The 112,388-nt window shown below is 70.7% G+C and carries 109 protein-coding genes, 1 tRNA gene, 1 pseudogene and 1 riboswitch (2 of these 112 running past the window's edge); of the genes and pseudogenes, 41 read left to right on the top strand and 70 right to left on the bottom strand.

What is annotated here, in order from left to right; translation table 11 throughout:
• From ACWPQI_RS08820 to prmC, 13 genes are all read right to left on the bottom strand, one after another.
• Positions 1-130, bottom strand: partial view of a DUF2550 domain-containing protein gene (locus tag ACWPQI_RS08820; protein ID WP_237211576.1) — the start only. It extends 293 nt beyond the left edge of the window; only the first 130 of its 423 coding nucleotides appear in the window; the start codon lies at positions 128-130; the stop codon falls past the left edge of the window.
• Between the two features lie 46 nt (positions 131-176).
• Positions 177-542 carry a F0F1 ATP synthase subunit epsilon gene (locus ACWPQI_RS08815; protein ID WP_026138061.1) on the bottom strand — a complete coding sequence of 122 codons (366 nt, stop codon included), beginning with the start codon at positions 540-542 and terminating at the stop codon, positions 177-179.
• Between the two features lie 6 nt (positions 543-548).
• On the bottom strand, positions 549-2,000 hold the full coding sequence (atpD, locus tag ACWPQI_RS08810; protein ID WP_237211577.1) for a F0F1 ATP synthase subunit beta: 1,452 nt from the start codon (positions 1,998-2,000) through the stop codon (positions 549-551).
• A 4-nt stretch (positions 2,001-2,004) separates the two neighbouring features.
• Entirely contained in the window at positions 2,005-2,988 is a 984-nt protein-coding gene (locus tag ACWPQI_RS08805) for a F0F1 ATP synthase subunit gamma (RefSeq protein ID WP_010595884.1), read from the bottom strand.
• Positions 2,989-3,036: 48 nt separating this feature from the next.
• Complete coding sequence (atpA, locus tag ACWPQI_RS08800) at positions 3,037-4,680, bottom strand: F0F1 ATP synthase subunit alpha (protein ID WP_017682014.1); 1,644 nt, start codon at positions 4,678-4,680, stop codon at positions 3,037-3,039.
• Positions 4,681-4,744: 64 nt separating this feature from the next.
• Positions 4,745-5,584, bottom strand: coding sequence for a F0F1 ATP synthase subunit delta (locus tag ACWPQI_RS08795; protein WP_010595882.1), 840 nt, complete (start codon positions 5,582-5,584; stop codon positions 4,745-4,747).
• A 5-nt stretch (positions 5,585-5,589) separates the two neighbouring features.
• Positions 5,590-6,150: a F0F1 ATP synthase subunit B gene (locus tag ACWPQI_RS08790; RefSeq protein ID WP_006944352.1), complete on the bottom strand. Its 561-nt coding sequence runs from the start codon at positions 6,148-6,150 to the stop codon at positions 5,590-5,592.
• Between the two features lie 10 nt (positions 6,151-6,160).
• Positions 6,161-6,412, bottom strand: a complete 252-nt coding sequence (locus ACWPQI_RS08785) for an ATP synthase F0 subunit C (protein ID WP_003935756.1) — start codon at positions 6,410-6,412, stop codon at positions 6,161-6,163.
• An 89-nt stretch (positions 6,413-6,501) separates the two neighbouring features.
• Positions 6,502-7,350, bottom strand: coding sequence for a F0F1 ATP synthase subunit A (atpB, locus tag ACWPQI_RS08780; protein ID WP_172603547.1), 849 nt, complete (start codon positions 7,348-7,350; stop codon positions 6,502-6,504).
• Between the two features lie 259 nt (positions 7,351-7,609).
• Positions 7,610-8,026: a Cg1360 family ATP-synthase-associated protein gene (locus tag ACWPQI_RS08775; protein WP_010595881.1), complete on the bottom strand. Its 417-nt coding sequence runs from the start codon at positions 8,024-8,026 to the stop codon at positions 7,610-7,612.
• A gap of 62 nt (positions 8,027-8,088) precedes the next feature.
• Positions 8,089-9,294 (bottom strand): MraY family glycosyltransferase, encoded by a 1,206-nt coding sequence (locus ACWPQI_RS08770; protein WP_040275913.1) that lies wholly within the window; start codon positions 9,292-9,294, stop codon positions 8,089-8,091.
• An 18-nt stretch (positions 9,295-9,312) separates the two neighbouring features.
• Positions 9,313-9,975, bottom strand: a complete 663-nt coding sequence (locus ACWPQI_RS08765; RefSeq protein ID WP_010595879.1) for an L-threonylcarbamoyladenylate synthase — start codon at positions 9,973-9,975, stop codon at positions 9,313-9,315.
• Positions 9,976-10,011: 36 nt separating this feature from the next.
• On the bottom strand, positions 10,012-10,932 hold the full coding sequence (gene prmC, locus ACWPQI_RS08760; protein ID WP_026138059.1) for a peptide chain release factor N(5)-glutamine methyltransferase: 921 nt from the start codon (positions 10,930-10,932) through the stop codon (positions 10,012-10,014).
• Between the two features lie 125 nt (positions 10,933-11,057).
• Here prmC and ACWPQI_RS08755 point away from each other — a divergent pair, with 125 nt between their 5' ends.
• The gene (locus ACWPQI_RS08755; protein ID WP_010595877.1) at positions 11,058-11,528 is read left to right on the top strand and encodes a hypothetical protein; all 471 of its coding nucleotides are present in this window, start codon (positions 11,058-11,060) and stop codon (positions 11,526-11,528) included.
• Positions 11,529-11,551: 23 nt separating this feature from the next.
• On the opposite strand, the gene prfA is transcribed toward ACWPQI_RS08755, so the two are convergent.
• The 8 genes from prfA to argS all read right to left on the bottom strand — a co-directional run bounded on the left by prfA (position 11,552) and on the right by argS (position 21,938).
• A complete protein-coding gene (gene prfA / locus ACWPQI_RS08750) occupies positions 11,552-12,631 on the bottom strand; it encodes a peptide chain release factor 1 (RefSeq protein ID WP_010595876.1) in 1,080 nt (359 codons plus the stop codon).
• A 110-nt stretch (positions 12,632-12,741) separates the two neighbouring features.
• On the bottom strand, positions 12,742-12,975 hold the full coding sequence (gene rpmE, locus ACWPQI_RS08745; protein WP_010595875.1) for a 50S ribosomal protein L31: 234 nt from the start codon (positions 12,973-12,975) through the stop codon (positions 12,742-12,744).
• Positions 12,976-13,115: 140 nt separating this feature from the next.
• On the bottom strand, positions 13,116-15,134 hold the full coding sequence (rho, locus tag ACWPQI_RS08740) for a transcription termination factor Rho (RefSeq protein WP_072786324.1): 2,019 nt from the start codon (positions 15,132-15,134) through the stop codon (positions 13,116-13,118).
• A gap of 355 nt (positions 15,135-15,489) precedes the next feature.
• Complete coding sequence (thrB, locus tag ACWPQI_RS08735) at positions 15,490-16,419, bottom strand: homoserine kinase (protein WP_010595873.1); 930 nt, start codon at positions 16,417-16,419, stop codon at positions 15,490-15,492.
• 35 nt (positions 16,420-16,454) lie between these two features.
• Positions 16,455-17,549: a threonine synthase gene (gene thrC, locus ACWPQI_RS08730; protein WP_010595872.1), complete on the bottom strand. Its 1,095-nt coding sequence runs from the start codon at positions 17,547-17,549 to the stop codon at positions 16,455-16,457.
• On the bottom strand, positions 17,546-18,856 hold the full coding sequence (locus tag ACWPQI_RS08725) for a homoserine dehydrogenase (RefSeq protein ID WP_474738846.1): 1,311 nt from the start codon (positions 18,854-18,856) through the stop codon (positions 17,546-17,548). The genes thrC and ACWPQI_RS08725 overlap by 4 nt, the downstream gene beginning before the upstream one ends.
• 11 nt (positions 18,857-18,867) lie before the next feature.
• Positions 18,868-20,289: a diaminopimelate decarboxylase gene (gene lysA / locus ACWPQI_RS08720; protein WP_040275908.1), complete on the bottom strand. Its 1,422-nt coding sequence runs from the start codon at positions 20,287-20,289 to the stop codon at positions 18,868-18,870.
• Positions 20,286-21,938: an arginine--tRNA ligase gene (argS, locus tag ACWPQI_RS08715; RefSeq protein WP_010595869.1), complete on the bottom strand. Its 1,653-nt coding sequence runs from the start codon at positions 21,936-21,938 to the stop codon at positions 20,286-20,288. Before argS ends, lysA begins: the two co-directional genes overlap by 4 nt.
• A 180-nt stretch (positions 21,939-22,118) precedes the next feature.
• Between argS and ACWPQI_RS08710 the strand changes: the two genes are divergently transcribed.
• Both ACWPQI_RS08710 and ACWPQI_RS08705 read left to right on the top strand, forming a co-directional pair.
• On the top strand, positions 22,119-22,952 hold the full coding sequence (locus tag ACWPQI_RS08710) for a DUF3105 domain-containing protein (protein WP_048772881.1): 834 nt from the start codon (positions 22,119-22,121) through the stop codon (positions 22,950-22,952).
• Position 22,953: 1 nt separating this feature from the next.
• The gene (locus ACWPQI_RS08705; RefSeq protein WP_010595867.1) at positions 22,954-23,658 is read left to right on the top strand and encodes a DUF305 domain-containing protein; all 705 of its coding nucleotides are present in this window, start codon (positions 22,954-22,956) and stop codon (positions 23,656-23,658) included.
• Between the two features lie 53 nt (positions 23,659-23,711).
• Here the strand turns inward: ACWPQI_RS08705 and ACWPQI_RS08700 are convergent, their stop codons facing one another.
• Complete coding sequence (locus ACWPQI_RS08700) at positions 23,712-26,102, bottom strand: phosphoketolase family protein (RefSeq protein ID WP_017682007.1); 2,391 nt, start codon at positions 26,100-26,102, stop codon at positions 23,712-23,714.
• Positions 26,103-26,343: 241 nt separating this feature from the next.
• On the opposite strand from ACWPQI_RS08700, the gene ACWPQI_RS08695 reads away from it, so the two are divergent.
• A tRNA-Arg gene (locus ACWPQI_RS08695) sits at positions 26,344-26,419 on the top strand.
• Between the two features lie 149 nt (positions 26,420-26,568).
• Here ACWPQI_RS08695 and ACWPQI_RS08690 read toward each other — a convergent pair.
• The 7 genes from ACWPQI_RS08690 to ACWPQI_RS08660 all read right to left on the bottom strand — a co-directional run bounded on the left by ACWPQI_RS08690 (position 26,569) and on the right by ACWPQI_RS08660 (position 34,286).
• Positions 26,569-27,738: an MFS transporter gene (locus ACWPQI_RS08690; RefSeq protein WP_017681714.1), complete on the bottom strand. Its 1,170-nt coding sequence runs from the start codon at positions 27,736-27,738 to the stop codon at positions 26,569-26,571.
• Positions 27,739-27,886: 148 nt separating this feature from the next.
• Complete coding sequence (locus tag ACWPQI_RS08685; RefSeq protein ID WP_010595864.1) at positions 27,887-28,267, bottom strand: limonene-1,2-epoxide hydrolase family protein; 381 nt, start codon at positions 28,265-28,267, stop codon at positions 27,887-27,889.
• A 13-nt stretch (positions 28,268-28,280) separates the two neighbouring features.
• Positions 28,281-29,276 carry an MBL fold metallo-hydrolase gene (locus ACWPQI_RS08680; protein WP_010595863.1) on the bottom strand — a complete coding sequence of 332 codons (996 nt, stop codon included), beginning with the start codon at positions 29,274-29,276 and terminating at the stop codon, positions 28,281-28,283.
• A 51-nt stretch (positions 29,277-29,327) separates the two neighbouring features.
• Entirely contained in the window at positions 29,328-30,443 is a 1,116-nt protein-coding gene (locus ACWPQI_RS08675; protein ID WP_010595862.1) for a 3'(2'),5'-bisphosphate nucleotidase CysQ, read from the bottom strand.
• Complete coding sequence (gene cysC, locus ACWPQI_RS08670) at positions 30,440-32,275, bottom strand: adenylyl-sulfate kinase (protein ID WP_119699630.1); 1,836 nt, start codon at positions 32,273-32,275, stop codon at positions 30,440-30,442. Before cysC ends, ACWPQI_RS08675 begins: the two co-directional genes overlap by 4 nt.
• Complete coding sequence (gene cysD / locus ACWPQI_RS08665; protein WP_017681716.1) at positions 32,275-33,192, bottom strand: sulfate adenylyltransferase subunit CysD; 918 nt, start codon at positions 33,190-33,192, stop codon at positions 32,275-32,277. Before cysD ends, cysC begins: the two co-directional genes overlap by 1 nt.
• 179 nt (positions 33,193-33,371) lie before the next feature.
• The gene (locus ACWPQI_RS08660) at positions 33,372-34,286 is read right to left on the bottom strand and encodes an IclR family transcriptional regulator (RefSeq protein WP_474738762.1); all 915 of its coding nucleotides are present in this window, start codon (positions 34,284-34,286) and stop codon (positions 33,372-33,374) included.
• Positions 34,287-34,369: 83 nt separating this feature from the next.
• On the opposite strand from ACWPQI_RS08660, the gene ACWPQI_RS08655 reads away from it, so the two are divergent.
• From ACWPQI_RS08655 to ACWPQI_RS08645, 3 genes are read left to right on the top strand one after another with little or no spacing between them, the layout of a single operon-like run.
• Positions 34,370-35,536, top strand: coding sequence for a hypothetical protein (locus tag ACWPQI_RS08655; protein ID WP_268965472.1), 1,167 nt, complete (start codon positions 34,370-34,372; stop codon positions 35,534-35,536).
• Positions 35,533-36,333 (top strand): SDR family oxidoreductase, encoded by an 801-nt coding sequence (locus tag ACWPQI_RS08650; protein ID WP_040275889.1) that lies wholly within the window; start codon positions 35,533-35,535, stop codon positions 36,331-36,333. The genes ACWPQI_RS08655 and ACWPQI_RS08650 overlap by 4 nt, the downstream gene beginning before the upstream one ends.
• Before the next feature lie 59 nt (positions 36,334-36,392).
• A complete protein-coding gene (locus ACWPQI_RS08645) occupies positions 36,393-37,541 on the top strand; it encodes a sulfotransferase family protein (RefSeq protein WP_010595856.1) in 1,149 nt (382 codons plus the stop codon).
• Here ACWPQI_RS08645 and ACWPQI_RS08640 read toward each other — a convergent pair.
• A complete protein-coding gene (locus ACWPQI_RS08640) occupies positions 37,526-38,071 on the bottom strand; it encodes an arsenate reductase/protein-tyrosine-phosphatase family protein (RefSeq protein ID WP_010595855.1) in 546 nt (181 codons plus the stop codon). The two genes, ACWPQI_RS08645 and ACWPQI_RS08640, sit on opposite strands and share 16 nt — an antisense overlap.
• Positions 38,072-38,248: 177 nt before the next feature.
• On the opposite strand from ACWPQI_RS08640, the gene ACWPQI_RS08635 reads away from it, so the two are divergent.
• Complete coding sequence (locus ACWPQI_RS08635) at positions 38,249-38,776, top strand: MarR family winged helix-turn-helix transcriptional regulator (protein ID WP_010595854.1); 528 nt, start codon at positions 38,249-38,251, stop codon at positions 38,774-38,776.
• A gap of 56 nt (positions 38,777-38,832) precedes the next feature.
• Here ACWPQI_RS08635 and ACWPQI_RS08630 read toward each other — a convergent pair whose 3' ends face one another.
• The 7 genes from ACWPQI_RS08630 to ACWPQI_RS08600 form a co-directional block, all read right to left on the bottom strand.
• Positions 38,833-39,609 carry an enoyl-CoA hydratase gene (locus ACWPQI_RS08630; protein ID WP_474738761.1) on the bottom strand — a complete coding sequence of 259 codons (777 nt, stop codon included), beginning with the start codon at positions 39,607-39,609 and terminating at the stop codon, positions 38,833-38,835.
• Positions 39,606-40,514, bottom strand: coding sequence for a 3-hydroxyisobutyrate dehydrogenase (gene mmsB, locus ACWPQI_RS08625; RefSeq protein WP_010595852.1), 909 nt, complete (start codon positions 40,512-40,514; stop codon positions 39,606-39,608). Before mmsB ends, ACWPQI_RS08630 begins: the two co-directional genes overlap by 4 nt.
• A 1-nt stretch (position 40,515) precedes the next feature.
• Positions 40,516-41,577, bottom strand: coding sequence for an enoyl-CoA hydratase/isomerase family protein (locus ACWPQI_RS08620; protein ID WP_010595851.1), 1,062 nt, complete (start codon positions 41,575-41,577; stop codon positions 40,516-40,518).
• A complete protein-coding gene (locus ACWPQI_RS08615; protein WP_010595850.1) occupies positions 41,574-42,728 on the bottom strand; it encodes an isobutyryl-CoA dehydrogenase in 1,155 nt (384 codons plus the stop codon). Before ACWPQI_RS08615 ends, ACWPQI_RS08620 begins: the two co-directional genes overlap by 4 nt.
• A 13-nt stretch (positions 42,729-42,741) precedes the next feature.
• Positions 42,742-44,247 (bottom strand): CoA-acylating methylmalonate-semialdehyde dehydrogenase, encoded by a 1,506-nt coding sequence (locus tag ACWPQI_RS08610; RefSeq protein WP_010595849.1) that lies wholly within the window; start codon positions 44,245-44,247, stop codon positions 42,742-42,744.
• Positions 44,248-44,436: 189 nt separating this feature from the next.
• The gene (locus tag ACWPQI_RS08605) at positions 44,437-45,195 is read right to left on the bottom strand and encodes an SWIM zinc finger family protein (protein ID WP_010595848.1); all 759 of its coding nucleotides are present in this window, start codon (positions 45,193-45,195) and stop codon (positions 44,437-44,439) included.
• Positions 45,192-47,999 carry a DEAD/DEAH box helicase gene (locus ACWPQI_RS08600; RefSeq protein WP_026137995.1) on the bottom strand — a complete coding sequence of 936 codons (2,808 nt, stop codon included), beginning with the start codon at positions 47,997-47,999 and terminating at the stop codon, positions 45,192-45,194. Before ACWPQI_RS08600 ends, ACWPQI_RS08605 begins: the two co-directional genes overlap by 4 nt.
• 146 nt (positions 48,000-48,145) lie before the next feature.
• Between ACWPQI_RS08600 and ACWPQI_RS08595 the strand changes: the two genes are divergently transcribed.
• Genes ACWPQI_RS08595 through ACWPQI_RS08585 form a run of 3 tightly spaced genes read left to right on the top strand, consistent with a single transcriptional unit; the run spans position 48,146 to position 50,093 of the window.
• Positions 48,146-48,472, top strand: a complete 327-nt coding sequence (locus ACWPQI_RS08595; RefSeq protein WP_010595846.1) for a hypothetical protein — start codon at positions 48,146-48,148, stop codon at positions 48,470-48,472.
• 48 nt (positions 48,473-48,520) lie between these two features.
• Positions 48,521-49,222: an HNH endonuclease family protein gene (locus ACWPQI_RS08590; protein ID WP_026137996.1), complete on the top strand. Its 702-nt coding sequence runs from the start codon at positions 48,521-48,523 to the stop codon at positions 49,220-49,222.
• Between the two features lie 46 nt (positions 49,223-49,268).
• Complete coding sequence (locus ACWPQI_RS08585) at positions 49,269-50,093, top strand: shikimate 5-dehydrogenase (protein WP_017681726.1); 825 nt, start codon at positions 49,269-49,271, stop codon at positions 50,091-50,093.
• Between the two features lie 10 nt (positions 50,094-50,103).
• On the opposite strand, the gene ACWPQI_RS08580 is transcribed toward ACWPQI_RS08585, so the two are convergent.
• Entirely contained in the window at positions 50,104-50,940 is an 837-nt protein-coding gene (locus tag ACWPQI_RS08580) for a sulfurtransferase (protein WP_407040783.1), read from the bottom strand.
• An 80-nt stretch (positions 50,941-51,020) separates the two neighbouring features.
• On the opposite strand from ACWPQI_RS08580, the pseudogene ACWPQI_RS08575 reads away from it, so the two are divergent.
• From ACWPQI_RS08575 to ACWPQI_RS08565, 3 genes and pseudogenes are all read left to right on the top strand, one after another.
• Positions 51,021-52,207 (top strand): annotated as a pseudogene (locus ACWPQI_RS08575) (benzoate/H(+) symporter BenE family transporter).
• A complete protein-coding gene (locus tag ACWPQI_RS08570; RefSeq protein ID WP_010595841.1) occupies positions 52,204-52,680 on the top strand; it encodes an acyl-CoA thioesterase in 477 nt (158 codons plus the stop codon). Before ACWPQI_RS08575 ends, ACWPQI_RS08570 begins: the two are co-directional and overlap by 4 nt.
• Positions 52,681-52,773: 93 nt before the next feature.
• Positions 52,774-53,946, top strand: coding sequence for a thiolase family protein (locus ACWPQI_RS08565; protein ID WP_040275877.1), 1,173 nt, complete (start codon positions 52,774-52,776; stop codon positions 53,944-53,946).
• A gap of 88 nt (positions 53,947-54,034) precedes the next feature.
• On the opposite strand, the gene ACWPQI_RS08560 is transcribed toward ACWPQI_RS08565, so the two are convergent.
• Complete coding sequence (locus ACWPQI_RS08560; RefSeq protein ID WP_010595839.1) at positions 54,035-54,505, bottom strand: Lrp/AsnC family transcriptional regulator; 471 nt, start codon at positions 54,503-54,505, stop codon at positions 54,035-54,037.
• A 166-nt stretch (positions 54,506-54,671) separates the two neighbouring features.
• Here ACWPQI_RS08560 and pdhA point away from each other — a divergent pair, with 166 nt between their 5' ends.
• From pdhA to ACWPQI_RS08540, 4 genes are all read left to right on the top strand, one after another.
• A complete protein-coding gene (gene pdhA / locus ACWPQI_RS08555) occupies positions 54,672-55,775 on the top strand; it encodes a pyruvate dehydrogenase (acetyl-transferring) E1 component subunit alpha (protein ID WP_010595838.1) in 1,104 nt (367 codons plus the stop codon).
• Positions 55,772-56,755 (top strand): alpha-ketoacid dehydrogenase subunit beta, encoded by a 984-nt coding sequence (locus tag ACWPQI_RS08550; protein WP_010595837.1) that lies wholly within the window; start codon positions 55,772-55,774, stop codon positions 56,753-56,755. The genes pdhA and ACWPQI_RS08550 overlap by 4 nt, the downstream gene beginning before the upstream one ends.
• Positions 56,756-56,765: 10 nt before the next feature.
• Positions 56,766-58,034 (top strand): dihydrolipoamide acetyltransferase family protein, encoded by a 1,269-nt coding sequence (locus tag ACWPQI_RS08545; RefSeq protein WP_010595836.1) that lies wholly within the window; start codon positions 56,766-56,768, stop codon positions 58,032-58,034.
• 96 nt (positions 58,035-58,130) lie between these two features.
• A complete protein-coding gene (locus ACWPQI_RS08540; protein WP_230831840.1) occupies positions 58,131-59,237 on the top strand; it encodes an MFS transporter in 1,107 nt (368 codons plus the stop codon).
• Here the strand turns inward: ACWPQI_RS08540 and ACWPQI_RS08535 are convergent.
• From ACWPQI_RS08535 to ACWPQI_RS08520, 4 genes are all read right to left on the bottom strand, one after another.
• The gene (locus ACWPQI_RS08535) at positions 59,234-59,857 is read right to left on the bottom strand and encodes an NADPH-dependent FMN reductase (protein ID WP_140188501.1); all 624 of its coding nucleotides are present in this window, start codon (positions 59,855-59,857) and stop codon (positions 59,234-59,236) included. The two genes, ACWPQI_RS08540 and ACWPQI_RS08535, sit on opposite strands and share 4 nt — an antisense overlap.
• A gap of 123 nt (positions 59,858-59,980) precedes the next feature.
• Positions 59,981-61,411, bottom strand: a complete 1,431-nt coding sequence (locus ACWPQI_RS08530) for an NAD(P)(+) transhydrogenase (Re/Si-specific) subunit beta (protein WP_474738760.1) — start codon at positions 61,409-61,411, stop codon at positions 59,981-59,983.
• The gene (locus ACWPQI_RS08525; protein WP_474738759.1) at positions 61,408-61,752 is read right to left on the bottom strand and encodes an NAD(P) transhydrogenase subunit alpha part 2; all 345 of its coding nucleotides are present in this window, start codon (positions 61,750-61,752) and stop codon (positions 61,408-61,410) included. The genes ACWPQI_RS08530 and ACWPQI_RS08525 overlap by 4 nt, the downstream gene beginning before the upstream one ends.
• The gene (locus ACWPQI_RS08520) at positions 61,753-62,865 is read right to left on the bottom strand and encodes a Re/Si-specific NAD(P)(+) transhydrogenase subunit alpha (RefSeq protein ID WP_010595830.1); all 1,113 of its coding nucleotides are present in this window, start codon (positions 62,863-62,865) and stop codon (positions 61,753-61,755) included.
• Between the two features lie 259 nt (positions 62,866-63,124).
• Between ACWPQI_RS08520 and ACWPQI_RS08515 the strand changes: the two genes are divergently transcribed.
• The 5 genes from ACWPQI_RS08515 (at position 63,125) to ACWPQI_RS08495 (ending at position 66,381) form a co-directional block, all read left to right on the top strand.
• A complete protein-coding gene (locus ACWPQI_RS08515; RefSeq protein WP_017680382.1) occupies positions 63,125-63,490 on the top strand; it encodes a DUF488 domain-containing protein in 366 nt (121 codons plus the stop codon).
• Between the two features lie 171 nt (positions 63,491-63,661).
• A complete protein-coding gene (locus ACWPQI_RS08510) occupies positions 63,662-64,432 on the top strand; it encodes an SIR2 family NAD-dependent protein deacylase (RefSeq protein WP_029540155.1) in 771 nt (256 codons plus the stop codon).
• 4 nt (positions 64,433-64,436) lie between these two features.
• Entirely contained in the window at positions 64,437-64,877 is a 441-nt protein-coding gene (locus ACWPQI_RS08505; RefSeq protein ID WP_017680384.1) for an HIT family protein, read from the top strand.
• Positions 64,874-65,746, top strand: coding sequence for a maleylpyruvate isomerase family mycothiol-dependent enzyme (locus ACWPQI_RS08500; RefSeq protein ID WP_010595825.1), 873 nt, complete (start codon positions 64,874-64,876; stop codon positions 65,744-65,746). Before ACWPQI_RS08505 ends, ACWPQI_RS08500 begins: the two co-directional genes overlap by 4 nt.
• Before the next feature lie 11 nt (positions 65,747-65,757).
• Complete coding sequence (locus ACWPQI_RS08495; RefSeq protein WP_040275862.1) at positions 65,758-66,381, top strand: Type 1 glutamine amidotransferase-like domain-containing protein; 624 nt, start codon at positions 65,758-65,760, stop codon at positions 66,379-66,381.
• Between the two features lie 22 nt (positions 66,382-66,403).
• Here the strand turns inward: ACWPQI_RS08495 and ACWPQI_RS08490 are convergent, their stop codons facing one another.
• Positions 66,404-66,721, bottom strand: coding sequence for a hypothetical protein (locus ACWPQI_RS08490; RefSeq protein WP_010595823.1), 318 nt, complete (start codon positions 66,719-66,721; stop codon positions 66,404-66,406).
• 128 nt (positions 66,722-66,849) lie between these two features.
• Between ACWPQI_RS08490 and ACWPQI_RS08485 the strand changes: the two genes are divergently transcribed.
• The 3 genes from ACWPQI_RS08485 to mreB all read left to right on the top strand — a co-directional run bounded on the left by ACWPQI_RS08485 (position 66,850) and on the right by mreB (position 68,974).
• On the top strand, positions 66,850-67,371 hold the full coding sequence (locus ACWPQI_RS08485) for a hypothetical protein (protein WP_119699625.1): 522 nt from the start codon (positions 66,850-66,852) through the stop codon (positions 67,369-67,371).
• Positions 67,372-67,533: 162 nt separating this feature from the next.
• Positions 67,534-67,812: a GNAT family N-acetyltransferase gene (locus ACWPQI_RS08480; protein ID WP_010595821.1), complete on the top strand. Its 279-nt coding sequence runs from the start codon at positions 67,534-67,536 to the stop codon at positions 67,810-67,812.
• Positions 67,813-67,984: 172 nt separating this feature from the next.
• Entirely contained in the window at positions 67,985-68,974 is a 990-nt protein-coding gene (mreB, locus tag ACWPQI_RS08475) for a rod shape-determining protein (RefSeq protein WP_017680388.1), read from the top strand.
• Here mreB and ACWPQI_RS08470 read toward each other — a convergent pair whose 3' ends face one another.
• A complete protein-coding gene (locus tag ACWPQI_RS08470; RefSeq protein ID WP_301915123.1) occupies positions 68,975-71,809 on the bottom strand; it encodes an FtsW/RodA/SpoVE family cell cycle protein in 2,835 nt (944 codons plus the stop codon). It lies immediately after the preceding gene.
• 18 nt (positions 71,810-71,827) lie between these two features.
• Entirely contained in the window at positions 71,828-72,958 is a 1,131-nt protein-coding gene (locus ACWPQI_RS08465; RefSeq protein ID WP_010595817.1) for a hypothetical protein, read from the bottom strand.
• 456 nt (positions 72,959-73,414) lie between these two features.
• Here ACWPQI_RS08465 and ACWPQI_RS08460 point away from each other — a divergent pair, with 456 nt between their 5' ends.
• Positions 73,415-74,065 (top strand): hypothetical protein, encoded by a 651-nt coding sequence (locus tag ACWPQI_RS08460; RefSeq protein ID WP_040275857.1) that lies wholly within the window; start codon positions 73,415-73,417, stop codon positions 74,063-74,065.
• A gap of 239 nt (positions 74,066-74,304) precedes the next feature.
• Here the strand turns inward: ACWPQI_RS08460 and ACWPQI_RS08455 are convergent, their stop codons facing one another.
• The 5 genes from ACWPQI_RS08455 to ACWPQI_RS08435 form a co-directional block, all read right to left on the bottom strand.
• The gene (locus ACWPQI_RS08455) at positions 74,305-74,583 is read right to left on the bottom strand and encodes an MGMT family protein (RefSeq protein WP_230831839.1); all 279 of its coding nucleotides are present in this window, start codon (positions 74,581-74,583) and stop codon (positions 74,305-74,307) included.
• Between the two features lie 21 nt (positions 74,584-74,604).
• Entirely contained in the window at positions 74,605-74,814 is a 210-nt protein-coding gene (locus tag ACWPQI_RS08450) for a hypervirulence associated TUDOR domain-containing protein (RefSeq protein WP_301915119.1), read from the bottom strand.
• Between the two features lie 123 nt (positions 74,815-74,937).
• Positions 74,938-75,609, bottom strand: a complete 672-nt coding sequence (locus ACWPQI_RS08445; protein ID WP_010595813.1) for a sterol desaturase family protein — start codon at positions 75,607-75,609, stop codon at positions 74,938-74,940.
• Positions 75,606-76,340 (bottom strand): FadR/GntR family transcriptional regulator, encoded by a 735-nt coding sequence (locus tag ACWPQI_RS08440; protein WP_064066354.1) that lies wholly within the window; start codon positions 76,338-76,340, stop codon positions 75,606-75,608. The genes ACWPQI_RS08445 and ACWPQI_RS08440 overlap by 4 nt, the downstream gene beginning before the upstream one ends.
• 136 nt (positions 76,341-76,476) lie before the next feature.
• The gene (locus ACWPQI_RS08435; RefSeq protein ID WP_474738758.1) at positions 76,477-78,018 is read right to left on the bottom strand and encodes a carboxylesterase/lipase family protein; all 1,542 of its coding nucleotides are present in this window, start codon (positions 78,016-78,018) and stop codon (positions 76,477-76,479) included.
• A 112-nt stretch (positions 78,019-78,130) separates the two neighbouring features.
• Positions 78,131-78,229, top strand: a riboswitch (TPP riboswitch).
• Between ACWPQI_RS08435 and ACWPQI_RS08430 the strand changes: the two genes are divergently transcribed.
• The 4 genes from ACWPQI_RS08430 (at position 78,222) to ACWPQI_RS08415 (ending at position 81,526) form a co-directional block, all read left to right on the top strand.
• Positions 78,222-78,941: a TenA family protein gene (locus tag ACWPQI_RS08430; RefSeq protein ID WP_474738757.1), complete on the top strand. Its 720-nt coding sequence runs from the start codon at positions 78,222-78,224 to the stop codon at positions 78,939-78,941. (Overlaps the previous riboswitch by 8 nt.)
• Entirely contained in the window at positions 78,938-79,966 is a 1,029-nt protein-coding gene (locus tag ACWPQI_RS08425) for an ABC transporter substrate-binding protein (protein WP_010595809.1), read from the top strand. The genes ACWPQI_RS08430 and ACWPQI_RS08425 overlap by 4 nt, the downstream gene beginning before the upstream one ends.
• Complete coding sequence (locus ACWPQI_RS08420; protein ID WP_026137675.1) at positions 79,947-80,741, top strand: ABC transporter permease; 795 nt, start codon at positions 79,947-79,949, stop codon at positions 80,739-80,741. Before ACWPQI_RS08425 ends, ACWPQI_RS08420 begins: the two co-directional genes overlap by 20 nt.
• Complete coding sequence (locus ACWPQI_RS08415) at positions 80,738-81,526, top strand: ABC transporter ATP-binding protein (protein ID WP_010595807.1); 789 nt, start codon at positions 80,738-80,740, stop codon at positions 81,524-81,526. The genes ACWPQI_RS08420 and ACWPQI_RS08415 overlap by 4 nt, the downstream gene beginning before the upstream one ends.
• A gap of 6 nt (positions 81,527-81,532) precedes the next feature.
• On the opposite strand, the gene ACWPQI_RS08410 is transcribed toward ACWPQI_RS08415, so the two are convergent.
• Entirely contained in the window at positions 81,533-82,906 is a 1,374-nt protein-coding gene (locus ACWPQI_RS08410; RefSeq protein WP_017680394.1) for a WS/DGAT/MGAT family O-acyltransferase, read from the bottom strand.
• Positions 82,907-83,196: 290 nt separating this feature from the next.
• Between ACWPQI_RS08410 and ACWPQI_RS08405 the strand changes: the two genes are divergently transcribed.
• Together ACWPQI_RS08405 and ACWPQI_RS08400 are read left to right on the top strand one after the other, a co-directional pair.
• Complete coding sequence (locus tag ACWPQI_RS08405) at positions 83,197-84,192, top strand: alpha/beta hydrolase (protein ID WP_010595805.1); 996 nt, start codon at positions 83,197-83,199, stop codon at positions 84,190-84,192.
• Between the two features lie 151 nt (positions 84,193-84,343).
• Positions 84,344-85,726, top strand: coding sequence for a T3SS (YopN, CesT) and YbjN peptide-binding chaperone 1 (locus ACWPQI_RS08400; protein ID WP_474738756.1), 1,383 nt, complete (start codon positions 84,344-84,346; stop codon positions 85,724-85,726).
• A gap of 271 nt (positions 85,727-85,997) precedes the next feature.
• On the opposite strand, the gene ACWPQI_RS08395 is transcribed toward ACWPQI_RS08400, so the two are convergent.
• From ACWPQI_RS08395 to ACWPQI_RS08355, 9 genes are all read right to left on the bottom strand, one after another.
• Entirely contained in the window at positions 85,998-86,288 is a 291-nt protein-coding gene (locus ACWPQI_RS08395; protein WP_474738755.1) for a WhiB family transcriptional regulator, read from the bottom strand.
• 91 nt (positions 86,289-86,379) lie between these two features.
• Positions 86,380-87,222 carry a mycofactocin-coupled SDR family oxidoreductase gene (locus tag ACWPQI_RS08390; RefSeq protein WP_474738754.1) on the bottom strand — a complete coding sequence of 281 codons (843 nt, stop codon included), beginning with the start codon at positions 87,220-87,222 and terminating at the stop codon, positions 86,380-86,382.
• 20 nt (positions 87,223-87,242) lie between these two features.
• The gene (locus ACWPQI_RS08385) at positions 87,243-87,575 is read right to left on the bottom strand and encodes a putative quinol monooxygenase (protein ID WP_474738753.1); all 333 of its coding nucleotides are present in this window, start codon (positions 87,573-87,575) and stop codon (positions 87,243-87,245) included.
• A gap of 128 nt (positions 87,576-87,703) precedes the next feature.
• On the bottom strand, positions 87,704-88,216 hold the full coding sequence (locus ACWPQI_RS08380; protein ID WP_474738752.1) for an Lrp/AsnC family transcriptional regulator: 513 nt from the start codon (positions 88,214-88,216) through the stop codon (positions 87,704-87,706).
• Positions 88,217-88,289: 73 nt separating this feature from the next.
• On the bottom strand, positions 88,290-89,339 hold the full coding sequence (locus tag ACWPQI_RS08375; RefSeq protein WP_474738751.1) for an NAD(P)-dependent alcohol dehydrogenase: 1,050 nt from the start codon (positions 89,337-89,339) through the stop codon (positions 88,290-88,292).
• A 6-nt stretch (positions 89,340-89,345) separates the two neighbouring features.
• Positions 89,346-90,875 (bottom strand): APC family permease, encoded by a 1,530-nt coding sequence (locus ACWPQI_RS08370; protein ID WP_474738750.1) that lies wholly within the window; start codon positions 90,873-90,875, stop codon positions 89,346-89,348.
• Between the two features lie 33 nt (positions 90,876-90,908).
• Complete coding sequence (locus tag ACWPQI_RS08365) at positions 90,909-92,093, bottom strand: NAD(P)/FAD-dependent oxidoreductase (protein WP_474738749.1); 1,185 nt, start codon at positions 92,091-92,093, stop codon at positions 90,909-90,911.
• Positions 92,093-92,293: a ferredoxin gene (locus tag ACWPQI_RS08360; RefSeq protein ID WP_474738748.1), complete on the bottom strand. Its 201-nt coding sequence runs from the start codon at positions 92,291-92,293 to the stop codon at positions 92,093-92,095. The genes ACWPQI_RS08365 and ACWPQI_RS08360 overlap by 1 nt, the downstream gene beginning before the upstream one ends.
• 30 nt (positions 92,294-92,323) lie before the next feature.
• Positions 92,324-93,424: an aromatic ring-hydroxylating oxygenase subunit alpha gene (locus ACWPQI_RS08355; RefSeq protein ID WP_474738845.1), complete on the bottom strand. Its 1,101-nt coding sequence runs from the start codon at positions 93,422-93,424 to the stop codon at positions 92,324-92,326.
• Between the two features lie 294 nt (positions 93,425-93,718).
• On the opposite strand from ACWPQI_RS08355, the gene ACWPQI_RS08350 reads away from it, so the two are divergent.
• Together ACWPQI_RS08350 and ACWPQI_RS08345 are read left to right on the top strand one after the other, a co-directional pair.
• A complete protein-coding gene (locus ACWPQI_RS08350) occupies positions 93,719-94,093 on the top strand; it encodes a DMT family transporter (RefSeq protein ID WP_474738747.1) in 375 nt (124 codons plus the stop codon).
• Positions 94,090-94,416, top strand: coding sequence for a DMT family transporter (locus ACWPQI_RS08345; protein ID WP_474738746.1), 327 nt, complete (start codon positions 94,090-94,092; stop codon positions 94,414-94,416). Before ACWPQI_RS08350 ends, ACWPQI_RS08345 begins: the two co-directional genes overlap by 4 nt.
• A gap of 516 nt (positions 94,417-94,932) precedes the next feature.
• Here the strand turns inward: ACWPQI_RS08345 and ACWPQI_RS08340 are convergent.
• On the bottom strand, positions 94,933-96,597 hold the full coding sequence (locus ACWPQI_RS08340; RefSeq protein ID WP_010595803.1) for a protein kinase domain-containing protein: 1,665 nt from the start codon (positions 96,595-96,597) through the stop codon (positions 94,933-94,935).
• Between the two features lie 147 nt (positions 96,598-96,744).
• Between ACWPQI_RS08340 and ACWPQI_RS08335 the strand changes: the two genes are divergently transcribed.
• The 3 genes from ACWPQI_RS08335 to malQ are packed head-to-tail and all read left to right on the top strand — an operon-like array spanning position 96,745 to position 101,348.
• The gene (locus ACWPQI_RS08335; protein WP_474738745.1) at positions 96,745-98,511 is read left to right on the top strand and encodes an ATP-binding protein; all 1,767 of its coding nucleotides are present in this window, start codon (positions 96,745-96,747) and stop codon (positions 98,509-98,511) included.
• A complete protein-coding gene (locus ACWPQI_RS08330; protein WP_010595801.1) occupies positions 98,508-99,173 on the top strand; it encodes a response regulator in 666 nt (221 codons plus the stop codon). Before ACWPQI_RS08335 ends, ACWPQI_RS08330 begins: the two co-directional genes overlap by 4 nt.
• A 48-nt stretch (positions 99,174-99,221) precedes the next feature.
• A complete protein-coding gene (gene malQ, locus ACWPQI_RS08325) occupies positions 99,222-101,348 on the top strand; it encodes a 4-alpha-glucanotransferase (protein WP_474738744.1) in 2,127 nt (708 codons plus the stop codon).
• Between the two features lie 43 nt (positions 101,349-101,391).
• On the opposite strand, the gene ACWPQI_RS08320 is transcribed toward malQ, so the two are convergent.
• Genes ACWPQI_RS08320 through ACWPQI_RS08310 form a run of 3 tightly spaced genes read right to left on the bottom strand, consistent with a single transcriptional unit; the run spans position 101,392 to position 103,904 of the window.
• Positions 101,392-103,182, bottom strand: coding sequence for an AMP-dependent synthetase/ligase (locus ACWPQI_RS08320; protein ID WP_010595799.1), 1,791 nt, complete (start codon positions 103,180-103,182; stop codon positions 101,392-101,394).
• Positions 103,175-103,669: a MarR family winged helix-turn-helix transcriptional regulator gene (locus tag ACWPQI_RS08315; protein WP_010595798.1), complete on the bottom strand. Its 495-nt coding sequence runs from the start codon at positions 103,667-103,669 to the stop codon at positions 103,175-103,177. Before ACWPQI_RS08315 ends, ACWPQI_RS08320 begins: the two co-directional genes overlap by 8 nt.
• A 43-nt stretch (positions 103,670-103,712) precedes the next feature.
• Positions 103,713-103,904 (bottom strand): hotdog family protein, encoded by a 192-nt coding sequence (locus ACWPQI_RS08310; RefSeq protein ID WP_010595797.1) that lies wholly within the window; start codon positions 103,902-103,904, stop codon positions 103,713-103,715.
• A 234-nt stretch (positions 103,905-104,138) separates the two neighbouring features.
• Here ACWPQI_RS08310 and ACWPQI_RS08305 point away from each other — a divergent pair, with 234 nt between their 5' ends.
• Positions 104,139-105,413, top strand: a complete 1,275-nt coding sequence (locus ACWPQI_RS08305) for a hypothetical protein (RefSeq protein WP_474738743.1) — start codon at positions 104,139-104,141, stop codon at positions 105,411-105,413.
• A 113-nt stretch (positions 105,414-105,526) separates the two neighbouring features.
• The gene (locus ACWPQI_RS08300; RefSeq protein WP_048772925.1) at positions 105,527-107,083 is read left to right on the top strand and encodes a long-chain-fatty-acid--CoA ligase; all 1,557 of its coding nucleotides are present in this window, start codon (positions 105,527-105,529) and stop codon (positions 107,081-107,083) included.
• A gap of 63 nt (positions 107,084-107,146) precedes the next feature.
• Here ACWPQI_RS08300 and ACWPQI_RS08295 read toward each other — a convergent pair whose 3' ends face one another.
• Together ACWPQI_RS08295 and ACWPQI_RS08290 are read right to left on the bottom strand one after the other, a co-directional pair.
• Entirely contained in the window at positions 107,147-108,331 is a 1,185-nt protein-coding gene (locus ACWPQI_RS08295; RefSeq protein ID WP_017680402.1) for a thiolase family protein, read from the bottom strand.
• 114 nt (positions 108,332-108,445) lie between these two features.
• A complete protein-coding gene (locus ACWPQI_RS08290; RefSeq protein ID WP_253260990.1) occupies positions 108,446-109,297 on the bottom strand; it encodes a hypothetical protein in 852 nt (283 codons plus the stop codon).
• Positions 109,298-109,670: 373 nt separating this feature from the next.
• Here ACWPQI_RS08290 and ACWPQI_RS08285 point away from each other — a divergent pair, with 373 nt between their 5' ends.
• Positions 109,671-109,967 (top strand): chorismate mutase, encoded by a 297-nt coding sequence (locus ACWPQI_RS08285; protein WP_010595792.1) that lies wholly within the window; start codon positions 109,671-109,673, stop codon positions 109,965-109,967.
• 74 nt (positions 109,968-110,041) lie between these two features.
• Here ACWPQI_RS08285 and ACWPQI_RS08280 read toward each other — a convergent pair whose 3' ends face one another.
• From ACWPQI_RS08280 to ACWPQI_RS08270, 3 genes are all read right to left on the bottom strand, one after another.
• A complete protein-coding gene (locus ACWPQI_RS08280) occupies positions 110,042-110,509 on the bottom strand; it encodes a hypothetical protein (protein ID WP_010595791.1) in 468 nt (155 codons plus the stop codon).
• Between the two features lie 88 nt (positions 110,510-110,597).
• Positions 110,598-112,022, bottom strand: a complete 1,425-nt coding sequence (locus tag ACWPQI_RS08275) for an aldehyde dehydrogenase family protein (RefSeq protein ID WP_010595790.1) — start codon at positions 112,020-112,022, stop codon at positions 110,598-110,600.
• A gap of 96 nt (positions 112,023-112,118) precedes the next feature.
• Positions 112,119-112,388, bottom strand: the end of a protein-coding gene (locus ACWPQI_RS08270; protein ID WP_010595789.1) for an alpha/beta hydrolase. The gene runs 804 nt beyond the window's last position; only the last 270 of its 1,074 coding nucleotides appear in the window; its start codon lies beyond the right edge, outside the window; it ends in the stop codon at positions 112,119-112,121.

The raw sequence follows: 112,388 nt of genomic DNA, 5'->3' as shown, positions 1-112,388 counted from the left end.
CGGCGCCGGCGCCGTTGGGCAGCCGGCGCAGTATCGCTGCGGTACTCCCGCCCCGCAGGGTGAGGAGGCGATACAGAAAAGCCGCGACGGCAACCGCGAGCAGTATCACCAGAACGATGAGAACAATCATTCCAACTGACACTGCTCGTCGGCTCCGTCGCGGCTTGTCGTATCCGTCAGGCCCGCTCGACGGCCCGGAGTCGGCCCCGGGCTGCCGCGATCTCGGCCTCGTCCTGGCTGTCGCTCAGCACGGCGCGCGCGGACTCGACGTCGATGTTCTCCGTCAGCTCCGCAGCCTCCGCGAGGATCGTCACCGTCGTGGCGGTCACCGAGAGGAAACCGCCGTGCACGGCCGCGACGACCCGATCGCCGTCGGCGGTGGTGATGGAGACGACACCGCCTTCCACGAGCTGGCCGAGGACCGGCTCGTGGCCCGGCATGACACCGATCTCGCCCTCGGTCGTCTGGGCGCTGACCAGCCGGGCGGTGCCCGACCAGAGGCGCTCCTCGACGGCAACGAGGTCCACGGTCATTTCAGCCATCGCGGACTACTTCCCGGCGATCTTCTTGGCAGCGGCCTCGACGTCGTCGAGTCCACCGCAGCTGTTGAACGCCTGCTCGGGCAGGTGGTCGAACTCACCCTTGGTGACGCGGTCGAACGCCTCGATGGTGTCACGCAGCGGCACCACGGAGCCGGGCTCGCCGGTGAACTTCTCGGCGACGATGAAGTTCTGGCCGAGGAACTTCTGGATACGACGGGCGCGGCCGACGAGGACCTTGTCCTCCTCGGAGAGCTCGTCCATGCCGAGGATGGCGATGATGTCCTGCAGCTCCTTGTACTTCTGCAGGATCCGCTTGACCTCGTTGGCGACCCGGAAGTGCTCGGCACCGACGATGCCGGGCTCGAGGATGCGCGAGGTCGACGTCAGCGGGTCCACAGCGGGGTAGATACCCATCTGCGAGATCGGACGCGAGAGCTCGGTGGTCGCATCGAGGTGCGCAAACGTCGTGGCCGGAGCCGGGTCGGTGTAGTCGTCGGCGGGCACGTAGATCGCCTGCAGCGAGGTGATCGAACGGCCACGCGTCGAGGTGATGCGCTCCTGGAGCTCACCCATCTCGTCGGCCAGCGTCGGCTGGTAACCCACGGCCGACGGCATACGACCGAGCAGGGTCGAGACCTCGGAACCGGCCTGGGTGAACCGGAAGATGTTGTCGATGAACAGCAGCACGTCCTGGCCCTGGATATCGCGGAAGTACTCCGCCATGGTCAGCGCGGACAGGGCGACGCGCATACGCGTTCCCGGCGGCTCGTCCATCTGGCCGAAGACGAGGGCGGTGTCCTGGAGGACGCCCATCTCCTCCATCTCGAGGTGGAGGTCGGTGCCCTCACGGGTGCGCTCGCCGACGCCGGCGAAGACCGACGTGCCGGAGAACTCACGCGCGATACGGGTGATCATCTCCTGGATCAGAACGGTCTTGCCGACACCGGCACCACCGAACAGACCGATCTTGCCGCCCTTGACGTACGGGGTCAGCAGGTCGATGACCTTGATGCCGGTCTCGAGGATCTCGGTCTTGCCCTCGAGCTGGTCGAAGGCCGGCGGCTTGCGGTGGATGCCCCACTGCTCGCCGTCGCGTCCGGTGCCCGGGGCGTCCAGGCAGTCACCGAGGGCGTTGAACACGTGGCCCTTGACGACGTCGCCGACCGGCACGGAGATCGGACGGCCCGTGTCGACGACCGTGGTGCCGCGCACCAGGCCGTCGGTGGGCTGCATGGAGATCGTGCGCACCAGGTTGTCACCCAGGTGCTGCGCGACCTCGAAGGTCAGGGTCTTCGCCACGGACGGCAGAGTGACCTCTGCGTGCAGGGCATTGAACAGAGCGGGAACGGCACCACGCGGGAACTCGACGTCCACGACGGGGCCGATGACCCGAACGACGCGGCCGGCGGTGGCCGAGGCCGCCCCCGCCCCGTAGTTATCGGTTACTGCTGCGGTCATGTGCTTAGTCACTTCCTGCACTCGAGGCGAGCGCGTTGGCACCGCCGACGATCTCGCTGATTTCCTGGGTGATCTGCGCCTGGCGGGCCTGGTTGGCCTGACGGCTGAGGGTATTCACCAGTTCCGTGGCGTTGTCGGTGGCCGCCTTCATGGCGGTACGCCGTGCGGCCGACTCCGACGCCGCGGCATCGAGCAGCGACGCGAAGATGCGGGTGCTGATGTACTTCGGCAGCAGGGCCGCGAGCAGCGTCGAGGCCTCCGGCTCGAAGTTGTAGCCGGGCCGCGGACCGCCGTTGCTGCCGACGTGCCGGCCGTCGGTGAGCATGTCCTCACCGAGGTCGATCTCGTCCTCGGTGACGGTCACCTCGAGCGGCGCCATGCGGCGCACCTCGGGGCTCTGGGTCAGCATCGAGACGAAGCGGGTGTAGACGATGTGCAGTTCGTCGACGCCCTCGATCGTGCCCTCACCGTTCGGCGCGGGAACCTCGTTGCCGGAGCCCGCCATGAACAGCTCCACCAGGTGACGGCTCGCCTTGGCCGCATCGGTGTAGCGCGGCTCCTGGGAGAACCCGGTCCACGCCCCCGCGACCGGCCGGCCGCGGAAGGTGTAGTAGCTCAGGCCCTTGGCACCGAGCACGTAGAGCACCGGCTCCTTGCCCTCGCTGACCAGCAGCTGACGCAGCTCCTCGGCCTCCTTGAGGACGTTGGCGTTGTAGCCACCGGCCATACCGCGGTCGCTGGTGACGACCAGGACCGCAGCACGCCTCGGGTTGGGCCGCTCGTTGAGCAGGGGGTGATCCAGCGACGCGGACGCACTCGCCAGCTCGGAGAGCACCTTGGTGATCTCCTCGGCGTACGGCTTGGACGCTGCCACTCGGGCCTGAGCCTTCGTGATCCGCGACGTCGCGATCAGCTCCTGCGCCTTGGTGATCTTCTTGGTCGAGTTGACCGACTTGATCCGCGAGCGGAGCTCGCGCAGGCTTGCCATTCGTCGATCACACTCCCTTCACAGGACGCTGGGTCATGGTCTCCACGCTCACTTGCGAACAGTGGTGCGCTTGACGGAAACCTGCTCCTGCTCGACCTCGTCGGCGCCCAGGGCCTCGGCCTCGGCCTCGTTCACGACGCGGGTTCCGTCGGAGGCGATGAAGCCCTCCTTGAACTTGTTGGTCGCGGCGAGCAGCGCGGAGGCGGACTCGTCGGTCAGCGCCTTGCCGCCGGCGATCTGCTCGTAGACACCCGACGCGCTGTGGTGCAGGTCCTCGAGCAGCTCGGTCTCGAAGCGGCGCACGTCACCGACGGGCACCGAGTCGTAGACACCCTGACCGGCGAGGTAGATCGACACGATCTGGTCCTCGACGGCGACCGGGGCGTACTGGTCCTGCTTGAGGAGCTCGACCAGACGCTGGCCGCGCTCGAGCTGCGCCTTCGACGCCGCGTCGAGGTCGGAGGCGAAGGCGGCGAACGCTTCGAGCTCGCGGAACTGCGCAAGCTCGAGACGCAGCGAGCCGGAGACCTTCTTCATGCCCTTGGTCTGCGCGGCGCCACCGACTCGGGAAACCGAGATACCGACGTTGATGGCGGGACGGATGCCCTTGTTGAACAGGTCGGACTCGAGGAAGACCTGGCCGTCGGTGATGGAGATGACGTTGGTCGGAATGTAGGCCGAGACGTCGTTGGCCTTGGTCTCGATGATCGGCAGGGCGGTCAGAGAACCGCCGCCGAGCTCGTCGGACAGCTTGGCCGAGCGCTCCAGCAGACGCGAGTGCAGGTAGAACACGTCGCCCGGGTAGGCCTCACGTCCCGGCGGGCGGCGCAGCAGCAGGGAGATGGCGCGGTACGCCTCGGCCTGCTTGGTGAGGTCGTCGAACACGATGAGCACGTGCTTGCCCTGGTACATCCAGTGCTGGCCGATGGCCGAACCGGTGTAGGGGGCGAGCCACTTGAAGCCGGCGGAGTCGGACGCGGGGGCCGCGACGATGGTGGTGTACTCCATCGCGCCGTGCTCCTCGAGGGCAGCCTTGACGCCCGCGATGGTGGAGCCCTTCTGGCCGATCGCGACGTAGATGCAGCGGACCTGCTGCTTCGGGTCGCCGGTGGCCCAGTTGGCCTTCTGGTTCAGGATCGCGTCGACGCAGACGGCGGTCTTGCCCGTCTTGCGGTCACCGATGACCAGCTGGCGCTGGCCGCGGCCGATCGGGGTCATCGCGTCGATGGCCTTGATGCCGGTCTGCAGCGGCTCCTCGACCGGCTGGCGCTGCAGCACGGTCGCGGCCTGCAGCTCCAGGGCCCGGTTCTCGGTCGCCTCGATGTCGCCGAGGCCGTCGATCGGCTGACCCAGGGGGTTCACGACGCGGCCGAGGTAGCCGTCGCCGACCGGCACCGACAGAACGTCGCCGGTCCGCTTGACTTCCTGGCCCTCTTCGAGGTCCTGGTAGTCGCCGAGGATGACAGCACCGATCTCGGTGGCGTCGAGGTTCAGGGCCACGCCCAGCACACCGCCGGGGAACTCCAGCAGCTCGTTGGCCATCGCCGACGGCAGACCGCTGATGTGCGCGATGCCGTCACTGGTGTCGGCGACCACGCCGACCTCCTCGCGGGAGGCCTCCGGGGAGTAGCTCGCGGTGTAGTTGTCGATCGCGCTACGGATCTCGTCGGAGGAGATCGTCAGCTCCGCCATGTTCTTCCTGCTCTCGGTATCTGGTCTTCGAAAAGATCGCAATGTGTGTGTGTTCGGTAGTGGACTACGTGAGGCTCTTGCGCACTGCGGCGAGTCGACCCGCGGCGGTGCCGTCGATGACCTCGTCGCCCACCCGGACGACCAATCCACTGAGAAGCTCGGGAACCACCTCGACGTGCACCGTGACCGGCTTGCCGTACGTTCTGGTCAGGATACCGGTGAGCCGTTCGGTCTGCGCCGCGCTGAGGGGTGCCGCACTGCGCACATGGGCGACGGCGCGGTCCCGCTGGGTGGCGGCGAGGTTCGACAGTTCGTCGAACGCATCGGCCGGGGCCTTGCTCTTCAGCCGTCCGACGGCCTGCACGGCCAGGGCCTCGGTGATCGCGGTGGACTTGCCGTAGAGCAACCGCGAGAGGAACTCGCGCTTGGCCGCCAGCGGCTTGGTGCGATCGGAGAGGGCCTGCTCGAGCTCGGCGTTGCCGGCCACGATGCGACCGAGCCGGAACAGCTCGTCCTCGACGGTGTCGAGCTGGTTCTGGTCGGCCGCTGCCGTCAGGAGGGCTTCGCGACCCAGCTGAACGAGGGAGTTGGTCAGGTCGGACTGGGTCGACCAGTCCTGCCCTGCCGCCGCCTTCAGGGTCGCGAGGGTGACGGGCGAGACCTTGCTCCCGAAGACCCGCTCGGCCAGCGCCTGCCGGCCGGCTGCCGGGGCCGAGGCGTCGGCCAGCGCACTCCGCAGGGTGCGCTGATCGTCGAGCACCTCGACCACCGAGAACAGCTCGGAGCCGGCCTGCGCCGCAGCTGCAGTTGCGGCACCCGCGGCAGCGGATGCGGTGCTCGACGCCAACGCGCCCTGCAGCGCGGAACGCGTCTGAGCGAGTGCCTCACGGCTTGCTGCGTACATGGTGCTCACTTTCGGGATGCAGAGTCAGCGCTGAGGGAGTCGAGCTCGCTGAGGAAGCGGTCGATCGAGCCGGCACGCTTGACGTCGTCGGAGAGGGACTCCCCGATGACCTTCTCGGCCAGATCCACGGCGGTGCGGCCGAGATCACCGCGCAGCTCGGTCACGATCTGCTGGCGCTGGGCCTGCAGCTGGTTGTGACCGGCGGCGACGATGCGGTCGCTCTCCTCCTGGGCCTGAGCCTTCATGTCCGCGATGATCTGCTGGCCCTGGGCGCGGGCCTCCTCACGGATCTGCGCCGCCTCGGTGCGGGCCTCGGCGAGCTGCGCGCGGTACTGCTCGAGCGCGGCCTTTGCCTCGGCCTGAGCTTCCTCGGCCTTCTTGATGCCGCCTTCGATCAGCTCCGAACGCTCGTCGAGCACCTTCTGGAACAGCGGAAGCACGTACTTCCAGAAGACGAGCCCGACGATGATCAGGGCGACCAGCGACCAGACGATGTCGTACGTCGCGGGAAGCAGAGGATTCTGGTCCTCTGCCTCCGCCGCGAGCAACAGGATGCTGTCAGCCATGGTCGTCAGATCAGAAGATGAAGCCGGCGACGATACCGATCAGCGCCAGGGCCTCGGTGAACGCGATACCGAGGAACATGGTGGTGCGCAGCTGGCCGGCCATCTCGGGCTGGCGGGCCATGCCCTCGATCGCCTTGCCGACGACGATGCCGATGCCGATGCCGGGGCCGATGGCCGCGAGGCCGTAGCCGACCGCACCGAGACCGCTGATGGTGCTCTCCGTCTGGGCGAGGACGTCAACTGCCTGAAGCGCAACGCTCATTGGTGTTCCATTCCCTTTCTTGTGGCTCGGCCCCGGGGATCGGCAACCGAGTCAGTCTGTGTGTTGTGTGGGTAGTGCCGGTCGGCGTGCTAGTGCTCTTCGGCGTGCAGCGCGAGGTCGATGTACACCGCAGTCAACAGCGCGAAGATGTACGCCTGCAGGACGATCACCAGCAGCTCGAAGAAGGTGAACGCGATGCCACCGATCAGCGAGCCGATACCGAAGATCTTCATCGCGCCGTCGGCGCTGAAGAAGAAGAACTGGGTTGCGCTGAAGAACAGCACCAGCATGATGTGGCCGGCCAGCATGTTCGCCATGAGACGGATGGTGAGCGTGAACGGGCGCAGCAGGAACGTCGAGATGAACTCGATCGGGATGACCAGCACGTGCAGCGCGGGCGGCAGGTTCGGCACGACGATGCTGCTCTTGACGTAGCGGAAGAACCCGTACTTCTTGATGCCCACGTAGTTGAAGACGACGTAGGCGAGCGCGGCCAGGACGATCGGCATGCCGATACGCGCGTTCGACGAGATGTTCAGGAACGGGATGACCGACGTCAGGTTGAGACCGACCACGAGGAAGAAGATGGTCACGAGAACCGGAAGGAATCGGCGGCCCTGCTGCTTGCCGAGGATGTCCTCGGCGATGTTGATCCGCACGAAGTCGATCATGATCTCGGCGACGTTCTGCACACCGCGGGGCACGATCTTCGGGCTGCGCATCGCGAGCGCGAAGAACAGCGCCACGAGCACGGCCACGACGACGCGGATGAGCATCAGGCGGTCCATTTCGAAGGGGGTGCCTTCGAACAGAACTGCTGGGGGGAAGAAATCGGCTAGTGACGGCGCGTGGAATTCTCCGGCAGCCAAGGTGGTGACGCTCAGCGCTCTCTCCCGTAGTCGGCCGCAGGCATTGCCGTCTGCGGTTCGATCGGACATTGACGATCCAACAAGTCGACCAGGTCGGCTCGCGTATTCGCCAGCTGCTGTCGGCTCCCGATCGGGGCCAGCGTCTGTCGGTGTCGGCGACTCTCGTCGACTCGGCGGCCATTCGAACACGACCGCCTGCGAGGACACAACCGCACTCGACTCCTCGGGAATCGCAGGCAGTCGCACTCGCTTGGGACGACCTTATCAACACTTCTACGACGTTGTGTAGGCGGGTGCCCGTACCGCGAGGTCATTGACAACGAGGGTACTACCGTTCGTCGTTGTTCCCCTGCTCAGCGCTACCGGCAGGCTCCACGTAGAGCGCGCGCTGCGACAGCACGCCGTAGGTCTCGGCGCCCAGGACGACGAGGAGCGCGAAGACGATCGTGAGTACGAGCACGCCCTTGTCGTAGAAGTCGAGCGGCCTGAGCAGCATCATCACCACGATCGCGAGGATCAGCTTGAGCAGCCAGGTGCCCAGCAGCACCGCACCCGCCGTCGTCGCCGGAAGACGGGCGGTGAGCAGCACGCCGAGCGCGGTGAAGAGGATGAAGCCGCCGCCCACGGCAGCGCCGATCAGCGCACCCCACACGCCCGGCAGACCGGCGACGAGGCCACCGATCACGGTGGCGACGACCGTCAGCACGATGAGCCCGAGCACGCCGTACCGGACGGCGGCGCGCATCGGCGCGGAGGAATCGGGCAGGGCGGGCAAGGGCTGATCCGGGGAGGTCACGGGAGTCAAGCCTAACGGACCGGTCCCCGGCGCCGGCGTCGCCGGGGACGGCCGGCGTCGTCGTGACGCAGCGACGGCACCGCCGTGACGACCAGCGCGAACACCAGTCCACCCGCCATGAGCAGTACGACGGCCCGCCGGTCGAGCAGCGAGGAACCGACGGCCCCGAACGCAAGCACCCCGACCCACAGGTAGATCAACAGCACCACCCGGCGGTGCGAGTGCCCGATCTGCAGCAGTCGATGGTGCAGGTGCATCTTGTCCGGGCTGAACGGGCTGACCCCGGCCCGGGTGCGCCGGACGACCGCCAGCAGCAGGTCGAGGATGGGGATGAACATGACCGCCCCCACGAGGATCAGCGGGGAGAGCAGGCCGAGCAGGTCGCGGGTGCCGTAGGCCGCCAAGGGGATGCGTCCCGACGCGCTCGTCGAGATCGCCGCCAGCATCAGGCCGATCAGCATCGATCCGGAGTCGCCCATGAAGATCCGGGCCGGCTGGAAGTTGTGCGGCAGGAAGCCGAGGCAGGCTCCCGCGAGGGCCGCGGCGATCAGGGCGGGCGGATACGCCCCCACATCCCCGCCCTGATCGTGCAGCAGCCCGACGGAGAACACACAGATCGCGACGGCCGCGATCAGCCCGAGACCGGCCGCGAGACCGTCGAGACCGTCGACGAAGTTCATCGCGTTGATCATCACCACCGCAACCAGGACGGTGAACAGTCCCGCCTGCAGCTGGTCGAGGATGAGGGTGCTGCCACCGAAGGGCTCGTAGATGACGATCCAGCTCACGCCCATGACGACGAGCACGCCCGCCGCCGTGACCTGCCCGACGAACTTGGTCAGCGCGTCGAGTCCCCAACGGTCGTCGATGATCCCGACGATCACGATGATGGTGCCCGAGACCAGCGCCGCTCCCATGTCGGGGGTGTACTCGAACCCTCGGGTCAGGGCGGGCAGTTGCTGGGCGAACAGCAGGCCCGCCACCAAGCCGAAGTACATTCCGACGCCGCCCAGCCGCGGTGTCGGCTGCACATGCACGTCCCGGTCCCGGGGCACCGCGACGGCGCCGAACCGGATCGCGGCGATCCGCACGGCCCCCGTCGAGAGGAAGGTGACGACCGCGGCGGTGAGGAGCACGAGCAACAGCTCGCGGATGGGCACGCCGGCGCCGCGGCCCGATTGGGCCAGCACCAGGGATGCCGTGTCGGCGACAGTCACTTCGTCCGGTCCCCGCCGTCACTCCCCGCCGGTACGCAGCTGCGCCGGATCCTCGCCCAGCACCTCCGCGATGTCCTCGACCGCCACGGCCCCCTCGCGCAGCACGCGCGGACGATCGGCGGTCAGGTCGACGATGGTGGAGGCGACGGCGTGTTCGGCCGGGCCGCCGTCGAGGTACACGCTGGCCGATCCGCCGAGCTGGGCGCGCGCCTCGTCCACCGTGGTGGCCGGCGGCCGGCCGGAGACGTTCGCGCTCGACACCGCCAGGGGGCCCACCTCGCGCAGCAGCTCGAGCACCACGGGGTGCAGTGGCATGCGCAGCATCACGGTGCCGCGCGTATCCCCCAGGTCCCACGCGAGCGAGGGAGCTTGGTGCACAACAAGACTCAGACCGCCGGGCCAGAACGCGCGGATCAGTTCCCGCGCCTGCGGGCGGACGGTGTTCACCAGGCCGTCGATCGTGTTCCACGACCCGACGAGCACCGGCACCGGCATGTCCCGGCCCCGGCCCTTGGCACGCAGCAGGCCGGTCACCGCATCGCTGTCGAAGGCATCCGCCGCGAGCCCGTACACCGTGTCGGTGGGGACGACGACGAGCCTGCCGGCCTTCAGCGCGCCCTTGGCGGCCGTCAGGCCGGCGGCCCGGGAATCGGGGCTGTTGCAGTCGTAGACAGTGCTCACGGGTTCATCCTTCCACTGCGGCGAACGAGTCCGGCATCACACACCGGACTCCCCCTGCGCTCGGGCACGTCGCGCCTCCACGTCGGTCGGGACCCGGCGGGCGACGACGAACCGCGGCCGCCCCGCCAGATCCGGGTGCTCGGTCACCTCACCGAACACGCGGCGCTGCGCGAACAGCTCCGCGACCAGGGGCCCGTTGGTGTCGTCGTGCTCGATGCCGACCGCACCGCCGATGCGCAGCCACCGGGCGATGTTCGCGACCATCGGTTTGATCACCGACAGCCCGTCCGGGCCGCCGAACAGCGCCGAGTGCGGATCGTGCTCGATCACCTCGGGCGGGAGGTCGGTGCCCTCGGGGATGTAGGGCGGGTTCGACACCACGACGTCGACCCGGCCCTCGAGGGCGGTGAGCAGGTTGCGGTCCGTCACGTCTCCCTGATGCAGGAGGATCGGCGTGTCTCCTGCCGCCGCGCAGCGTTCCGCGTTCCGCCGCGCCCAGGCGAGGGCATGGGGCTCGAGTTCGACCGCGTGCACGATCGCGTCGGGCCGGGCGTGCGCGATCGCCAGCGCGAGGGCGCCCGAGCCGGTGCACAGGTCGAGCACGACCGGCGGATTCTCCTGCAGGCCCTCGAGGTGCGCCAGGGCCCAGGCCAGCAGTAGTTCGGTTTCGGGTCGCGGGACGAAGACGCCGGGACCCACCTCGATGTCGATCTCCCCCATTCCCGTGCTGCCGGTGATGTACTGCAACGGGATCCGCTTGGCGCGCTGCGCGATCATCGCCCGGTACGCGTCGACCATGGCCGGGTCGACGAGCGGCACGAGCCCGAGACGGGTGCGCTCGATGCCGAGCAGGTGCGCGGCGAGCAGTTCGGCGTCCACACGCGGACTGGGGACACCGGCTTCCTCGAGCACCGACACCGCTTCGAGGATCGCCAGGCGCAGGGGTTGACGAGTCACGGCGTACAGACTGCCATGCCGGTCACGCGACGGAAACGGACAGGTCACTCATCGGGTCGGTGTACGGCATGATCGGAATCGTCCGATTCGGACCAGGACTACGGAACTACGGAGAGGATCTTCCTGTGACGAAGTCGAAATTCACGGTTCGGGCAGCGTCCGTCGTCGCATTCGGTGCCGCCGGCGCCCTCGCGGCGCCCGGACTCGCGTCCGCGTCGCCGATCGACGTCCAACCCACCCCGCTGCTCTGCAGCTACGTCGCGCCGGTCCACAGCGTGACCGAGACGGACAGCGAGGCCCTCGAGGAGGGTCAGCTGTTCTTCGCGGTCGGCGAGCAGAAGGCGCAGAACGGGCAGCTCAACTGGGTCAACACGGCCACCTGGCAGACCGGGGGCGCCTCGTTGACCGCGTCGCCGCAGAGCAGCGAGGTTCCGGTCGCGCTCCTGAACACGGGGCCCGGCACGGTCGTGTCCGCCGTGTGGGGACCGCACCGGAACGCGAAGGGTGAGAACTGCTTCCTGCTTCCCGGCATCGACATCTCGCAGGTGCCCGGGGACGACGACCCGGGTGACGAGCCCGGCGAGCCCGCTCCGTAACGGACCGGTACCCGGCTCACGCGTCATTCCGCCGTGAGCCGGGCCTCCCGGTCGGCCGTGCCCAGTGCATCGAGCAGGGCGTCCATGTCGCCGTCGAGCACCGCGTCGAGGTTGTGGGCCTTGAAGCCGATGCGGTGATCGGTGATCCGGTTCTCGGGGAAGTTGTAGGTGCGGATGCGTTCGGAGCGGTCCACCGTGCGCACCTGGCTGGCCCGTCCCGCAGACGCCTCCGCCTCGGCGGCCTCCTCCGCCGCCGCCTGCAGCCGCGCGGCGAGGACCTGCATCGCCCGCGCCTTGTTCTGCAGCTGGGACCGCTCGTTCTGGCAGGTGACGACGATGCCCGTGGGCAGGTGCGTGATGCGCACCGCCGAGTCGGTGGTGTTGACGCCCTGACCGCCCTTGCCGGAGGAGCGGTACACGTCGATGCGCAGATCCGACTCGTCGATCTGGACTTGCTCCACCTCGTCCGGCTCGGGATAGATGAACACGCCGGCCGCGGAGGTGTGCACGCGGCCCTGGGACTCGGTGACGGGGACGCGCTGGACACGATGCACCCCGCCCTCGAACTTCAGGCGGGACCAGACACCGTCACGCACATCGCTCTTCGACTTGATCGACAGCGTCGCGTCCTTGTAGCCGCCGAGATCGGAGATGGTCGCGCCGAGGACCTCCACGCGCCAGCCGGCGCGTTCCGCGTACCGGATGTACATGCGGGCGAGGTCGGCGGCGAACAGCGCGGATTCCTCCCCGCCCTCCCCCGACTTGACCTCGAGCACGACGTCGTCCCCGTCGTGCGGGTCGCGGGGGGCGAGCAGGTCGGTGAGGGCCTTGTCGAGCTCGCCGACGCGTTCTTCGAGAGCCGGCACCTCGGCGGCGAACGCGGCGTCGTCCGCGGCCAGTTCCCGCGCGGCCTCGAGATCGTCGCGCGCGGCCCGCAGCTTGGTGTAGGTGGCCATGACGGGAGCGAGCTCGGCGAACCGCTTGCCGACCCTGCGCGCCGCCGCCGGGTCGTTGTGCAGCGCCGGGTCGGACAGCTGCTGCTCGAGTCCGGCGTGTTCGGCCAGGATGTCGTCGATGGCCGACGGCTTGGTCTGCCCCGCCATGTGATTCGCTCCACTCGTCCGTCGTGGCGACCCGTGCCGCGCACGGATCCGGAGAAAAAAAGCCGACGCCCGGCCTGTGACTGAGACAGAACCGGGCGTCGGCGAGACAGCTACTGGTCGGCAGCGGCCTTCTTGGAGGCGCGCTTGCCGTAGCGAGCCTCGAAGCGGGCGACGCGTCCGCCGGTGTCGAGGATCTTCTGCTTGCCCGTGTAGAACGGGTGGCACTGCGAGCAGACCTCGACGGTGATCCGTCCCGACTCCGCGGTGCTGCGCGTCTCGAACGTGTTCCCGCAACCGCAGACGACGGTGGTCGTCCCGTAGTTGGGGTGGATTCCTGCCTTCATGGTGTCCCTTTCGTGGCCGCCGGGTCGCCTCCGCGGATCGAAGACGTGAACCGGGACCGGACTGAGCTGTTCGATTATGCCAAACGCAGGCCCGGGACGAGAAATTCCGTCCCGGGCATGCGCCGCCGCGGCCGCGGCGATCAGTCGTCGAGTGCTCCCGGCGCCGTCTTCGACACCTGCAGGAGGAACTCGATGTTGCTCTTGCTCTTCTTGAGCCGGTCGATGAGCAGATCGATGGCCTGGTGCGAGTCCAGGCCGGAGAGCACGCGGCGCAGCTTGTGCACCACCGCGAACTCGTCGGGGCTCATCAGCAGCTCGTCCTTGCGCGTGCCGGAGGGGTTGACGTCCACCGCCGGGAACACGCGTCGCTCGGCGATCTTGCGATCGAGCTTGAGCTCGGCGTTGCCGGTGCCCTTGAACTCCTCGAAGATCACCGTGTCGCCCGTCGAACCCGTCTCCACCATGGCCGTGGCGATGATGGTGAGCGAGCCGCCGTTCTCGATGTTGCGAGCCGCGCCCAGGAACCGCTTCGGCGGGTACAGGGCGGTCGAGTCGACACCACCGGAGAGGATGCGGCCCGACGCCGGCGACGAGTTGTTGTACGCGCGGCCGAGGCGGGTGATCGAGTCGAGCAGGACGACGACGTCGCGGCCCTGCTCGACGAGCCGCTTGGCACGCTCGATGGCCAGCTCGGCGACCGACGTGTGGTCCGACGGCGGCCGGTCGAAGGTCGAGGCGATGACCTCGCCCTTGACCGAACGCTGCATGTCGGTGACCTCTTCGGGCCGCTCGTCCACCAGCACGACCATCAGGTAGCACTCGGGGTTGTTGGTCGTGATCGCGTTCGCGATGTCCTGCATCACCGTCGTCTTGCCGGCCTTCGGCGGCGAGACGATCAGGGCACGCTGGCCCTTGCCGATCGGCATGATCAGGTCGATCACGCGGGTGGTGAGGATGTTCGGGGTGGTCTCGAGCCGCAGCCGCTGGTTCGGGTACAGCGGGGTGAGCTTGTTGAACTCCGGGCGGCGCTTGGCGGCCTCGACGTCGCCGCCGTTGACCGTGTCGAGCCGGACCAGCGGGTTGAACTTCTGCCGCTGGTTGCCCTGCTCCCCCTCACGCGGCACGCGGACCGCGCCGGTGATGGCGTCGCCGCGGCGCAGGCCGTTCTTGCGCACCATGTTCATCGAGACGTACACGTCGTTGGGACCGGCCAGGTACCCGGAGGTCCGGACGAACGCGTAGTTGTCCAGGACGTCGAGGATTCCGGCGACCGGCTGCAGGACGTCGTCCTCGCGGATCTCGGGCTCGCGGGTGTCCCCCCCGGCCTCGCCGCGGTCGCGTCCGCGACGACGCTCCCGGAAGCGCCGGCCGCGGCGTCCGCGGCCGTCCTCGTCGTCGTCGCCACCCCGGCCGTCGCGGCCGTCCTGACGGGGACCCTGACCACGGTCCTCGCGGCGGCGTTCGCCCTGGTCACGCTGGCCGTCGCGCTGGTCACGCTGGCCGTCGCGCTGGTCACGCTGGCCGTCGCGCTGACCGCGCTCGCGGCGACCGCCGTCGGACGGTTCGGCCTTCTCCTCGGTCTTCTCCTCGGCGCGCGGCTTCTCGTCGGCTCGTGCCTCGGCGGCGTCCTTGGGTGCCTCGGTGGTGGCCGTCTCGGCGGCCTGGTCGCCACCTCGGCGACCGCGACGCTGACGACCCCGGCGGCCACCCTCGGCCTCGCCCTCGGCGGGCTGTTCCGCCGCGGCAGGCCGTTCGGGCGACGTCGTCGCAGCGGGCTGCGCCTGCGCCGACTCGGCGGCGGGGGCGGCAGTGTCCGCAGAGGCGGCGGTGTCGGCGCCGGCCGCGTCCTGGGCGGCACCACGGGCGCGACGAGTCCGGGCGGTCCGGGCGGGCTGTTCCGGCGCAGGAGCCGGCTCGGCGGCTCCGCCGCTCTGCCGCTCCTTGATCGCGGCGATGAGATCGCCCTTACGCATCCCGGAGGTTCCCTTGATGCCGAGTTCGGCCGCGAGGGTCCGCAGCTCGGCCAGCACCATGCCGGAGAGACCGGCACCACGCCGGCCGGCACGCGGTGCAGTCTGTGCAGGATCGGTGGCCTGCGCTCCCGCGGACGAATCCGTGGTATCGAGAACAGGCGTAGCGATCAGGTCCGTATCTGTCACGGAGATCCTTTCCTTCCCTCACTCGCGCCACGCAGAGTCGAGGGTTCGTTCCGCAGATCTGGCATCGATCTGGGATTGCCGTACGTGTTCACGGATCGAACGGTCGGCACGTCCGCCATCACGCCATCCTCCGGCAGATGCGGTCGGTCCGTCTCCCCGAAACGATGTCAGGAGAGGATCGATCCAGGATCGATCGCCCCGATGAATCTGGAGTGAATGCCCTGGAAAGCCAGCGACGGAAACGCACGACGTGCGGACTAAGCACAGAATAGCGACGAACTGTACGTTGAGCAAGGAGAACCCCCGGCCGTGTCGCCGGGGGTCGGCTCCCGACTCGACAGGCCCTGGGGCTCGGTCATACGACCTGCACGCCGTCCGCGACGTCGAGTTCGAGCACGGTCATGTCGTCCGCCTCCGCGGCCGCCCGCAGGTCCGCGGGGAGCGGCTCGGTCGTCAGGGCGAGCACCGTGGGACCGGCACCGGAGACCGCGGCGGGAATGCCCGCGGCACGCAGGGTGGCGATCCACTTGGTGGTCAGCGGCAGCGCCGGCGCGCGCTGCGCCTGGTGCAGCAGGTCCTCGGTCGCCGGCATCAGCAGGTCCGGCCGCTCGGTGAGGGCGACGACGGCGAGTGCCGCGCGACTGACGTTGAACGCCGCGTCGCGGTGCGGCACGAGATCCGGGAGCAGGCCGCGGGTGTGGGCGGTGGACGAGCGCGAGGACGGCACCAGCACGACGACCCGTATCGCCGGGTGGACCGCGAGCGGCACCGCGCGGTAGGTGCGTTGTTCGTCGCCGACGACCGACTCGCTCCACGACACGACCGCGCCCCCGAGAATGCTGGCGGAGGCATTGTCCGGGTGGCCCTCGAATTCGGAGGCGAGCTGGACGAGCTGCGACTCGTCGAGCACGCGCTCGGGCGCCACCTTGCGCACGAGCCCGTTGGCGGCCGCCAGACCCCCGACGGCGGCCGACGCCGACGAGCCCAGCCCCCGCGAATGCGGAATTACGTTGCGGCACAACACATCCAGGCCGTCCGCCCACACGCCGGCGGCTTCGAGGCCACGTTCGACCGCCCGCACCACCAGGTGCGACGGCCCCCACGGCACCTCTTCGGCGCCCTCGCCCTCGACGCGCACCTCGAGGCCCGATGCGGTTGTGGTGACGGTGATCTCGTCGTACAACCCGACGGCCAGCCCGAGCGAATCGAAACCCGGTCCCAGATTCGCACTCGAGGCCGGGACCCGGGCGGTCACGGAGATCCCGACGGGCAACGTCTGCGTCATGTCGTCTTTCCCAACGGAGGAGGGCGAGGCGGTCACTAGGCCAGCTCGAGCGCTGCGGCCACCGCGACCGGATCGACCGGGATCGGCTCCACCTGCGGCATCCCGAGCAGTGCCGTGTCGGGGTCCTTCAGACCGTTGCCGGTGACGGTGCACACCACCTTCAGCCCGGAATCGAGCCAGCCCTCCTTGCGGGCGGCGAGCAGTCCGGCGATCGAGGCGGCGGACGCCGGTTCGACGAACACGCCCTCGGTGGCGGCGACGAGCCGGTACGCCTCGAGGATCTCCTCGTCGGTGGCCGCCCGGAACGCACCCCCCGACTCCTCCTTGGCGGTCACGGCGCCGTTCCACGACGCCGGGGCGCCGATCCGGATGGCGGTGGCGATCGTCTCCGGGTCCTTGACGGGGGCACCGTGCACCAGCGGCGCCGCGCCCGCGGCCTGGACACCGAGCATGCGGGGCTTGCGGGTCGTGAGACCGTCCGCGAAGTACTCGGTGTAGCCACGCCAGTAGGCGGTGATGTTGCCGGCGTTGCCGACCGGCAGCACGTGCACGTCGGGTGCGTCGCCGAGCGCGTCGGCGATCTCGAACGCCGCGGTCTTCTGCCCCTCGATGCGCACGGGGTTGACGGAGTTCACCAGGCCGATCGTGGGGAACTCGGCGGTGGTCTTGCGGGCGAGCTCGAGGCAGTCGTCGAAGTTGCCCTGGACCTGGATGATCTTTGCGCCGTACATGACCGCCTGGGCCAGCTTGCCCATCGCGATCTTGCCGTCCGGGACCAGCACCGCGCAGCCCATGCCGGCCTTGACGGCGTACGCGGCCGCGGACGCGGAGGTGTTGCCGGTGGAGGCACACAGCACGGCCTGCTGGCCGCGGGCGAGGGCGTCGGTGACGGCCATCGTCATGCCGCGGTCCTTGAACGAACCGGTCGGGTTCAGGCCCTCGACCTTCAGATGGACCTCGCACCCGGTCAGTTCCGAGAGGTGAGCGGCCGGCAGCAGCGGGGTGCCGCCCTCGCGGAGGGTGACGGTCTTCCAGTTGTCACCGATCGGGAGCCGGTCGCGGTACGCCTCGATCAGACCCGGCCACGGGGTGTGCACGGGGGTGGCGGTGTTCTTCTCGGGCGCGCTCATTCGGCGGATCCCTCCAGTCTCAGGACGCTGGTCACAGCGATCACGGATTCGAGTTGGTCGAGCGCTGCGACGGTGTCCGACAGCGCCTTGTCGGTGGCGCAGTGCGTCAGCACCACGAGGCGGGCCCCCTCGCCGGCGCCCTCCTGGCGCACGGCGGCGATACTCACGTCCCGCTTGGCGAACTCGGCGGCCACCGCCGAGAGCACACCCGCCCGGTCCGCGACCTGCAGGTTGACGTAGTAGCGGGTGACGATGTCGCTCATCGGGGCGATCTCGAGGTCCGCGTACCGTGATTCCCGCGGTCCCCGGCCCCCGTGCACCCGGTTGCGGGCAGCCATCACCAGGTCGCCCATCACGGCGGACGCGGTGGGCGAGCCGCCGGCGCCCTGGCCGTAGAACATCAGGCGGCCCGACGCCTCGGCCTCGACGACGACCGCGTTGAAGGCACCGTTGACGGCGGCGAGGGGATGCTCACGCGGCACCAGCGCCGGGTAGACGCGCGCCGAGACCCGGTCCCGGCCGTCGGTGGTGATCCGCTCACAGATGGCCAGCAGCTTGACGGTGCAGTTCAGTGCCCGCGCGGTGGTCAGGTCGGCGGCGGTGATCTTCGAGATGCCCTCGCGGTAGACGTCGCCGGCGGTGACGCGGGTGTGGAACGCGATCGAGGCCAGGATCGCGGCCTTGGACGCGGCGTCGAAGCCCTCCACGTCCGCGGTCGGGTCTGCCTCGGCGTACCCGAGCCGGACCGCCTCGGCGAGCGTCTCGGCGTAGTCGGCACCGGTCTCGTCCATGGCCGAGAGGATGTAGTTGGTGGTGCCGTTGACGATGCCGAGCACCCGGTTCACCCTGTCACCGGCGAGGGACTGGGTCAGGGGCCGGATGACCGGGATGGCGCCGGCGACGGCCGCCTCGAAGTACAGGTCCACGCGCTTGGCCTCGGCGGCCTCGGCGAGTTCGCCGGTGTACTCCGCGAGCAGCGCCTTGTTGGCGGTGACCACGGACTTGCCCGAGTCGAGAGCCGCGCGCACGAGCTTGCGCGGCAGCTCGATGCCGCCGATGACCTCCACCACGATGTCCACGTCGTCGCGGGTGATCAGACCCTCGACGTCCGTGGTGAGCAGGTCCTGCGGGATGCCGCGGTCGTCGCGGACGGTGCGCACGGCCACCCCCCGCAGCTCGAGCGGCGCACCGATGCGCGCCTCGAGATCGGTGGCATCGTCGCGGATGATGCGCACGACCTCGGCTCCGACGGTGCCGTGCCCGAGCACAGCCACACCGATCGGGCGCTGCCCCGGTTCGCTGGTCACCGCTTCGGTCGTCACTCCGTAACCTCCAAGCTGAGCAGATCTTCCACGGTTTCCCGACGCAGGACGACGCGAGCGGCGCCGTCCTTGACCGCCACGACGGCGGGACGGGGCAGCAGGTTGTACCTGCTGGACATCGAGTAGCAGTATGCACCGGTCGCGGCGACGGCCAACAGGTCGCCGGCTTCGAGGTCGGCGGGCATCCAGGCATCGCGGATGACGATGTCGCCGCTCTCACAGTGCTTGCCGACGACGCGGGACACGACCGGCTCCCCGTCGCCGGCCCGCGACACCAGGCGGGCCTCGTACTCGGCCTGGTACAGCGAGGTGCGGATGTTGTCGCTCATGCCGCCGTCGACGCTGATGTAGCGGCGCACCTGGTGCGCGCCCACCGCGACGTCCTTGATGGTGCCCACCTCGTAGAGGGTCACGGTGCCGGGGCCGGCGATGGCGCGTCCGGGCTCGACGGCGAGGGTCGGCTCGGGCAGGCCGGCGAGCGTGGACTCGGTCTGCACGATGTGCCGCAGCTTGGCGGCGAGTTCCTCCACGGGGGGCGGGTCGTCGCTGGGCACGTAGGAGATGCCGAGGCCGCCGCCGAGGTCCACGATGTTCATCTGCGCGGTCTTGTCGACGCCGAATTCGTCGACGACGTCGCGCAGCAGGCCGATGACCCGGTGCGCCGCGAGTTCGAATCCGTCGACGTCGAAGATCTGCGAGCCGATGTGGCTGTGCAGGCCGACCAGGCGCAGGTGATCGCTCGCGAACACCTTGCGGACGGCGGCCATGGCCACTCCGCCGGCCAGGGACAGGCCGAACTTCTGGTCCTCGTGCGCGGTGGAGATGAACTCGTGGGTGTGCGCCTCGACGCCGACGGTGACGCGGATCAGCACGTCCTGCACCACGTCGAGTTCGCCGGCGACCGCGTCGAGCAGGTCGATCTCCGACATGGAGTCCAGCACGATGTGCCCGACGCCCGCGGCGACCGCGGTCCGCAGCTCGGCCACGGACTTGTTGTTGCCGTGCATGGCGATCTTCCCGGCCGGGAAGCCGGAGCGCAGCGCGACGGCGAGCTCACCGCCGGTCGAGACGTCGAGCGACAGGCCCTCCTGGTCGACCCAGCGCGCGATCTCGGTGCACAGGAACGCCTTCGACGCGTAGTGGACCTTCGCGCCCGGCCCGAACGCGGCCGCGATCTCCCGGCACCGGGAGCGGAAGTCGTCCTCGTCGACGACGAAGAGCGGGGTGCCGTACCGCGCGGCGAGCTCGGTCACGGGCACACCGGCGATCGTCATGACACCGTCGTCGCCGCGCCGGGCGTTGCGGGGCCACACGTTCGGGTGCAGCAGGTTCAGTTCGGCGGCGTTCGCCGGCCGCTCGGTCAGGCCCGGTGCGTGCGGGATCTCGGCGTGCCGGGGACCGGCGGGGTGCGCGTTCACATCCGCTCCGGGGCGCTGACGCCGAGCAGTCCGAGTCCGTTGGCGAGCACCTGGCGGGTCGCCGCGCACAGCGCGAGCCGCGCCGTGTGCAGCGGTCCCGGCTCCTCGTCGCCCTGCGGCAGGATGCGGCACGAGTCGTAGAAGCGGTGGTAGGCGCCGGCGAGTTCTTCGAGGTACCGCGCGACGCGGTGCGGTTCCCGCAGTTCGGCGGCCTTGGCGAGGATGCGCGGGTACTCGCCGATCGTGCGGATCAGCTCACCCTCGCGCTCGTGGTCGAGCAGCGACAGGTCGGCGCCCTCGGCGCCGAGACCGAGCTCCGCGGCGCCGCGCCCGATGGACGAGAGCCGGGCGTGCGCGTATTGGACGTAGTAGACCGGGTTCTCGTTGGTGGTGCTGGCCCACAGCTCGAGGTCGATGTCGATGCTCTGATCCACCGACGAGCGCACCAGCGCGTAGCGGGCCGCGTCGACGCCGATCGCCTCGACCAGGTCGTCGAGGGTGATGACCGTGCCGGCGCGTTTGCTCATCTTCACGGCGACGCCGCCGCGCACGAGGTTGACCATCTGCCCGATCATCACCTCGACGGTGTCCGGGTCGTCGCCGAATGCGGCGGCGGCGGCCTTGAGGCGGCCGATGTAGCCGTGGTGGTCCGCGCCGAGCATGTAGATGCACAGGTCGAAGCCGCGCGCCCGCTTGTCCTGGAAGTAGGCGATGTCCCCGGCGATGTAGGCGGCGTTGCCGTCGCTCTTGATGACGACGCGGTCCTTGTCGTCGCCGAAGTCGGTGCTCTTGAGCCACCAGGCGCCGTCCTGGTGGTAGAGGCTCCCGGAGGTCTTGAGCGTCTCGACGGCCTTCTCCACGGCACCCGACTCGAACAGGGAGTTCTCGTGGAAGTACACGTCGAAGTCGACACCGAACTCGTGCAGGGTGCGCTTGATGTGGGCGAACATCAGGTCCACGCCGATCGAGCGGAACACCTCGTGCCGTTCGGTCTCGGGCAGCGCGAGCGCGTCCGGGCGCTGCTGCAGCACGGCCTGCGCGATGTCGACGATGTACGCACCGGCGTACCCGTCCTCCGGCGCGGGCTGCCCCTGCGCCGCGGCGATGAGCGAGCGGGTGAACCGGTCGATCTGGGCGCCGTGGTCGTTGAAGTAGTACTCGCGGGTGACGTCGCCGCCCTGGGTGGTGAGGATCCGGCCGAGCGCGTCCCCGACCGCGGCCCAGCGGGTGCCGCCGAGGTGGATCGGGCCCGTCGGGTTCGCGGAGACGAACTCGAGGTTGATGCGGGTTCCGGCCAGCGTGTCCGCGTTGCCGTACGCGGCCGCGTGGGTGAGCACCTGGGCGACGATCGCGCCCTGGGCGTCGGCGGCGAGACGGATGTTCAGGAAGCCCGGTCCGGCCACCTCGGCCGACTCGATGCCGTCGGCGGCGGTGAGGGCCTCGGCCAGCCAGCCCGCGAGTTCCCGCGGATTCACGCCGGCCTTCTTCGCGACCTGCATCGCGACGTTGGTCGCGTAGTCGCCGTGCTCCGGGTTGCGGGGCCGCTCGACCGTCAGGGTCGCGGGCAGGACGGACACGTCGAGGTCACGCTCGGCGAGCACCCTCGCAGCGGTTCCGTGGAGCAGTTCGGCAAGGTCGGCAGGAGTCACGGGTCTCTATCCTATTGGCTCCGCCTCCCCCGCCGTGACGCCGGTCCGGCCTGTTGTCGCGGTCACCGCCCGGCCGCCGCGGGGACGTCCGCCCACCGTCCGCCCGTAGAGTTGACAGAGCACGCGCGGACCGAGCGTCGTGCGCCCCTCGTTGTCCATCCGTCGAAAGAGCACCCAACGATGCCCAGCGGTTCGGTAAGTGGCGGTCCCGGCAAGAAGTCCGGTGCCAAGTCTGCGAAGGCGATCAAGGCCGCCCAGAAGAAGAGCGGCGGTCGCGGCCTGCCCAAGCAGCGGCAGATCCCGTGGCTGCTGATCGGTGGGGTGGTCGCGGTGATCGCGCTGGTCGCGGTGATCGCCGCCAGCATCATCCCGAAGTACCAGGACTCCCAGGCGCTGGCGGCGTGGACGCCGTCCGAGTCGAATCAGGATCCGTCGACCGCGATCGAGGGGGTCGTGACGGTCGACTACCCCGCGGGCCAGCACATCGGGTCCACGCAGCGCGTGGCGTACGACCAGACCCCGCCGTTCGGTGGGCCGCACGACGCGATCTGGGCCACGTGCACCGGCACCGTGTACCCGGAGGCGATCCGCACCGAGAACGCCGTGCACTCCCTCGAGCACGGCGCGGTGTGGATCACCTACAACCCCGACCTGGTCGATCAGGCCGGCGTCGATGCGCTCGCGGCGAAGGTGGACGGCAAGTCCTACCTGATGATGTCGCCGTACCCTGGGCTCGACTCCCCCATCGCCCTGCAGTCGTGGGGGCATCAGCTGAAGGTGGACGCCGCCGACGACGAGCGGATCGATCACTTCATCGCGTCGCTGCGGCTCAACCGCTACACCTACCCGGAGGTCGGCGCGAGCTGCTCCACCCTGCCCGGCTCGTTCGACTCGAGCAGCCCCCCGCCGTTCGATCCTTCGACGCCGGGCCCGGACGCGGTGCCGATGGACGGCGGCACGGTGGACGGCACCGAGCAGCTGCCCGCCGACATGCAGGCCCCGGCGGGGAGCTGACGTGACGAGCGACACCGCCACCGCCGGCACGGGCCGGCGCACGACCGGCTTGATCCTGGGCCTGGTCGCCGCCGTCGCGATCGGGTTCCTGCTCGGATTCCTGGCCCGCATCCCGCTCGAGGACTCGCAGCCGGCGACGCCGGGCGCCGGCTCCGTCGACGTCGGGTTCGCACAGGACATGACCGTCCACCACAACCAGGCCGTCGAGATGTCCGCCGTGGCGCTGACGACGTCGGACGACCAGCGGGTCCGCAACCTGGCGTACGACATTCTCACCACCCAGCAGAACCAGGTCGGCCAGATGCAGGGCTGGCTGTCGCTGTGGGGGCAGCCGCTGCTGCCGGCCGGGGACTACATGACGTGGATGACCGAGGACTCCGGCCACAGCCACGGCGACGTGGGCCACGCGGACGGCGCCGCGCACACGGACGGGGCGGGGACCGCCCGGATGCCCGGTATGGCGACGTCCGAGGACCTGGCGAGCCTGCGTGGCGCCACGGGTCCGGAACTCGACGTGCTTTTCCTGCAGTTGATGCTGCGCCACCACGAGGGCGGGCTGCCGATGATGGAGTACGGCGCGCAGTACGCGGGCCAGCCGGCGGTGCGCACCCTGGCGCAGACGATGGTCGACACCCAGACCAGCGAGTCGGAGCTCATGACGGCGATGCTCGCGGAGCGCGGTGCGCAGCCGCTGCCCGTGAACTGACCGATCGGACCCGCACGAGGGGGACGGCCCGTCCGGGCCGTCCCCCTCCGCGTCTACCGGCCGGACCGGCCCCACTCCCAGTCGCGGATGTCGGGCATGTCCTCACCGTGGGTGCGGATGTACTGGTGATGCTCGACGAGCCGGTTCTTCAGGTACTCGCGCGCATACGCGGAGATCGGGTGCAGGCGCGGCACCCGGTCGACGACGTCCATGGCGAGGTCGAACCGGTCGATCTGGTTGAGCACGCACATGTCGAACGGGGTGGTGGTGGTGCCCTCCTCCTTGTACCCGCGCACGTGGATGTTGTCGTGGTTGGTACGCCGGTAGGTCAGGCGGTGGATCAGCCACGGATAGCCGTGGTAGGCGAAGATCACCGGCTTGTCGGTGGTGAACAGCGAGTCGAATTCGCGGTCGGACAGCCCGTGCGGGTGTTCGGTGTGGTCCTGCAACCGCATCAGGTCGACGACGTTCACGACGCGGATCCTCAGATCGGGGAACCATTCGAGCAGGATCTCGACGGCGGCGAGGGTTTCCATGGTGGGCACGTCGCCCGCGCAGCCGAGCACCACGTCGGGCTCGACCCCCTGGTCGGTGCCGGCCCAGTCCCAGATCCCGATTCCCTTGGTGCAATGGATGATTGCCGCATCCATGTCGAGGTACTGCAGCTGTGGTTGCTTGCCGGCGACGATCACGTTGACGTACTGCCGGGTGCGCAGGCAGTGGTCGGCCACCGACAGCAGGGTGTTCGCGTCCGGCGGCAGGTACACGCGGATCACGTCGGCCTTCTTGTTGACGACGTGGTCGATGAAGCCCGGGTCCTGGTGCGAGAAGCCGTTGTGGTCCTGCCGCCACACGTGCGAGGTGAGCAGGTAGTTCAGCGACGGTATCGGCCGGCGCCAGTCGATGCCGTTGGTGGTGCGCAGCCACTTGGCGTGCTGGTTGAACATCGAGTCGACGATGTGGACGAAGGCCTCGTAGCAGGAGAAGAAGCCGTGCCGGCCGGTGAGCAGATAGCCCTCGAGCCAGCCCTGGCAGGTGTGCTCGGACAGGATCTCCATGACCCGCCCGTCGGGGGCGAGACGGTCGTCGTCGGGCAGGATGCGGGCGTTCCAGGTGCGTGCGGTGGCCTCGAGGACCGGACCGAGCCGGTTGGAGTTGTTCTCGTCCGGGGAGAACACCCGGAAGGTGCTCGTGTTCTCGCGCATGACGTCGCGCAGGAAGGTGCCGAGCACGCGGGTCGATTCGACGCTGCCGGTGCCGGGCGCCGGGACCGGCACGGCGTAGTCGCGGAAGTCCGGTAACGCCAGGTCCCGCACGAGCGGCCCGCCGTTGGCATGGGGGGACGCGCTCATCCGCCGCTCGCCCGCCGGGTGCAGATCGCGGATTGCGGGCACGGGGGCACCGCTGTCGTCGAACAGTTCCTCGGGCCGGTAACTACGCAGCCACTCCTCGAGGATCTTGCGGTGGCCGTCGTCGTCGCGGGCATTGGCGAAGGGCACCTGGTGCGAGCGCCAGTACCCTTCGACCGGCAGACCGTCGACCTCCTTCGGTCCGGTCCAGCCCTTGGGAGAACGCAGCACGATCATCGGCCAGCGCGGTCGCTCGGAGACACCGTCGCGGCGTGCGCGGCGCCGGATCTCGAGGATCGCATCGAGGCAGCGGTCCAGGGCCGCCGCGAACGCCTGGTGCATGTGCTCGGGGTCGGAGCCCTCGACGAACACCGGATCGTGGCCGTAGCCGCGGAGCAGGTGCTCGAGCTCGTCGTGGTCGATGCGGGCGAGGACGGTCGGGTTGGCGATCTTGTACCCGTTCAGGTGCAGGATCGGCAGCACGGCGCCGTCCCGGCGCGGGTCGACGAACTTCGTGGAGTGCCAGCTGGTGGCGAGGGGCCCGGTCTCGGCCTCGCCGTCGCCCACCACGGCAGCGACGATGAGGTCCGGGTTGTCGAAAGCGGCCCCGTAGGCGTGCGACAGGGCGTACCCGAGCTCCCCGCCCTCGTGGATGGATCCGGGTGTCTCGGGGGCGACGTGGCTGGGAATCCCCCCGGGGAACGAGAACTGGGTGAACAGCCGCGCCATGCCGTCCGCATCCCGGGAGATGTCCGGATAGACCTCGCTGTAGGTGCCCTCGAGCCAGGCCGCGGCGACCGGTCCGGGCCCGCCGTGCCCGGGACCCATCACATACATCATCTCGAGGTCGCGGGCGGTGATCGCGCGGTTGAGGTGGGCGTAGACGAAGTTCAGTCCCGGGGTGGTGCCCCAGTGTCCGAGCAGCCGGGGCTTGATGTGCTCGGGACGCAACGGCTCGCGCAAGAGGGGGTTGCCCATCAGGTAGATCTGTCCCACCGACAGGTAGTTCGCGGCTCGCCACCAGGTGTCGAGCGCGGCGAGCTCCTCGCGGCTCAGCGGTCCGGTGCGGGTTGCCGTGTCGGGTCCTGCGTCCACGTACGGTCCTCTCCTGCAGGTGTGTGTCCGGTCTCGTGTCGAGCCTGCCCCGCGCGGATGGCCCGCGCCGGCCGTTCCGGGAAACACTCGCCGAAGAGTTCGTCTCCGGACGGCGCATCCGCGCCTGCCGGATGCCCGGCGAGGCCCCGGAGAAACCCGCTCCGACCAGGCGATGTGGCGTATCGCCGACAATGCGCTACGCTAACTCCCGCCCCACCGCGCAACCGGTGGAGTCCGGAACGCCCTCGTAGCTCAGGGGATAGAGCGCTTGCCTCCGGAGCAAGAAGTCGCAGGTTCGAATCCTGCCGAGGGCACCACGGAACGGCCCCGCGTCGCAGTGCGACGCGGGGCCGTTCCGTTTCCTGCGGTCCGGACTGCCGCAGAGCGGCGTGAGACCATGCGTCACGAAACACAGGCTCCTCACAACGCAGGGTGTGCGCGCCGGCCACGAGCGGAGCTCTCGTGTTCACGGTCCGGTGTCACCGACGGCTGCCCCTCGCGAGGACCCGCACAGCACCAGCGCCGCCGCGCTGAACAGTGACACCGCGGCGGTGACCACGAGCACCGGCCCCAGCCCCAGGCCGGGTATCACGGCACCGGCGAGGGCCGGTGCTGCGACCGAGCTGAGCGCTCCCACGACGAGGCAGGCCGTGAACGCCGCGCCCGCGCGCTCGGGTACCAACTCGGCGGTCCAGACCGCGAGCACCGCGGATCCCGTCATGTACCCCATGCCGAAGATGCACGCCGAGGCCGCGGTCGCGGCCACGGAGCCGTCGGCCAGCCCGAGCAGCGCCAGCGCCGCACCGACCGTCGCGAGGCACAGCGCGGCGACCCGGACGCTGCCCACTCGCTGCGCGAGGGCCCCGGTCGCCACCCCCACCATGCCGGTGAGGCCGACGGCCGCGTAGAGAGCCGGGACGGCGGCCGCCGGGAGGGTGCCGCGGTCCAGGACGTCGGCGGCATAGGTGAAGTAGACGACCACGACCGCGAAGTAGACCACGGAGTAGGCTGCCGGGACCCGCAGCGCTGCCACCAGCGAGGAGGCACCGGGTCGTGCCTCCGGGCGCGGGGCCGGCCCGGTCCGCGGCACCAGGCGCAGGTTCGCCAGGGCCGCGGCCACGGCGGCGAGGGCGATGCCGGCCCACACCAGGCGCCACGAGCCCACCGCGGCCAGGACGGCCAGCCCACCGAGCAGTACCAGTCCGCCGCTGGTGCCGGTGGTGATGATCGCCAACGCTCGGGGTTGCTGCCGCGCGGGCACCGATCGGGTCACGATGTCGGAGTAGGGCGCCCAGACCCAGCCGCCGGCGCTGCCGGCCAGGACGACACCGGCGGCGAGCAGCCCCGGGGACTGCGCGAGGGTCACGATCACCGCCCCCGCGGCGCCGCACACCCCGCCCACGGTCGTCGGCGCGCGCGACCCGCGGCGAGCGGCGAGCCGTCCCGCGAGCAACAGGCCGGCCAGGTAGCCCGCAAACGTTGCGCTGGCGATGAGGCCGAGGGCCAGCTCGGAGAGCCGCAGGTCTTCCCGGATGTCGGGCAGCGTCAGGCCGTAGGCGTAGCGGGCCATGCCGAAGGCGACCCCGACCACCGCCGCTCCGGCCAGGCCGATCCGCCCGCCTGGGGAGAGCGTCATGAATTCCCCCGCATGCCGTGGGCCCGGGCTACGTCACGGACCTTCGGCTGACTCCCGGGAGCGTCGACGATCACTGCGTGCATGCACCGACTCTCCCACGGCCGGATCAACCTCAGTCACCTGCGGCCGACGACCGCGAGACCGGGTATCAGCCCGCCGGATCCTGCTGCGCCGCCGCGGTGATCGGCGCCAGGTCGAAGTAGTCGCGCCAGCCGGCGATCTTGCCGTCGACGACCTCGAAGGCCCCCATCACCGGCAGTTCCACGGTCCGCCCCCCGAGCGTGAACACGTCGACCCGCTCGTTGAGCACCACACCGCCGTGGACGGCCTGGTGCCGGATGCGGAAATCGATGCCGCCGAACGAGGCGACGAACCCGGCGATGAACTCCTCGATCGCCGCGCGCCCACGCACCGGTTCCATCGGAATGTTGTGGTACACGGCGTCGTCGGTGAAGTAGGACGCGAGCACGGCCGGGTCGGGATCGGCCCAGCGGCGGCAGAATTCGGTGACGAGCTCGTCGGGGGTCATACGGTTCCTTCCGTCAGGCCCGGGCGAAACGCGCCGGGTCGGTGCCCGGGACCCGGCGCGCGCGGCCTCGCTCGATGAGGTGCCGCACGTGCGCCGACGCCTCGGACAGCGCCATCTGCTTGCCCGTGGGCGGAGTCTGGTCCCAGGGGCGGTACCACGTCATCCGCTCGGCAGCCTGCCACAGCGTCAGCTCCTCGTCGCCGAAGGCGGCGTACAGGTCGTCGAGGCGTCGTTCGTGGTGCTCGACAAGAGCGCCGGTGCGGGCCGCGAGGTCGTCGATCGGTTGCCGGTGCGCGGGCAGGGTGCGCCGCGCCGGGAGCGTGCCGACGGCGCGCAGCGAGTCGATGAACTCGCCGAGGGCGTCGCGTTCGGCAAGCGGGAAGTCGAAGTCGCCCACGTGCGGGGTCGTGGTGGCGAGGACGTGGTCGCCGCTGAAGAGGATGTCGTGCTCCTCGAGGTAGAAGCAGGCGTGGCCGGGCGTGTGCCCGGGGGTGAACACCGTGCGCAGGGTGCGGCCGGCGAGCGCGATCCGCTCGTCGGTGGCGAGCTTGCGGTCGGGGTGGACGTCGGGCTTGCCGGTCGCGCGTTCCCCGCTCGCCCGCTCGAGATAGGTGACGATCTGCTCGTCCGGGGCGCCGGCGCGGCGCCACTGCTCGGCCTCCCACTCGGCGTTGCCGTCGTCGGAGGTCATGAGGGCGAGCTGGCCGAAGTCGTCCTCGTGCATGCCGACCCAGCAGCCCGACGCCTCCCGGATCCGGCCGGTCAGGCCGACGTGGTCGGGGTGGAAGTGCGTGACGACCACTCCCTCGACGTCCGCGACGGAGGCACCGACGGAAGCGAGACCGTCCTGCAGCGCGGTCCAGGATGTGTCGTCGTTCCAGCCGACGTCGACGAGGACCAGTCCGCGCGGCGACTCCATCGCGTACACCTGGGTGTCGCCGACCGGCAGGTCGCCGACCGGCACGGGGATGCGGAAGATGCCGTCGCCGATGTCGCGGGCGTGGTCCATGGGTCCTCCAGGCACTAGATCGTTAGCTCGTCTATGAACACAAACAGTAAACTATTTGTGTTCGTGCGGCTCGATGATCGCCACGATCGAGCGGATCTCCCCCGCGGGGATGGCGAAGTGCTCGGTGACCGCCACCGTGAGGGCGGTGTCCCCGGCGTCGAGGTCGAGCAGGAACCGCGCGACGACGTTGTCGTCCCATTCGCGGAACGTCAGCTCCCGCACCCGCCGGATCGGGCGGTACTCGGGGCCGTGCTCGAGACGGTCCCGGATCTCGACGCCGGTGTCGCCGGTGCGCACGCCGTTCTCGACCCGCCACGCGTCGGCCGCAAGCCGGACATGCGACGCGTCGTGACTGACGAGGGAACGGATGTAGGAGCGGGCCATCGCGACCCGGGCACTGTCGGTGGGGGCGCCGGCATGCTCGGCGATCGCCGCCATCAGGGCCGGCGCCCAGTCCGGTCGGCAGATCACCAGATCCGGCATGTAGGGGTGGGGGCGGTTGTACTCGAGTTCGCTGCCGTCGATGCGGGCGCAGTACAGCCCCGCCGCCTGCGCGACCCCCACCGGTGCCGCGGAGTCCCACTCCCACTGCCCGCCGGCGTGCACGTACGCGTCGACGTCGCCGCGCACCACGGCCATGGCCTTGGCCCCGGCGGAACCCATCCGCACCACGTCGGCGCCGAGGGCGCGGGCGACGTCCGCGACGAACACCGGCGGCCGGCTCCCGCTGACGACGATGCGGGGCCGTCGGCCGCCCAGCGGCCGCAGTTCGGCACGCCCGACGTCCGCGGTGCCGTAGACGGCGCCCACCGCCGGCTGCGCGACCGCGGCGGCGGTGATGCCGCGACCGGCCTCCCACAGGGCGATGTGCACGGCCCAGTCCTCGTGGTCCGGCATGCCGTACTCCTTGGATCCGTCGAGGGGGTCGACGATCCACACCCGCTTCGCATGCACCCGAGCCGGGTCGTCGGCGGATTCCTCCGACAGCACCGCGTCGGCGGGGCGTTCGGCGGCGAGCCGGCCGAGGATGAAGGCGTCGGCGGCGCGGTCGCCGTGGCGGCCGAGTTCGCGACCGGTGAGCGCGTCGGCCTCGGCCGCGCGGACGGTCAGCAACAGTTCTCCTGCAGCGGTGGCGATCTCGGTGGCGAGGACGGCGTCATCGGTCATGGGGCCAACAATTCCATGATCAGTCCGGCCTGCGCGACCGGATCGCCGTCCTGGGGCCGCAGCACCAGCTCGGGACCGGTGGGCGGCTCGTAGGGGTCGTCGACGCCGGTGAATCCGGTGATCTCCCCGGCCCGGGCCCGCGCGTACATGCCCTTCGGGTCCCGGGCTTCGCAGTCGGCGAGGGGGGTGTCGACGAACACCTCGAGGAACGGCAGCCCGGCCTGCCGGTGCTGCTCGCGGATCCGGTCGCGGTCGGACCGGTACGGGCTGATGAGCGCGCAGATCGTCACCAGCCCCGCGTCGGCCATCAGCTGTGCCACCGCACCCACCCGACGGACGTTCTCCGCGCGGTCCTGCGGACCGAAACCCAGATCGGAGTTGAGGCCGTGCCGCAGGTTGTCCCCGTCGAGCCGGTAGGCCGGCACTCCGGCCGCGAGCAGACGCCGCTCGAGCGCCGCGGCGACGCTGGACTTGCCCGACGCCGACAGGCCGGTCAGCCACACCGTCGCCCCCCGCGAGAGACGTTCGGCGCGGGTCGCCTCCGCCGCGTGCCACACGACGGGGGCCGCGGCGAGGGTGGGGCCGGTGATCATCCCGGCCGCGACGGTGCTGCCGGTCGCGTCGTCGACGAGCACGAAGCTTCCGGTGGTCCGGTTGCGCCGGTAGGGGTCGAACAGGACGGGGCGGCGAGTCCGCAACTGGACCCGTCCGATCTCGTTGAGCGTCAACGACCGTGCCGTCCCGTCGCGGTGCAGGGTGGTCACGTCGAGCCGGTAGTCGAGCCGGACCACCTGCGCGGCGGTGGCGTTGGTGGTGTGCAGCAGGGTGTAGGTGGCGTCGGGCACGAGGCCGGGGCCCTCGGCGAGCCAGCACACCATCGCGTCGAGCTCGTGCCCGACGAGCGGCCGGTTCCCGGGGCGGCACAGCATGTCGCCGCGTCCCACGTCGAGGTCGTCCTCGAGCTCGAGGCACACGGCGCTGCCCGCGAAGGCGCTCGGCACCGGGTCGCCGCCCGGGCCGTGGACGGCGCGCACCCGCGTGCCGTAGCCCGAGGGCAGCACCAGCACCTCGTCGCCGGGGGCGAAGACCCCGCTCGCGACGGTGCCCGCGTAACCACGGAAGTCGCGGTGCTCGCCGTGACCGGGACGGATCACGTACTGGACGGGGAAGCGCGCGTCGATGAGGTTGCGATCGGAGTCGACGTGCACCTGCTCGAGACGGTGCAGCAGCGAGGCGCCCTCGTACCAGGTCATGACGGTGGTGCGGTGGACGACGTTGTCGCCGAGCAGCGCCGAGACCGGCACGAAGGTCAGGTCGTGGATGTCGAGTTTGGCTGCGAACGTGGAGAATTCGGCACAGATCTCGTCGAAGCGCTGTTGCGACCAGTCGACCAGGTCCATCTTGTTGACGCACAGCACCAGATGGGGGACGCCGAGCAGGCTGGCGAGGAAGGCGTGCCTGCGGGTCTGCTCGACGACCCCCTTGCGGGCGTCGACGAGGATGAGGGCGAGGTCGGCGGTCGAGGCGCCGGTGACCATGTTCCGGGTGTACTGCTCGTGGCCGGGAGTGTCGGCGACGACGAAGGCGCGGTGCGGGGTGCAGAAGTAGCGGTGGGCGACGTCGATGGTGATGCCCTGTTCCCGCTCCGCCCGCAGCCCGTCGGTGAGCAGCGCCAGGTCGGGGGTGTCCATGCCGCGCTCGCGGCTGGTGCGGGCGACGGCGTCGAGCTGATCCTCGGGCACGGCCTTGCAGTCGTGGAGCAGCCGGCCGATCAGCGTGGACTTGCCGTCGTCGACGCTGCCGGCGGTGGCGATGCGCAGCAACCGGGTCATCAGAAGTAGCCCTCCTTCTTGCGGTCTTCCATCCCGGCCTCGGAGATGCGGTCGTCGGCGCGGGTGGCGCCGCGCTCGGTGACGCGGCTGACCGCGACCTCGGCGACGACCTCGTCGGGGGTGGCGGCGGTGGATTCGACGCAGCCCGTGCAGGTGGCGTCGCCGACCGTGCGGAACCGCACCAGCGCCTCACGCGGCTCGTCGCCCGGCAGGAGGGTGAGGAACTCGTTGAGCGCCAGCAGCATTCCGTCGCGCTCGACGACGGGTCGCCGATGGGCGTAGTAGAGCGGCGGCAGCTCGACGCGTTCGTCGCGGATGTAGTTCCAGACATCGAGCTCGGTCCAGTTGGACAGCGGGAACACGCGGATGTGCTCGCCGCGACGGTGCCGGCCGTTGTACAGCTGCCACAGCTCGGGGCGCTGCGCCTTCGGGTCCCACTGCCCGAACTCGTCGCGGAAGGAGAACACGCGCTCCTTGGCGCGGGCCTTCTCCTCGTCGCGGCGGGCGCCGCCGAACACCGCGTCGAATCCGCCTTCGCGGAGGGCACGCAGCAACGTCCGGGTCTGCAGCCGGTTACGGCTCGCATGCGGACCGACGTCCTCGACGACCCGGCCGGCGTCGATGTCGTCCTGCACCGACGCGACCAGCAGCCGCACCCGGCGCCGGGCCGCCTCGGCGTCGCGGTAGGCGAGGACCTCGGGGAAGTTGTGGCCGGTGTCGATGTGCAGCACGGGGAACGGGATCGGCGCCGGCCAGAACGCCTTGGCCGCCACGTGCAGCATCACCGCCGAGTCCTTGCCGCCGGAGAAGAGCACCACGGGACGCTCGAAGGTGGCCGCGACCTCCCGGAAGATGTGCACGGACTCGGCCTCGAGGGCGCGCAGCAGGGGCAGTTCGTACGACGGCGTGAGGGTCATCAGGGCTCCAGCTCACGAGCGCCGGTCCAAATATGTACCGGCTCGGTCGAAAGGTTCGCCCCGAACGATAGAACAGGTTTCAGTTCCGGGTCAACGCTCCCGCTGGGCGGCTGCGCCGCCGGTGTGTCGTTTGGGCTGCGGGGACAGCCCAAAGGACGCACCGGCGGCGGCCTCGGCCGTCATCGGGGCGGGCGACGCCCGCCGAGTTCGCGCGTGACGGCTTCGGCGGTGGCCACGAGCGCCACCCCGCGCCGGGCGATCTCCCGATTGGTCAGCGTCGCACCCACGTGGAGGGTGAGCACCACCGACTGCCGCCCGTCCGCGTCGTGGACGGGGGCGGCGAGCAGGTTCACCGGGTGCTCGGCATCGTCCGGTTCCGCCCCGGCCAGCAGCACGCGCTCCCCCAGGCTGGACACCATCTCCCCCAGCAGTTCGCGCAGCTCCGCCGGCAGGTCGTGCGCCGCCACCCCCGCCATCAGCGCATGCAACCGCCGGCCACCGGCCGTGAGCGACTCGACCAGGTACCCGGCGGCGCGGCACTCGTCGACCACGTCACGCAGGCGGTCCCGGTCCAGCCGCACCGGAAGCGTCGGTTCCCGTGCGAGCCACTGCTCGAGCCGCTCGTCGGAGTCCCACAGCACGTACATCAACCCGACCGGCGGCGCGAACGGATACACCTCCCCCACCCTCGCCCCGGCGCCGGCCGGATCGGGCCCGGCGACGTCGAGGACGGCGATGCGGTCGCCCACGACGGCCGACGCGGCGCAGGTGGCGCCGACCTCGGCGCCGAGCGCGGCCAGGTGCCGGTGGGTGACGGGACCGACGGCGAAGCCGCGCTGCGCGGCCCGGCCCGCGACGATCAGCGCGGGACCGAGCCCGTACGACCGGTCTGCGGGATGACGCATCAGGTAGCCGGCGTCCGTCAGGGCGGTCAGGATGCCCAGGCACGTCGGCTTGCTCATCCCCAGCCGGCGCGCCAGCTCGGAGAGCCCGAACCGGGCCTCCGGATGCGCCACCAGGTGGTCCAGGACCTGCACGACCCGCTCGGTCGGTGGCGAACGCCGCGCGGTCGACGGCGCGGGGGCCTCGGTCATTGACGCCTCCTTGGAACACGTTCTATCGTCGCTGCACCAGGAGCCTACCGCACCGGTACATATTTGAACCGCAAGGAGATCGTGTGCTCACCGATCCGCTCACGTCCGCCATCACCGAGGCCGAAAAGCTCGTCGCGACGGCGCCGCACATCCGCACCGAGCAGGACCTGATCGAGGGGTACCGCTACCTCGCCGGCGGGATCGCCGCATGCGTGCACTCGGCGTGGGCCGTCGAGGCGCCCCATCCCACGTTCGTCACCGGCACGGGCCCCTACACGAAGATGGGGCTCGACAACCCCGACACCCTCTACTGGGGTGCGCGCATCCGCGACGACGCCGAGTACGTCGTCACCGGCCGTCGCGGCACGACCTGCGACCTGAGCTTCCAGGTGCTCGCCGGCAACTACACCGACGCCCAGGTGCCCGGCAACGTCACCGCATTCGACGACCGCGAACTGCACGTCGCCGACGACGGCACCTTCGAGGCGCGGTTCGGCCCCGGGCCCGCCGACCCCGGGAACAACTACTTCACCCTCACCCCCGGTTCGTCGCAGCTCGTCGTGCGAGAGGTCTACAGCGACTGGTCCCAGCGGCGCGGCACCCTGCGCATCGACCGGGTCGATGCGCTCGGCACCCCGCCGCCCGAACCGACGCACGACGATGCCGCCGCCCGCTACCGGCGCGCCGGGAAAGCGCTGGTGTCGCGGGTGCAGACGTGGCTGCAGTTCCCGCAGTGGTTCTACCTCGACCTGCCGGTCAACACGGTCACCGCTCCGCGGCCGACGCCTGGTGGCCTGGCCACGCAGTACTCGTCCGTCGGGCACTTCGATCTGGGCGACGACGAGGCGATGATCCTCACCGTCCCCGCCTCCGACGCGCCCTACCAGGGCTTCCAGCTGGGCAGCCTCTGGTACATCTCCCTGGACTACGTCCACCACCAGACGTCGCTGAACAACGCGCAGGCCCAAGTGGATCCGGACGGGATGATCCGCATGGTCGTCTCCGCCCGCAACCCCGGCGTCGCCAACTGGGTCGAGACCCTGGGCCGCAGCCGCGGGTTCCTGCAGTTCCGCTGGCAACGGCTCGCCCGCGAACTCACGGCCGCGGACAGCCCCACCGCCGAGGTGGTCCCGTTCGACGACGTGCCGGCCGCACTGCCGTTCCTCGACCACAACCGCGTCACGCCGGAGCAGTGGTCCGGGCGGATTGCCGCCCGCCAGACCGCGATCGCCGACCGGATGCTCGGGTGAGCGCCGTGACCACCCCGAACCCCCTGCTCGCCGGACAGGTCGTCGTGGTCAGCGGTGTCGGGCCGGGACTCGGCCGCACTCTCGCGGTGCGGTGCGCCGAGCACGGGGCCGACGTCGTCCTCGCCGCCCGAACGACCGCCCGCCTCGAGGACGTCGCGGCCGAGGTCACGGCCCGGGGCCGACGGGCCCTGGCGGTCCCGACCGACATCGCCGACACCGACTCCGCGTCCCGGCTCGTCGAGACGACCCTCCGCGAGTTCGGCCGGGTGGACACGCTGGTCAACAACGCATTCTCGGTGCCCTCGATGAAGCCGCTGGCCCGCACCGACTTCCAGCAGATCCGCGACAGCATCGAACTCACCGTCCTCGGGGCGCTGCGCCTGACGCAGTTGTTCACCGAGGCCCTGGCCGGGACGAAGGGCTCGGTGGTGAACATCAATTCGATGGTGCTGCGGCATTCACAGGAGCGCTACGGCAGTTACAAGCTCGCCAAGTCCGCCCTGCTGGCGATGTCGCAGTCCCTCGCCACCGAACTGGGCCCCCAGGGCATCCGCGTCAATTCCGTTGCCCCCGGTTATATCTGGGGTGAGACGCTGAAGGGCTACTTCGAGCACCAGGCGGGCAAGTACGGCACCACCGTCGAGCAGATCTATCAGCACACCGCGGCCGGCACCGATCTCGGGCGTCTGCCCACCACCGAGGAGGTGGCCGACACCGTGATCTTCCTCGCCTCCCCCCTGGCCCGGGCCGTCACCGGCCAGTGCCTGGACGTGAACTGCGGCGAATACCACCACTGAAGCCGTGCGCGGTTTCGGTAGCCACTGCTACCGAAACCGCGCACGGGGATCGGAGATCCATGACCGAGCGCACCAGCGTCGGCACCGTCGAGGACCTGCACGCCTCCGCGACCCGGCTGACCGGCCTGACCGACTTCGGCGACGACGACTACACCGACGCCCTCGGCGTCCTGCTCGACTCGTATGCGCGCGACGAGCAGCTCACCCCGCTGGGCAGCAAGATGTCGCGGGTGTTCCTGCGCGGCGCCCTCGTCGCCCGCCTGCTGAGCGAGGCGGCCTGGCGTGCCCACCCCGAACACGCCGACGTGACGATCGAGCGCCCGATCTTCGTCACCGGGCTGCCCCGCACCGGCACCACCGCCCTGCACCGCCTGCTCACCGCCGACCCCGCCCACCAGGGACTCGAGATGTGGCTGACGGAGATGCCGCAGCCCCGGCCCCCGCGCGAGACGTGGCCCCAGAACCCGGCGTTCGCCGCGCTCGAAGCGGGATTCGCGCAGCATCACGTCGAGCACCCCGAGTTCATGGGCGTGCACTACATGTCCGCGGGCGAGGTCGAGGAGTGCTGGCAGCTGCTGCGACAGTCCTTCCGGTCGGTGTCGTACGAATGCCTCGCGCATCTGCCCACCTACTCGCGGTGGCTCGCGCAGCAGGACTGGACCGGCGCGTACGCCCGGCACCGCAGGAACCTGCAGCTGATCGGGCTGCCGGACGCCGACAAGCGCTGGGTCCTGAAGAACCCGAGCCACCTGTTCGCCCTCGACGAACTGCTCACCGTCTACCCCGACGCGCTGATCGTCGTCACCCACCGCGACCCGCGCACCGTGATCCCGTCGGTGTGCAGCCTGGCCGCGCACGCCACCGACGGCTGGTCGCACACCTTCCGCGGCGAGCGCATCGGGCGCAGCCAGCTCGAGCTGTGGGCGCGCGGGTTCGACACCTTCGAGGCGGCCCGGCGCCGGCGCGACCCGGACCGGTTCGTCGACGTGGACTACCGCGACTTCGTCGCCGATCCCCTCGGCACGGTGGGCGCGGTCTACGACCGGCTCGGCATCCGGCTCACCGCCGGCGCCGAGCAGGCGATGGCCGCGCTGCACGCCGAGAGCCGCAGCGGGGATCGCCGGCCGGCGCACCGCTACCGGCTCGAGGACTTCGGGTTGAGCGCGGCCGAGGTGGACGAACGATTCGGGGACTACGCCTGCCGCTGACCGACGGCGACCGCCGCGCCCGCGAGGACGTCGAGCAGCGGGAACAGCGCCGCGGCGATCAGGTCCCCGGTCTCGACGAACACCGGCGCGGACAGGCCGATCGGGTCGGGAATGTTCGGGGTCCGGGCCGCGCCGCTCGGATCCCGGCAGGCATCGAGCCGCGCGACCGTCGCCGCGCCGGTGACGGTCGCGATGCGGTGCGCCTCGGTGAGGGTGAACGACTTCGCCGCGGCGCCGGCGACCAGGCCGGACACGCGGTCGCGCTGCTCCTCGCTCATGGTCAGGACCAGGTCGGCGCCGTCGACCATCGCGGCGGTCACCCGGCGGGCGCGGAAATCGCTCGCATCCGCACCGAGTCCGGCGATGACCGCGGCCGCCCGCGGCTCGACGGGATACCCGACGAGGGCCCGGGTGCCGGCGCTCTCGGCGGTCAGGTCGGCCCACCCGGACTCGCACGCGTACGCCCGCGTCAGCCGCTCCGCGATCACGGACCGGCAGACGTTGCCGCTGCAGACGAACAGGATGTGCACGCGCGCACTCTAGCCGTCGCGAATCGAGCGGCGGGCGGCCACATTTGGATGTCCTCGCGGGTTCATGCGACGTTGTTCCGGCCGTTGCGTGTCGTTCACCCTCGGCGGCCGGCCGCGCGGGGCGCGGAAGCTGTGTCCGCGTCACCTCCACGCGGCACCACGTGGGATGATCGACGTATGCCCGCACCGCTACCGCTCGATCCGATCGCCGAGGCCCACCGCCAGTGGACGGCCCACGGCTGGGGCGAGGTCGCGGACGGCATGGCCGCGGTGACCTCGGTGATGCGCGCGCAGCAGATCATGATGGCGCGGGTCGAGGAGGTCCTCAAACCGTTCGGGCTCACCTTCGCCCGGTACGAGCTGCTGACGCTGCTGCATTTCACCCGGACCGGGGCGCTGCCGATGGCGAAGGCCAGCGCCCGCCTGCAGGTCCACCCGACCAGCGTCACGAACGCCGTCGACCGGCTCGAGACCGCCGGTCTGGTGCGCCGCACCCCGCACCCGAGCGACCGTCGCGCGACGTTGGTGGAACTGACCGACGAGGGACGCGCGCTGGCCGTCGCGACCACCGAGAAGCTCAACGCCGAGGTGTTCGCGCGCCCCGGCGTGCCCGACGATCAGCTCGAGACGCTGCTGCGCATCCTGGCGGGCCTGCGCCACGACGCCGGCGACTTCGACACCGGCGGCGAGCCCAGCCGCTGGTGAAACACACCGGGGCCGTTCCGCACGAGTGCGGAACGGCCCCGGTGTGTTTCGGACGATCAGGCGTGCTCGAACTTCGGTGCACGCTTCTCGACGAACGCGGCCATGCCTTCCTTCTGGTCGGCGGTGGCGAACGTCGAGTGGAACACCCGGCGTTCGAACTTCACGCCCTCGGCGAGGGTGGTCTCGAAGGACCGGTTCACCGCTTCCTTGGCCATCATCGCGACGGGCAGCGACATCGACGCGATCGTGGTCGCGGCCTCGAGCGCCACGTCGAACAGTTCCGCGGCCGGCACGACGCGCGACACCAGGCCCGCCCGCTCGGCCTCCTCGGCGTCCATGTTCCGGCCGGTCAGGCACATGTCCATCGCCTTGGCCTTGCCCACGGCGCGGGTGAGCCGCTGCGAGCCGCCGATGCCGGGGATGACGCCGAGCTTGATCTCGGGCTGGCCGAACTTGGCGGTGTCCGAGGCGATGATGAAGTCGCACAGCATCGCCAGTTCGCAGCCGCCGCCGAGGGCGTACCCGGAGACGGCGGCGACGATCGGCTTCCGGATCGACGAGAGCCGATCCCACTGGGAGAACAGATCTTCCGCGTACACCTCGGAGAACGTCTTCGGCGCCATCTCCTTGATGTCCGCGCCCGCGGCGAACGCCTTCTCGGATCCGGTGAGCAGGATCGCACCGATGCCGGCGTCGGCGTCGAGTTCCTCGACGGCCGCCACCAACTCGCGCATCAGCTGGCTGTTGAGGGCGTTGAGCGCCTTGGGCCGGTTGAGCGTGATGATGCCGACGCGGTCCTTGCGGTCGAGCAGGATCGTCTCGAAGTCCGTCACTGGGTTTCCTGTTCTGTCGAGCGGTTGCGGATCTCGGTGATGATGGCCGAGAAGTCCAGCCCGCCGCCACCCGAGGTGTTGAACCGGTGGTAGATCTCCGCGGCCCGCAGACCCAACTCGGCGTCGACGTTGTTGGCGCGCAACGCATTCGCGGCCAGGCCGAGGTCCTTGTCCATGAGCGCGGCGGCGAACCCGGGCTGGTAGTCGTTGTTGGCGGGGGTGGTGGGCACCGGGCCGGGCACCGGGCAGTTGCTGGTCAGCGCCCAGCACTGGCCGGAGGCGTTGGACGCGACGTCGAAGAGGGCCTGGTTGGTCAGGCCGAGCTTCTCACCGAGGACGAAGGCCTCGCTGATCGCGATCATCGACACGCCGAGGATCATGTTGTTGCAGATCTTGGCGGCCTGGCCGACGCCGGACCCGCCGCAGTGCACGACCTTGCGGCCCATGACCTCGAGCAGCGGCTTCGCGGCCTCGAAGTCCTCCTCCGACCCGCCGACCATGAAGGCCAGGGTGCCGGCGGCGGCGCCCGCGACACCGCCGGAGACGGGCGCGTCGATCGCGCGGTGCCCGGCCTGCACCGCCTTCTCGTGGGCGGCGCGGGCGTCGGCGACGTCGATGGTGGAGCTGTCGACGAACAGGGTGTTCGGCCGAGCGGCCGACAGGACCTCGTCGTACAGCTTCAGCACGAGGGCACCGTTGGGCAGCATGGTGATCACGACGTCGGCGTCGCGGACCGCGTCGGTCGCGGACTCGACGATCGTGAGTCCGTCGGCGCGGCCCTGTTCCTGGGCGGCGGGCACCGGGTCGTAGCCGGTGACCGGGTAGCCGGCCTTGACGAGGTTCGCGGCCATCGGCCCGCCCATGTGGCCGAGACCGAGGAAGGCGACGTTCGGCAGAGTGCTCATGTCAGGCGGTTTCCTTCTCGGGTGCGGCGAGGCCGAGTTCGAGCTCGCCGAGGGGCTGGAAGTACGCGTCGACGTCGGCGTCGGTGACGTCGGCGAGGGTCGCCGGCGACCACGCCGGGTTGCGGTCCTTGTCGACCACCTGGGCGCGGATGCCCTCGACGAGATCGTGCGAGCGCAGTGACGCCAGCGAGACCCGGTACTCCTCGTTCAGCACCTCTTCGAGGCTGCCGAGTTCGCGGGCGTGCCGCACCGAGCGCAGGGTCGCCTTCAGCGCGACGGGCGACTTGCCGAGGATCTGCTCGGCGGCCGCGCGGGCCTCGGGCTCCTCGGCGGTCTGCAGGCGGGCGACGATCTCCTCGACGGTCGGCGCGGAGTAGGCGGCGTCGATCCAGGAGCGCTGCGCGAGCAGCGGCGACTCCGGGGCCGGTCGGGCGAATTCGGCGAGCGCCTCGTCGACCGTGCCGGATTCGAGGGCGGCGACGAATTTGTCGAGCGCCTCGGACGGCACGAAATGGTCGGCGAAACCGAGGGCTATGGCGTCGCCGGCCTTCATGCGACCGGTGGTCAGCGCGAGGTGGGTGCCGAGCTCGCCCGGGGCGCGCGAGAGCAGCCAGGTGCCGCCCACGTCGGGGACGAAGCCGATGCCCACCTCGGGCATCGCGATCGTGGAGCGTTCGGTGACGATCCGGACGTTGCCGTGGGCGGCGATCCCGACGCCGCCGCCCATGACGATGCCGTCCATGATCGCGACGTACGGCTTCGGGTAGCGGCCGATGGCGGCGTTGAGGATGTACTCGTCGCGCCAGAAGTCCTGCGAGCCGGTGCCGCCGTCGCGGGCGTCGTGGTAGATCGAGACGATGTCGCCGCCGGCGCACAGGCCGCGCTCCCCCGCCCCGTCCACGACGACCGCGCGGACCGAGTCGTCCCCGGCCCACTCGTCGAGCGCGGCGGCCATCGCCTTCACCATGTCGTAGTTCAGGGCGTTGATGGCCTTGGGCCGGTTGAGGGTGATCCGGCCGATGCCGCCGGAGACCCGGACGAGGACGTCTTCCGTCTCGGTCATTTCGCTCCGTTCTGCGCCGCGGCCACCACGCTGCGCGCGACGACCACCCGCATGATCTCGTTGGTTCCTTCGAGGATCTGGTGTACGCGCAGATCCCGCACGATCTTCTCGAGTCCGTACTCGGCAAGATAGCCGTAACCACCGTGCAGTTGCAGCGCGTCGTTGGCGACGTCGAAGCAGGCGTCGGTGGCGAACCGCTTCGCCATCGCGCACAGCTCGACGACGTCGTCGGCACCCCGGTCGAGGGCGTCGGCGGCGCGCCAGAGCAGCGTGCGGGAGGCCTCGATGCCGGTGCGCATGTCGGCGAGCCGGAACTGCAGGGCCTGCGAGTCGAGCAGCCGCTCGCCGAACGCCTTGCGCTCGGCGAGATACCCGACGGTCTTGTCGAGCGCGGCCTGGGCGCCACCGACCGAGCACGCGGCGATGTTGAGCCGGCCGCCGTTGAGCCCGTGCATGGCGATGCGGAAGCCGCTGCCCTCCTCGCCGAGAAGGTTCTCGGCGGGCACGCGGGCGCCGTCGAAGATCACCTGACGGGTGGGCTGGGCGTTCCAGCCCATCTTCTTCTCGTTGGCACCGAAGGACAGCCCGGGGGTGTCCTTCGGGACGATGATCGCGGAGATGCCGCGCGGGCCGGGCTCACCGGTGCGGGCCATCACCACGTACACGTCCGACGTGCCGGCGCCGGAGATGAACTGCTTGCCGCCGGTCAGGACGTACTCGTCGCCGTCGCGGACGGCCCTGGTGCTCAGGGCCGCCGCGTCGGAGCCGGCGCCGGGCTCGGTCAGGCAGTAGCTGGCGAGCTGGTCCATCGTGCACAGTCCGGGGACCCAGCGGCGGCGCTGCTCGTCGTTGCCGAACCGGTCGATCATCCACGTGACCATGTTGTGGATGGAGATGTACGCGGCGATCGACGGGCAGCCCTTGGCGAGTTCCTCGAAGATCCGGACGGAGTCGAGACGGCGCAGGCCCGACCCGCCGACGTCCTCGCGGACGTAGATGCCGCCCATGCCGAGCGCCGCGGCCTTGCGCAGGACGTCGACCGGGAAGTGCTTGTTCTGGTCCCATTCGACCGCGTTCGGGGCGAGGAACTCGGCGGCGAAGTCGCGGGCGGTGTCGCGGATCGCCCGGTCGTCGTCGGTGAGGGTGAACATCTGCTACCTCTGCCTAGTCCATCGTCGGGATGACGAAGTGATCCGCGTGCTCCTTGACGCCGGAGAACCAGCGCTGGGTGACCGTCTTGGTCTTGGTGTAGAAGCGGATCGAGTCCGGTCCGTGCTGGTTGAGGTCGCCGAAGCCGGACCGCTTCCAGCCGCCGAAGGTGTGGTACGCGATCGGCACCGGGATGGGCACGTTCACGCCGACCATGCCGACGTTGACACGGTTGGTGAAGTCGCGGGCGGTGTCGCCGTCGCGGGTGAAGATCGCCACGCCGTTGCCGTACTCGTGCTCCGAGGGCAGCCGCAGGGCCTCCTCGTAGTCGTGCGCGCGGACGACGATCACGACGGGGCCGAAGATCTCCTCGCGGTAGATCTTCATCTCGGGGGTGACGTTGTCGAACAGGGTGGCGCCGGAGAAGAAGCCGTTCTCGTGGCCCTCGAGCACGAAGTCGCGCCCGTCGACGACGAGCTGCGCGCCCTCGTCGATGCCGGACTGGATGTAGTCGTGCACCCGCTGGCGCGCCTCGGCGGTGACCAGCGGGCCGAAGTCGGCGTTCGGGTCGTCACTGCGGCCGACCTTCAGCTTTCCGACGCGTTCGGTGAGCTTGGCGACGAGCGCATCGGCGGCCTCCTCGCCGACCGGCACGGCGACGGAGATCGCCATGCAGCGCTCACCGGCGGAGCCGTAGCCGGCGCCGACGAGGGCGTCCGCCACCTGGTCCATGTCGGCGTCGGGCATGACGATCGCGTGGTTCTTGGCGCCGCCGAAGCACTGGGCGCGCTTGCCGTGGGCGGCGGCGGTCTCGTAGATGTACTGGGCGATCGGGGTGGAGCCGACGAAGCCGACGGCCTTGATGCGCTCGTCTGTGAGCAGCACGTCGACGACGGTCTTGTCGCCGTTGACGACGTTGAACACGCCGGCGGGCAGCCCGGCCTCGATGAACAGCTCGGCCAGGCGCAGCGGCACGGACGGGTCGCGCTCGGAAGGCTTGAGCACGAACGCGTTTCCGCACGCGATGGCCGGGCCGGCCTTCCACAGCGGGATCATCGCGGGGAAGTTGAACGGGGTGATGCCGGCGACGACGCCGAGCGGCTGGCGCATCGAGTAGACGTCGATGCCGGTGCCGGCGGAGTCGGTGAACTCGCCCTTGAGCAGGTGCGGGATGCCGGTGGCGAACTCGATCACCTCGAGGCCGCGCTGGATGTCGCCCTTGGCGTCGGCGACGGTCTTGCCGTGCTCGGAGGACAGCAACCGGGCCAGGTTCTCCATGTCGTCCTGCACGAGCTGCAGGAACTTCATCAGCACCCGGGCGCGCTTCTGCGGGTTGAACGCCGCCCATTCCTTCTGCGCCTCGACGGCGTTCGCGATGACGGCCTCGGTCTCGGCGACGTCGGCGAGGGGAACGCGGGCCTGCACCTCACCGGTGTTGGGGTCGAAGACGTCGGCGAACCGGTCGGAGGCGCCGGGGATGTGCTTGCCCCCGACGAAGTGGGTGAGTTCTCGAACGCTCATGTCCGGATCCGTCCTAACTGGTCGAATTCTGGTGTTTCGGTGGGATGATCGGGGGCAGCGGGCGGCACCCCCAGCAATGTGTGCTCATCCTATAGTTGGAAGTCCATGTATGTCCATAGGCGGCTTCGCCGCCGGTGTCTCCTTTGGGCTGCCCCAGCCGCCCAAAGGACGCACGGGCCGCGGAGCGGCCTATCGCAGCCGCCGGTACATCTCCTCGAGGTCCGACGTGCCGCGGAGGACGACCGACTCGTCCGTGCCGCCCGCCCGCAGCGCCCGGCGCAGCAGCGTCGGATCGAGATCCTCGGGCGCGGGCCGGTACGGCTCGGCCGGCAGATCCGGCAACCGGATCTCGTTCCCGTAGAAATCCTCGTCGCCGGCCTCGGCCTCGTCCACCCCACCGATCACCGTGCTCAGGTCGACCCCGCGCAGGGTGAGCACCGCCAGCGGCTGCTCGTCGACGTGCTCGGCCAGCAGGTAGGCCACCGCCGCCGCGTGCTTGCACGGCCACCCGTCGTCCGGGCAGGTGCAATCGAAGTCCAGCTCACCGGCACGCCGCGGGAGCAGCAGCGGACCCAGCTCCTCCGGCAGCGCACCCCCCGCGAGCCGGACCAGCATGCCCGGCGCGGACCGCACCCGGTCGATCAGGTCCGCGACCGCGTCCTCGTCGAGGGTGCGGATGGTCACCGTCGAGGTGAACGGGCGCAGCTGGCTGCCCTGCACCTCCCCCACCGCCGCGCCGGGCTCGAGCCGCATCGAGACCACCTGACCCGACCGGGCATAGGTCCGGCCCCGCGCGAGCCGGCCCTTGTCGGCGACCTGCTCCATCGCCGCAACCAGCTCCTTCGACCACCAGGTGCGTCCGATCGAGCCGCGTTTGGTCCGCGCCTCGATGCCGCCGACGACCCGCCGGCGCTTGCCGTAGCGATCGAACCCGCCCGCCGGGCTCATTCGCCCACCGCCTCGTCGCCCAGGGACAGCAGCGAGTGCAGTTGCTCGGTGGACAGCTCGGTGATCCAGTTCTCGCCGGCTCCCACGGCGAGCTCCGCCAATTCCTGCTTCCCCGAGATCATCTCGTCGATCCGCTCCTCCAGGGTGCCCACGCACACGAGCTTGCGGACCTGCACGTCGCGGCGCTGGCCGATGCGGAACGCCCGGTCGGTGGCCTGGTTCTCCACCGCCGGGTTCCACCAACGATCCAGGTGCACCACGTGATTCGCGGCCGTCAGGTTCAAACCGGTACCGCCGGCCTTGAGCGAGAGCAGCATCATCGGCGGACCGTCGTCGCCCTGGAACGCGGCGACCATCGCATCGCGCCGGCCCTTGGACACGCCGCCGTGCAGGAACGGCACCGTGGTGCCGAAGCGCTCGGCCAGATACGGCGCGATCAGGTCGCCGAACTCCCGGAACTGCGTGAACAGCAGGGCCTTCTCGCCGTCGGCGAGGATCGACTCGACGATGTCCTCCACCAGCCCGAGCTTGCCCGACCGGTGCCGGCCGCGGCGCAGCACCCCGGAGCCGTCGCCCAGGTAGTGCGCCGGATGGTTGCACACCTGTTTGAGCCGGGTCAGCGCGGCGAGCACCGCGCCCTTGCGGGCCATCCCCTCCTTGTCCCGGATCTGCCGCATCATCTCGTCGACCACCGCCCGGTACAGCGCCGCCTGCTCGGCGGTGAGATTGGCCCGCACCGTCTGCTCGAACTTCTCCGGCAGATCCGAGATCACCGACGGGTCGGTCTTGACGCGGCGCAGCACGAACGGCGACGTGAGCGCCCGCAACCGCGCGGCGGCCGCCGCGTCGCGTTCCCGCTCGATCGGAACGGCGAACCGGGCGCGGAACGTCGCCGGCGAACCGAGCAGGCGGGGATTGGCGAAGTCGAGGATCGAGCGCAGCTCCTCGAGCCGGTTCTCGACGGGGGTGCCGGTGAGCGCGATGCGGTGCCGCGCGGGGACCGCCCGCGTCGCGCGGGACTGCGCGGTCGCGGCATTCTTCACGTGCTGGGCCTCGTCGAGCACCACCCGGCCCCACCGCAGCGACCGCAACTGCGTCACGTCCCGCGCGACGAGCGCGTACGTCGTGATCACCAGGTCGCTGTCGGCGACCGCCGCGGCCAGGGCGGCGTCGCGCAGCCGCGCCGGGCCGTGGTGGACGTGCACGCGCAGGCCCGGCACGAACCGCTGGGCCTCGCGCTGCCAGTTGCCCACCACCGACATCGGGCACACCAGCAGCGTCGGATCGGTGGCGACGTCGCCGGCCCGTTCGTGGGCGAGCAGCGCGAGCACCTGCACGGTCTTGCCGAGACCCATGTCGTCGGCCAGCACGGCGCCGAGCCCGAGGCCGCTCATGAACGCCAGCCACTCGAGGCCGCGCTGCTGGTACGGGCGCAGGGTCGCATGCAGGCCGGGCGGGGACGGCACCGCCTCGGGCCGGACCTGCCCGTCGAGCAGGGTCGCGACCCAGCCGGTCGCGGCGACGTCGGTGACCTCCACCGGTGGTGGCTCGTCGCCGGTGAACCGGCCGAACAACGTCGCCAGCGTCGCGTCCGTCGCGCCCTGGCCGGCGACGTAGCGGGCGGCCCGGGCGAGCGCGAGCGGATCCGCCTGCACCCACTTGCCACGCAGCTTGACCAGGTCGCTGTTGGCCGCGATCAGCCGTTCCATCTCGGCGGGGGTGAGCAGCATGTCGCCCACGGCGAGCTGCCACTCGAACGAGACGAGCGCGTTCATGCCGACGGTGTCGTCCTCGGCGGCGACGGGCGCCACCGGCGAGGACACCTGCAGCCGCAGCGACGGCTCGAGCCGCGCCCAGGCGCGGGGCAGCAGCAGCGCCACGCCGGCATCCGCCAGTGCGCGGCCGCCGTGCTCCACCAGATCTGTCACCACCCCGGTCGGCAGCAACAGGTCGAGGCTGTCCGGGTCGCGCGGCACGTCCTGCAACCGCGGATACGCCTTCAGGGCGGCGCCGAGCTTGCGGATCCCGATCTGCAGCAGCTGCGCGTCGGAGCCGTCCACCGGCACCGGCGCCGGTGCCTGTCCCTCCGAGCGCAGACACACCTCGAGCCGCCACAGGGTGTCGGCGCCGATGGCCTCGTCCTCGTCGTCTTCCGGCTCGACGAGTCGCAGCACCAGGTCGGGCTCGTTTCCGGCGAGCGAGGACCGCCATTCGTCCAGTGCGTCGGCCATGCGCTGGGTGCCACTGTGGTGCGGTTGCCCCTCGGCCAGGGCCGCGATCAACGGGTGCAGGGAAGTACCGACGTTGCCGATCAGGGACCGGGTGATCGGATCGGTGAGTTCGGTGACGAGGTCGTCGAGCAGCGCCGCGGGCCGCCCGGCCTGCCGCTGCACCGGCGGCATCGCGGCGGACAGCTCGGCCGTCCAGGCTCGGATCCGGTCGCCGCCGAGCAGGCGCCACCGCGCCCACCACTGCCCGTCGGCGCGGTGCAGTTCCGGGGCCACCCGCCCGGCCTGTGCCCACCGCTCGATGCCGCGGGCGACGTGGGCGAGGTACCGCAGGTCCCCGGCCACCGTCTCGGCGTGCCGGGGCAACGCCAGCAGCAGCTCCGCGGCGTCGGCAGGCGCGATCGCCACCGCGGGGAGCGGCCGCGGTGCGTCGTCGCCGGGCAGTCGCAGTTCGACGCGGTGCCGGAACGGGCGGTCGATCCATCGGCGCAGGACAGCCGGTGTGTCGTCGGCCGGGTGCTCGTCGTCGCGCCACAGCATCAGGCCCGCCCCCGGTGACCACAACCCGTGCAGCATGCCCACCATGGTGCCAGTCGTGCCCGACACCGCCGGCGCAGGCCGGGGCGCGGGACGAGCGGGCGTGCGCCGGGGACGATCGACCCTGGATCGGGCCGGGCCCCCGGAGGACACTGGGCTGCAGGTGCACCCACCAGGAGACTGCGATGTCGATCATGATCCAGGTCCTCGAGCAGACCTACAGCGCCCACACCCCGTGGGAGCAGGTCAAGTACGCGTTCGTCGACTCCGAGCACGTCACCGCGATGCGACTCGACGGACAGTGCGGCGTGTGGCTCGACGGAACGAAACACGGTGAGTCCCATCGGCTCGCCGCCACCACGACCGCGGAGCAGGCGGTGTTCTTCCTGCTGACCGTGTTCGACCGGGTCGCCGAGTGCAAGCAGCACGGCGGGTCGTGGATCGTCGGGCACGACGGCCGCACCATCGAATCCATCCACGCGGTCCGGTTTCCGTTGACGACCGACGGCTGAGCCGGCGCCGGCGCCGGCGCTGTCGGGGCGATCGGTGAGAATGTCCGCGTGCGAGGGGGCGCAGTTTTCTGGGGGCTGGTGGTGGCGGTCGCGATCGCCGTGTCGTGGGGGTGGGACCGGATCGAGTCGAACGCGCCACCGGCACCGGGCAGCCCCGCACGCGGCGCGCTCGAACAACTCTTGGCGCGGGCGGCGGTGGTGCCGCACCGGCCGCAGGTGCCGGGGTACGAGCGCGGGTGCGGGCCGGGCGAGGGATGTGTGTTCGGGGAGGCGTGGTCGGACGATCATCCGGGCCCGGGTGGGCGCGACGGGTGCGACACCCGCAACAACGTGCTCGCCCGGGATCTGCGCGACGTGGCGTTCCGGCCCGGCAGCGGCGACTGCATCGTGCTGTCGGGCACGCTGTCCGACCCCTACACCGGTGCCCGGCTCGAGTTCCGTCGCGCCGAGGGCCGAGCCGTGCAGATCGACCACATCTATCCCCTGGCGGCGGCGTGGGACCTCGGTGCGGCGGAGTGGCCGGTCGAGCGGCGCCGGCAGTTCGCCAACGACGTCGCCTTCAACCTGATCGCGGTGGACGGGCCGGCGAATCAGGACAAGCGCGATCACACCCCGGCCGAGTGGCTGCCGCCCGCGGTGGCGTACCGCTGCTGGTTCGCGGGCAAGTACCTGTCGGTGGCGGTGCGGTACGGGCTGCCGATCACGGCGGCCGACCGGGAGGCGCTGGCGGCGACGATCGCCGCGTGCTGAGGGCGCCGTGCCCCGCGTCCTCGCGACGGGAACTAGCGTGGCACGCATGCTCTCGCGCATCACCAAGGACACCCGTCTGTGCATCTCCCTGTCGGGACGGCCGAGCAACATCGGCACCCGCTTCCACAACTACCTCTACGACGAGCTCGGTCTCGACTACGTGTACAAGGCGTTCACCACCACCGATCTGCCGTCGGCCGTGGCAGGGATCCGCGGCCTCGGCATCCGGGGGTGCGGGGTGTCGATGCCGTTCAAGGAGGCCGTGATTCCGTTGATCGACGAGCTGCACGACTCGGCGCGCGCCATCGAGTCGGTCAACACGATCGTCAACGAGGACGGCGTGCTGCACGCCTACAACACCGACTACCAGGCGGTGGCGGACCTGCTCCGCGAGCACGAGGTCGACCCGGGGATGCCGGCGGCCGTCGCGGGCAGCGGCGGGATGGCCAAGGCCGTCGTGGCGGCCCTGCGCGACAGCGGGTTCACCGACGTGTCGGTGATCGCCCGCAACGAGGAGACGGGAGCCGCCCTGGCTCGGCAGTACGGGTTCGACTGGCGCACCGAGCTCGACGGACGCACGCCGGGATTGCTCGTCAACGCCACCCCCGTCGGGATGACCGGTGGTCGCGAATCGGAGCAGCTGCCGTTCCCCGCGGCCGCGGTGGCCGCCGCGTCGACGGTGTTCGACGTCGTGGCGATGCCCCCGGAGACACCGCTGATCCGTGCGGCCCGCGCGCACGGGCTGCCGGTGATCACCGGCGCCGAGGTCATCGCCCTGCAGGCGGCGCAGCAGTTCGCGCTGTACACCGGGGTGACCCCGACGCCCGAGCAGGTGCGCCGCGCGTCGGAGTTCTCCCGCTCGCAGGGGTGATCGCGGGTCCTCACGCCCCGGTGGCGACCTCCCGGGCCGGGTCCTGGCACCACTGCGACCACGACCCCGGGAACAGCGCGGCCTCGATACCCGCCACGGCCAGTGCCGCGATGTCGTGGGTCGCGGTGATCCCGGACCCGCAGTACACGGCGACGGGACGGTCCCCGCACAGTGCGGTGAATCGTGCGGCGAGTTCCTCGGCGGATCGGAACGTGCCGTCCGCCCGGAGGTTGTCCGTGGCGGGGGCGCTGACCGCGCCGGGGATGTGCCCGGCGCGCGGGTCGACCGGCTCCTCGTCGCCGCGGTAGCGCGCGGCGGCTCGCGCGTCGAGCAGGGTTCCCCGCGCGGGGTATCGCCCGGCCTCGTCGATGTCGACCGTGGGCAGGTAGCCGCCGCGCAGGGTCACCGAGCCGGACTCGACGAATTCGCCGGGGCCCGCCGCCAGAGCACGGCCCGTCGCCGTCCACAGCGGCAGCCCGCCGTCGAGCAGGCGCACGTCCTTCAGACCCGCCCAGCGCAGCAGCCACCAGGCGCGGGCGGCGGCAAGGCCCCCGGTGTCGTCGTAGACGACGACGGTGTCGCCGTTGTCGATCCCCCACCGGCGGGCATGGTCCTGCAGCCGGGCGACGTCGGGCAGCGGGTGCCGGCCGCGGCCGGGAGATCCGGGGTCGGCGAGTTCGGTGGCGAGGTCGACGTACACCGCTCCGGGGATGTGGCCTTCGCGGTAGCGGTCCTCGCCGTCCGGGTCGTCGAGCGACCATCGCACGTCGAGCAGCACCGGAGGCGTGCCCGCCTCGACGAGGCCGGCCAGCTCGTCCACGGTCATCAGCACGGGATCGGCAACCATGCCCCCGATCCTGACACGTCGGCGCGGGCGGTGCCGGGCGGCGCGGGCGGTGCCGGTCCGCTGCGGCAGAATTGCCGCCCGTGTCCGATGCCCCCGCGCCCAGTCGTCCCGACTCGCTCATCCGGCCGCTCGGGGCGGGCGTCGTCACCGCTCTCGTCGGGTTCACCAGTTCGTTCGCGGTGGTGCTGACGGGGTTGCAGGCGGTGGGGGCGTCGCCGTCGCAGGCGGCCTCGGGGTTGTCGGCGCTCTGCCTGACCCAGGGTCTCGGCATCCTGTGGCTGGCACGGCGGTTCCGCACGCCGATCACGCTCGCGTGGTCCACGCCGGGCGCCGCGCTGCTCGCGGGCACCGGTGTGGTGGCGGGCGGCTGGCCGGCGGCGGTGGGCGCGTTCGTCGTCGTGGGCGCCGCGATCGTCCTGACGGGGCTGTGGCCGCGCCTCGGCGCGCTGATCGCGGCGATCCCCGCATCGTTGGCGCAGGCCATGCTCGCCGGGATTCTCGTGCCGCTCTGCCTCGCCCCGGTCGAGGGCGTGATGGACGCGCCCGCCGCGATCCTGCCGGTGGTGGCGACGTGGCTGGTGCTGCAGCGGCTGCGGCCACGCTGGGCGGTGCCGGGGGCGTTCGGGGCCGCGGCCGTGGTCGTCGCGATCCATCTGGTGCGCTCGGGAACCGCGCCGGCGGCGCGGGAGCTGGTGCCGGCGCTCGAGCTCACGGCCCCGGCGTGGACGTGGCAGGCGTTGCTCGGCATCGCCCTCCCCCTCTACATCGTGACGATGGCGTCGCAGAACATCCCGGGCACGGCCGTGCTCGACTCGTTCGGTTACGCCACGCCGTGGCGGGCGGCGATGACGGTCACGGGGCTCGGCACCGTCGCGGGAGCGACGGCCGGTGGGCACGCGATCAATCTCGCCGCGATCAGCGCCGCGCTGGCGGCGGCGCCCGAGGCCGAGCCCGACCCGGCGCGCCGATGGGTGGTCGCGTGGTGCGCGGGCTGGTCCTACCTGGCGCTGGCGGTGTGCTCGACCGGGCTCGCGACGGTCGTGGCGACGGCGCCCGACGGTGTGGTGGAGGCGGTGGCCGGGTTGGCCCTGCTCGCGACGCTCGGCGGGCGCTGGCCTCGGCTCTGCGCGACGCGCCGGAACGCGAAGCAGCGGTCGTGACGTTCCTGGTCGCGGCGTCCGGTTGGAGCATGTTCGGTATCGGATCGGCATTCTGGGCGTTGATGGTCGGACTTGCCGTCCGCGTGGGACTATCGTCAGGACGGTGACGAACCGCCAGCCGACGACGCCCGCCGCCGACCCACCCGTTCCCGCCCGGTTTCCGGTCCTGTGGCCGATGCAGACCCGGTGGGCGGACAACGACCACTACGGCCACGTCAACAACGTCACCTATTACTCGTACTTCGACTCGGCCGTCAACGGGTGGCTGATGGCCACGACCGGGGTCGACATCCGGGAGCTGGACGCGATCGGCGTGGTCGCGGAGACGTCGTGCCGGTATCTGGCGGAGCTGTCGTTCCCGGACCGGCTGCGCGTGGGCCTGGCGGTGGAGCGGCTGGGAACCAGCAGCGTGACCTATTCGCTGGCGATCTTCCGGGAGGACGGCGAGGGGGGTCTGCAGGCGGCTGCGACCGGGCGGTTCGTGCACGTGTACGTCGACACCCGCACGCGACGTCCCGTGGCGATCCCCAAGGAGATCAAGAAGGCGGTCGCGCAACTGGTGACGCCCCCGGCGGAGTAGTTCCCACCCACCAAGCATCCGCTTGGCATCATATTCATCTACCGGATTACACTCCGGGGCATCCGCACGTCCCCGACAGAGAGTGATCCGAAGATGCGCGATGCAGTCATCGTCGAAGCCGTCCGCACCCCCATCGGCAAGCGGGGCGGCGGCCTGTCCGGCGTTCACGCCGTCGAGCTGTCCGCCCACGTCCTGCGCACCCTCGCCGAGCGCACCGGCATCGACCCGAGCCTCGTCGACGACGTGCACTGGGGCACCGTGCAGTCCGTGGGCATGCAGTCCGGGAACATCGGCCGCATGGCGGTGCTCGGTGCGGGCTGGCCGGAGTCGGTGCCCGGCTTCACCATCGACCGGCAGTGCGGATCGTCCCAGCAGGCCGTCTCGACGGCGGCCGCCGCGGTGATCTCCGGCCAGGCCGACCTCGTCGTCGCCGGCGGCGTGGAGATCATGTCCGCGATCCCGCTCGGCTCCTCCGCGCCCGAAGGCACCGGGCAGATGGGCGGCCCGGCGCGCGAACGGTACGCCGACGAGCTCACCGCGCCCGGCTTCAACGGCCGCTTCAACCAGGGCGTCGGGGCCGAGATCATCGCCGAGCAGTGGGCCATCTCGCGCACCGAACTCGACGAGTACTCCGTCCGCTCGCACGAGCGTGCCGCCCGGGCCCAGGACGAGGGCCGGTTCGCGGACGAGATCGCGCCCTACACGCTGGCGGACGGCACCGTGATCGACTCCGACGAGGGCATCCGGCGCGGCTCCACCGTCGACAAGCTCGCCGGCCTGAAGGCCCCCTTCCGGGAGAACGGCGTGGTCACCGCCGGCAACGCGTCGCAGATCTCCGACGGCGCCTCCGGGCTGCTGATCACCACGTCGGAGCAGGCGAAGGCACTGGGGCTGACGCCGCTCGCGCGCGTGCACACCGCCGTCGTCACCGGCGACGACCCGGTCAAGATGCTCACCGGTCCGATCCCGGCCACCGCCCTGGCGCTGAAGCGGTCGGGACTCTCGCTCGGCGACATCGACGCGTTCGAGGTCAACGAGGCCTTCGCCTCCGTGCCGCTCGCATGGCAGCGCGAGACCGGCGCACCGAGCGAGAAGCTGAACCCCCTGGGCGGCGCGATCGCCCTCGGCCACCCCCTCGGCGCCTCGGGCGGTCGTCTCGCCGCGACCCTGATCCACCACCTGCGCCACACCGGCGGCCGCTACGGTCTGCAGACCATGTGTGAGGGCGGGGGCACCGCCAACGCCACGATCTACGAAATCCTCTAGCCCGCACGCCGAGGCGCCTTCCGGGTTCGGTCCCGGAAGGCGCCTCAGCGCTGCACGGAAGGCGCCTCAGCGCTGCGCGGAAGGCGCCTCAGCGCTGCGCGAGCCGCTCGAGCAGCGGCGCCGTGCGCGGACCCACCAGTTCGCGCATCACCAGCGCCATGTTGGTGCGCTCGACACCGGGGATCTCGAGGATCTGCCCGGCCAGCCGGTAGAGATCGTCGGCGTCCCGCGCGACCACCTTCACCGACAGGTCCGTCTGCCCCGTCATGCCGTACACCTCGGTGACCTCCGGGATCTGCCCGAGGGCCGCGACGACGGCGTCGAGCCGGTGCTGATCGACCCGGGTCGCGACGAACGCGGCCAGCGGGTAGCCGAGCGCCCGCGGATCCACCCGGCGCTCGAACGAGCCGAGAACCCCCTCCGCATCCCACCGCGCGAGCCGTGCCTGCACCGTGTTCCGGGACAGCCCGAGACGCTGGGACAACTCCACCCCGGTCGCCCGCGGGGTGCGCGCGAGCTCGAGCAGCATCCGGGCGTCGGTGGCATCGAGACTGGTCATGTTTCGCAGTATGACAGCGCCGGACCCCCCGAAACCGTGCTTGCTGCACAATCACGCGACGATCGATTGCGCACCTGCACCCCGCGTGGATCATGTGATGTACAACACAGGTTTGTCCGGGCGCCTCACGAGGGCGACCGGTCCCGCCATAGCGAGGTGGTGCACGGTGGTCGACAAGATTGCCTACCCGATCCAGCTGATCCAGCCCGACGGTCGACGGGTCCACAATCCCGAGTACTCCGCGCTCGTCGCCGACGTCGGACCCGACGAACTCCGGGCCCTGTACCGCGACATGGTCGTCGTCCGCCGCCTCGACGCCGAGGCCACCGCGCTGCAACGGCAGGGCGAACTCGGACTGTGGGCACCACTGCTCGGCCAGGAGGCCGCTCAGGTCGGCTCCGCGCACGCCCTGCACCGCGACGACTACGTCTTCACCAGCTACCGCGAGCACGGCGTGGCCTGGTGCCGCGGCGTCGACCCCGCCGACATGACCCGGTTGTGGCGGGGCTGCGCCCACTCCGGCTGGGACCCGGCCGCCGTGAACATGACCAACCCCGCGATCGTCGTCGGCTCCCAGGGGCTGCACGCCACCGGCTACGCGATGGGCGCCCACTTCGACGGCGCCGAGATCGCCACCGTCGTCTACTTCGGCGACGGCGCGACGAGTCAGGGCGACATCGCCGAGGCGCTCGGCTTCGCCGTCGCATGGGGGGTGGGCGTGGTCTTCTTCTGCCAGAACAACCACTGGGCGATCAGCAACCCGGTCCACTCGCACAGTCCCGTCCCGATCGCGCAGCGCGCCGCCGGGTACGGAATGCCGGCCGTGCAGGTCGACGGCAACGACGCGCTCGCGGTGCTGGCCGTCACCCGCCAGGCCACCCGGCACGCACGGGAGGGCAGCGGCCCGTCGTTCGTCGAGGCCGTCACCTACCGGATGGGCCCGCACACCACCTCCGACGACCCCACCCGCTACCGCACCCCGGCCGAGGCCGAACTGTGGCGGATGCGGGATCCGATCGACCGGCTCCACCGGCTGCTCGAGCGCGAGGGCCACGCCGATGCCGGGTTCTTCGACGAGGTCGGCGCCACCGCGGACGAGGCCGCGGCCCGGTTGCGCGCCGGCACCCTCGGCGCCCGGGATCCGGAGCCGCTGAGCATGTTCGACCACGTCTACGCCACCGACCACCCGGCGATCGCCGAGGAACGCACCCGCTACCGCGACTACCTCGCCGGTTTCGAGAACGCGACCCACGAGGAGGCGCTGTCATGACCACCACCACCCTGGCCCTCGGCGCCGCCCTCGGCGCCGGCCTGCGCCGGGCCCTCGAACACGACCGCAAGGTGGTGATCATGGGAGAGGACGTCGGCCGGCTCGGCGGAGTCTTCCGCGTCACCGACACGTTGCAGAAGGACTTCGGCGACAACCGCGTCATCGACACCCCCCTCGCCGAATCCGGGATCGTGGGAACGGCTTTCGGCATGGCGCTGCGCGGCTACCGACCGGTGTGCGAGATCCAGTTCGACGGCTTCGTCTACCCCGCGTTCGACCAGATCGTCTCGCAGGTCGCCAAGATCCACTACCGCACCGCCGGGCGGGTCACCGCACCGCTGACCATCCGCATCCCCTACGGCGGCGGGATCGGGGCGGTCGAACACCATTCCGAGTCACCCGAGGCGTACTTCGCGCACACCGCCGGACTGCGGGTGGTCAGCCCGAGCAACCCGGCCGACGCCTACGCGATGATCCAGCAGGCCGTCGCCCTCGACGATCCGGTGATCTTCCTCGAGCCCAAGCGCCGGTACTGGGACCGCGCCGAGGTCGATCTCGACGCGGAGCCGGAGCTGCCGCTGGACCGGGCCCGCGTCACCCGCGCGGGCACGGACGTCACCGTCGTGACGTTCGGCTCGATGGTCGCGACCGCCCTGCAGGCCGCGCAGATCGCCGAGACCGAGGGGCATTCCGTGGAGGTGATCGATCTGCGGTCCGTCTCGCCCGTCGACTTCGACACCGTCGAGGCGTCGGTGCGGCGCACCGGACGCCTGGTCGTGGTGCAGGAGGCACCGCTGTTCTGCGGCATCGGCGCCGAGATCGCCGCCCGCCTCTCGGAACGCTGCTTCTACCAGCTCGAGGCGCCGGTGCTGCGGGTCGGCGGATTCGACATCCCCTATCCCCCGGCGAAACTCGAGGCGCACCACCTGCCCGACCCGGACCGCATCCTCGACGCCGTCGACCGCAGCCTCGCGGCGTGAGGACCGGGACATGGAGCAGAGCGTGAGCGAGCGCGGCGACGTGGCGGGCGGGCACAGCGAGGTGTTCCGGCTGCCGGACCTCGGTGAGGGCCTGACCGAGGCGGAACTGGTGTCGTGGACCGTGGCCGTCGGGGACCGGGTCGAGCTCAACCAGGTGATCGCGGAGGTCGAGACCGCCAAGGCGACCGTGGAACTGCCGTCCCCGTACGCCGGGACGGTCGCCGAACTGCTCGCCGAACCCGGCGACAGCGTGCCCGTGGGGAATCCGCTGATCCGGTTCACTCTCCCCGGCGCGGGCGACGGCGGCGGACCCGTGCAGGTGCTCGTCGGCTACGGTCCGGGCGCGGCCCCGGCGAGCAGGCGCGCGGCACGCGCCGCGGCGGCGCCGTCCCCGCAGGCGCCGGCCGGGGCGCGGCACCGGCCGGACGCCAAGCCGTCCGCCCGCCGCGAGGCCCGGGAGCTCGGCGTGGATCTCACCGGGGTGACCGGCACCGGTGCGGGCGGGGTGATCACCGTGCCCGACGTGCGCCGGGCCGCGGAGGCCCGCGACACGCAGCCGCCGGAAGCCGGACCGCCGCGCGAGACCCGCACCCCGATCCACGGGATCCGCAGACGCACCGCCGCCGCAGTGGCGCGCAGTGCCTTCACCGCCCCGCACGTCACCGTGTTCCTCACCTGCGACGTCACGGCGACGGTCGAGCTCGTCTCCCGGCTCCGCGGCGCGGCGGCCTTCGAGGGGCGGCATCCCACGCCGCTCACCGTGGTGGCCAAGGCGCTGCTGCGGGTGCTCGCGCACCAACCGGTCCTCAACGCGGCGTGGGACGAGGAGCACCAGGAGATCGTCACCCGTCACTACGTCAACCTGGGCATCGCGACCGCCACCGACGCGGGACTGATGGTGCCGGTGATCCACGACGCCGACCGCCTGTCGCTGCCGGACCTCGCCGACGCCGTCGCCCGGGCGGCGGAGACGGCCCGCTCGGGCCGGGCCACCCCGGCGGAGCTGACCGGCGGCACGGTGTCGATCACCAACGTGGGCGTGTTCGGGGTCGACACCGGCACCCCCATCCTCAATCCCGGGGAGACCGCCATCCTCGCGCTCGGTGCGATCGGCCCGCGTCCGTGGGTGGTGGACGGCGAGCTCGCCGTCCGGCAGGTCACGACGCTGTCGCTGTCGTTCGACCATCGGCTCGTCGACGGTGAGCAGGCCGCGCGGGCGCTGGCCGAGATCGGCGCGATCCTCACCGACCCGGTGCCGGAACTGCTCGCCGGCATCTGAGGGCCGGTAGCGTCGGGACATGTGAGCGCTCACGATCTTCGCCGTGCCCGCGCGGCCGTGTTCGCGACCTTCGGCGTCAACGGGTTCCTGCTCGCGATGTGGGTGGTGCACATCCCCGCGATCGAGCAGCGCGTCGGCATCGACCACGCCACGCTCGGTTCCCTGCTGCTGGTCCTCGCGGCGGGCGCGATCGCGGGGATGCAGGCCACCGGTCCGCTCGCCGACCGGTTCGGCAGCGACCGCACCACCGTCACCGCGGCAGTGCTGCTGGCGGCGGCGACCGTCGGCCCCGGTCTGGCCGGCGCGGCCTGGCAGCTGGGTGCCGCGCTCGCGGTGTTCGGGTTCGCCAACGGCGCGCTGGACGTGTCGATGAACTCGCAGGCCGTCGCGGTCGAGCAACGCTACCGGCGGCCGATCATGGCCGCGTTCCACGGGCTGTTCTCGGTGGGCGGGGTGGCCGGGTCGCTGGTGGGGGCGGGCACCCTGGCGGCCGGACTCGCCCCGGCGGTGGCCCTGGGCGGGGCCGGCCTCGTCGGCATGCTCGTCGTCGTGGTCGCGGCGCCGCACCTCGTGCGGGTGCCGCGGGTCGAGCACCGGCACGGGTCCGGCCCGCGCGGCGGATACTCGCGGCGGGTGCTGCTGCTCGGCGGGCTCGCGTTCATGCTGATGCTCAGCGAGGGCGTCGCCAACGACTGGAGTGCCCTGCAGGTCAAGGAACAGCTGGGCAGCCCGGACGCGGTCGCGGCGTTGGCCTTCGGGGCGTTCTCCGCGACGATGACGCTCGGGCGCTTCGTCGCGGACCGGGTCAGCGCCCGCGTCGGTGCCGTCGCCGTCGTCCGGTACGGCACGCTGCTGGCGGGGGCCGGGATGGGCACCGTCATCGCCTCCCCGTGGCTGCCGGTGACGCTCGCCGGGTGGGCGTTGTTCGGGCTGGGCCTGTCCGGGGCCGTCCCGCAGATCTTCAGCGCCGCCGGGAACATCGATGCCCGCGCCCCGGGCCGCAACATGTCCCGCGTCGTCGGCATGGGATACATCGGGTTCCTGGCGGGCCCCGCCACCATCGGCTGGCTGTCGGAGGCGACCTCGCTCACCGTGGCGATGACGGTGCCGCTGGCGTGCGTGCTCGCCGCCGCCGCCCTCGCCGGCTCCGTCGGTGAGCGGAGCCGGCGCGCGCTCGAGCGGGTGGACGAATCGGTCGGCTAACGCGGCAGCACGGTCAGCACCCGCACGACGTGGTCGCGGAACTCGCGCATGTAGTTGCGGAGGAAGTCCTCGGTGCCGGCGTTGTGCACGCTGCCGTCGTCGCCGAAGACCTCGGGCGTGTAGTGGATGTACGCCTCCGGCGACGTCATCTGCCGGGCGTTGCAGAAGCTCAGCACGGCGCGCAGGCTCTGCTGCCCGACGGCGGTGCCGATCGCGCCGATGGACGCGCCGATCACGGCCGCCGGGATGTGATCGAACGAGTTCTGCCCCCACGGCCGCGACGCCCAGTCGATGGCGTTCTTCAAGGCGCCGGGAATCGACCGGTTGTACTCGGGTGAGACGAACAGCACCGCATCGACGGCGCCGATCGCGTCCTTGAGCGCCGCCCCCTCGGGCGGGTAGTTCGCGTCGTAGTCGGGGCTGTAGAGCGGCAGGTCCCGGATGGGGATCTCGACGAAGTCGAGATCCGACGGCGCGAGCCGGATCAGTGCCTTCGCCAGGATCCGGTTGATCGAGGTGGACGACAGGCTGCCGACGAAATATCCGACCTTGTAGGTCCTGTCGGTGCCGGTCCGGGGCTGCTCGGTCCCCGAAGGCTCGGTCGCGGGGTGCTCGGTCACGGGACGCGTCCTTTCCGTCGGTGCGACGGGCCGGGCGCGGCCCGCCTGCCGCCTTCGACGGTCGCACACGAACGGGGCGTCCGCACGGTGTTCCGTGCGGACGCCCCGGGCGCGCCGAACTGCTTACAGCGCCTTGAGTTCCTCGGTGACCTCGGAGACCATCTTCTTCGCGTCGCCGAACAGCATGGAGGTCTGGTCGGCGGTGAACAGCGGGTTGTCGATGCCGGCGTAGCCGGAGGACATCGAGCGCTTGAGCACGATGACCGACTTGGACTGGTCGACGTTGAGGATGGGCATGCCGTAGATCGGGCTGGACGAATCCTGCCGGGCGGCGGGGTTGGTGACGTCGTTGGCACCGATGACGATGGTGACGTCGGTGCGGGAGAACTCGCCGTTGATGTCGTCCATCTCCTTGAGCGCCTCGTAGGGCACCTCGGCCTCGGCGAGCAGGACGTTCATGTGCCCGGGCATCCGGCCGGCGACCGGGTGGATGGCGTACTTGACCTCCACCCCCTTGTCCTCGAGCATTGCCGCCATCTCCTTGACCGCGTGCTGCGCCTGCGCCACGGCCAGGCCGTAGCCGGGCACCACGATGACCTGGTTGGCGTAGGCCATCTGGATCGCCGCGTCCGAGGCGGAGGTGGCCTTGACGGTGCCGCCCGCCCCGGCCGGGCCGGCGCCGGCGCCGCCGTCGCCGCCGAACGAGCCGAACACGATCGCCGGGATCGACCGGTTCATCGCCTTGGCCATCAGGTTGGTCAGGATCGAACCCGACGCGCCGACGATCATGCCGGCGACGATCATCGCCTGGTTGTTCAGCGCCAGACCCGCGGCCGCCGCGGACAGACCGGTCAGGGCGTTGAGCAGCGAGATCACCACCGGCATGTCGGCGCCGCCGATCGGCAGCACCACGAACAGGCCCATCAGCCCGGCCACGACCAGCAGCCCGACGATCCACACCGCGGAGGTGGGCTCGCCCGCGGGGTCGGCGCGCAGGCCGATGTACACGGCGATCGCGATCGAGGCCAGCGCGAGCACGATGTTGGCCAGCTGGAAGGCCTTGGCCGCGCCGACGAGGCGGCGTTCGAGGTTCTTGTTCAGCAGCTCCTGCAGCTTGGCGAACGCCACCAGCGAGCCCCAGAACGAGACCGAGCCGACGATCGCGGCGAACAGCGAGCCGACCACCACGTGCACCGTGGGCTCCTCGTCGAGGGTGGTGAACCCGTCCGAGTCGAGGAACTCCGCCCACGCGATCAGCGCGACGGTGCCGCCGCCGACACCGTTGAACAGCGCCACCAGCTGCGGCATCGCGGTCATCTTGGTGCGCAGCGCCGGCGGCACACCCAGGACCACACCCACGGCCAGGCCGGCGACGATCCACAGCCAGTTGCCGGTCTCGCGGATGTCGATCAGCACGGCGACGACCGCGACGAACATGCCGGCCGCGGCGATGTAGTTGCCGCGCACCGCGGTCTTCGGGCCGGTCAGGCCCATCAGACCGTAGATGAACATCGCGAACGCGACGATGTACAGGACGGAGACGAGGTAGCTCATTTCGCGTCGGCTCCCTTCTGCTCCGCCGGGGCGGCCTGCACCGGCACCCGCTTCTTCGGCTTGAACATCCCCAGCATGCGGTCGGTGACGACGAACCCGCCGACGACGTTGAGCGTGCCGAACACCAGCGCCACGAACAAGATGACCTTGATGCTCCACGGCGCATCGGCCGGCAGATGCCCGAACACCACCAACGCACCGAGCACCACGATGCCGTGGATGGCGTTGGTGCCCGACATCAGCGGGGTGTGCAGCGTGTTGGGCACCTTCGAAATCACGGCGAAGCCCACGAACCCGGCCAGCACCAGGATCGCGATGTTCGCCAACAGTTCCGTATACATCTAGACGTTCTCCTTCGAGCGGGTCACGCACGCGCCGGCGAGGATCTCGTCGGAGAAGTCCGGGGCGAGCCCGCCGTTCTCGTCGAGCATCAGCTCGAGCAGGGCCACGACGTTCTTCGAATACAGCTGCGAGGCGTGCTCGGGCATGGTCGCGGGCAGGTTCAGCGGCGAGCAGATCGTCACCGCGTGCTTGACCACGGTCTGCCCCGGTTCGGTCAGCTCGCAGTTGCCGCCGGTCTCCCCGGCCAGATCCACCACCACCGAACCGGGCTTCATGCCCTCCACGGCGGCGGCGGTCACCAGCCGCGGCGCGGGCCGGCCCGGCACCAGCGCGGTGGTGATCACCACGTCGAAGCCCTTGATGGCCTCCTCGAGCGCCGCCTGCTGCTGCGCGCGTTCGTCCTCGGTGAGCTCGCGGGCGTACCCGCCCTCACCGGCCGCGGCGATCCCGAGATCGAGCCACTGCGCCCCGACCGAGCGGACCTGGTCGGCCACCTCCGGCCGCACGTCGTACCCGGTGGTGCGCCCACCGAGACGCTTGGCCGTGGCCAGCGCCTGCAGCCCGGCCACCCCGACACCGAGCACCAGCACCGTCGCCGGCTTGACCGTGCCCGCGGCGGTGGTGAGCATCGGGAAGAACCGGGTGGACTCCGACGCGGCGACCAGCACCGCCTTGTACCCGGCGACGTTCGCCTGCGACGACAGCGCATCCATCACCTGCGCGCGGGAGATCCGCGGGATCGACTCGACGGCGAACGCCTGCACCCCGGCCGCGGTGAGCGCCCCGATCTGGTTCTCGGCGTTACGGGGGGCGAGGAACCCGATCAGGGTCTGCCCCGACCGCAGCCGCGCGACCTCCGCGTCCGACGGCGGCGCCACCTTGAGCACCACGTCCGCCGACCACCCGTCCCCGATCCGCGCCCCGGCCTCGGCGTAGGCCTCGTCCGGGATCAGCGCACCGAGCCCGGCCCCGGACTCGACGACCACGTCGAGCCCCTTCTTGATCAACGACGGCACGATCATCGGCACCAGCGCGACCCGCCGCTCGCCGTCGTTGGTTTCCCGAACGACGCCGACGGTGGGTCGCGCTGTCACCGCACGTCCCGTACCCATATCCTCGGTTTCCAAAGTTTTCGACTCCTGCGTTGAATCGGCACCTCACCGCGATGAGCGGCGGGTCATGTGCGACGAGCGGCCGACTCGGGCCGTGCACTATGGGCGATGAGCCCAGTCAGACGTACCGCGCCCAGGTCGGGGGCGCAACCGTTCGGTTTCGTCTGAATCGAGTCCGAACAGTGAGTCGGTGCCAGAATGTGAGGTAGTTCACTTCACAATTCTGCCGTATCGGCCGTGAGGGAGGAGGCACGAGTCCATGGCACGTCGCAGTGTCGTCGTCGAGCGCGTCTACGACCATCCGGGCGACGAGGAGGCGTTCCGGGTGTTCGTCGACCGACTGTGGCCGCGCGGCCTGCGCAAGGACGCGTTCCACCACGACGACTGGGCCAAGGACCTGGCGCCGTCGACCGGACTGCGCAAGTGGTACTCGCACGACGCGTCGCAGTTCGCCGAGTTCCGCGACCGGTACCTGACCGAATTGGACGGCCCGGACGCGCGGGCCGCGCTGGCGCGCGTCGACGCCCTGGCCGACGGCCGGTCGATCGTCCTGCTCACCGCGACCCGGGACGTCGAGCACAGCGGCGCCGCCGTCCTCGCGGAACGGATGCGGGGTGCGCGATGAACGATGTGCCGGACGCCGGCGGCGACCCCGTCTGCTGGATGCATCGCGTCTGTCCCGACTGCGGTTTCTTCCTCGAGGAACCGGAGGCCCCGTGCCCGCGCTGCGGCGCCGTCCTCCTCCACGACGAGAAGGGGACCGACGAGTCCGGTCCCGGCCCCCTACCCTGAACCGATGACCATTCCCCCTCCGCGGATCCTCCGTCTGGCCCGGCGTGCACGACGGATCGCCGTGCTCACGGGCGCCGGGATGTCCGCCGAGAGCGGCGTGCCCACGTTCCGCGACGCACAGACCGGTCTGTGGGAACGCTTCGACCCGGCCGACCTGGCGACCCCGGAGGCATGGGAGCGCGACCGCGCGTCCGTGTGGGCCTGGTACCAGTGGCGCGTGGCCCTGGTCCGGCGAGTGCAGCCGAACGCCGGCCATCGGGCGCTGGCCGACTGGGGACAGGCCGTGGAACTGTCGATCGTCACCCAGAACGTCGACGACCTGCACGAGCGCGCCGGCAGTCCCGTGCTCTCGCACCTGCACGGCAGCCTGTTCTCGCCGCGGTGTGCCGACTGCGGCACGCCCGCCGATCCCCCGGAGGCCCCCACGGAGACGGTCGCCCGCCTCGACCCACCGGACTGCGGCGCGTGCGGCGGCGACGTGCGGCCCGGCGTCGTGTGGTTCGGCGAGCCGCTGCCGACCGGCCCCTGGGAGGCCGCCACCGCCTCCGTCCTCGCCGCCGACCTGGTGTTCGTGGTGGGCACGTCGGGGATCGTGTACCCCGCGGCCGGCCTGCCCTCGCTGGCTCGCCGGCACGGCATCCCCGTCGTGGAGGTCAACCCCGAGGAGACCGGCCTGTCCGATCAGATGGACGAGGTCTGGCGCACCGCCGCGGCAGTGGGCCTGCCGCAACTCGTCGCCGCAGTCGCCGCGGATCGGACGCCCCGCCTACAGTGAGCGGGTGAACTCCTGCGTGTTCTGCGCCATAGTCCGCGGCGACGGCCCGGCAGTGCGCGTGTACGAGGACGACGACGTGCTGGCCTTCCTCGACATCCGGCCCATCGCCCGGGGCCACACCCTGGTGGTGCCGCGGGTTCACGCACCCCGGCTCGACGATCTCGATCCCGGGCACGGCGCCGCATTGTTCCGCGCCGGGCAGCGCATCGCCCGCGGCATGCAACGCTCGGACCTCGCCGCGGACGGTGCCAACCTGGTGTTCAACGACGGTCGGTCCGCCTTCCAGACCGTCTTCCACGCGCATCTGCACGTGCTGCCGCGACGGCGCGGCGACAAGCTGCGCCTTGCGGCAGGACTGCTGCGGCGCCGACCCCACGACCCGGAGGCCACCGGCGCGGCGATCCGCGCCGGTCTGGCCCGTCTCGAAGCGGAGGACGCACTGTGACACACGGAAACACCCCGGCTCCCGGAAGCACTGCGCCGGATACGAAGGAGACGCCGGAGTTCCCGGTCGAACCGATCCGCACGCTGCTCCTCGAGCAGTTCGACGCCATCGACGGGCTGCTCGCCGACGTCCATGGGGACACCTGGTACACGCCCACCTCCCTGCCCGGCTGGACCGTCAAGGACATCACGGCGCACCTGATCGGAACCGAGTCGATGCTCGCCGGCGTCGAGACGCCGCACGTCGCGATCGACGTGCACGCCCTCGGCCACGTCCGCAACGAGATCGGCGCCTTCAACGAACGCTGGATCGAGTCCCTGCGCGGCACGCCGGGCGACGAGGTCCTGGCCCGCTACCGGGAGATCGTCGCCCGTCGCCGGGAGCAGCTCGCGGCCATGACCCAGGCGGACTTCGAGGCACCGGCGACGACCCCGGTCGGCCAGGCGACCTACGGCCGGTTCATGCGGATCCGCATCTTCGACTGCTGGATGCACGAACTCGACCTCCGAGACGCGCTCGGCGTCCCCGGCGACGAGGGCGGCGCGCGCGCCGAACTCGCGTCCGCGGAGATCTTCGGGGCCCTCGCATTCGCTGTCGGCAAGCTCGGCAAGGCTCCCGCCGGGTCACGGATCACGTTCGAGCTGAGCGGCCCGCTCGCCCGCACCGTTCACGTCGAGGTGGACGGCCGGGCCGCGGTCGTGCCGGCCCTGTCCGGTCCGGCGACGAGCACCGTCGCGATGGATTCGCGCCTGTTCGTGCGGCTCGCCGGCGGCCGTGTGCACGCGTTCGAACACCTCGACGAGATCGCCCTCGGCGGCGACACGACGGTCGGCCGGCGGATCGTGGACAACCTCGCCTTCGTGATCTGAGCGGCAGCTCCGTGCGGCTGTTCCTGTCGTCCTACCGGTTCGGCGCGGACCCCGGGTTGCTGCTCGGGGTCACCCGAGGCCCATGCCCGATCGCGGTGATCGCCAACGCGGCCGACGCGTGGCCTCCCCGGGCCCGCGACTCGGCGGTGGCGAGCGAGCTGGCGCCGTTGCGCGCACTGGGATACGAACCCGCCGAGGTGGACCTGCGGGACCACGTCGGCTCGCCCGAGTCGCTGCGAGCCGCGCTGTCGCGGTTCGGGGCGCTGTGGGTGCGCGGCGGCAACACGTTCGTGCTGCGCACGCGGCTCGCCCTGTGCGGCGGGGACGAGATCCTCACGGACCTGGTCCGTTCCGGCCGGACGGCCTACGCGGGGTACAGCGCGGGGGCCTGCCTGGTGACGCCGTCCCTGCGCGGTCTCGAATTCTCCGACGACCCCGGCGAGGCGGACGTCGTCTGCGGGGTTCCGGCCCGCTGGGACGGTCTGGGGTGGGTGGACTACGCGATCGTCCCGCACGCCGGGGACTCGGCCCTGGCCGACGCGGGCGTCGCACGGACGCTGGAATATCTCGCGCAGCAGCGGCTGCCGTTCCGGGCACTCGACGACGACGAGGTGATCGTCGTGGACGAGGCGTGAGTGGGCGTACCGGCGCGGTCGCTCACGGGCCGCTGCTCGCGTGGACGAACGGCGCGAACCGGTCGAGGGAGACCCAGGCCGTGCGGCACCGGCGGGCGGTGACCTCGTCGGCGCGGGCGAGCAGGATGTCGAGCAGTTCCCGGGGATTGTCCCGCCAGCGCAGCACGAGTTGCCGTTCCTCCTCGTCCGACAGCGCCGCGACCCGGCTCGCCGCCGCGGCCCAGTCCGCCACGTTCCCGTGGTGAAGGCTCTCCAGAGCCTGGTAATCGACCCGCCGCGAGAGGAATTCGTCGGACAGGGCGCGGACGAGTCGTGCGTCCGACAGCACGGATGCGGTCATACGGCACCTCCTTCGAACGACCGTTGACGTTAGTGACCTGCCACAACCACCCGATCGCACCGGCGGCACGATTCGGTAACAGAGTGACTGGTGCGACTGATGTGACTTCCGCTGTTAGCATTCCTACGGTGGAGACACTGACCGACCTGCTCACGAGCGGTGCGGCGCCCTGGTGGGCCGTACCGGTGGGACTCGCGGCCGGCGTCCTGCTCGGCGTCTTCGCCACCCGGATCGGCGCGCGACCGTCGCGGCGGGCCGCCACCGTCGCCGCGCCCCTGCGGGCGGCCGATCGCGCCTTGCAGGTCCGCTTCCTGCACGCCGCCGACAGTGTCTACAACCATCTGTTCGAGGCGGATCACTCGGCCCTCGCCGAGGCCGACCTCGCCGAAGCCCTGCAGTCCGACGACCTGCACCTGCGTTCCGTCGCCCGCGGCATCGTCGACCTCGACGCGATCGTCAACGAGATGCGGCTGTCCGCCCCCGAGCCGGTGCTCACCGCCGCGGTCGCCCTCTTCGGCTACCTCACCGCCGTCTCGAGCGACGGGACCGACGATCTCGACGAGTTCCGCGACCGCTACCTGGCGCGCAAGTCCGCGTTCGTCGACGCCGTCCGCGCGGCCCACCCCCCCGCCGGCCAGGTCCCCGCCTGACCCCGTCGCCGCCGTCGCCTGCATCGCGTCACCACCACGTCACCACTCGTACCGGCCCGCCCGCGACACAGGTCCACAACCAGAACATCGCATCCCACCCCGGGCCCATTACCGGCTCGGGCAGATCCCACTGCCCGCGTGCAGGCCGGTAGGGTCGATGGTGTGACCAACGACGAGCACCGCATCGAACATCACCCCGGCCAGTCCAGGTTCGCGTTGTACACCGGGGACACCCTCGCCGCGTTCGCCGACTACACCGACTCGGACGGGGTGCGCGACTTCGACCACACCGTCACCCAGCCCCAGTTCCGCGGCCACGGACTCGCCGCCGAGGTGGTCCGCCACGCTCTCGACACGACCCGCTCGGAGGGTCTGAAGATCGCGGCCTCGTGCTGGTACGTCGCGAAGTTCCTCGACGCGAACCCCGAATACCGCAACTGACCCGCAGCGGATCCCGGGACGCGGGTTCCCGGCGGCGTCGGGCTCGGGCACGGGCACGGGCACGGTCGGCGACGAACGGACGTCCTCGTCGGTGACACGCCATATCCGCCCCCGCGGAGCCGGTGCTGCGTAACATCGAGACGGTCTCGGTTCGAACCCTTCGGAGGCCGACATGGGTGGACTCGGAATCGATCTCGGCACTGCCAACACAGTCGTCGCCACCCCCGAAGACGGCGTCGTCTTCAACGAGCCGTCGTTCCTGCTGGTTCGCACGAAGGACCCGCATCGCGCACTCGCGATCGGTCAGGATGCGCGTGATCTGGTCGGTCGCACCCCCGTCGGCATCACCCCGGTTCGCCCGATGCGCGACGGCGTGATCGTGGATCTGGAGTCGGCCCGCACCTTCGTCACGGCCGTCGTCAAACGGGTTGCCCCGCACCGGTCCTACGGTCTGCGACCGAAGGGTGTGATCTCGGTTCCCGCAGGGGCCACGCCCCTCGAGCGTCGCGCGGTGCTCGAGGTCGGACACGAGGCCGGCCTTCGGAAGGTCGGTCTGGTGCCGGAGCCGGTCGCCGGCGCCCTCGGCTGCGGCATCAACCCGCTCGAGGCACGTGCCCACCTCGTCGTGGACATCGGCGGCGGCACTTCGGAAGTCACCGCGATCTGTTTCGGCGGCATCCTCTCCCATCGCAGTTGCCGACTCGCCGGAGACGAACTGACCAACGCGCTGTACCAGTACCTGCGCGCGGAGCACAAGATCGTCGTCGGCGAGCTCACCGCCGAGCGGGCGAAGGTGGCCACCCCCGGAACGCCCGACGGGCAGGCCCTCGTCGTGGAGGGACGCGATGCCGTCACCGGCCGCGCCCGGCTGGTCACGCTCGAGACCGAGGAGATCGTGGATGCGTTGCGACCCACGACGGCGGGAATCGTGCAGACCTTGACCGACTGCCTCGAGGACCTGCCCGCCCAGGCGATCGGCGACGTGATGTCGGAGGGGCTGCTCACCATCGGTGGCGGGGCGATGCTGCGCGGTCTGTCGCAGCTGCTCGAGGAGGCCTTCGGGTTCCCGGTGAAGACCGCGGAGCGTCCCCTCACCTGCGTCGCGGAAGGCGCCAAGGCCTGCTTGGAGCACCCCGAGGTGGTGGCGGCGTACAGCAGCTGATCACCGATTCGACTCCACGACCGGCGGTGACGGGAAGTACCACCGCAGGAGTCTCTCGACCACCGGCCCGGCGGTCGCCGACCCGAACCCGCCGCCGCGCACCAGCACCGACACCACGATCTCGGGCGCGTCCAGGGGCGCGACCGCGGAGAACCAGGCGTTCAGACCCTCCCCGGGTGCCGACGGATCCTCCGCCGTGCCGGTCTTGGCGCCCGCCTGCACCGGCAGATCGGCCAGCTGCCCGGCCGTACCGGCCGACGCCGACGCCCGCATCCCCGCTCGAACGGGGTCGAGCCGGTCGGCGAAGGGCAGCCGGCGCGGCTGCGCCGTGGGAATCGGGATGTTGTCCTCGGACCCGTACGCCGCCGCGAGCCGAGGGGTGACCATCGCACCGGTAGCGATGCCCGACGTCCACCGCGCCACCTGCAGCGGGGTCGCGCTGACGGTGCCCTGGCCGATGCCCATCAGCAGGGTGGAGCCCGGATACCAGGTGGCCCCGATCCGTGCCACCGACTCCGGCGTGCCGAGGAAACCTTCGGCCTCGCCCGGCAGGTCGATTCCCGATCGCTGCCCCACGCCGAGTTGCCCGGCGACCGCGGCGATCCGCTCGGGACCGAGGAGCTCGGCCAGGCGGTAGAAGTAGACGTTGTCGGACCACTGGATCGCCTGCAGCAGGTCGTGCGGCCCCATCGGCTGCCAGTTCCGGAAGGTGTGCCCGCCGTAGGTGTAGGCCGCGCCCGTGGCGATCACGGTCTCCGGTGCCAGAACCGGGTTCTCGGCGTTCGCGGCGGCGGTGACGATCTTGAACGTCGACCCGGGCGGTGCGGCGGTCTGGGCGACGTGGTTGACCATCGCCCCCGGTCCGGACGACTGAGCCTGCGCCGCGAGGGCGACGAGGTCGGCCGGCGGGCCGTAGGCGTTGTTGTCGAATCCGGGCACGCTGGCCATCGCCCGTACCGCTCCGGTGCGGGCGTCCATCACGATCGCGGCGCCCAGGTCGCCTCCGCTGGTGCGGACGGCCTCGGTCAACGCAGTGGTCGCCAGGTCCTGCAGACCGATGTCGAGGTGCAACCGCAGGTCGTGTCCCCGTATCGGGTCCACCCGCGTGCCGGGGGCGACCGGACGTCCCGTCGGATCGACGTACATGCACTGCTTGCCGTCGCTGCCGCGCAGCAACGCGTCGTACTGCTTCTCGAGTCCGGCCTTGCCGACCCGCGATCCGAGCGCGAGATGCGGCCAGCGTTGCATGTCCTGCTGGTCGGCGACCCCGACATGGCCGAGTACCGACGCGAGCGTCGCGCCGTGCGGGTACGTCCTGCGGCCGGACGGGGCGACGAGGATCCCGGGAAGTCGCGCATTCACGACCTGCCGAGCCTGTTCGGGCGCGACCCTGCCGACGAGGACCTGCGGTTCCCCTTCGGCACGTCCACCCATCACCTCGGCCAGTTCGTCCGGGGAGAGGCCGATCAGCGCAGCGAGTCGCGGGCGCGAGTCCGCATCGTGCTCGTCGAACACCTCGGGCAGGACGGCGACGGCGTACTCCGCGGCGTTCAGCGCGAGCGGCACACCGTTGCGGTCGACGATGAGACCGCGCTCGGCGGGCAGCCGGATACAGCGCATCATCTGCGCCTCGCCCGCGGTGCGCAGCTCCGCACCGCGGACGTGTTGCAGCTGCCAGGTGACCATCGACATCGCGACGAGCGACGCTGTCAGGCCGACGGCCCCTGCCGAGACCCCTCGCAGTCGACGGTGCCGTCGCGGGTCCGGACGCCACAGCGGCCGCGCGACGCCGTCCCTGCGCACCGCGAGTACCAGTCCGACTGCCACGAATGCGACGACCGCGGCAGTCCCCCCGTAGCTGAACAGGGGGATCGGCATGCCGGTGTGCGGGATCAGCGACAGACTCGCACCGATCGATACCAGGGCGTGGATCCCGAACGACGCGCCGATCCCCGCCGCGACCAGCGCCGCCTCACGGGTCCGGGCGGTGCGGGCGGCGAGGACGGCCCGCCATACGATCACCGTGGTGGCCACCACGACTGCCAGGCCGGCGAACAGTCCCCATCCGTACACGACGCTCGCGAAGGCGAGATCGTGTTCCGATTCCGGGAGATAGTCGGCTCTCACCTCGTAGAGGGGGTCTCGCGCCAGACCCCACCAGCCGCCGCTGCCGATGGCGATATCCGCCTGGAGCGCGGCCCACCCCGCCCCGCTCGGGTCGACGTTGCTCGACAGGAACACGTGCACGCGTTCGAGTTGGTAGGGGCGGAGGACGAGAACGGCGAGCGGCAGCGACGCGACTCCCACCGCGAACAACGGCAGCAGGGGCAGCAGCGGCACCCGGGCCAGGATGAGCATGACCATGACCGTCGCGACGAGCACCAGGGCAGTCGACAGGTCCGGTTGCAGCGCGACGAGCGCGATCGGTACCCCGGTGGCCGTCAGGGCCGCCACGAACCGGCCGAGGGTGAAGCCACCGGCCAGGATGCCGGCCGGGACCAGCACGACAGCGAGTTTGGCGAGTTCGGCGGGCTGGACGGTGAACACGCCGAAATCCAGCCAGCGCTGGGCGCCTTTCGTCGCGACCCCGGCGAGCGGTACCGCGGCCAACAGCACGGTCGCCACGGCGAGCACCGTCCACCCGAATGCTCGCAGGTCACTCGTCCGCAGGCGAGAGACGACGCGCATCAGGACGAGACCGGCCGCGGCGAACAGTGCGTGCCGAACGGCGTGCGACGTCATCCCGATCGCGGTCAGATTCAACAGGCCGAGCACGACCAGGACCACGGCCGCGGTTACGAGCCACGGATCGGATTCCCGCCGGCGTTCGGCCATGTCCCCTCCTCCGCCGCCTCAGCAGGTCGCGTTCTCGGCGGGCACCGACAGCGGCTCCGAGGCGGCTGTTGCCGGGGCGCTGGTCACCGCGGCGACAGCCAGCGCCCCACCGGGTGGCAGATCCGCCCAGCTGATTCCGTACACCTCCTCATCGCCCGGCTGGGCGGCCAGCGAGACCTCGGCGCTCGCGCCGACCGCGCCGGAACATCTGTCGTAGACGTTCAGCGCCCAGGTCACGGTGCCGACACGTGCCGCGGAGTCGAGGTGTACGTCGACGCGGACGGCGCACATGCGTCCGGGCGCGCACTCGCCGTTGGCGAAGGTGGCGGTGACCAGCCTGATCGGTCCCGCGCTTGCCGGCGCACCGACCTGGACCGGTCCGGGGGCCGTCGTGCCTGCGCTTGCTGCCGGCTCGTCTCGACCGCCCACGGGTTCGGGCGGCGGAGGCGAGACCGGCTCGATCCGGTTCGGCTCCGCCGTATCCACCGGGTTGAGGACGGCATCCCAGCCGCGGCGCAGCTCCGCCCACACCCGCGGTGCCGCCCACAGCGTCCCGACGAGAATCAGGAGTGCGACGAGACCGAGAACCCCCTGCCGTCGCGACGGCCGTCTCCGCCGGCGATGCCACCCACTGCCGGCCGGTGGATACCAGCCGGCCGGTGCGAGGGACGTTCCGGCCCCGCTGCCCGGGCCCCGCGGTGCAGCCGCCCGCGCCACCACCGGATCGTCCGGAACGCGGCGCCCCGCCACCACCGCGACGAGCGCGGCGAGCTGGCTCCGCACCCGGGACTCCTCGGCCGGGTCGCGGTCGGCTGCGACCACGCGACGAACCCGGTGCATCAGGTCCTCGAGATCTGTTGCTTCGCCGATCGATTCGCTCACCCGGTCGGCCCATTCCGGACAGCGGCAGCTCGTCACGATGCTGCCGAGCAGCCTCGCCACCGACTCGTCGGCTGCGTGCCCGTCCGTCGCGCTCCCGTTCCATGCGATCGTGAGCCGTCCGGTCTCGGACACCGTCACGGCGTCGTCCCGCAGCCGGCTCGGACCGCCGCGCTGACGGCGTTCGACCCGGCAGATCAGATCGTCGACGAGCAGTGCGGTCTGCGCTCGGGTCAGCGCGGCCACCGCGAGAAGACGCCGGAGCGTCACACCGTCGCCACGAGTCTCGTCGCCGAGGACGGACGGGTCCCATCGGGGTTCGACAGGCTCACGCCTTCTCCCCGGGAGCTCTGTCACCGCTTCGCTCATCGTGCACCCCGAACCGCTGCGCCGCCCGTACAGGTCGCAACCGGGACGGGCGACGGTGAACCATGACTTGGGATTGGTCGTTGTCGAGTTCCACTACCCCTGGGGTCTCCATTCAACTCCGACTCGCGCTGGCGGACATGCTGTTTACTCATCCGAGACCCGGTCGGTCCCGTCCACCGACTGCATGCGGGCTGTATGTCCGACCGGCCGTCCGCCGGGCGGGCACACGCGTTCGCTCCCGATCCGCGCAGCCCGCCCGAAACGGGCACCGCGTCGCGTCCCGGACCGGTGGCGGCATCCCATTCCCCGTTCCACTGCGCACGTCTGCGACCGGCCCGCGGCGGCTAGCCTCGAACCATGATGCTGGCGAACGCCTGCGAGCTGTATCGGGGCACAGGTCTCGTCGGCCAGCCCGCGGCCACCGTCAGCAGCCTGGCCTTCGTGGTCGCCGGCCTCGCGGTCCTCGCACGCCGGGGCACGGCGAGCGTCACCTACGGCCTGCTCGTCGTCGCGGTCGGCGCCGGATCCCTCGTCGCGCACGGACCGAACCCACCGTGGCAGGCGTACGCACACGACCTCCCGCTTGCGACACTGCTCGCCTACGTCGCCGTCGACGCCGCCTCCGACCGGTTCGGCTCCCGGCTGTCGCCGTGGTGGTGGCGCGTCGTTCCGCTGCTGATGGTTCCCGTCGTGGCCGCCGGGCCGTCGGTCTCCACCGGCGTGCAGGCGCTGCTGGCCGTCGTCGCAGTCGGACTCGCGCTCGACCGCGCCCGCATCCGTCCGGACCTGCGGCGGTCGACGATCGTCGCGGCACTGCTCCTCGCGTCCGGTGCCGTGCTGGGCACCCTCGGCGACCGGACGTCGCTCTGCCGGCCGAGCAGTATCCTTCAGGGCCACGCGCTGTGGCATCTTCTCGCCGCGGCCGGACTGTTTCGGCTCGCCCCCGCCATCGGCTCCACCGGGACCGTCACGGCACAGCGCATGCCCTCGCGGCCGGAAAGCGGCTGAGGGTGCGGCCACTGCCGGGACGAACCGAAGCCGGGTCGACCGACCCAGGAAGGGGTGGCCTGCCCGGACTGTCGGCGCCTGCACGACATGGAGCGTCGCGTCGTTCCCGAGCCGAGTCACCGGCACACGGCCTCGACAGGCACCCGACGCGAGACCGCCGAGCAGCAGTGACCCCGGCTCGCTGCAGCCGCGAGGCGGGGCCGGAATCGGACATCCGACCGGCAGCGTCGGGGCGATCGTCAGGCCGTCCCTCGCTGCCGAGCACGTTGCATGTCTACCCGCTTCCCCGAGACGGGGGTGCCCTCCTCGAGGAGCAGTGCCCACGCACGACCGCCGTGACACGAGGCCGTTGTTCCGTCGGCGTAGACGACTCGCCACCAGGGAATGTTGTCGTCGAGCATGCCCATCGCTCGGCCCACTTGTCGTGGACCTGCCCCGATTCTCCTGCCGATGTCTCCGTAGGAGGCCACCGAGCCCGGAGGGATGGCGAGGACTGCCTCACGGACAGCGTCGATCATGCTCATCGATATTCGGGTGCGCTACAGCTTGGTGAGTGCATCGCCCTTGTGCATCGCGATGTTATCGGTCTTGTCGCTCTTGATCTCGTACTGAGGGTGACTTTCACTGCACCGCCGAGTACGTCCCTTGAACTCCACGTCCTCGGTGTGCTTTGCGATGATGACGCCCTCGACGTATCCGGCTTCGGAGTTCCACCGGACATGGTCACCGACGGAGAAATCGCTCGCCACAGCCCCTCCCTGGTCTGGATGCTGGTTCTGGGGATGCTACCCGGTGCACGGTTTCGGCGACGGCATCACAAGGTCACCGCCTCTCGCCGGCAACCTCCCCGCGAGCGCGGTTCGCGCACCGGATCACCGGGTCGCGTGCAGGTTCCGGGCGGTCGGCGAGGTCTCGACCGTGGCCGGGTCCGGCTCGGTGCCGAGAATCCGGTCGGCGGTGCCGGCGGTGGTGACGGTGAACCAGTAGTGCTCGTTCTTGAAATGGTGGTGCCGGTGATGGCGCCACACCGCGCGGTAGGGCCGCGAGCCGGGGCGGTAGTCCGTGTGGATGAGGTAGTGCATCCACTCGTAGGTCAGGCCCAGGACACCGAGCGTCACCAGGAATGTCAGTCCCAGTCCGGGCCGGGGGAAGACCAGCCACGCGACGAGGACGAGCACCGGCAGCAGCCACGCCAGGGTCTGCCAGGGGATGAAGACCAGCGGCACGTCGCGCGGATCGCTGTGGTGTTCGCGATGCTTGCGCGCCAGCAGCGAGTCGAGCGTCAGCCCACCGATCCGGCGCGGCCGCCAGTGCAGGATGCCGACGTGGATGACCCACTCCACCAGCGGGAACACCAGCAGGGCGACCAGCGGGACCAGCGCGTCGGTGACCTGCCAGTCGCCGACGAGTATCCGTGCGACGACCGCAGCAGCGAGCAACCCGCCGATCATCCACGGCGACGGGTGCCGCACGAACTCGACGGCGGCGTCCCGCAGGCCGATCGAGGCGCGACGGCCCCGTCCCTCGGTCCGATTCGTGCTCATGTCCGGTTCCTCGCCTCTCCGTGTTCGGCCTGGTCGATGGCGGTGGTCAGGGCCGACGTGCCCAGGTCGAGCAGTTCGCCGGCGGCGTGCTCGGCGCCGTCCTCGTCGCGCGCGACGATCGCGTCGGCGAGCCGTTCGTAGAGGTCGGCGCGCCCGACCTCGACGATCAGCACCCCGGCCATCGCGGTCATGGCCGGCTCGTACGCGTTGCGCAGGCTGTTGAAGATCAGCCGGAACGCGAGGGAGTCGGCGGCGTCGACGACGTGTTCCCAGAATTCGAGGGCGGCGACCTGCAGCGTGACGGGGTCGTCCCCCGCGGCGAGGCGTGCCACGGACTCGCGCAATCGGGGTTGCGTCTCGTCCGTCGCGCGGGTGGCCGCGAGGCGGGCGACCTGACGGCCGATGAGTTGCCTGGCTTCGAGGACGCTGCGGACGACACCCCAGTCGGGCCGACCGTCGCGCACGAGCAGCCGCGGCAGCAGTTCCGGCCCGGCCTGGGTGCGGAAATCGCGCACCGAGGTCGCCTCCCCCTGGCGCACCTCCACCAGCCCGGCGTGCGCGAGCCGAGAGAGGGCTTCTCGCACAGCGGGTCTCGACACTCCGAACGCCTCGGCGAGGTGGCGTTCGCTCGGCAGCGACGCCCCGGCGGCGAGGTCGCCGCCGAGCACCCGGGCGGCGATCTGGTCGTACACCTCGCCGGAGGCGGACTTGCGGGCGATCGGCTCGAACATCACGACCCGACCGTAAGCCCCCATCCGGACAGAGGTCAAGTGGTAAGACCAGTTCCCACCACCGTCGGGAGTGGCCGAATGTCACATCGCGTCGGTCAGACCGACGGAATGTCACATTCGGCCGCCCCCCGAGCGGTCAGCTGAAGCCCATCACCTGGTCGCCCCACACCTCGCGCAGTATCTTGTCGGGGTCCGGGACGAGGGTGTCGGTGTTGTCGATCAGGAGGGTCATGCGCTTGTCGGTGTCGTACGGCGCCCAGTGCCGGGATCCGTCCAGGGCGGCCGGCACGCCGTGGTGCGCGAAGGCCAGCCAGCGACGCTGGATCCGGCCCGAGATCGTCGTCGCAGCCTTGCGCCCGCCGAGCCAGAACGTGGGATCGCGATCGAGCGTCCCGAAATTGCCGAAGACGTAGGGCAGTTCGGTGGCATGGCCGGCACCGATCCGTGCCGCCTTGAGCATCGGGGTCGCATGGTCGAACCGGTACACCCACGTCGGCGAGTGGGCGCTGTGCGCGTCGGCGATCCACACCACCGGCATCCGGAACCCCGCGTCCCGCGAAAGAGCCATCGCCCCGGACGTTTTCGTGACATCCGGGTACGCGGAGATGATCTCCGCGATGCGGTCGGGCAGCAACTCCGGGTGGTCCTCGGCGAGGGCGTCGAGCATCGCCTGCACGGAGGCGTCGCTCACCGGCATCAACGGCGACTTCATGAAGCGGAAGATCGACGGCTCGTCCTTGTTGGAGCCGATGATCAGGGGGATCCGGTGCGCGAGCCCCTTCTGGAACGCCGCCACCGGATACTTCGGCACCAGGTCGCGATCGACCACGGGCGCCATCGCGAGCGTGCCGGGGAACTTCGTGGGGATCTCGCCGACGAGCACGTCCCCCGCATCGGTCAGCGCCTCGTGCGGCATGTCCCGCAGCGCCCACACCCGCGCCGGGGTGAGGTCGAGGATCTCGAGGTACCGCTCGGCGACCCGCGCAGCCCGCTCGGACCCGTACGCCGACGTCGCCGGCGGGCTCTGCGCGATGGCCCGGTGGAACAAACCCTCGGCGCGGGGCACGGTCATCAGTGTGGTCAGCGACCCGCCACCCGACGACTCGCCGAACACGGTGACCCGGTCGGGGTCGCCTCCGAACGCGGAGATGCAGTCGCGGACCCACTCGAGCGCGGCGATCTGATCGCGCAGCCCCACATTGGATTCGAAGGTGGTCCCGGCGGTCGAGAACGACGAGAAGTCGAGGAACCCGAGCGCGCCGAGCCGGTAGTTGACCGTCACCACGACGACGTCGCCGCGCTCGGCGAGCAACCGTCCGTCGTAGATCCGCTGACCCGAGTAACCGAGGACGTAGGCGCCGCCGTGGATCCACACCATCACCGGCCGGGGCTCCCCGTCCGGCTCCGGCGCCCAGATGTTCAACGAGAGGCAGTCCTCACCGATCGTCAGCCCCGGATCGATGGGGATCGGGTTGTTGCGTCCCTGCGGCGCGATGGGCCCGAAGCGCCGCGCGTCGAGCACGTCGGTCCACGGCTCCGGCGGTTCGGGGGCGCGGAACCGGAGGTCGCCGGACGCCGGCGCGGCGTACGGGACTCCCTTCCACGTGTAGACGGAGCCGTCGCGGTAGCCGCGTACGTCGCCGTACTTGCAGCCGACGATGAGCGTCTCGGCGTCCACGGTTCCTCCCGAACGAACGGTCTCGGGCCAAGGTACCAACAACAGACAGGTTGCATGCGGAGCCCGGTGGCCCGGGCGGCGGAGGCGGTCTGCGCCGAGTGCTATCGTCGGCTCCGTAGACACGGGGTGCTCCGCACATGCGCGGGGCTGAGATCACACCCGTCGAACCTGATCAGGTAATGCTGACGAAGGGATGTCCTGGCATGACCATGCCTGCCCGCGCGTCGGTCCCGGCAGGGACCGACCGCTTCACCGATCTGCTGTGGGACCGGACCAAGGTCCTGCGCGAGGCCATCGACGACCTCGAGTTCCTGCGCCGCCTCGGCGACGGGACGCTGCCGCTCGACGCGTTCCGCTTCTACATCGAGCAGGACGCCCTGTACCTCGCCGGGTACGCCAAGGCACTCGCCCTGCTCGCGGTGAAGGCCCCGGACCCGGGCACCGCCGCGTTCTGGGCGAACAGCGCGGCCACGGCCGCCACCGAGGAATCCGCCCTGCACCGGGGTCTGCTGACCGGTGGCGTCCTGCCGCCCGCCGAGGACACCCCCGCGCACTCGCCCGCTTGCCTCGGCTACGTCTCCTATCTCACCGCCACCGTCGCCACCGACCCGTATCCGGTGGGCGCCGCCGCGGTACTCCCCTGTTTCTGGATCTACGCCGAGGTCGGCCGCGACCTCGCCGTCCGCGCCGCCGACGTGCTCGCCGCGGATCCCGCCCACCCCTACGCCCAGTGGGTCACCACCTACGACGCGCCCGAGTTCCATGCCGCGGTCGCCGGCGCCCGTGACCTCGTCGACGCCGCGGCGGCAGCCGCCACCGACGCCGAGCGCGACGCCATGGCCGAGGCGTTCACCATCGCCACCCGCTACGAGCTGCTGTTCTGGGACACCGCGCTCAACACCCAGGAGTGGCCGGCCTCATGACCACGCTCCCCCGGCTGCGCCGCCGGTTCACCGTCCTGGCCGCCGTCACCGCCGCGCTGCTGCTCACCGCGTCCTGCGCCGGGAACGGCGACGAGTCCGGCGACACCATCCGATTCGCCCTGGACTGGACGCCGAACACCAACCACACCGGCCTGTACGTCGCCCAGCAGGAGGGCCTGTTCGCCGACGCCGGTCTCGACGTCGAGTTCCTGCCCTACAACAACACCACCCCGGACACCCTCGTCGACGCCGGCAACGCCGAGTTCGGCATCTCCACGCAGGCGCAGGCGACGTTCTCCCGGGCGGCCGGCTCGCGCACCGTCTCGGTGCTCGCGCCGCTGCAGCACTGGGCGACCGGCATCGCCGTCAAGGCGGACCGCGCCGACCTGACCCGGCCCGCGGACCTCGACTCCCGCACCTATGCGGGCTTCGGCGACCCGGGCGACGAGGAGACGCTCGCCCAGGTGATCCGCAACGACGGCGGGCGCGGCGACTTCACCTCGGTCACCCTCGGCACCTCCGCGTACGAGGCCGTGTACTCCGGCACCGCCGACTTCACCGTCTCCTACCTGGCATGGGAGGGCATCGAGGCCGAGCACCGCGGGCTGCCGATGCGCTACTTCCGCTACACCGACTACGGGTTCCCCGACGCCTACGCGATCGTGGTCGACGGCAACGAGGACTGGCTGGCCGAACACCCGGACCAGGCCCGGGCCTTCGTGCAGGCCGTCCAGCGGGGCTACGAGATCGCCGCGCAGGACCCCGACCGCGGCGCTCGCGCGCTGATCGAGGCGAACCCGGGGGCCTTCTCCGACGAGGACCTCGTCTACGAGAGCCAGCGGATGCTGTCGACCGACTACCTGCGCGACGAGAACGGCCGCGTCGGCACCCTCACCCTCGAGCGATGGACCGGGTACTCCCGGTTCCTGTTCGAGAAGGGCCTGCTCTCCGGTCCCGACGGCGCACCGTTGACCACCGAGCCGGACTGGTCGACCTACTTCACCGATGACTACCTCACCCCCTGACCCCACCCGCAATTCCTGGGCGCGGCGCGTGGCCCCGGCCGCGCTGACCGTCGCCGCGCTGGCCCTCGGCTGGCAGCTGTACGTGGCGGTCAGCGGCATCCGCCCGCAGGTGCTGCCCTCCCCCGCCCGGGTCCTCGAGCAGGGGTGGGCGCACCGCACCGACATCGCCGGTCACGCCTGGTCGACGCTGCAGGTCACGCTCGTCGGCTTCGCGGTGTCCCTGGCGGTCGCCTGGGCGCTGGCGATCGTCGTGGACTTCTCGCCGTGGCTGCGCCGGGCCCTGGTGCCGCTGTTCGTGGTGTCGCAGACCCTGCCGATCATCGCGATCGCGCCACTGATGATCATCTGGTTCGGATTCGGGCTGCTGCCGAAGATCCTGGTGATCGCGCTCGCCACGTTCTTCCCCATGGCGATCGGCCTGATCGAGGGCTTCGCGGCCGCGGACCGGGAGGCGGGGGCGCTGCTGCGCAGCATGGGCGCCTCGCGTCGGCAGGAGTTCCGGTACGTGCGGCTCCCGTCGGCGCTGCCCCGATTCTTCACGGCGCTGCGCATCGGGGTCACCTACGCCGTGGTCGGCGCGGTCTTCGCCGAGTACGTCGGCGCCACGTCGGGACTCGGGATCTACATGAGCACCCAGAAGAACTCGTTCCGGACCGATCTGGTACTCGCGGCGGTGCTCGTCACCGCGGTGCTCTCCCTCGCGTTGTACCTGCTCACCTATGCCGCCGAGCGGGTGGTGGCCCCGTGGGCGCTGGCGACGAGGAGCCTGCGGTGAACGCCGTCGCCGTCACCGGCGTGCACAAGGCGTTCGATGGGCGCACCGTCCTCGACGGCGCCGAGTTCGCGGTGGCCGACGGCGAGTTCGTCTCGCTCATCGGCCCGAGCGGCTGCGGCAAGTCCACCCTGTTCGGGCTGGTCGCCGGCCTCGACGTGCCCGACACCGGCGCCGTCACGGTCGCCGGTCGGCCGGCCGCACCGGGACGCGCCGCGCTGATGCCGCAGAAGGATCTGCTGTTCCCGTGGCGCAGCGTGCTCGACAACTGCGCGCTCGGCCTCGAGGTCCAGGGCACGCCCCGCGGTGAGGCGCGGGACCGGGCACGAAAGTTGTTCCCCGCCTTCGGTCTCGCCGGGTTCGAGGAGGCCGCGCCGCGGCAGCTCTCGGGTGGGATGCGGCAGCGTGCGGCACTCGCGCGGACCGTCCTGCAGGGCCGCGACGTGCTGCTGCTGGACGAACCGTTCGGCGCCCTGGATTCGCTGACCCGCACCGAGATGCAGTTGTGGCTGCAGCAGGTGTGGCAGCGCGACCGCTGGACGGTGCTGATGATCACCCACGACGTGCGGGAGGCGCTGCTGCTGTCGGATCGGGTGCTGGTGCTCACGCCCCGCCCGGCGCGGGTGTGCCACGAAGTGTCGGTGCCGCTGCCGCGCCCCCGGGGCCTGGACGCGCTGACGTCTCCGGAGTTCGTGGCGCTCGAAGGCGAACTCGTCGACGTCCTACACAGCACGGGCGCGCGGGGTTCGACACCCCAGGACCCGCGCAGCTCGTCGCTGCGGGACTGACACCGCTCACGAAATATCTAGTGCGAGTTCGAGTTCCGTGAGGGCGTCCTCGAGATGTCCCAGCAGTCGCTGCAGTGCGGGGACGGTGCGGCGGCACCCGACCACGCCGAAGTCGACGGTGTCCGCGGTGTTGGTCAGCGTGATGTTGAGCGCCTGACCGCTGAGCACGACCGACACGGGATAGATGCCGTCGAGCCGGGATCCACCCCGGTACACCGGTTCCCGCGGTCCCGGCACGTTGGAGATGATGAGGTTGAACGGCGGCGGCGCCAGGGCGACCGCGCCCGAGATCGGCGCCAGCGCGAGTCCGGCGATGTTGAGCGCCGACCACACCGTCGCCTGCAGCGGCGTCATCCCGCCGAACAGGGTCTTGCCCTCCGCCATCGAATCGCTGACCGTCGACAGCCGGGTGAGCGGATCCTCGAGATGGGTGCCGAGGTTGCACAGCGTGACCCCGACGCTGTTGCCACCCGAGTCCGACTCGGGGGTGTCCTTCGCGCGCAGCGACACCGGGACCATCGCGATCAACGGGGTCTCCGGCAGCGCCTGCCGCTCGAGGAGATAGGCGCGGATGGCGCCGGCGCACATCGCGACGACGACGTCGTTGCTCGACACGCCGGCCGCGCACCGCACCCGTGTGATGCGTGCGCGGCTCCAGGACTGCGCCGCGAAGCGCCGCGTCCCGTCGATCGGGACGTTGAACATCGATCGCGGGGCCTCGTACGGCAGTGCGACGCGGCGGCCGCCGAGCACGGTCCGCGCGATCCGCAGCGCCACGGGCGCCGCGCCGAGCACGTCGCCGGCCACGGAGCGCACCGTACCGACGGTCGACGTCCGCGCGTGCGTCCCGGATCCGTTCCCGGATCGGGGGCGGGGCGGCAGGTGCCACGGCGCCGGGAAGTCGCGCGCGCTCGGGTCGGTGGTGTAGGTGCGCCGCAACAGCCGCAGCCCCGAGACCCCGTCGAGCAGCGCGTGGTGCATCTTCGTGTAGACGGCGAACCGGCCGTCGGCGAGTCCTTCGATCAGGTACGCCTCCCACAGGGGCCGGTGCCGGTCGAGCAGCCCGCTGTGCAGGCGGGAGACGAGGGTGAACAGCTCGCGGATCCGGCCCGGTGCCGGCAGCGCCGAGTGCCGGACGTGGTACTCGAGGTCGATCTCGTCGTCGACGGTCCACCAGGTGTAGCCGAGGCTCGACACCGGATCGGCCGGTCGCTTGCGGAACAGCTCGTCGACGTGCGCGTCGGCGACGAGCCGGTTGTAGAGGTCGGTGACGTACCCCGGGCCGGCGTCGGGCGGCGGGGTGAACAGTTCCAGCGAACCGAAGTGCATCGGGCGCTCCCGCGACTCGGCGAGCAGGAACATCGAGTCCGTCACCGGCATGTACCCCACGGGGACTGCCCCCTTTCGTCCGCCGTCGCACGCTGGGATGGATCGTACGTCGGTCCCGCGCATGCCGTACCGAATAGATAACAGAAGGGCCCGCGACCTGCGGAAATCACGATGCCCGGTCTCCATCGAGTCACGGTGCTTCGCCCCGGCGGATCGTCGTCGTACTGTCGATCAACCGACCCGGACGAACGTTGCGAAAGCCACGGCGGACGGGCCGCGGAGGACAAGCCGGAGCCGACGAGCGCAGCTCCGCCCGAGCGGACGAGGACGAGGAGGTTCCGGTGACGAGCACCGCGTCGAACCATCCGTCGTTGTCGTATCCGCCCGTACCGCGGCCGGTGCTGCGACGTGAGATCGCCGGGGTGAGCATTCCGTCCCAGGCGCTGACCTTCTCGGTGCGCAGCACCGTCAAGCCGGTCATCGACGCGTGGGCACGCGCCCCGCACCTGCCCTGGCCGACCGGTGTGGTGGACCGCCTCGCGTTTCCCCTCAAGCCGGTCCCCGGCACGCACCGGCATGCGGTGCGGCTGCCGTCCTGCCGCGCCGAGTTCCTCGCCGCGCCGGGCGCCGACGGCTCCACCGCGATCCTGTACCTGCACGGCGGGGCGTTCCTGGTGTGCGGGCTGACCACCCACCGGCAGATGGTCTCGCGCATCTCGTCGGCAGCCGGGGCTCCCGTGCTCAGCGTCGCCTACCGCATGCTGCCGGGGCACCCGATCGAGAGCGCGGTCGAGGACGGCATCGAGGGGCTGCGGTGGCTGATCGCGCACGGCTACCCGGCCGAGCGGATCGTGGTGGCCGGCGACTCGGCGGGTGGATTCCTCACCTTCCAGGTCACGCTCGAGGCGCTGCGGCTGGGCCTCGGCCGTCCGGCCGGCAACGTGGCGCTCTCGCCGCTGACCGACCTCGACACCCGCGGCAAGCTCGCGCATCCCAATTCGTATCGGTGCGCCCTGTTCCCGCGCCGCGCCGTTCCGGCCCTGGCCGACGTGATCGCCCGCATCGACGCCGCCGCCGGCGGGCCTGGTCCTCGCGCGGTGTCCCCGGTCGACGCCGACCTGACCGCCATGCCGCCCACCCTCATCCAGACCGGTTCGGAGGAGATGACGTACGTCGACGCCGAGCTGATGGCCGCGCGTCTCGCGGGCGCGGGTGTGCACTGCGAACTGCAGGTGTGGGAGCGGCAGGTGCACGTGTTCCAGGCCGCGGCGGGCATCGTGCCCGAGGCGGGACGGGCCGTCGCGTCGATCGGGGTGTTCGTCCGCAGCCTGCGCTGACGGGTCGGCTGCCCGCAGCCTGCGCCGACGGCGGCCCGGGCGGCCGGATGTTCCGGGCCCGCCACCGAGTGATGCTGCCCGCCCGGCGACTGTCGGTCCCCCCGGCTAGTGTCGTCACACGGTCCCGCGACAGCGGAAAAGGGGGTGGATCGTGACCGACACCGAGAGCCGATTCGACCGCGACGTCGACCGGTCCTGGAACGAGTTCCGGGCACGTCTCGCCGACCACGTGGCGGCGATGAGCGACGGCGACGGGCTGGTCCTCGAGCCACTCGTCGAGGAGGACACCGGCCCGGCCGGACCGTGCGTGCAGTTCTACGCGTGGGGTGAGGGCCAGGTTCGGTGCGAGGTGCCGTCCAATGCCCACCTCGACTCCGATCGTCGTCTCGGCCCGGGCGACGAGGCGTTGCTCGCCGAGCTCGGCTGGCGCGCACCTTCCCGGGGACCCGACGACCCGGAGGACGGCGGGTCGCCCGCCTACTGGATGGACCGGCCCGCGGCGTGGGCGGACCAGCTCGCGGCCGTCGCGGTGACGGCGCTGCGCCGGGTGTGGGGGGTGCCGCATCCGCTGTTCCTGCGCACCGAGACGTTCGGCACCGGCCGGGCCGACTTCGAGCTGCCCCCGCCGGCCGAGGAGATCCCGCCGCAGGCTGCGCTCCCCCTCGCCGTCGAGACGGCGGGCGAGGAGCACGTACGCGAGCTGATCGAGTCGACACTGCGCGAGCGGATCGGCGACGTCCCGCTGTGGGACGAGGACGGCGACCTGGCGTTGCGGGTCGCGGGGATGGTCGTGTTCGTCGGTGTCGGACCGCACGAGCGCACCGTCGACGTGTTCGCCCCGATCGTCCACCAGATCACCGGACGCACCCGCGCCGCCGAGGTCGTCGCCGACCTCAACCGGCGGTGGCCGCACCTGAAGTTCGTGCTGGTCGAGGACCGGGTGGCGGTGGCGGCACACCTGCCCGCGTCGCCGTTCGTGCCGGCCCACCTGCTGGCCACGCTCGACCTGGTCGCGCAGTTCCTCGAGGGACTGGACGAGGGGTTCGGCACCCGTCTCGGCGGCGAGCTGCTGCACGAGATCGACCACGACGGTGTGCCGCCGCCCGCGGACGAGCTGCCGCCGTGGACGGCGGAGTCCGAGGCGGATCTTCCGTTGACGCTGCTGGCAGTGCGCGACTTCCATCTCGACGGACAGGTGGCGGTGGAGCCCCGCACGGTGGCCCGCATGGCCGACGACGAACCGGACCAGCTGCTGCGCTTCCTGCGGATGAGCGTGGACGCGCAGGTGTGCTGGCAGGCCGAGGCGATGGGACGCGCCGCGGCCGGGGACGGCGCCGGTACCGCACGGGCCGAGGCGAAGGCGCAGGAGTGGGAATCGACCTGCCGGTCGCTCACGGCGGCGATGCGACTGCTCGTGCCCCCGGCCGGCACCACCGGGAAACGCCGGCGCCGGCGCCGGTCGTCCCCGCCCGAGCAGATCGAGCTGTTCGAGAACCCGGACGAGCCGACCCTGTTCGACGAACTCTCCGACTGAGCCACTCGCGCCGGTGTTCTGCGTCAGCGGGACGGAGCGGTGGCCGACAGCGCGGCGATCCGCCCATCTACCGTCGGTTCCGTCTCGTTGCCCGCGGCTGGGAACGCTATGGAGGCACTCGAGACCGTCGCCACAACATGCAATGAACCGGGGGCAGTCACTGGGCATTCCCGGCTCAGGGCCACTCGACGAATGGCGTGGGAAACGTCGGCGAGCGGATCTGCTATCGCCTCAGTTTCCTGGAGCCTTCCAACTTGTGGTCCGAGTGTCGTTACGCAGTGATCGGGGCGGTCGGTGTCCGGTGTGCGGCGCGTTCGGCTGCGGTCATTCCTCCCCAGACTCCGAACCGTTCACTGCAGTTCAAGGCATGGGTTCGGCATTGATCGACAACAGGGCAGGTGGCGCAGATCTGTTTGGCGGCCCGTTCCCGTCTGGTACGTGCCGAACGGGTTTCACCGGGCGGAGCGAAAAAGGTCTCGCTTCCGATTCCGCGGCAGCGAGCGCGCAATTGCCAGTCGTACCGGTCGACAAGTGGGGCGGGGAGGGATGTGCGGGGTTTCATCGGCGTCGTCCGATCTGGGCAGTCCGGTGGGGACGGACCGGGCCGTCCCCACCGGAATCTGTTGTTCCTCCGGAGCCTTCTCCGTGCCGGGTCAGATGGCGGCGGAGCCACCGTCGACCGGGAGGGTTACTCCGGTGATGAAGCGGCCTTCGTCGGAGGCCAGGAAGACGATGGCGTTCGACACGTCTACCGGTTCGACCCAGGGTTGCGGTAGGGCGAGCAGCGTGGAGGATGCCTCGGCGAACTGTTCGGGGGTGGGGCGCTCGAGGTCGGGGCGGAACAGCCGGTAGACCGCGTCGTTCTGGATCATGTCGGTATTGCAGTTGGTGGGGGCGACGACGTTGACTCGGATCGAGTGGGGCGCCAGTTCCATCGTCAGGGTCCGCATCAAGCCGATGACGCCATGTTTGGAAGCGACGTAGTGCCCGAACCGAGAGAATCCCTTGACCCCGGCGTCGGAGGAGGTGATGACGATGCTTCCGCCGCGACCACCCCGAACCAGGTGAGGAATCGCTGCCTTGCAGGTGTGGAAGACGCCGGTGAGATTGACGTCGATGACATCGCGCCAGTCTGTCGGGGAGGTGTCGGCGATCTCGTCCCCGAATTGAAAGATGCCGGCGTTGGCGACGACGAGGTCGAGGCGCCCGAGTTGCTCGACGGCTCGAGACAGGCCGGCGTCGAGCCGATCGTAGTCACGCACGTCGGCTCGGTACGCAATGATGCGGCGCCCCTCCTTCTCCACCAGACGCACCGTCTCAGCGACATCTTCGTCGGTCGCGGGCGGATAGAAGTCGGTGGTGCGGCCGACCTCGTCGCAGACGTCGACGGCGATGATGTCCACGCCCTCCTGGGCCAGGCGGACCGCATGGCTGCGGCCCTGGCCTCGGGCGGCGCCGGTGATGAAGGCGACCTTTCCGCCCATTCGCTTGGTCATGATGCTCCGATCGGTACTGTTCAGTGGACGGGGGTGATCTCGAGTTCGCCCATGTGCGACCACTCGAGTCCGGGAAGTTCGGTGTGGATGATGCGCGGCGTCTCGCTCAGGGCCGGACGCATGGTCTCGAGTCCCTGACGAAAATGCGTGGCGTTGACATGGTCGGCCCCCGCCTGCGGGTCCCGGAATGCCTCGATCAGGATGTATTCGTTCGGATTCTCGGTGCTGCGGGACCATTCGAACCAGAGGTTGCCGGACTCGGCCCGGGTGGCCGCGGTGAAGTCGGCCGTCAGCGACAGCCACCTGTCACTGCAGTCGGGGTGGACCTTGAATTTGACAACAATGAAAATCATTTCTTCCTTCTGAAAGTCGCGATACCCACCGCGCAGGCGGCGCCTGCTCGGGCGGTTGCCGGGTCGGCGAGGTACGGCTGTGGCAGGTGTCGTGGGGGCGCCCGTGGCGCGGCGGTCTCGTCCGGTCGTCAGGGTGCGGAGTAGCCGTACGAGACCTTGTGCATCTTCAATTCCATGAAGGTCTCGAATTCACGGACGCCTCCGATCTCGGGGATGCGCTCGTGCAGCAAGGTGTGCAGGTGATTGTTGTCCCGGCACACCAGTTGCACGTAGATGTCGGCATGGCCGATGCAACTGGAGACGTAGGTCGACTCCACCCAGGAGGTCAACGCGGACACCACATGGTCGTGCTGACCTGGTTCCACACGAATCAGCAGGAAAGCGAGGATGCGGTAGCCGAGCCGGAAGGGATCGGCGATGGCGACTACGTTCAGCGCTCCCGATTCCTCCAGCCGGCCTGTCCGGTGGCGCACAGTGCCTTCCGACACGCCCAGTTCGCGGGCGATCTGTCGGTAGGGCATTCGTCCGTCCTGTTGGAGTAGCCGCAGGATGCCGCGATCGACGTCGTCGAGGCCCTCGACCGTGTGTTCACGGGAGCGGTCAGAGGGGTCTCCATTGCCATTGATCGTCATCTTGCGCATCCTTCTAGTCTATTGCCTGCGCGATTCGTAGTTCGGCTCTAGAGGAGCTACGCGTGTGGTCAGAGCCCGATCGTCACCGTGCCTCGACGAACTCGCCGTCCGGAACGAGCACGGCCCGTCCGCGTACTCGTCCGTGGTGCAGGTCGTCGAGGGCTTGCGCGAAGTCGGAGAACCGGTACTTGACGGTGTGCAGGTGCACCTTGCCCTGCGCTGCCAAGGCCATGAGTTCGACGAGGTCGTTGTAGGTGCCGACCAGGTTGCCGATGAAGTTGATCTCCGTGCTGATGATGTCGATGGTCGGGACTGCGAGTGTGCCCCCGTATCCGATGACGTAGTAGTTGCCGGCCCGACGAAGCATGGCGACGCCGGCAGCGAGTGCGGATCCTTCGCCGACGAAGTCGAGGACAGCTTCGGCTCCGGCGCCACCGGTGAGGTCGAGGACCTGCTGAGCTTCGGTGCCGTCGGCCACGACGGTGCCATCCGCCCCGATCTCCTTGGCCAGTTGCAGCGCAGCGGCAGATCGGTCGACCACGACGATCTGTGCTGCGGTGAGGGCCTTGAGCACCTGGATTCCGATGTGCCCTAGACCGCCGGCACCGATGACGACGGCCGTGTGTCCGGGGCGAAGGACCGCCGCGGCTTTGCGGGCGGCGTGGTAGGCGGTCAGCCCGGCGTCGGCGAGGGCTGCGACGTCGGCGGGTGCCAGTGTCGGGTCGAGTTTGACGACGCTTCGTGCGGACGTGCGCAGGTATTCGGCCATCCCTCCGTCGGCGTCGATGCCGGGGAAATCCGAGTGCGTGCAGTGCACGTCATCGCCGTGGCGGCAGGCCGAGCACAGCCCGCAAGTGGCCAGTGGGTGCAGGATCACCGAGTCTCCGACGGCGACGTTGGTGACTGCCGAGCCGACCTCGGTAACGGTGCCGGCGTTCTCGTGGCCGATGGTGTACGGCAGGGCGACGCCGCTCTTGTCCTTCCACTGGCCCTCGATGATGTGCAGGTCGGTGCGGCAGACCCCGGCGCCGCCGATCTTGATGATGACGTCGTGTGGATCACGCAGTACCGGGTCGGGAACATCGTCGAGGGTGGGTGTGTGGTCGTAGTCGTGGACGCGGATGGCCTTCATGATTCCTCAATTCCTCGAGTTGGTCGGAGACGCTGCGGTTTGCTCGGGTTCGGGTTCGCTCGGGTGCACGACGCGGGATGGGTCCTCGCCGCGGATGCGCCATTGGATTCGGGTCTTGTCCTGAATGCGCTGACGGTAGTACCAGAGCACACAGGCAATCATGAGAATTCCTATGCCAGTGACTGTCTCGCTCAGACCGCCGTAGCCGGTCAGTCCGGGATTGAGGATCCCTACACCGATGGCGAAGGTGTTGATCGCGAACAGTACGCAGGCCACGGCGATCCACGGGGTGGGCAGTCGGATGGGTCTGGGCAGGTCGGGCTGGTCGCGGCGCAGCAGGACGAAGGCACCCACAGCCAAGGTGACGGCGGTGAGGTAGCCGAGGTTGCTGGCCAGCAGTATGGCGATCGGCTCACCGAGCACCACCAGGACGGTGACGTTGATGAGCATGTCGGTGGTCAGGGCGCGGCCGGGGACGCCGAATCGATTGAGCACCCCGAGCTGCCTGATGGTGCCTCCGGAGCGAGCGATGCCGTAGAGCGAACGGCCTCCGTCGGCGGTGGCAGTCATCATGGCGATGATGAATGCGGCCATCACCGGTAGCTGGCCCATCCACGAGTAGCTTCCGAGGATCTCGTCGAAGGCCAGGCCGATGTAGTTGACCGGGTTGGCACCGATGGTCTGCTCTCCCAGGGCGCCGACCACGACGTAGGGCACCAGGATGTACAGGCCGAGGATGAACGCTGCTGACACGCGCAAGGCACGGGCAGTGTCTTTGACCGGGTCCTTGTATTCGGCCGCGAAGCTGGCGCACACCTCGGTGCCGTAGGTGGTCCAGGCGGTGATGTAGAACCAGACGACGATGACTTTCCAGTCGAAAGGGGAGCTGGTCCCGGCCCAGGTGATCCGGTCGATGTCGAAGTCCGCGTGCGGGGACACGAAGGGACCGACGATCAGGACGGCCAGGCCGGTGACCAACAGCGCGCCTGTCACCCGGGCCACACCGGCTGCGATCTTGACGCCGAAGTAGTTCAGCGCCCATGCCACGACGATGGAACCGATGGCGATCAGATAGGGCAATCCGAGTTCGTGACCGATCGGCAAGCGCACGGCGATGTCGGAGTCCGGGAAGAAGGCCTGCTCGATCAGGGTGCCGAGCACGACTCCTTCGACCGAGAGCGAGAGCGACCAACCCATCCAGTAACCGAAGGCGGCGATGGCGCCCAGGGGGGCGAAGTGCCGTTTCCAGCCCTCGTAGGCGTAGACGGAGATGCCGCCGGACTTGTCGGGGAACATCGCTGCCATTTCGGCGAAGAGGTTGCTCTGCAGAAAGGCCAGGGCGCAGGCCACGCCCCAGATTGTGATGGCGGTCCATCCGCCGATGGCGCCGACCGTGTAACCGAGGGTCAGGAACAGCCCGATCGGCATGTTGAGGGCGAAGACGAATCCGTCGCGCCAGGTGAGCGTCCGGACCATCGCTTCGGCGTGAGTGCCGGCAAGAGGAGCCGGGGGGTGGGGGATTTCGGCGGGACTCACAGGGTGTCCTCCCAAGTAGCGGGGTGGTCGGTCTCAGACGCGGGCGAGGTCCCACGCGGGGATAGCGGTGACGGGGGTGCGTTCAGCGACCCACCTGCGGCATTTGAGCATCAGCGGCGCCTGGTCGACGACGCATGCGCCGACGAGGAGGCCGTCGCGGGCATACAGGGCGACGAGATCGGACACGTCGTGCCCGAGCACGCGCACGGCGTCGTAGCCGGTGGCGGTGCCGATGAGGTTGATGCGTCGGCCGAACTGATCGGACCAGACGTAGGCGGCCGAGGTGAGGGTGCGGCTGTCCTCACCGAGGAGGTTGTGGGCGACCAACGTGGCTTGTTCGGCGGCGGAGGTCCAGTGCTCGTGGCGATGCGCGACACCGGCGGTATTCCGCCATGAGCAGACGTCGCCGGCGGCCCAGAGATGTTCCCCTGCGCGCCCGGTCGGGTCACAGACGATGCCAGCAGAGGTGATCTCCAGGCCGGCGCCGTCCAGCCACTCGGTGTTCGGTACCGCTCCCACGCCCAGGAGCACCAGGTCGCAGTCGATCTCCTCCCCGTTGTCGAGACGTACGCTCTCGACGCTCTCGGTTCCGCCCAGGTCGGTCACAGAGCGCCCACACAGCAGGCGAATGCCGTGGTTCCGCGCGAGATCTGCGACCGCGGAGGCCGTTTCGACCCCGAGGCTACGGACGAGCGGGGTGTGGGCAACCTCGACCACAGTGACGTCCTTACCCAGCGCGCGGGCCGAGGACGCGACCTCGAGGCCGATGAAGCCACCGCCGATGACCACCAGGTGCGCAGCAGCGGTGAGCGCCGCGCGGAAGGCCGCGGCATCGTCGAGGGTGCGGAGAGTGCACACCCCTCGCGGAGCCTGGGGGAACGGATTCCGAGCACGCGCGCCAGTGGCGACGACGAGTTCGTCGTACTCGAGGGTCCCCGCGGTGGTCTGCAGCGTCCTTCGCTGGGGATCCAGATGCACGGCACGCTCGCCGAGGCGGAGATCGATGTCACGGTCGGCGAACCACGCTCGGTCGTGGAAGACAACGGCGGCCGGGTCGAGGTCGCCGGTGAGAAGCCCCTTCGACAGCGGGGGACGGTCGTAGGGCAGGTGTTCTTCGGCGCCGATGAGGGAGAGGTGGCCGTCGAATCCGCGGCTTCTGAGGTTCTCGGCCACCCGTACCCCGGCGAGGGAAGCGCCGACGACGACAACGTGCCGCATCAGGCGCCGCCTTCCAGTTTCAGAGCTGCGGCGGGACAGGAGCGCACGGCGTCCTCGACCTCGGCGCGCGTGTCGTCACCGACCTGGGCCCGCAAGAGAGCTACCTTGCCGTCGTCGGCGAGGTCGAACACGTCGGGCGAAGCCACGACACAGTTGGCGTATCCCTGGCACTTGTGCCGGTCTACGGAGATGAGGACCATCGTCTGGCTCCTTCGCTGCGGTGGGGTCGATCACGAGGACAAGGTCTGGACGGTAGCCTTCATGAAGCTCTGCAGTGGGCTCTCGCTGTCGAGGAGGAGCCGACCGGCACGGACCTTGCCGGAGTTGTAGCCCAGTTGCTGGATGTCGGTGGCGCGCTTGTCCTCGACGAGGGTTTGATCCCACATCTCGAGCCACTCCTTGACCAGGGCCGGGTCGGCTCCGGGCTTGGCGTACATGTCGACGAAGGCCCAGCACTTCTCCGGGCCGACCGGCTGCACGCTGCCGACGAACCCGACATAGTCGTCGAGCGCGAAGAACGATGACGGAAAGGTGAACGCGAAGCGGAACCCCTTGTGCGCGCCCGGATCAGCATCTCCGGGCAGCCACTTGAGCGGGCCGGTGTGCCAGATAGTGCTGTCGTCGGAGTCGACGGCGTAGTCGTCGGGGCTAGTGTGGTAGGTCCTGCCGAAGCTCGACTTGTGCAAGGTCGGGCAGTGGTAGCACTCGACGGCGTTCTCCGCCCACAGTTTCCAGTTGCACTCCATGTCGTACTCGTAGCGCACCTGGAATTCGTACCGGCGCAGATCGGCGTTCAGCTCGTCGGTGCGTTCTCGGATTCCGGCAGTCACCGACGCCAATGATGCGGCGTTCGGATCCGGATTGACGAAGACCCACTGGTCCCACCGTTCGACCGACACCGGCTCCAGCGAGATCGTCGAGCAGTCGAAGTTCGGCTCGCGCTGCGAACGCGGTGCGGTCTTGAGCTTGCCGTCCAGGCCGTAGGTCCAGCCGTGGTAGGGGCACTGCAGCAACGGCTTGTTGCCGTTCTCCTCGGCGATCGCGTGCAGGCGGTGCCGGCACACGTTCACGAACCCGCGCAGCTCACCGTCGCGACCGTGCGTGACGATGATGGGAATCGACCCGGCACGGGTCACCGCGTAGTCGCCGGGCTTGGCCACCGCGGACTCGTGGCAGGCGTATTGCCACGACCTGGAGAAGATCTTCTCCTGCTCGAGGGCATGGATCTCCGGCGCGAAATAGTACGGCGCCGGCAAGGTTTCCCCCGCCTCGAGCGCCTCGAGGATCTCACCGTTCGAGGGCAGTCCGTACCGCGCCCGCACGTCACTCATCTGGATCACGTGATCTGCACATCCTTCGTCACAGTCCACCGGATCTGTAATCCGGCTCACAACCAACTGCGGAGAATACTGCGGTCTAAACTACGCAAAGTCAAGCTCATAGGGTCTTCGTCTTACGCATTGCGTGAATATGCCGAGTGGCAGCCTCGCCACGCTTGCGGATCCTCATCGCCGCGGCGTGGGCGCCGGGACGGTCGTCCCGGCCGCGCCGGAGCCCATCGGCCGCACAACGAACGCAGACGGGTCGCGAGGCGGCGGCTGCAACCTCCGGGGTAGGTTTCGCCCATGAAGTGGTTGCTGCTCATCGGGGCCATCGCCACCGAAGTCACCGCGACGCTGAGCCTTCGGGCCGCAGCGGACCACCCCGCGTGGTATCTGGTCGTGACACTCGGGTACGGAGTGTCCTTCCTGTTCCTCGCCCGCGTACTCACCCACATGCCGGTAGGGGTGGCATACGGGATCTGGGGCGCCAGCGGGATCACCCTCACCGCGGTCCTGGCCGCCGTGCTGTTCGACGAGAAACTCACCGCCGTCATGGCTATCGGAATCGCTCTGGTGATCGTCGGCGTCCTCGTCGTCGAACTGGGATCCCACCGCCCCGACGACGCCGGTGCCGATTCCGCCGCTCACACGGACAACGACAGGGCACCACTGCTATGACCTGGGCACTCCTGATCTTTGCCATCGTGTTGGAAGTGACCGGCACACTTTGCCTGAGAGCATCGGACGGACTGCGTCACCGACAGTGGATCGCCCCGATCGCCTCGAGCTACCTGGCGGCATTCACCCTCATCGCACTCGTCCTCGGTCGGGGAATGCCGGTAGGAATCGTCTACGGCATCTGGGTCGCCGGAGGCGTCGTCCTCACCGCCGTCCTGGGCCGCACGCTCTTTCAGGACCCCTTGACACCGAAGATGAACGTCGGCATTGCACTGATTGCCGCCGGCGTTCTCCTCATCGAACTAGGGACGCTCGGGGCATAGAACGGATGTATGCCGAACCGGATCTGTTCCCACGACCAGGCGTGGCTCGCCGAATGCAGCACTGACTGCCAGCGACGACCTCGTCGAATCCTGGATTCGACCGGCGCCGGCTGGGGACCTCGACACCGCCGCTGGACTCGGCCTGGAACTTGCCGACCGACAACATCGACAATTGACTCGAGATCGACTATCGGACAATGAATCCCGTCGCGATCGTGGTCCGTCGCTACGTCCGGCACTGCAAGACAACCGCCGCGGCGGGATTGCCCCGGCGGTGGATGCAACCCTGCATGAGCTCACTGTGCACTCGGTCGGGGACAGCGCCCCGACTAGACGCCCGACGATCCCGGTACCCGGCGGTGACACCGGGTGACGCAGACAACGCAAAGGCCGATCGATCCGCACAACGTGCGCGACTCGTCCTCACTTGACTGACGCTTCGCCGCTACACTCCAGGACGCCGCGACCGCGAACGGTAGGCGCACGCCCGACATGGCGCTCGGCGCCCGGGACGGCTCAGGGCGTGGTCGCCTCGAGGTGCTTCAGCACGGCGAGGACGCGCCGGTGGTCCTCGGGTTCGGGGTGCAGACCCAGCTTGAGGAAGATCGCCCTGACGTGCGCCTCGACGGTGCGTTCCCCGAGGAACAGGGCCGCCCCGATCGCCCGGTTCGAGCGGCCCTCGGCCATGAGCGCGAGGACCTCGCGTTCGCGGGTGGACAGCGTGTCGATGGGACGGCTGTCGCGGTGCGGCCGGGCCACCAGCCGGCTCACCACGCTGGGGTCGATGGCCGAACCGCCCCCGGCGACCCGGTGCAGGGTGTCGACGAACTCGTCGATGTCGGAGACCCGATCCTTGAGCAGGTAGCCCAAGCCGGCGGCCCCGTCGGCGAGCAGGTTCATGACATGGTCGGTTTCCACGTACTGCGACAGCAGCACCACCGCGGTGTCGGGGTGGTCGGCTCGGATGGTCGCGGCGGCACCGATGCCCTCGGTGGTGTGGGTCGGGGGCATCCGGATGTCGACGACGGCGACGTCGGGACGTTCGTCGGCGACGAGAGCGAGCAGGGTGGCGGCGTCACCGGCCTCGCCGACGACGTCGATCCCCTCGTCGCACAGCAGCCGGGAGATGCCCTCGCGCAGGAGTACGGAGTCGTCGGCGAGCACCACCCGCAGGGGTGCCGCACTGTCGCCGCGCCGTGCGGCGCGCCGCGTCGCGGCCACCTGGGTCGGTGCCGCGGCGTCCACCGCCACCGTGCGGGCCAGCGTGTCGTCGCCCGCCGCACCGGGAACCGGGGTGGGGACGGTGGCCGTGGCCTCGGTGGCGAGGGCATCGCGGGCGGCGGCGGTGAGTTCCCGGCAGGTGCCGTAGCGGTCGTTGCGGTCCTTCGCGAGCGCGCGCGCGACGACGGAGTCGAACGCGGTCGGCAGGTCCGGCCGGGCCTCGCTCGGCCGGGGTATCGGGCTGCGGACGTGCCCGTGCCACAGCTTGGGCAGGGTGTCACCGGAATACGGGGGCCGGCCGGTGAGCAGGTGGTAGAGGGTGCAGCCGAGCGAGTAGATGTCGGTGCGGTGGTCGAGCGCGACGGTGGTGTCGAACTGCTCGGGTGCGGCGTTCTGCAGACTGCCGACGAACGTCCCCGTGCGGGTGAGCCCACTCGCCTCGTCGAGGGCCTTGGCGATGCCGAAGTCGGTGAGCAGGACCCGTTCGGGCTCGCCCGGACCGGCGGGCTCGGCGAGCAGGATGTTCGTCGGTTTCACGTCGCGGTGCAGCACCCCGGCCTGGTGCGCATAGTCCAGGGCCTTGCCGATCTCGCAGACGATGTGCACTGCCCGCTCGGGTGGGACGGGGCCGTGCCGGAGCAACGCGGCGGCGGTGGTGCCGGGGACGTACTGCATCGCGATCCAGAGCCGGCCGTCCTCGCAGCCGCGGTCGTAGACCTGGACGATGTTGGCGTGTTCGAGCCGCGCGGCGTGGTCGGCCTCGAGTTCGAAGCGGGCCCTGACGCTGTCGTCGGCGGTCAGGACCGGGTGGAGCAGTTTGAGGGCTACCTTGCGTGGCAGGTGCGGGTGCTGCGCGAGGTAGATCGACCCCATGCCGCCCGCGCCGAGCAGCCGTTCGATGGTGTATCCGGCAAACACCGAACCCGGCCCGGGAGCCCCGTTCCCGTTCACCGCCACCACCTCCCGAAGCGGCCCGTCTCCTCTATTCAACCCCTCGGGGATCGTCGGCGGAACCGAGGCCGAATCCCAGATGTTCGAACAGTGCCAGCACGGTGGTCGGCCGGGACCCGAAGCGGGATGCTGAGAGCGAGGATCGGAGGCCTCGTCGTGAGTCGTCGAACATTGCCGGCGGTCGTCGCCGTGACCACCCTGCTGGTTGTCGGGGTGGCGGTGGTGTCGGTCGATTGGCCGGGCGGTCCGCCCGCGGGACCGGCGGAGCTGATCGCGTTCCTCGCGGTGGGCGTCGCCTTCGTCGCGGCGGGCGTCGTCGCGTGGCAGAGCCGGCCGGACGACAACACGGGACGGCTGATGGTGCTGGCCGGATTGTTGTGGCTGGTGAAGGGGGGCGCCGCGGCCCGCAACCCGGTGGTCTTCACCGTCGGGGCAGCGCTGACGGTGATGTACCTGCCGGTGTTGATCCATGTACTGCTCGGCTTTCCGACGGGACGACTGACCCGCAGGTGGGAACGGTGGTTCGTGGGTGGCTGCTACGTGTACTTCCTGGCCTCGGTGCTGCTCGACCTGATGTTCTACAACCCCTCCGTGATGATCGGCACCGACCGCTTCACCGCACCCAACCTCCTGCTGGTCCGGGACGATCCGACGATCTCCGCGGCGCTGCAGCTCGTGTTCGGAGCGGTGGCCATCGGCATCAGTGTGGTCGTGATCGGCGTGCTGCTGGCCCGGTGGCGGTCGGGCTCTCCGGCCTATCGGGCCGCGTTCGCACCCCTGTGGATCGCGGGGATCCTGGGGTTCGCCACGGTCATCGGCACCGGGCTGGTCACGGCGCGCTCGTCCGGCGTGGGGAACGTGTGGACGGCCTACGTGGGCTACCTGGCGACCGCGCTGTTTCCGATCGCGGTGCTGGTGGGGTTGTGGCGTTACCGGGTGGCCCGCGGGGCGGTCAGCGACGTGATGGTCGAGGTCGGTGCGGCCCCGCTCGGGGAGGAGTTCGTCCACGCGCTGCGCAAGGCGCTGCGCGACCCCGGTCTGGTCCTGTGGTCGTGGTCGCCGCGGTCGAACAGCTACCTCGACGCGCACGGGGACCCGCAGCGCCTGCCCGGCGGCGGCGACCCCCGTGCGGCGACCGTCCTGGAACGCGACGGCGTCCCGGTCGGGGCGCTCGTGTACGACCGGTCGCTGCGGCATCAGCCGCAACTGCTCGCGGCGGTGCGCAGCGCGGCGACCCTCGCGCTGGACAACCAGCGGCTCCAGTTCGAGTTGCAGGCTCAGCTCGCCGAGGTCCGCCGGTCCCGGGAGCGGATCGTCGCCGCCGGGGACGCGCAGCGGCGGCGACTCGAACGCAACCTGCACGACGGTGCGCAGCAACGCCTGGTCGCTGCGACGATCCTGTTGCGGCGCGCGCAGCGGACGTCCCAGCCGGAGCGCAAGCAGGAGTTGCTCACCGAGGGCACGGCCGAACTGGACTCGGCGCTGGTGGAGCTGCGGGAACTGGCCCGGGGCGTCTATCCGCCGGTGCTGCAGGAACACGGTCTCGCCGCCGCGCTGACCGCTCTGGCCGAGCGTGCTCCGCTGCCGGTGGAGATAATCGACACCCTGACCGGGCGAGCTCCCGCGTCGATCGAACTCGCCGCCTACTTCATCGCCGCCGAGGCGGTCGCCAATGCCACCAAGCACTCCGGCGCCACGCACATCGAGATCGACCTCCGCCGGGACGGCGGGATGCTGCGGATGGTCGTCACCGACGACGGGTGCGGCGGTGCGACGCTGACTGCCGGCGGCGGTTTGAGCGGACTGAGCGACCGCGCCGCGGCCCTCGGTGGGGTGCTCGGGGTGCACAGTCCCCCGGGGGGCGGGACGACCCTGACGCTGTCGCTTCCCCTCACCGCCGGGACATCCGGGGAGCCGTCATGAACCTGCGGGTGGTGCTCGCCGACGACTCCGCGGTGCTCCGCGAGGGCATCGCCGGCCTGCTGCGCGACGAGGGAATCGAGGTGGTCGGCCAGGCCGCGGACGGGCAGGGTCTGCTGCACCTGGTGGAAGAGCACCATCCGGACCTGGCCGTGGTCGACATCCGGATGCCGCCCACCCACACCACCGAGGGCATCGACGCCGCCCTCACCGTTCGCCGGTGCTTCCCGGGCACCGCCGTGCTGCTGCTGTCCCAGTACGTCGAAACCGAGAACGTCATGAACGTCTTCGCCGGCGGGACCGCCGGCCTGGGATATCTGCTCAAGGACCGCCTCTCCGACATCGACGGGTTCCTCGGGTCGCTGCACCGCGTCGCGGCGGGCGGAACGGCACTCGATCCCGACGTGGCCGGCCGGTTGATCTCCCGGCCGCACCGCGACCGGGGGGCCCTCGACGAGCTGTCCCCCCGGGAGCGGGAGGTCCTCACCCTCGTGGTCGAAGGCTGTTCGAACCGGATGATCGGAGCCGCCCTGGCCCTCGGGGAACGCTCCGTGGACGTGCTCGTGCGTGCCGTCTTCGACAAGCTCGGTCTGCCACCCGAGCCCGACGACCACCACCGTGTCCGGGCGGTGCTCGGCTACCTGGGCCCCACGGTCCGCAGCTGATCTCGCCAGGTCTGCCGACCCGTCCGCGACCTGGCATGATCGGGTGTCGTGACATCGACGGTGAAGCTGCGTGAACTGGCCGAACGATTCGGGATCGCCACCACGTACGTGGGGTGGGATCAGCAGGACCACTACGCGAGCGACGACACGCTGCGCCGGGTCCTGGCCTCCCTGGGGGTGCCCGCCGGCAGCGAGGCGGAGATCGACGCCGCCCTCGCGGATGTGCCGAATCAGCCGTGGCGGCGGATGCTGCCGCCCGCGCTGGTCGTCGTGCAGGGCGAGGAGCACACCTTCCCCGTGCACGTGGCCCACGGTGATCCCGTGCGGGTGCAGGTGCGCACCGAGGACGGCGACGTCGTCGACGTCGCGCAGCGGGACGTGTGGGTCGATCCCCGGGAGGTCGACGGCCGGCTCGTCGGCCGCGCGACGTTCGCCGTGCCGGATCTGCCGCTCGGGTGGCACACCCTGCACGCCCGCAGCAACGACACCGAGGCCGAGGCCACCCTGGTGGTGACGCCCGCCCGCCTCGCCACCGCCGACCGGCTCCTCGAGCGACGTCGCCGCGGCCTGGCCACGCAGTTGTACTCGGTGCGGTCGACGCGGTCGTGGGGCGTCGGCGACTTCGCGGACCTCGCGGACCTGGCGGCGATCACCGCCTCCGTGCACGGGGGTGACTTCGTGCTCGTCAATCCCGTCCACGCGGGCGAGCCGGAGCCGCCGCTCGAGCCGTCCCCGTACCTGCCGAGTTCACGGCGGTTCGTGCACCCGATCTACCTGCGGGTGGAGAACATCCGGGAGGCGGCGCTGCTGCCGCGCAAGCACCGCAAGACGCTCGAGGCGTACACCGAGAAGTTCGCCAAGTCGAACCGCAAGGACAAGCGCATCGACCGCGACACCGCGTACCGGGCCAAGCTGGACGTGCTCGGGCACGTGTTCCGGGTGCCGCGCAGCCCGGCACGGCAGGCGCAGTTCGATGCGTTCCGCGCCGCGGGTGGCGACGCGCTGACCGACTTCGCGTTGTGGTGCGCCCTCGGCGAGAAGTTCGGTGAGCGCAGCACTCGCTGGCAGACCCTGGCGGCGACCCCGGACGAGCCGTACGTCACGCGCCAGCGGACCAAGCTGGCCGAGCGCATCGAGTTCCACTGCTGGCTGCAGTGGCTGTGCGACGAGCAGCTCGCCGAGGCACAGGCCACAGCGCGCGCGGCCGGCATGGACATCGGGATCGTGCACGACCTGGCGGTGGGTGTCCGGCCCGACGGCGCGGATGCCTGGACACTCGGCGACGCGCTCATCCGCGACATGACCGTCGGGGCGCCGCCGGACGACTTCAACCGGCAGGGTCAGGACTGGACCCAGCCGCCCTGGCATCCGGTCCGGCTCGCCGAGCTCGGCTACCGACCGTACCGCGACGTGGTGCGCACCGCGCTGCGCCACGCCGGGGGCCTGCGCGTGGACCACATCCTGGGCCTGTTCCGTACCTGGTGGATTCCCGAGGGCTGCACGCCCGACCAGGGCACGTACGTCAAGTACGACCACGACGCCTTCATCGGGATCCTGGCGCTCGAGGCGCACCGGGCGGGCGCCGTGCTGATCGGCGAGGACCTCGGTGTGTTCGAGGGCTGGGTGCAGGAGTACCTGTCGCGCCGCGGCATCGCCGGGACGTCGATCCTGTGGTTCGAGCGGGACGGCGACGATCCGCGGCCACCGGAGAGCTACCGCAGGCTGTGCCTGACGTCGGTCACCACGCACGACCTGCCGCCGACGGCGGGTTTCCTTGCCGGAGAACACATCACGCTGCGTTCCGAGCTGGGCCTGCTGGAGCGGGACCTGGAGACCGAGGCCGCCGACGCGGCCGCCGAACGCGACGCCGTGCTGGCGGCGCTGCGGGAGCGCGGACTGCTCGACGCGGACGCCGACGAGCAGCGCACCGTCGAGGCGCTGCACCGGTTCGTCGCCGCGAGCCCGTCGGCGCTGATCGGGGTGTCGCTGGCCGACGCCGTCGGGGAGCGACGCAGCCAGAATCAGCCGGGCACGTCCGACGAGTACCCCAACTGGCGGATCCCGCTGGCCGACGAGAACGGCCGGACCGTGCTGCTCGAGGACCTGCCCGGCAACGCGCGGTTCGCGGCCCTGCTCGCCGCGGCGGCCCCGGAGTCGTCCGCCGACAAGGCCTGAACGCCTCGGGCCGGCTGCCGGGGATCCGGCAGCCGGCCGAGCGTCACTTCGCGTACATGCTCTCGATGTCGGCGGCGAACCGCTCGGTCACGACGTTGCGCTTGATCTTCAGCGTCGGCGTCAACTCACCGGTCTCCTCGGTGAGGTCCCGGTCGAGGACGACGAACTTCTTGATGGCCTCGGCGTGCGAGACCATGGAGTTGGCGTCGTCGACGATGGACTGCAGCGCGTCGTGCAGGGCCGGGTCGCGGCGCAGGTCGGCGATGGTGGCCGTGGGGGGCTTTCCGTTCTCGGCCTTCCAGTTGTCGAGCACCTCGGGGTCGACGGTGAGCAGCGCGGTGATGTAGCTGCGCCCGTCGCCGATGACGACGGCCTGCGAGACGAGCGTGTGCGAGCGCATCCGGTCCTCGAGCGGACCCGGGGAGACGTTCTTGCCGCCGGCGGTGATGATGAGGTCCTTCTTGCGGCCGGTGATGCTCACGTAGCCGTCCTCGTCGATCTCGCCGAGGTCGCCGGTGCGGAACCAGCCGTCGTGGAAGGCCTCGGCGGTGGCCTTCTCGTTGCGCCAGTAGCCCTGGAACACGACCCCGCCGCGCAGCTCGATCTCGCCGTCGTCGGCGATGCGGGTGCTGTTGCCGCCCATCGGTTGTCCGACGGTGCCGATCTTCTGGGCGCCGGGGACGTTCACGCTGTGCGCGGCGGTGCTCTCGGTCAGGCCGTAGCCCTCGTAGATCGGGACGCCGACGCCGCGGAAGAAGTGGCCGAGGCGGGGGCTCAGGGCGCCGCCACCGGAGATCGCGAACCAGCACTCGCCGCCCATCGCCTGCCGCAGCTTGGCGTAGACGAGCTTGTCGGCCATGTTGCGCTTGGCCTTGAGCGCGAACGACGGACCGCCGCGGTCGAGCGACTCGCTGTAGGCGATGGCGGTCTCCTCGGCGAACGCGAAGATCGCCGCGTTGAACCGGCCGCCGGCCGCGGCCTTGCGGGCCGCCGCGTCGCGCACCTTCTCGAAGACGCGCGGCACGCCGAGGATCGTGTTCGGGGCGTACCGCTCGAACTGGGCGGAGATGGTGCCGAAGTCCGACCAGTGCGCCTGCGCCGCACCACCTTCGAAGACGGCCAGCGACACGGCCCGGGCCAGCACGTGCGCGAGCGGCAGGAAGGTCAGGACCCGGCTGCCCGGCTTGGCGACCTCGCCGATCGACGCGGTGAGGATGCCGCGGACCTCGCTGTAGAAGTTGCGGTGGGTGAGCATGCAGCCCTTGGGCCGGCCGGTGGTGCCCGAGGTGTACACGAGCGAGGCGAGGTCGTCGGCGCGGATGCCGTCGAGGCGGGCCTGCAGGGTCGCGTCGTCGACGCCGGCGCCCTCGGCGATCAGCGTCTCCACCGCACCGCCGTCGATCCGCAGGGTGCGGCGCAAGGTGTCCGGCATGTCGACGAACAGCGCTTCGTGGCGTGCGGTCTCGACGACGGCGATGCCGGCCTCGGAATCCTGCAGGATCCAGCGGATCTGCTCGGTGGACGAGGAGTCGTAGATCGGCACGGTCGCGGCACCGGCGGCCCAGATGGCGTAGTCGAACAGCGCCCACTCGTAGCGGGTGGCCGAGAGCAGGGCGACCCGGTCGCCGGGCTGCACGCCCGCCGCGATGAGGCCCTTGGCGACCCCCGAGACCTGCTCGGCGAACTGCCGGGCGGTGACGGCGACCCAGTCCTCGCCCTCGGGGCGGGAGTACATCACGCGGTGCGGCGTCTTCTCCGCGTGCGTGAAGACCGTGCGGACGACCGATTCGTCGTCGCCGACGGTGAACTGGGCGGGGGTGGTGTACTCACGCACGAGCGTCTCCCTCGTTGTGGTCGGGGTGGGCAGTGGACCGGTGTTCCACTCCCTGGCGGAATCGGCGCAGCATGTCGACGAACCGGTCGATGTCGTCCCGGTCCCAGCCGGTCAGCGCCGCGCGGATCTCGTCGTGGCGTCCGGCGACGGTGCGGGCGAGGATCTCGCGGCCCCGGTCGGTGAGCCGGAGGGGATGGCCGAGCCGGGTGGGTCCGGCCTCGGCGTGGACCCAGCCGGCGTCGATGCAGCTGCGCAGTTGACGGGAGACGGTGGACCGATTCACGCTGAACGCATCCGAGATGTCGGTGGCTCGGCAGCCCGGGTTGCGGTCGATGAAGCCGAGCATCGAATGCTGCGCCAGGGACAGCACGTCGTCGTGGGCGCGCTCCCCCGCTGTGAGATGGCGAACCAGGTACACGAACTCGTCGTAGACCTCGGATACACCGGTCGCTGCGGACTGCGCCGCAACCTCCCGTTTGTGTTGCACGACGCAACTGTAAGCCCTGTGCCGCTCGACACCCCAATCGCCTCTAATCGCGGCGCCGCACACACGACTCGACGCCCGGATCGAGCACCCCGTCGCCGGTGCCGTCGACGAGCCGCACCGTCGCCGGCACCAGGCCCCGGCCGCGCTCGTCGAGACGCACGTCGTCGATCGCATCAGTGCCGGTCAGGGCGTCGCCGGGACGTCTCGGACGCCGGAAGCGCACCTCGGTCAGCATCCGTACGCGGCCGCCACGCTCGGGCGCCGGGCGACGGCCCGGGTGTGGATCCCGCTGACGATGAGCCCGCCGACATGCCGCCCTCCGCGGCCGCGCGAGCGGTGCGGAACCACCGGGGGTCCCAGCCGGCCCCGGCCGCACCGCCGGTCGCGGATTCGCCCGAACCGCCGGTGCGGCCGGCCCGGGTCGGGTACAGATGATGCGACAGGACTCTCCCTCGCGTGAGGAGTTCCCATGGCCGTACGCGCTCCGTCGACGGCCGGGCGCGGCCGTCGCCTGACCACCGTGCTCGTCGGCGTGCTCGCGGCAGCGCACGCCCTGGCGATGCCGACGGTCACTGCGGCGCAGCAACCCGTCGGGTCCTGCGCGTGGCAGTTCCGGTCCGATGCGACCGTGCTGGACATCGCGTTCCCCGACGCCGCCGCCACCTACTGGGTGCTGCCGTACGCGCTGACCCCCGGCGACAGCATCGAACTGCACGGCACGTATCCGGCGGCGCGGTACTTCTCGCTCAACACCTACGGAACGAACTTCGACACCGTCGACACCCTGCGCGACGCGCAGATCGCACCCGACCCGGGCAGCGGCAATCCGTTCGCGGACGCGGCCGCCGAGGCGCTGCCCGCGTCGGCCCGGCGCTGGAGCGCGACCGTCGTCACCGGTCCGGCCGACCACGCCCGCAACGAGATCGCCGCGCTCCCCGCCGGGTCGCCCACCGCACCGGTCGGATTCCTCATCATCCGGGTGTACGTGCCCGACGACCCGGCCTCCGCGTCCGGCGGGGTTCCCCTGCCGGACGTGACCCTGCACCAGGGCGGGCGCGCCGTGCCGGTACCCACGTGCACCGCCGAGTTCGACCCCGCCGACTACGGCAGCGGACCGGTCGAGCGCGCCGCCGAGGCGGCCGTCGACCGCATCGTCGAGAGCGCCGCCTCGGGCGCCTTCCCCGGTGACGTTCCCGAGACCACGTTCGTCAGCCCCGCCACCACGTCCGGTTTGTTTCCCAACGGCGACAACAAGTACATCGGCACCGTCCTGACCTACCAGCCGGGCCGCATCGCCGTCGTGCGCGGCAAGGCCCCCACGTTCCCCGACACCCGCGCCGGCGAACCGGTCACCACACCGGGCCGTCAGGTGCGGTACTGGTCGATGTGCCAGAACGACCAGGTCACCCCGTACCCGGTCGTCGCGTGCGCGGCCGACTTCGAGACGGCCGTCGACGCGGAGGGCTGGTTCACCTACGTCGTCGCCGCGCCCGAGGACGTGCCCGCCCGCGCCACGGCCGATCCGACGGTGACGGTCCTGCCGTGGGGCTCGACGGCGGTCCCGAAGAAGACCCTGCTCTACCGGAACATGCTCCCGTCCGACGAGTTCCTGCCGCAGTCGGTGCAGTCCGCGCAGGGCGGCGATCCGGCGGCCACGATGGGGCCCTACTACCCCCGAGGGGCCTACTGCGAGACCTCCACCTTCGAGGCCGGCGGAGTCGCGGCCTGCCTGCCCGGACAGTGAGGCCGCTGGGGTCCGCGGCGATACGCCCGATTCCGAGACGCCGCGCCGCCCCGGCAATAACCTGTGTGACACCCGCCACAGGGCGGGCAGCTGTTCTTCCAGGAGGCCCCCGCATGTCCGTCCCCGCTCCGTCCGTCATCCTCGACCGCGTCGCGCACTGGGCGCAGACCAAGCCGGACGAGGTCGCGGTGCAGTACCTCGACCGCACCCACACCTGGGCGCAATGGCACGAGCGGCTGCTCCACCTCGCCGGCGCCCTCGCCGCGGAGGGGATCGGGCCGGCCGACACCGTCGCGTTCGTCGACAAGAACAACCTCGCCTGCCTCGAGGTCACCTACGCCGCGTCCGCGCTCGGCGCGGCCAACGCGATCCCGAACTTCCGGCTCGCCGGGGACGAACTCGACTACGTGATCAACGACTCGCGGGCGCGGATCCTGTTCGTGGGAGCGGAGTTCGCGCAGGAGATCGCGTCGCTGCGGTCGCGGTTGTCCTCCGTGGAGAAGATCGTCGTCGTCGGCGGGGAGAACGACGAGTTCGAACCGTGGCTCGCGGCCGCCGCTCCGGCGACCCTGCCCGACGTCGCGGCGGAGACCACCGCGCTGCTGCTCTACAGCTCCGGCACCACCGGCCGGCCCAAGGGCGTCCAGCTGACGCACCGCAACCTGTTCGCCCATGCCGAGGACGTGCTCGCCGTGCTGCCGTTCACCGACGGCGACTGCCTGCTCGTGGCGATGCCGCTGTTCCATGTGGGCGGCACCTGCTACGCCGTCATGGGTATCCACGACGGCCGCCGCTGCGTGTTCACCCGCGAGGCGGATGCGCCCTCCCTGTTCGGGGGTCTGGCGGCGGGAGCGAACATCGCGTTCCTGGTGCCCCCCGTGATCGCGGCCGTCCTCGCCGCCGGCGAACGGGCGATCGGGGCGTTCGCGCGGCTCAAGCGCATCACCTACGGCGCCGCGCCGATGCCGCTGCCGCTGCTGCGGGGCGCGCTCGCCGCGTGGCCGGACACCGAGTTCGTCCAGGTGTACGGCATGACCGAACTCGCCGGGGTGATCACCGCGCTGCTGCCGGACGTGCACCGCGACCCGGCACAGGAACGGCGGATGGCGTCGGCGGGCACCCCGATCCCCGGGGTGGAGATGCGCGTCGTCGATCCGGCCACGCTCGAGGACGTGGCGCCGGGCGGGATCGGCGAATTGTGGTGGCGCTCGGCGCAGACCACACCCGGCTACTGGAACCGGCCCGACGCGACGGCCGAGACGATCACCCCCGACGGGTGGTTGCGCAGCGGCGACATGGGCCGGGTCGACGACGGCGGGTTCGTGTTCATCGAGGACCGCCTCAAGGACATGATCATCACCGGCGGCGAGAACGTGTACTGCCCGGAGGTCGAGCGGGTCCTCGTCGAGCATCCGGCCGTGGCCGAGGTCGCCGTCATCGGCGTCCCGGACGAGAAGTGGGGTGAGACGGTCAAGGCGGTGGTGGTCCTCGCCCCGGATCAGAAGGCCGACGAGCAGGAACTCGTCGACTACACCCGCCGGCACCTCGCGCACTTCAAGTGCCCGTCGAGCATCGACATCGTCGACATGCTCCCGCGCAACCCCACCGGCAAGATCCTCAAGCGCTCCCTGCGCGCCCCGTACTGGGCCGGGCACGAACGCACCATCTGAGCGGTGCGTCCTTTGGGCGGCTGCAGCAGCCCAAAGGACGCACCGGCCGCGGAGCGGCCCGGCTCAGCGGATGCGGCGGATCAGGGCGGCCAGGGCCTGGCCGCCGCCGATGCACATGGTGACGATGCCGAGCTCGAGGTCGCGGCGCACCAGGTCCTTGGCCACCCGCAGGGTCAGGATGCCGCCGGTCGCACCCACCGGGTGGCCGAGGGCGATCGCCCCGCCGTACGGGTTGGTGCGGGCCGGGTCGAGCTTGGCGTCCCGGATCACCGCGACGGCCTGCGACGCGAACGCCTCGTTCAGCTCGATCGTGTCGATGTCCGCCGGGGTGGTGCCGGTCTGCTCGAACAGCTTCTGCAGGGCCAGCACCGGCGCGTAGCCCATCAGCTCCGGCTCGAGGGCGGCGGTGGCGACGGACTCGAGCACCGCGAGCCCGCCCAGGCCCCGCTCGACCGCGACGGACTCGCGGGCGAGCACGACGACGCCGGCGCCGTCGTTGATGCCCGAGGCGTTGCCGGCGGTGACGGTGCCGTCCTTGACGAAGGCCGGGCGCAGCGTCGCCAGGGTCTCGACGGTGGTGTCGGGCTTGGGATGCTCGTCGGTGGTGACGACGGTGGGCTTGCGGCCGCCGATCTCGACGGGGGTGATCTCCTCGGCGAACGCGGCGCGGGCGGCGTCGGTGGCGGCGCGGCGCTGCGACTCGGCGGCGAACTCGTCCTGCGCGACGCGGTCGATGCCGTACTCGCGGGCGACGTTCTCGGCGGTGACGCCCATGTGGATGCCGTGGAACGGGTCGGTGAGCATGCCGACGGTGCCGTCGACGAGGGTGCGATCGCCGAGCTTGTAGCCGGAGCGGGCGCCGAAGTCGTAGAACGGCATGCGGGACATGTTCTCGTCGCCGCCGGCCAGGGCCAGGTCGACCCCGCCCCAGCGCATCTGCATCGCCGCCGACCAGATCGCCTGCAGGCCCGAGCCGCACAGCCGGTTGACGGTGTACGCGGGGGTCGAGACGGGCAGTCCGGCCGCGAGGGCGACGCGGCGGGCGTTGTAGGCGTCGGGTCCGACCTGCCCGATGCAGCCCATGACGACCTCGTCGATGTCCTCGGCCGCCACGCCGGCACGCTCGAGGGCCGCCTTCGCGGCGGTCGCGCCGAGTTCGTGGGCCGGCACGCCGGCGAACGCGCCGCCGAAGCTGCCGACCGGGGTGCGCGCGCCGTCGACGACGACGATCCGTTCCGCTGTGCTCATCTCACGTCCCATCTCTCGCAGGAGCGGCACCGAGTGCCATATCTTGCGGTCGACGATACCGGAGCAGTGAGCCGCAACACAGTCGGGTGGCACTGCGACGCAAGGCGGGCACTGTCAGGTGGGATCGCCGAGGTCGTGCCGATGCACGCGCTCGGTCGCCGCGGCCGACCCGAGTTCCGTGCGGGCCTGCGGATTGCTCGCATAGAACTCGAGCACCCGGAACAGCAGCACCGGGTCGCAGTCGAACTTGCGGGAGTCGATCTCGATCACCGGTTCGGGAGGCAACCGGTCCAGGCGGAACAGCCGGCTGGTCCGTCGTCGCGCCCAGGCCGCGGCCGGCGTGCCCAGCACCCAGATCTCGGGGAAGCCGTGATGGACGGCATGCACCCCGGCCACCGACACCCACGGCAGATACGACTCGATGGTCCAGCCGCGCTGCCGGATCCCGTCCGGTGTCAGCAGCAGCGCCCCCCGGCGGATCCCGCCGCGCAGCACCTCCACGACGAACGCCGCGCACGGCAGCCCGAATGCCGCGAGGAGCACACTCACCCACGGAACGCCGGGGGCGAACAGCACGATCTCGACGGCAGCGCCGAGCGAGAGCAACGCCGCACTCGTCGTCATGGCGCCCATCAGATGGAAGACCGGGCCGGATGCGCGGATCTCGGTGGCCCCGCGGCCCCGAGCCTCGACGAGACGGATCTCCGGGTCGCCGCGCCGCGGCCGCCAGAACACGTATCCGAAGAGCGCGGTGAGGGCCATCAGGCCGGACAGGATGAGAAAGAACCGCATCACCGCCCAGGCCCCCGCGTGACCGGCATCCCAAGCCCGCCAGAGCGAGACGAGGATCACGACACCCGCCAGGACTATCGCGGCGGCGACCCGGGTATTGACCTTGGGAGGCGGCCACTCCTCCGGGCGGATCATTCGCGCGGAGGCGGACTCGTCTTCATCGGTGCCGTGCACGAAACACCCGTCCCACTGCGTTCCCCTTCCGGAAGCGCCGGGGACCCCGCCGCCCCGACCGGTTGCCGGTAGGTGGGGAACGCTACCGCAGGGCTCACCGATCGTGGCGCACGACACGCACCGCGACCGCGGTCGCCCGCCGAAGGGACCTTCGACCCTACGCCCGGGGGCCGGATCCGGGCCCGCACGCCGCGGTGTGACCATTGCCACATACGCCCCAGGACGGACATAAAGCCCAGTTCAAGAGGTGTTCATCTCGTGGCCGTCGATCCCGGGCGGCGGGACACGAAAATCTTGTCTACGGATGAGTAACACTGGCGCCGACGGGAACGACACAATCATCGACGATCCAGACGAGACCGGAGGAATCTGCATGACTGTCCAGCTTGATTCGCCTGGCTTCGAGTCCGCCCGCGAGGTGGTTTCGACCCAGGAAGACCTCGGTCGACTGTTCGACGAGATCGGGGAGCTCGACGCGCAGATTCTCGAGGCGATCGAGCGCCGCAGCGAGCTGTCGCGCCGGGCGGGCATCGCTGCGAAGGAGTCCGGGACTGCTCGGCAGGCCCAGAACCTCGAGATGCGAGTCCTCGACCGTTTCGCCGAACTCGGCGCCGACGGCAAGACCCTGGCGATGACGCTGCTCCGCCTCGGACGCACCCGCCTGTCCTAGACCTGACGACTTCCGCGGCCCCCGCACCGATCGGTGCGGGGGCCGCATCGTCGGCACTGCCGGAACACGAACGTTCAGTGCCTCGCGTGCAGCAGACCCTCCCGCACCGAAGCGGGCCGAGATGCCTCGAGCTCGAACTCGGCGAGCGCGCGGCCCGCGACGGCGGCGATGCCCGCCGGCGGCAGCTCCTCGAACTCGCCGAGCACGAGGGCGATCTGCTCGATCGGCGGCAACGTCGAGAACAGCACGGCGTCGTCACCGCAGCCCTCCGCACGCCGGGGCGCCCGGCCCTCCGCGTGCAACAGGTACACGAACCACGACACGGCGTACGCGCACAGTTCGGGACCGATCGGGCCGCGCCAGGTCGCGACCGCCCGTGCCAGCGCCCGGTCCAGGATCGGAGCCGCCCGCTCGGAGCCGACGGACAGCAGCCGAGCGCACGCGGCGAGGTCCGGGAGCCGGCCTTCGAGCACCTCGCGCAGACCACGACCACTCGGGTCGCCCGTGGACCCGCCACTGGGCTCCGGCGGCATGATGTACATCGTCCGCTCCCTCCGTGCATTCCGGCCCGGGGAAACCGATGCCGTCTCCCCGTCTATCGTTCGGCGAGGCCCGAACGTGACGGACCTCTCACCGCAGCAGTGCCTTGACCTCCAGGAATTCTTCGAGGCCGAAGACGCCTGCCTCGCGGCCGACACCGGAGTGCTTGTAGCCGCCGAACGGTGCGTCCGTGTTGAAGGCGCCGCCGTTGAGGTAGACCTGCCCGGTGCGCAGCTGCCGAGCGACTCGCTCGGCCCGGGCGCGGTCGGCGGACCAGACGCCGCCGGAGAGCCCGTAGTCGCTGTCGTTGGCGATGCGCACGGCGTCGTCCTCGTCGCGGTATCCGATGATCGACAGCACCGGCCCGAAGATCTCCTCGCGCGCGATCGTCATGTCCTCGGTCACGTTCGCGAACACGGTCGGTCCGACGAAGTAGCCGGTGCCGAGGCCGGTTTCGCGGCCGTCGAGGACCAGCTCGGCGCCCTCCTCGATGCCCTTGTCGATGTAGGACCGCACCCGCTTGAACTGGTTGGCGTTGACCAGCGGCCCGAGGCGGGTGGTCGCCGCGGCGGGATCGCCGACGGTGTAGGCGCGCGCGACCTGTTCGGCGAGGGCCGCCACCTCGTTCATCCGCTCGGCGGGGACGAGCATGCGGGTCAGGGCCGAGCAGGTCTGCCCGGAGTTCAGGAAGCACTGGGCGACGCCGTCGGTGACGGCGCGGGTCAGGTCGGCGTCGTCGAGGATGACGTTGGCAGACTTGCCGCCGAGTTCGAGCGCGACCTTCTTCACCGTCTCCGCGGCGACGACGGCGACGCGCTTGCCCGCGCGGGTGGAGCCGGTGAACGACACCATGTCCACGTCGGGATGCGCGGCGATGGCCTCCCCCACGACGGGACCGTATCCGCTGACGAGGTTGAACACGCCGGGCGGCAGCCCGGCCTCGTCGCAGAGGTCGACGAGCGCGTAGGTGATCAGGGGCGCCACCTCGGTCGGCTTGAGCACGACGGTGCAGCCGCCCGCGAGGGCCGCGAAGACCTTCAGGACCACCTGGTGCAGTGGGTAGTTCCACGGGGTGATGGCACCGACGACGCCGATGGGTTCCCGGACGATGAGGGCGTTGCCCACCTCCCCGGCGTCGAAGTCGTAGGTCGCGGCGAGTTCGGCGTAGCGGGTGATGTTCTTCAGCGGCATGCCGATCTGGACCGGCTTGGCCAGCGCCACCGGCATGCCCATGTCGCGCGAGACCAGTTCGGCGAGCTCGTCGATGCGCTCGGCCATGAGGGCCGCGACCTTGCCGAGGTGGGCGCCCCGTTCGGCGCCGCTGAGCGCCGACCACGCCGGGAACGCCGCACGCGCGGCGCGGACGGCCCGGTCGACGTCCTGCGCGGTGCCTTCGGCGACGACGGCGATAACGTCCTCGGTGGCCGGGGCGATCACGTCGATCCGGCCGGTGCCGTCGGAGTCCACCCATTCGCCGCCGATGTAGATCTTCGTGCGATCGAGCACGTTGTTCATGTTTCGGTCCTTCTCCCCTGAGTGATGTGCTTCACAGGCAGCGTACGACGCGGGCCCGACGCGCAGCGGGAAGCCGGTCCGGCCCGCCGCGGCGGGTCAGGGCCGGGTCTCGAGGGCGCGCTGGAGCGTCGGCCACGCCTTGGGCAGCTGGTCGCGCCAGTAGCCCCACGCGTGCACCCCGACGGGTTCGTAGGTGACGGTGACGGGGATCTTCAGGGCCCCGAGGCGCTCCTCGAGCCGCTGGGTGCACATCCGCGAGCCGGCCTCGAGGATGCCGCCGAGGACGAGCGTGCGCGCGAGGTCCGGGGTGTCGGGTGTCTCGTGGGGTCCCGGCACGCCGGTCGCGGCGGACAGGTACAGCTCCTT

The organism is Rhodococcus sp. LMD, assembly GCF_056108245.1.
This window is presented reverse-complemented; position numbering and strand designations above follow the sequence as displayed.

Excerpts from the sequence above, each read along its gene's own strand:
- ACWPQI_RS08360 (WP_474738748.1), bottom strand. The coding sequence starts at position 92,293 with ATGGTCCTCATCTCCGTAGACCGGCACAAGTGCCAGGGATACGCCAAC.
- atpD (WP_237211577.1), bottom strand. The coding sequence starts at position 2,000 with ATGACCGCAGCAGTAACCGATAACTACGGGGCGGGGGCGGCCTCGGCC.
- ACWPQI_RS08380 (WP_474738752.1), bottom strand. The coding sequence starts at position 88,216 with ATGCGCAAGATGACGATCAATGGCAATGGAGACCCCTCTGACCGCTCC.
- ACWPQI_RS08385 (WP_474738753.1), bottom strand. The coding sequence starts at position 87,575 with ATGATTTTCATTGTTGTCAAATTCAAGGTCCACCCCGACTGCAGTGAC.
- ACWPQI_RS08410 (WP_017680394.1), bottom strand. The coding sequence starts at position 82,906 with ATGCCGGTGACGGACTCGATGTTCCTGCTCGCCGAGTCGCGGGAGCGC.
- ACWPQI_RS08710 (WP_048772881.1), top strand. The coding sequence starts at position 22,119 with ATGCCCAGCGGTTCGGTAAGTGGCGGTCCCGGCAAGAAGTCCGGTGCC.
- ACWPQI_RS08550 (WP_010595837.1), top strand. The coding sequence starts at position 55,772 with ATGACCACCACCACCCTGGCCCTCGGCGCCGCCCTCGGCGCCGGCCTG.
- ACWPQI_RS08420 (WP_026137675.1), top strand. The coding sequence starts at position 79,947 with ATGACTACCTCACCCCCTGACCCCACCCGCAATTCCTGGGCGCGGCGC.
- ACWPQI_RS08775 (WP_010595881.1), bottom strand. The coding sequence starts at position 8,026 with ATGCGCGCCGCCGTCCGGTACGGCGTGCTCGGGCTCATCGTGCTGACG.
- ACWPQI_RS08660 (WP_474738762.1), bottom strand. The coding sequence starts at position 34,286 with ATGACCGAGGCCCCCGCGCCGTCGACCGCGCGGCGTTCGCCACCGACC.
- ACWPQI_RS08280 (WP_010595791.1), bottom strand. The coding sequence starts at position 110,509 with ATGTACATCATGCCGCCGGAGCCCAGTGGCGGGTCCACGGGCGACCCG.
- atpB (WP_172603547.1), bottom strand. The coding sequence starts at position 7,350 with ATGTCCGATCGAACCGCAGACGGCAATGCCTGCGGCCGACTACGGGAG.
- ACWPQI_RS08615 (WP_010595850.1), bottom strand. The coding sequence starts at position 42,728 with ATGTTCACCCTCACCGACGACGACCGGGCGATCCGCGACACCGCCCGC.
- ACWPQI_RS08395 (WP_474738755.1), bottom strand. The coding sequence starts at position 86,288 with ATGAAACCCCGCACATCCCTCCCCGCCCCACTTGTCGACCGGTACGAC.
- ACWPQI_RS08510 (WP_029540155.1), top strand. The coding sequence starts at position 63,662 with ATGACCATTCCCCCTCCGCGGATCCTCCGTCTGGCCCGGCGTGCACGA.
- ACWPQI_RS08515 (WP_017680382.1), top strand. The coding sequence starts at position 63,125 with ATGGCACGTCGCAGTGTCGTCGTCGAGCGCGTCTACGACCATCCGGGC.
- ACWPQI_RS08300 (WP_048772925.1), top strand. The coding sequence starts at position 105,527 with ATGTCCGTCCCCGCTCCGTCCGTCATCCTCGACCGCGTCGCGCACTGG.
- ACWPQI_RS08785 (WP_003935756.1), bottom strand. The coding sequence starts at position 6,412 with ATGAGCGTTGCGCTTCAGGCAGTTGACGTCCTCGCCCAGACGGAGAGC.
- ACWPQI_RS08375 (WP_474738751.1), bottom strand. The coding sequence starts at position 89,339 with ATGAAGGCCATCCGCGTCCACGACTACGACCACACACCCACCCTCGAC.
- ACWPQI_RS08565 (WP_040275877.1), top strand. The coding sequence starts at position 52,774 with ATGCGCGATGCAGTCATCGTCGAAGCCGTCCGCACCCCCATCGGCAAG.
- ACWPQI_RS08455 (WP_230831839.1), bottom strand. The coding sequence starts at position 74,583 with ATGATCGACGCTGTCCGTGAGGCAGTCCTCGCCATCCCTCCGGGCTCG.
- ACWPQI_RS08310 (WP_010595797.1), bottom strand. The coding sequence starts at position 103,904 with ATGCTGACCGAGGTGCGCTTCCGGCGTCCGAGACGTCCCGGCGACGCC.
- ACWPQI_RS08490 (WP_010595823.1), bottom strand. The coding sequence starts at position 66,721 with ATGACCGCATCCGTGCTGTCGGACGCACGACTCGTCCGCGCCCTGTCC.
- cysD (WP_017681716.1), bottom strand. The coding sequence starts at position 33,192 with ATGACCCTCACGCCGTCGTACGAACTGCCCCTGCTGCGCGCCCTCGAG.
- ACWPQI_RS08430 (WP_474738757.1), top strand. The coding sequence starts at position 78,222 with ATGACCATGCCTGCCCGCGCGTCGGTCCCGGCAGGGACCGACCGCTTC.
- ACWPQI_RS08605 (WP_010595848.1), bottom strand. The coding sequence starts at position 45,195 with ATGAGCCCGGCGGGCGGGTTCGATCGCTACGGCAAGCGCCGGCGGGTC.
- ACWPQI_RS08520 (WP_010595830.1), bottom strand. The coding sequence starts at position 62,865 with ATGGGTACGGGACGTGCGGTGACAGCGCGACCCACCGTCGGCGTCGTT.
- ACWPQI_RS08470 (WP_301915123.1), bottom strand. The coding sequence starts at position 71,809 with ATGGCCGAACGCCGGCGGGAATCCGATCCGTGGCTCGTAACCGCGGCC.
- ACWPQI_RS08585 (WP_017681726.1), top strand. The coding sequence starts at position 49,269 with ATGCTCTCGCGCATCACCAAGGACACCCGTCTGTGCATCTCCCTGTCG.
- ACWPQI_RS08365 (WP_474738749.1), bottom strand. The coding sequence starts at position 92,093 with ATGCGGCACGTTGTCGTCGTCGGCGCTTCCCTCGCCGGGGTACGGGTG.
- thrB (WP_010595873.1), bottom strand. The coding sequence starts at position 16,419 with ATGACGCAGACGTTGCCCGTCGGGATCTCCGTGACCGCCCGGGTCCCG.
- ACWPQI_RS08680 (WP_010595863.1), bottom strand. The coding sequence starts at position 29,276 with ATGGACCACGCCCGCGACATCGGCGACGGCATCTTCCGCATCCCCGTG.
- thrC (WP_010595872.1), bottom strand. The coding sequence starts at position 17,549 with ATGAGCGCGCCCGAGAAGAACACCGCCACCCCCGTGCACACCCCGTGG.
- atpA (WP_017682014.1), bottom strand. The coding sequence starts at position 4,680 with ATGGCGGAGCTGACGATCTCCTCCGACGAGATCCGTAGCGCGATCGAC.
- ACWPQI_RS08460 (WP_040275857.1), top strand. The coding sequence starts at position 73,415 with ATGATGCTGGCGAACGCCTGCGAGCTGTATCGGGGCACAGGTCTCGTC.
- ACWPQI_RS08685 (WP_010595864.1), bottom strand. The coding sequence starts at position 28,267 with ATGACCCCCGACGAGCTCGTCACCGAATTCTGCCGCCGCTGGGCCGAT.
- ACWPQI_RS08345 (WP_474738746.1), top strand. The coding sequence starts at position 94,090 with ATGACCTGGGCACTCCTGATCTTTGCCATCGTGTTGGAAGTGACCGGC.
- ACWPQI_RS08580 (WP_407040783.1), bottom strand. The coding sequence starts at position 50,940 with ATGGTTGCCGATCCCGTGCTGATGACCGTGGACGAGCTGGCCGGCCTC.
- mreB (WP_017680388.1), top strand. The coding sequence starts at position 67,985 with ATGGGTGGACTCGGAATCGATCTCGGCACTGCCAACACAGTCGTCGCC.
- ACWPQI_RS08675 (WP_010595862.1), bottom strand. The coding sequence starts at position 30,443 with ATGACCGATGACGCCGTCCTCGCCACCGAGATCGCCACCGCTGCAGGA.
- ACWPQI_RS08560 (WP_010595839.1), bottom strand. The coding sequence starts at position 54,505 with ATGACCAGTCTCGATGCCACCGACGCCCGGATGCTGCTCGAGCTCGCG.
- ACWPQI_RS08620 (WP_010595851.1), bottom strand. The coding sequence starts at position 41,577 with ATGACCGAGACGGAAGACGTCCTCGTCCGGGTCTCCGGCGGCATCGGC.
- ACWPQI_RS08635 (WP_010595854.1), top strand. The coding sequence starts at position 38,249 with ATGCCCGCACCGCTACCGCTCGATCCGATCGCCGAGGCCCACCGCCAG.
- ACWPQI_RS08350 (WP_474738747.1), top strand. The coding sequence starts at position 93,719 with ATGAAGTGGTTGCTGCTCATCGGGGCCATCGCCACCGAAGTCACCGCG.
- cysC (WP_119699630.1), bottom strand. The coding sequence starts at position 32,275 with ATGACCCGGTTGCTGCGCATCGCCACCGCCGGCAGCGTCGACGACGGC.
- ACWPQI_RS08530 (WP_474738760.1), bottom strand. The coding sequence starts at position 61,411 with ATGAGCTACCTCGTCTCCGTCCTGTACATCGTCGCGTTCGCGATGTTC.
- ACWPQI_RS08390 (WP_474738754.1), bottom strand. The coding sequence starts at position 87,222 with ATGACCAAGCGAATGGGCGGAAAGGTCGCCTTCATCACCGGCGCCGCC.
- ACWPQI_RS08355 (WP_474738845.1), bottom strand. The coding sequence starts at position 93,424 with ATGAGTGACGTGCGGGCGCGGTACGGACTGCCCTCGAACGGTGAGATC.
- ACWPQI_RS08440 (WP_064066354.1), bottom strand. The coding sequence starts at position 76,340 with ATGTTCGAGCCGATCGCCCGCAAGTCCGCCTCCGGCGAGGTGTACGAC.
- ACWPQI_RS08545 (WP_010595836.1), top strand. The coding sequence starts at position 56,766 with ATGGAGCAGAGCGTGAGCGAGCGCGGCGACGTGGCGGGCGGGCACAGC.
- ACWPQI_RS08525 (WP_474738759.1), bottom strand. The coding sequence starts at position 61,752 with ATGTATACGGAACTGTTGGCGAACATCGCGATCCTGGTGCTGGCCGGG.
- ACWPQI_RS08275 (WP_010595790.1), bottom strand. The coding sequence starts at position 112,022 with ATGAACAACGTGCTCGATCGCACGAAGATCTACATCGGCGGCGAATGG.
- ACWPQI_RS08815 (WP_026138061.1), bottom strand. The coding sequence starts at position 542 with ATGGCTGAAATGACCGTGGACCTCGTTGCCGTCGAGGAGCGCCTCTGG.
- ACWPQI_RS08690 (WP_017681714.1), bottom strand. The coding sequence starts at position 27,738 with ATGACGCTCTCCCCAGGCGGGCGGATCGGCCTGGCCGGAGCGGCGGTG.
- rpmE (WP_010595875.1), bottom strand. The coding sequence starts at position 12,975 with ATGAAGGCAGGAATCCACCCCAACTACGGGACGACCACCGTCGTCTGC.
- ACWPQI_RS08790 (WP_006944352.1), bottom strand. The coding sequence starts at position 6,150 with ATGGCTGACAGCATCCTGTTGCTCGCGGCGGAGGCAGAGGACCAGAAT.
- ACWPQI_RS08305 (WP_474738743.1), top strand. The coding sequence starts at position 104,139 with ATGGCCGTACGCGCTCCGTCGACGGCCGGGCGCGGCCGTCGCCTGACC.
- ACWPQI_RS08610 (WP_010595849.1), bottom strand. The coding sequence starts at position 44,247 with ATGAGCGTTCGAGAACTCACCCACTTCGTCGGGGGCAAGCACATCCCC.
- ACWPQI_RS08295 (WP_017680402.1), bottom strand. The coding sequence starts at position 108,331 with ATGAGCACAGCGGAACGGATCGTCGTCGTCGACGGCGCGCGCACCCCG.
- mmsB (WP_010595852.1), bottom strand. The coding sequence starts at position 40,514 with ATGAGCACTCTGCCGAACGTCGCCTTCCTCGGTCTCGGCCACATGGGC.
- ACWPQI_RS08540 (WP_230831840.1), top strand. The coding sequence starts at position 58,131 with ATGTGGGTGGTGCACATCCCCGCGATCGAGCAGCGCGTCGGCATCGAC.
- prfA (WP_010595876.1), bottom strand. The coding sequence starts at position 12,631 with ATGGCGGGGCAGACCAAGCCGTCGGCCATCGACGACATCCTGGCCGAA.
- ACWPQI_RS08805 (WP_010595884.1), bottom strand. The coding sequence starts at position 2,988 with ATGGCAAGCCTGCGCGAGCTCCGCTCGCGGATCAAGTCGGTCAACTCG.
- ACWPQI_RS08595 (WP_010595846.1), top strand. The coding sequence starts at position 48,146 with ATGTCGATCATGATCCAGGTCCTCGAGCAGACCTACAGCGCCCACACC.
- ACWPQI_RS08445 (WP_010595813.1), bottom strand. The coding sequence starts at position 75,609 with ATGAGCACGAATCGGACCGAGGGACGGGGCCGTCGCGCCTCGATCGGC.
- ACWPQI_RS08795 (WP_010595882.1), bottom strand. The coding sequence starts at position 5,584 with ATGTACGCAGCAAGCCGTGAGGCACTCGCTCAGACGCGTTCCGCGCTG.
- ACWPQI_RS08600 (WP_026137995.1), bottom strand. The coding sequence starts at position 47,999 with ATGCTGCACGGGTTGTGGTCACCGGGGGCGGGCCTGATGCTGTGGCGC.
- ACWPQI_RS08330 (WP_010595801.1), top strand. The coding sequence starts at position 98,508 with ATGAACCTGCGGGTGGTGCTCGCCGACGACTCCGCGGTGCTCCGCGAG.
- ACWPQI_RS08285 (WP_010595792.1), top strand. The coding sequence starts at position 109,671 with ATGACTGTCCAGCTTGATTCGCCTGGCTTCGAGTCCGCCCGCGAGGTG.
- ACWPQI_RS08645 (WP_010595856.1), top strand. The coding sequence starts at position 36,393 with ATGACCGAGCGCACCAGCGTCGGCACCGTCGAGGACCTGCACGCCTCC.
- ACWPQI_RS08425 (WP_010595809.1), top strand. The coding sequence starts at position 78,938 with ATGACCACGCTCCCCCGGCTGCGCCGCCGGTTCACCGTCCTGGCCGCC.